Source organism: Thalassotalea euphylliae (assembly GCF_003390335.1).
Lineage (GTDB): Bacteria > Pseudomonadota > Gammaproteobacteria > Enterobacterales > Alteromonadaceae > Thalassotalea_F > Thalassotalea_F euphylliae_B.
The window spans coordinates 2075315-2190657 of sequence record NZ_QUOU01000001.1 but is presented as its reverse complement, the minus strand read 5'-3'; the positions used below and the strand labels follow the sequence as shown (position 1 = coordinate 2190657).

Below are 115343 nucleotides of genomic sequence, written 5' to 3'. Positions count from 1 at the left end.
TACTGGCACAAGCAGAGCAATTATTAGGCGAAATTTACTAGGCACGTATGTTCATTTACTAGAATAAATTTCGCCAAGAAAAGTTTTTAACGTTCACACTTAATTAATAACAAACCAAAACATTTGTTGTAGGAAAAAACTATGGAACTTTCAGCATTAACAGCAATTTCACCGGTTGATGGTCGTTACGGCAGCAAAACCAAAGCCTTACGCCCTATATTCAGTGAATTTGGCCTAATCAAATACCGCGTTACCGTCGAAGTACGTTGGTTACAAAAGTTAGCAGCCACTGCTGACATCACGGAAGTTCCTGCATTTTCCGACGAAGCAAATGCAGTACTTGACACCATCGTTGCTAATTTCAGCGAACAAGATGCGCTACGCGTTAAAACCATTGAAGCAACCACCAACCACGATGTAAAAGCAGTTGAATACTTCTTAAAAGAAAAAATTGCTGATAATGCTGAGCTAAACGCGGTAACTGAGTTCATTCACTTTGCCTGTACTTCAGAAGACATCAACAACCTTTCACACGCGTTAATGCTTAAAGAGTGTCGTGAGCAAGTATTATTACCTGTTGTAGATGAAATCTTAGCGGCGGTTAAAGCATTAGCAGTAGAATACAAAACGATTCCTATGATGGCGCGCACGCACGGTCAACCTGCGTCACCTACCACCATGGGTAAAGAAATGGCGAATGTTTACATTCGTTTAAAACGCCAACGTGAACAAATTGCTCAAGTTGAGTTATTAGGTAAAATCAACGGTGCTGTCGGTAACTACAATGCTCACCTTTCTGCCTACCCTAACCTTGATTGGCACAACTTCTCAAATGAGTTTGTCACGTCATTAGGCGTTACTTGGAATGCTTTTACGACCCAAATTGAGCCGCACGATTACATTGCAGAATTATTTGATGCAGTAGCACGTTTTAACACGATTTTGATCGACTTCGATCGCGATATTTGGGCCTACATTGCACTGGGTCACTTCAAGCAAAAAACCGTTGCAGGTGAAATTGGCTCTTCAACTATGCCGCACAAAGTTAACCCAATCGACTTTGAAAACTCGGAAGGTAACTTAGGTATTGCTAATGCCTTATTTGCTCACCTTGCTCAGAAACTTCCAGTTTCTCGCTGGCAACGTGACTTAACTGACTCTACTGTACTTCGTAACTTAGGTGTTGGTTTTGGCCACGCACTAATTGCATACGCAGCAACACTAAAAGGCATCAGCAAGTTAGAAGTAAATGAAAAATCATTAGCGGATGAGCTTGATCAAAACTGGGAGCTTTTAGCTGAGCCAATTCAAACGGTAATGCGTCGTTACGGTATTGAAAAGCCATACGAGAAACTAAAAGAACTAACTCGTGGTAAGCGTGTAAATGCTCAAGTAATGCGCGAATTCGTTGCAAACTTAGATATGCCAGAAGCAGCTAAAGCAGAGCTTGCTGAGCTAACACCAGCAACTTATATTGGCCGCGCTGTTGCCTTTATTGACGAATTATAGCTGATGACTGTTAGCCAATAGGCTATGGTCAGAAATTGCTAACAGAAATTAAAAGATACAAAAAGAAGGCTTAGGTCTTCTTTTTTATTTGTCCCACTAGATAACGGATATGGGGCAACAGACTAGAAACCAGAGACAAAGAATATGTACACCATTAATTGGGGCGACTTAACCCCTGAATTATTTCTTGCCGAATATTGGCAAAAAAAACCACTACTTATTAAAGGTGGTTTTCAAGCCTTCCAAGATCCAATTTCAGCCGATGAACTAGCCGGCCTTGCGATGGAGCAAGAGCTTGAATCACGTATTATCGCCAACGATGGTTCAGAGAATGGCGCACAGACTAACTGGCAAGTTAAGCACGGGCCATTTGAAGGTTTCAGTGAGTTCGGTGAAGAAAACTGGACACTGCTTGTCCAAGCGGTAAACAACTGGTCAGAAACTACTGCTCAGATGCTCGAACCATTTAAGTTTCTGCCAAGCTGGCGTATCGATGATGTGATGGTAAGTTTTTCAACGCCAGGTGGCGGTGTTGGCCCGCATTTAGATCAATACGATGTGTTTATCACGCAAGGTGAAGGTAAAAGACGCTGGCAAGTGGGTTTGCCGGATGATTCATTAGCACAGTTATTGCCTCATGAAGACTTAAAGCAAGTATCACCGTTTAAGCCAGTAATTGACGCTATAACTGAGCCTGGCGATATTTTATATATTCCACCGAATCACCCACATGACGGTGTTTCCATTGATAATTCATTGAACTACTCCGTAGGCTTTCAAGCGCCGAATGGCCAAGATATGATTTCAGCCCTAGCGGATGCAGTCATTGATAAGCAATTAGCCGAGCATAGGTTTAATGATCCAGAGCGTACAGTCACCAATCAGCCAGAGTTACTTGCCACGGAAGATGTTAAGAAATTGCGGCAATTTATGTTAGCGCAAACAGGTGATCTCGATTTATTTAGCGATATGATTGCCACCTTTACGACACGCAGTCATCACGCACTGGAAGTGCTGATCCCAATGGAGCCATTTACTGAAGAAGCCGTAAAAGATTACCTTGCAGACCCAGAGATCTTTGTTCGCCCTGTATTAGGTGTAAAAGCGCTGATCAATGAGCAAAATGGTGATTTGTATATTAACGGTGATCGGATTTCATTAATCGAGCAAACACGTGATTTGGGTCAGTTATTAGCAAAAAATGTCGCTTTGACCACAACACAGCTGAAAAGTTTCACCAACTGTTTGAATAACACCCAAATGTTAACTAAAGTGTTAAATATGGGGTACTGGTATATCGATTAATCGAATGCAATACAGTGTATGTCGAGTTCCTTGGGAGCATGCCGCTCCCTTGCTGAAAACTGTTCGAGAGCGCGTGTTTATTTGTGAACACCGCATACCTAAGCATGTCGAATTTGATCGCAAAGACAGGCAAGCCATTCATATGTTAGTGTGCGACGATCTTAGTCAAGAACCCGTTGCCACTGGCAGAATTCTCCTCACTGGTGAAATTGGTCGCATCGCGGTCATCAAAGAGCACCGTAAACAACAACTCGATAAACTGGTACTGGCTGGTTTACTCAAAGTGGCCAAAGATCTCGACCTGAAAGAAGTGTTTATTCACAGCCCGTTAGATGCTGTCGAATACTTTATAAAACACGACTTTTGCCCCGTTGGCGCAGTATTTATGGAAGCTGGCTTACCTAAGCAGCAAATGGCCTGCGCGACTATGGATGCGGCCGTTAAAAAGTGCTACCTCAGTCACTGACGGAATAACGAATTCATGGCTTACAAAGCCGCTAAATATTGCCTAAAATTTCATACCAATTCTCGCGTAAAGCACATATTTTCTGAGCGGTAAATTTTTGTATTCAATTTTTAACACCTATTTCGCCATTAATTATTCACAACATATAGCATGACGTTTACGTAAGTGATAATGTTCGCGACACTTTCGTTATTACAAGTGTGTTAAGCAACAAGCTTACGCCTTGATTTCATGGAGAAATAAAGTGGCCTTTTTCGATTTAGTAGACTTTGACGATCACGAACAAGTCGTATTTTGCAGTGACGAGAAAAGCGGTTTAAAAGCAATTATCGCCGTTCACAGCACAGCCCTTGGAGCCGCCGTAGGTGGCTGTCGCATGTGGGATTATGCCACTGACGAAGAAGCACTCGTTGATGTGTTGCGTTTATCAAAAGGCATGACTTATAAAAACGCCATGGCTGGCCTTGCCATGGGCGGTGGTAAGTCCGTGATTATCGGTGATGCCAGCAACATTAAATCAGAAGCCTTGTTTAAAGCCTTTGGCCGAGCACTTAATGGCTTAGCTGGCCGATACATCAGTGCTGAAGACGTTAATATCACCACAAGTGATATCGCTATTGCTAATACGGAAACAGAATTTGTTGCCGGCGTCGAAGGCAAAAGTGGCAACCCAGCGCCATTTACCGCATTAGGTACATTTTTAGGCTTAAAAGCCGCGGTAAAACACAAATTCAAACGCGATGATTTAACAGGCCTAACCGTTGCCGTACAGGGCTTAGGTAGCGTAGGTTATTACCTGTGCGAGCATTTACACAAAGCAGGCGCCAAACTGATTGTTACCGACATTAATCAAAGCGCAATGGATAAAGCGCAAGCTGAATTTAACGCGCAAGTGGTTGGCTTAAACGATATTTACGATGTCGATTGTGATATTTACGCGCCATGTGCGCTCGGCGCAACCATTAACGACACCACCATTGATCGTATTAAGGCAAAAATCATCGGCGGCTGCGCGAACAACCAGTTAGCGGCACCAAAACACGATCAAGCTCTGGTAGATCGCGGCATTTTATATGCACCAGATTATGTCATTAACGCTGGCGGCATTATTAATATCTCGTTTGAAGCTGATTACTGCCCAGACAAAGCCACGAAGAAAGTGGAAGAGATCTACGATACTTTGCTGGATGTATTCACCAAAGCAGAAACCAGCGAAAAGCCAACCGGTATGATTGCCGATGAGATTGCTCGCCAGATAATCGCCAAAGGCGGCAAATAGTTATCACTAAAGGTGGTAAGTAGCTATCGCACAAGGCAAAAAGTAATTATCACCAAAGGAATAGAATAACTCCTCTCCCATAGTCTCACTAATCACCCTTCGCGTTATAGAAGGGTGGTTTTGACGCTTTCTGAATCTAGCTTATCGCTCACAATATCTCGAAACATAAGCATATCCCCTACTCTTTTTGAAGCGCCTTTGTAAAAGCCAACTTCTTCAATGAAATTTCTTGGGTTGTTGAAAGTACCAAAGATAATGTCAATTATTGGTAAGTCTGAATAGTTGTAAGCATGAACGCCACGACGATGATGAACAGAATGACTCTCTGGCCGCTGAATAAAATAACCTAGCCACTGAGGCGTTTTAATATTGGTATGTTGAAAAACAACTAAAAACATTGTGATAAACAAAAACCAAGTGATTGCTTCAGGTGATAGCCCTACGCCAACCGTTAACGCAAAACTGCCCACTAAAGTGAAACCTATCATGTCTAATGGGCTAAAATAAAACGCGCCAAACGTATCTACACGCTCTGCACTGTGATGCATCTGATGAAAGACACGCCAAAGTACTCGCGACTTATGCATACCTCTGTGCCAAAGGTAAATTAAAAGCTCAAAAACAAGCAGTGCAAGAAGAATTGAGATAATCGGATGCACGGACTCTAAACTAACAATCTGATAATAAGCTAAATAGGGATCCCACAACAAGGGCAGATAAGTTGCGAGATACAAGTAAAGTATGAAAAATCCTGCAGTTTTGATGTGCCAGCCCGGAACCCTAGCTAGCTGACGAGCAGGCCACAACACTTCTACCGTAATAAGCACCGCATAAATAATGAGTTGACCTATAGTTACAGGGTCAATTAACACTTCTAGTGGTGTTGGCATTGTCGCTCTCCTTTATTGCGTTTATTGCATCTATTTGCGTTTATTTTCATAAAAGGAGTTTGCGATGAAATCGCTTAGCAAACATAAGATCTCGGTAATATTTTGCTAACGATTAGCTAATATGACTGGAATACAGGGAAATCTAATGAAATATAGGTTCAATGACATTGAAGTTGACGCCACGCATTTCGTTATCAAAGTACGTGGTCAACAACAACCTATTGAGCCAAAAGTTTTTGATTTGCTGTTGTACTTACTAAGAAATCGTGATCGTTTGATATCTAGAGATGAACTGTTTGAGAAGGTTTGGCATGGTCGAATCGTTTCAGACACCAGCTTGAGCAACCATATTAAAAATATTCGAAAGCTAGTTAATGATGACGCAGAACGTCAATCTGTGATCAAAACTGTTCGCTCACGTGGTTATCAATTTATTTGCCCTGTCAATGAAATCAAAGTAGAGAAGCAAGAATCTAAGCCAAGTGCCCAAATGAGCTTTCTGTACACACTACTATTTTCACTAAGCAATAAGAAAAGACTGCTAACTTTCCTAGTTCTGTTAGGTCTCGTATTTTTGATAAATTGGGGCGCTAACTTTTATACCGATCGCGATAGCAGGCCCTATATTCTTGTTGTGCCTTTTTCAGTTTCGGGTGACATCCCCAATCATTTATCCCCATTTGCTGATCAAATTACGCGAGAAATAATTCAATCGCTTAGAAAAATTTCCGGTTTAAAGGTTGTGCCGCCACCGTCATCTTTTGCCTTCAAGGCTAATAAGACTCGCGATTTTATTAGTCAACGGCTTCCCAATATTGACTACGTGCTAGACGGAATAGTAGCTGTTGATAAATCAGGTACGATTCAAATCAATACAGAGCTTGAGCATTTAAACCGAGGCAATGTTATCTGGGATGGCAGCTATCAATTAACGTTGGTTAAACTCAACAGTTTTCAGCTACAAGAAGCAGTTGCAACGGCGGTATCCTCTTCGCTTAAGGTGTTGATGAATGAATCTGAAAAAGCTCAGTTAGCTGAACTTCCCACCACGAGTACCGACGCTTATAAACTTTATGTTGAAGGCCAATACCTGTTTTCAAAGATGACTCATAAAGCGATGATTAAATCGATAGAATATTTTTCTCAAGCAATTGCCTTAGACGCAGCTTTTGAAGCCGCATATCTCGCCAAGTCTAATGCTTATCGAGCGATCATGACACTGTACGAAAAACCCAAAGATGTTTTGCCTCATGTCGTTACATCTACCGTAGAGCTTTTGAAAATTAGCCCTGATTCAGCCATTGCCCGCTCTTCACTTGGTCTTGCTTATGTGCATACTTGGCTTTGGGCAGAGGCATGGAAAGTACTAACGGAAGCTAAACTTCGTCGTCAAGACATAATGCTAACCGAACTTGGCTTTGCTTTATATTTTTCGGCACTTGGTGAAGTAAAGCTAACAAAACAGTCGCTGGCAAAAGCAGATGCTCTTGACCCATTAAATGAAGAACTGGCTGAATGGGGAGCATGGTCGCTAATGATGCTTGGCGAACTCGAGGAAGCCATTAATTGGGGCGAAGAAAAAATGAAACTACACCCTAATAAGCCCTCACCAAAACTTAGCCAAGCAGTTGCTTTGTATATCAACGGAAATTACCAACAAAGCATCATACTTGCGCAAAAAGGCGTGAAACTAAGCAATCGTTCGCCATTGTCACTGGTTTTCTTGGCACAGTCTTTTGCTGCCATGGGTGACGAGCAACGTGCTTTGTCCTTGTTAACCGAAGCAAATCAAAGTAAAGCCTATGTTTGCCCCTATGAGTCGGCCATTGTTTACATACAACTTGAACAACTCGACAAAGCATTTGAGCTACTACAAGAAGCTGTTGAGTATCGTTCAAATTGCCTCGTTTTTATACGTAATGATCCACGCTTAGCGTCTGTGAGAAGCGACTCTAGATATCTTACGTTACTTGATAAAGTCGGATTAAGTGACATAGTAATAAAAAATTACCCCAGAGGATAATCAGACAAGGGCAATAATATGTTTGAAAAAGTCATCAATTTTTGGTTTCAAGAACTAGCCCCAAAACAGTGGTGGCAAAAAGACGAAGAACTTGATGCCACAATTGCAAAGCGTTTTGCAGGGTTGCACAAACAAGCGAGTGCCGGCGAATTATTTGCTTGGCGAGATAACGCCGAAGGCGCTCTAGCAGAAGTGATTGTACTCGATCAGTTTTCTCGCAATATCTATCGCGATACCCCACAAGCGTTTGCCTGTGATAATTTGGCTTTAGCGCTTGCACAATATGCCGTAGAAAAACGCTTCGATAATGAACTTACGGCTAAACAACGAAGCTTTTTATATATGCCATTTATGCACAGTGAATCTCAGCTTATCCACCAAGAAGCATTAAAGCTATACACCGCTTTAGGCAACGAAAATAATTTAAAATTTGAGCAGCAACACAAAGCAATTATCGACCGCTTTGGTCGCTATCCACATCGAAATAAAATACTGGGCCGAGCATCTACACTGGAAGAAATTGAGTTTCTTACCCAGCCTAATAGTAGTTTTTAATGTTGTTTAAGCTTTGCCTGCCAAGCGCTCAAAGCCTTTTGCAAGATCCTCTATCAGATCGTCAACATCTTCCAAACCAACATGTAAACGAACTAACGGCCCTTGATATTGCCAATCGGTGGCTGTACGCATTGCACCAACATTTTGTACCGCTAGAATCAAGCTTTCAAAGCCGCCCCATGAATAGCCCATTTTAAAATGGTGCATACCGTCCAAAAAAGCGGTGACATCCTTGGCAAATTCAGGTTTAACCACAAAAGAAAACAGGCCATTACTGCCTAAAAAGTCTCGTTTAAATTGTTCGTGCCCCGGGCATGACGGAAAAGCTGGGTGAAAGATAGTTTCCACTTCTTCACGTTCACTTAGCCAGCGGGCGATTTTAAGTGCGCTTTGTTCATGTTGCTTCATACGCACACCCAAGGTGCGAATACCACGCAGCGCTAAATAAAGGTCATCCGGTGAAGTGCACTGCCCCATAGTGTAGCTACTTTCTCGAAGTTGAGGCCAATGGGCCTCATTAGCCGTTGCCGTACCTAGCATCACATCTGAGTGCCCTACCACGTATTTTGTCGCTGCTTGAATCGACACATCTACGCCCAATTCAAACGGCTTTAAATTAATAGGAGATGCCCAAGTGTTATCTAGCAGTACAGAGCAGCCATGGCGATGAGCAACTTCAGAAATAGCTGGAATATCTTGCACTTCCATAGTCAACGACCCTGGCGCTTCTAGGAACACAAGACTAGTATTTTCACGTATTAAACTTTCAATATCAGCACCAATCACAGGATCGTAGTAAGTGGTTTCAACGCCCATTTTAGCGAGAATATTGTCGCAAAAACTGCGAGTTGGCTCGTAAGCCGTATCCACCATTAAAATATGATCGCCTGTTTTCACAAAAGCCAAAATCGCATTGGTAATGGCCGCAGTACCACTTGGGTATAAGGCACAGCCAACACCGCCTTCTAGCTCTGTCATGGCATCGCTAAACGCAAACGATGTACTAGTACCACGTCGACCATAAAACAATACTTGGTTCGCTTTGTTGGCAGTTGCATGTTTCATTTGTTTAACGCTATCAAACACAACGGTTGAAGCGCGCTGTACCGCTGGATTAACGACCCCATTCGTCCATTTATCACTGCGACCAGCATTGACGATTTTAGTATCTTGTTTAGGTGCGTTATTAGATTCGCTGCTTTGCTCTGGGCTTTTAGGATTAGACATGCGCTACTTCTTTTAGAATTTGGATAATTGAAATAAATTCATTGGCTATCTAGCCGTCTAAAGAATTTATACCTAGCTTAGTAGGAAAGCTCAAGAAGAAATGGTAGCTAGATTTGATTCCCTAAGATATTTATTTAAATGTAAACAGTAAACAGTAAACAGTAAACAGATACAACCTAACAACGCTATTTGCACAAATCACTTATTTTTTAAATAAGACTCAATTTCGGTTGCAGACTGTTCAATTGTTAAATTGCTGGTGGCTAATCGAATAGACTCTACATTTGGTATAGTTGCTGAGAAATCGAATTTCTTTAAGTACTTGTCCAAATACTGTTTTGATTGAAGTTTATTCGTATTTTTTCTTTCGTCACTTAGTACTCGCCTTAAATGCTCGTCATAATCGCAGGATAGATATACAAAATCCGAACAAACGCTAAATTCCTGCAATAAATCAAGAAGGCCTTCAATAAAGAAATTACTTGCGGGGTTTACATAGCAAAAAGTGAATACAATGCCTTTATCTTTTTGTGTTTCAAACATTGTTCGAAATGCATCTAAGCATATTTTTCGCTGGTATTTTTCAAAACCTGCGTTACCAAAGCCAATGACCGCGCAGGCAACATCAAATGCTAAATGCTGTGGAAATAACTTCCATCCATTTCTTGCTGCTAATTCTCTTGCAACACTTTCTTTACCAACGCCAGATGCCCCATAAATCATCACAAACTTCATCGTCATTCCGTTTTACTATTTAGGTTACCTATAACTTAACTGTTTATATTTACAGTATCAAGAAAACTAAAATAAGGGACAAATACCCCAAAACTTACGATGAAAACAAATCCAATTGATTATCCGTGATCTGCTCAAACGATAAATTCACAAAAGGTAAAATCGCATCGGCAACGGCCTTTAACTGGCGTTCAATATACAAATCGTAGTCCAGTGGCGCGCTTTGTTGCTCTATCGCTTGTGGGCCTTGGGTAGTCAGCACATATTCGATATAACCGCGCTTTTGGTATTTGGCTTTTTGGCCATTAGCAAGGTTAATCGCATCAGCTGCTCTTGCCGCTTTAATATGGGGTGGCACATTTTTGACATAGTCATCAAGCTTGCGGCGGATACGCTTACGATATATCAATTTTTCATCAAGCTGCCCTGCTCTAGTTTGATTCACAGTATCAAGCACAAAGTCGCTAACGGGCTGGTCGTGAAATATTTTATGGTACAAGACTTGTTGAAAATTTTTTGCCAGTGGCGTCCAATCAGTACGGACGGTTTCTAGCCCTTTAAACACCATACGCTCGTTTGGCTTGCCATTATCTTTGCCCGATTTTTCAGCTTTATTGATTACAAGACCAGCGTAGCGCTTTTTTGTACCGACATCGGCTAGGCCGCGAATAGTCGGCATAAAAAATCGGGAAAAATGGGTTTCAAATTCAATTTCTAGCTTACTTTCAATCTGGTATTCACTGGCAATATGCTCGTCCCATTTTTGATTAATTAGCTGCTCAAGCTCTTTGCCGATACGCCTCGATTCTTTAACCTTGTGTGACTCACCAATAGCGATAAATATTGAATCGGTATCGCCGTAAATCACTTGATAACCAATATCTTCAATCCACTGTTTGGTCGTTTTTAAAATTTGGTGACCCCGCTTGGTAATAGAGCCTGACAGCCTAGGGTCGAAGAATCGACAGCCAGTAGAGCCCAGCACACCATAAAACGAGTTCATAATAATTTTAATCGCTTGCGATAACGCCGCGTTTTTATCGCGTTTGGCTTTGTCGCGCTCAGCCCAAAGCTCGTCAATAATAGCCGGAAGAAAGTGATGATCTCGTGAAAAATAGGCATCATCAAAACCGGGAACGGTTTGCTTTTGCGCTTCTACATCACCATCTTCTGCATTTACGCCTTCAATTAAGCCTTCAATCTTTACGCTCTTATCTTTAAGCCCCTGAGCCTTTAGCCCTTCTATTAACCCCATAGGATCAATATAAAAGGTGCGGATAATACTTGGGTACAGGCTTTTAAAGTCAAGCACGAGCACATTGCGATAAAGCCCCGGAATGGAGTTCATTACATAGCCACCAGGCGAAATTAGATCCGATTTTCCATCCCCGAGATTCGGCGCAATATAGCCAGCACGATGTAGTTTAGGTAAATAAAGGTTAGTAAAAGCAGCCACCGAGCCACCAATTCGATCAAGCGATAACCCGGTTAACTTGGCTCTAAGCTTGGCAAAAGCGAGCAAATCGGTATGTTCAAATATCTGCCAGACTAAACGGCAATCCTCTAGGTTGTAGGCAGCCAATGCCTTTTTGTTATGGTGAAAGTTATCAACAATCTCGTACAGGCGATTTTCCACATCTTTGACTTGTTTACGCTTACCTAATAACTCATGGGCAACATTGTCGAGCGAGAACGAAGCAAAGTTATAGGTGGCACTTTTCAGTAGATCAATCCCATCAATAACAACTCGCCCTTCGATATCCATAAAATTTTGTTCGCTATTACGCTGCTTGCGCCAATTGGGAGCACTATTATCACGGCCAATCGCAAAGGGAATACCGTGCAAATCATAGCGCTTTTGAAACAAACTAAAATCGAAATTCACCACATTCCACCCGATAAATACATCGGGATCGTACTCGTTCACCCAAGCTATAAAACGTTGCAGTAGCGCTGCCTCGTTAGCAAGCCATTCAATATAATCGTAGCTTTCATCAAGCGGCTCAGGCTTGCCTATCATCATGACTTTTTGGCAGGTATCGCTATAAAGCCCAATCGAATACAACTCCCCTTTAGGGCTACACTCCAGATCAATTGACACCATAGAAAGCTTGATATCGCCCGCTGATTTTTTACATTTGGCTTGATAGAAGGTTGGATACTGATGGGTTTGGTTTGGCGTATAGTTACTCGCTTGGCCAGTAAAATAACAATTATCGGTAACAAAGCGCTCCATTAAGTAGCGATCTTCTGGGCGAATATCGTCTTCAAAACACTTTATGTAGTGCTGTTTCAGCAGCTCTCTCGCCTGATAAAACTCCCTTAACTTACCGAAATAAAGCCCTGATACGGGTTGTTGTGCGAAGGTTTTGAGAGGTAGCGATGTAACCTTAGCCGGTTGCAGTTGATATTTAGCAAGCAGTTGAATCGCCTTTTCTTGCTCTGTTTGATGAATAAACAGCAGTGCGTATTCATCAGTAACTTTTAGGTTAACTGGCCCTTGCTGTGTTATTAACCACAGTGAAATCACCATGCCGCGGCGGGTATCATAGGTTTTTCTAGTTAACACAAAGCCATATACATTGCTCTTCACATTTTCATTATCAACACGGGGAACACGGGCGCTTTCATCACAAGCGCTCATATCCTGAGCGGCTTTTCCATGAGAGTCGTTAGCAATAGGATTACTCGCCATAAAATTGTCAGATAAGTTGGCCATTAAGTCTCGCCACATGCCACCACAAACTGTTAATATATACAGCAGTCTAAAACAAATACCTGTGAATGGGAACCAATGTCGACCGCCACCAAGAAGTCAACCAGCGCGCTTAGCGATAATATTAAACAAGCCATTCGCACTTCCTATAAAGCCATAGGTGAAAGCCTCCCCAACTTTAACCCGCGCAAACAGCAAACCTTTTTAATTGCTGAAATTGCCAAAACATTGGCCGGAGAGTACGACAAAACCCGAAAAATCATTGCCGTTGAAGCCGGAACAGGCACAGGTAAATCACTAGCTTATAGCTTGAGTACCATTCCGTTAGCGCTGTCGAAAAAGAAAAAAGTAGTAATATCTACCGCGACTGTTGCCCTGCAAGAGCAGCTGGTCAATAAAGACTTGCCCTTTTTGAAAGATCACGGCGGTATAGACTTTGACTTTACCTTAGCGAAAGGTCGCCAGCGCTATGTTTGCCGCCATAAACTGGCGGCCGCCGCAAATGCCAGCGAAAACCCACAACCCGGATTTACTTTTGCTGAGCAGCCAAATCGCTTTGATATCAAGCTCATTAAAGAACTCAACAGCGCATTGAATGAAAACCGTTGGCAAGGTGATAGAGACAGCTGGGCAGATCCTATCCCAAATCATGTTTGGCTAGCCATTCAATCGGATAAACACAGCTGTTTGCGCCACTTAGCCGAGCATACCCACTGCCCGTTTCACAAAGCACGCGACACCATGGATAAAGCCGATGTGCTGGTGATTAACCATTCACTGCTATTATCAGATTTAGAAATGGGCGGCGGTAAAATCCTGCCAGAGCCCGATGAAACCTACTATGTGATTGATGAAGCGCACCATCTCCCCAAGGTTACGCGTGACCATTCAAGTGCCGCAATTACCATAAAAGGCTCGTTAGAATGGCTGCAAAAAGTCGCGGATACGGGTGATAAAGTTGCCAAGTTAATTAAATCGCAATCGTCAATTAACCCGTCACTCAAACTCGCCGATGATTGCCAATCACTGATTGCCGATATGCAAAAAATTCTGCAATTTATTGAAGCGAACCAAGCCACCTATTTTGCTAATGCCGAGCAAAATAATAATCATGGCAATAGCACACCCAGTTATCGGTTTGAGCACGGTATTATTCCACAGTTAATAAAAACCAGCGCGGAAGATTTAAGCGAATACAGCCGAAAATGTTTAGCCCACGGTAATAAACTTTATTACTTGTTGGTGGAAGCGGTGAAAGATGGTGACGTAAAAGCATATTTAGCCGAGCCTTTGTTATCGGAATTTGGTTTTTTACTGCAACGCTTAGAAAACTTTAACGCGCTTTGGGTGATGTACGCGAAAACTGACAGCGAAAAAGCTGCCCCGCTTGCTCGCTGGTTAGAAAAATTAACGGGTAAAAAACAAGACTACTTATTATCGGCCTCCCCCATTGAAGTGGGTTACACGCTGGAAGATAAGCTTTGGTCAAAATGTGCTGGTGCGGTGCTGTGCTCTGCCACTATCGTTGCGCTCAACTCGTTTGATCATTTTCGCCGCCAAGTGGGACTGTCGAATAATGATGGTACGCAATATCAAAAAGTCGATTCACCATTTAACTATCGTGAAAACGCTGTGCTGTCTGTGCCTAATGTACGCTATGAACCAAGTCACCCTTCGTTCACAGACGAGCTTTGTAAATTACTACCGGCATTAATCAAAAAAGATGAGGCAACACTGGTACTATTTTCTTCTTATTGGCAAATGGAGCAAGTGGCGAAAGTAATGCGTGAAAAACATAAAATTTCACTGCAAATGCAAGGAGAGCAAGCGCGCAGCTATATTATTGAAAATCATAAAAAGAAATGTGACAACAATAAAGCCAGTATTTTATTTGGCACCCAAAGTTTTTCTGAAGGATTAGACTTACCCGGCAATTATCTGACTAACCTAGTGATCACAAAATTACCATTTTCTGTACCGACTTCACCTGTTGAAGAAGCCCATGCGGAATATGTGACTGCCAAAGGGGGCAACCCATTTATGTCGATAACTGTGCCTGATGCTTCTAATAAGCTAATTCAAGCCTGTGGTCGCCTGCTTCGTAATGAGCAAGATAGCGGCGTAATTACCCTGCTTGATCGCCGAGTCGTGACAAAGCGCTACGGTGGTGAATTGCTTGATGCTCTGCCACCATTTAAACGCCAAATAACCTATTAATCACAAAAATAGATAAGGTTATCATAAACTAAAGTCTATTTTTGAGTGTACTAACTTATTGAAATTTAAGGGCTAGCGCTGCGTTTTCGGCCAGTTTGCTAGTTCATCCTTAACCCAAGCCAAACCTTCATTGAAGTCTGAAAAGCCAGCGTAACTGATGTCAGCAAACTGGTAGAGTCGCTGGTAAATATTTTCCGCGACTCCACGGCCTTCGACATCTGGGGGGTAAATAAAAGCAGACGCAATTGGAGAGATGCCTTCATCTTTGAAGGACTTTAAGTCGTCTTGATAAGATTCAATGGCTTCTTCTAGCACTAAACAAGACTGAGAAAATATACAAAGATCAGCCCAGTAGCCCCACTTAGATTTAAAGGTCGGGCAAACTTGTCGCTCTACCTGAGCCAAGGCTTGAGCCAGTTCTTTATTAAAGGGGCCACGTGCATGATAAACAACTATTCGCTCTGCTGGAATTTCAAGATCAACAATACCATGCTGCCGAAAATGTAAGTCAACAATTGAGTCCGTGCTGTAGGGCTTAGTCATGGTGGTTTACAAATGAAATTCCATCAATTAATTAACTATAAATGAATTTTTCAAAGATTGTTAACAGCGACAAATGCCACAAAAGCATTCTGAGTAATTTCAGGTTAAGCCAATAAAAAACCAAGGCACGATGTCACATGGAAATGTTACATGCCTTGGTTTTATTGGGGCTTAATTGAAATTTTAAGTTAAATGAGATTAGCGATATCCGTTAAGTCATTACTTTTTAGTGATATCTCCTCCGTTAATCTGCCGAATGTTAATCTAGTGCTTAGCTTTTAAAGCCTATTTTATAGCGCTTAGTTTTTTGCCATTTGCTTATCACTTTGTTGAACGCTGATCATCACACGGCGATCATAAAAGCTAGATTCTTGTTGTGCGTTGGCGACTACAGGGTGATTCTCACCATAGCCAATCGTATTGATTCGATGCCCGCCAACACCTTGGTTAACTAAAGCGGTTTTCACACTTTCTGCACGAGCGAGCGATAACGCTTGGTTGCGTTTGCTACTGCCGAGTAAGTCAGTGTAACCAGACAAATCAATGGTTAGGTCTTCGTTATTGTTAAGAATACTGGCCAGCGCATTCACTTGCTTGGCGTAGTAACTTGGGATATCGCTTGAGCCAGTATTGAACTGTAAACTCATCATTAAATTACTGGCTTGCAAGGCACTGGCTTTTACTTGCGACTGCTCGAACGCTAACAGCTCTTGTTGGTGCTGAAACTCTGCGTTTTGCATCTGGCTTTTAAGGCTAGCTAACTGCATTTCGTAGTTTTTCGCTTGCGCTGCATTTGCTTTAGTTAGCTCAACAATATCTTCTTCACCATTGAGGGATTTCATTAAAAAGGTCCCGGCAAGACCTGTGATCATGGCACCAGCTGGACCACCAAAAATACCCCCTAAAATCGCGCCGGCACCGAAGCCTAGTTCTTCTTTGCTCTCATCAGAAAAAGTGTCGTCAGTTAAGCCTTTAACTTGTGACTCTGATAATGACTGGGAATGAGAATTAGCTTGTGCCATAGGTGTTAATACTAAACTCGTTAAAATTGCTGACGTTAATAGAAGTTTTTTCATCTCGTTATCCTTTTACCTTTGGGTGTTATGTTCTGTTTAGATAAGTTGTTTGGGAACTTGATGATTATTAAACACAGCAAAAGCGACCAAATCGGGCGACAAAAATGGCAAGTTGGCGAGCAAATGTGGCAACAATCTGGCAATTTTGCCAAAAGTGCCCAGCTGACAATAAATTAGGATATAGTGAACGCCATTAAGAAAGTGGCTCAAAGCCATCAATAAGCAATAAAGTAAAGTAAGCGACATGGGTAAAAGATATGAGTAAACGCATAGCGATAGTAGAAGACGACGACGCCATTCGTGAAAACTATGCCGACGTATTGCGCCATCAAGGGTATCAAGTGCAAAGCTTTGCGAATCGACAAAGCGCAGAAGCGGCTTTTACTGTTCGTCTACCTAACTTAGTGATCCTAGATATTGGGCTACACGACGAATACGACGCAGGCTTTGAGCTTTGCCAATGGCTAAGAGCCAAGTCTTCTACTTTACCGATTATCTTTTTAACTGCGCGCGATAATGATGTGGATACTGTCTCTGGTCTGCGCATTGGTGCAGACGACTACTTAACCAAAGATATTAGCCTGCCACATTTAACCGCCCGCATTGCCGCGCTGTTTCGTCGTCAAGATGCGCAGAACAAACCAGTCGAGCAAGAGAACTTAATTGAACGCGGGCCATTAGTGATCGACAGCCAGAAAATGACCATTAAATGGCATAATCATTACGTAGAGCTCACGGTTACCGAGTTCTGGATGGTGTTTGCACTAGCGAAATCACCGGGGCATGTGAAAAACCGCCAGCAGCTGATGCAAGATTCACAAATTTTTGTTGATGACAGCACCATCACTTCTCACATCAAACGTATTCGCAAAAAATTCAGTAAAATTGAAGCTGACTTTAACTGCATTGAGACCGTCTATGGTATGGGTTATCGCTGGAATGATGCAGAGCAAAACGCATCCTCACTAAACAACGAGGCATAGCTTTGATGACATTGCCTAGCCGCGCAGACACTATTTCTGCCAATAAAGGCTTTATCCGCATTGGGCTAAGAACCAAACTGGTGATCCTCTCTAGTTTTCTCTTCACCATTCCATGGTTTGGCTATCAGTATGTTTGGGAGATGGAAAAATACCTGCGCTATGGACAAGAACAAACCATTGTCGGTACTGCTAGAGCGCTGGCAACAACACTACACGATCGCCCTAATCTGTTCGACAATCAAGCGTCTTTCTTAGCGAGCGTTGAAAAAGGTAAGGATTTATATGGCTTTCAGATCCGCCAACCCATTCAATTAGATGGTCGCTACAACGACTGGCCTGATTTTGAAGGTAAAGCACATTTTTACCAAGACTCAAACATTATCTGGCAAGAACCCAATCAAGCCGTTAGCCTTCGCTTTAATGCCGCCGTCGGCAAATACGACAAGTACTTGTACCTATTTTTTAATGTTGTTGACGATAAGCTCGTTTTTCGAGGCAACAATGCGCGGTCAATTTATCTCAATGACCATTTAACACTTAGCCTTACAGCCCCTGATGGCGAGCATCAGCAATATATTGTCAGTAATAAAAATCAAGGCTGGATAGAATCTTTCCAGCTGGATAATCAAACAGGCCGCCCACAGCCGATTAACTATATTCAAGGGGTTTGGCAGTCAAATAACACAGGCTATAACGTTGAACTGCGCCTACCGCTTGACTATGTCGGTAACAAAATAGGCTTTAGTTTTGCCGATGTCGATACGCCAAGCACTAAGGCAACGAGTTTAGTGGGCTCGGCTAATACGTCTGATCCTGAGCAACTAGGAACAATTCTCGTCCCCTCGCCAGAAATAGAGCGCATTGTGAAAGGCATGAGCTATACCCAATCAAGCATTTGGGTGATAGATAAACACCAGCGGGTACTGGCGAGCGCTGGAGATATTAATAGTGCTAGCGGTGTTTGGCGTTCAACCACGTCAACAGATGCCAGCGAAGGCATTTGGCCAACATGGTGGCATTGGCTGCAAACCCATGTTTTACATCCGCTTTACTACCAGGTACTCACTAAACCAACGCAAGATTTTTACGATCAGCTTTACGATGAAAGTCATTTAGCTGGCGAGCATATCGAGCAAGCATTATCGGGCGAAGTGCATAGCCAATGGCGGTTAAGTACTGATAAACAAGCGGTGATACTGTCGGCTGCCTACCCCATTTATATTGATGAACAGGTACAAGGGGCGGTGATAGTTGAAGAAACCACAAATGGTATTAAAACCCTAAGAAATAAAGCGTTAGAGCAACTATTTACCTCGATTTTAGCGATTTTACTCGTTGGCACCATCAGCTTTTTCTTTTTTGCGTCACGTATTTCTAATCGTATTCGTCAGCTACGCAATCACGCAGAAGTAGCAATAGACGAACACGGGCGAGTGAAAGAAGACCTACCGGCGCTAAAAGGTAATGACGAAATTGGTGATTTGTCGCGCAGTTTTTCTACTGCGGTATCGCGGTTAACTCAATACAACCAATACTTAGAGAACTTATCTTCGCGTTTGTCACACGAGCTTCGCACACCAATTGCCGTCGTGCGTACCTCTATAGAAAACTTGTCTATGTACCCTATTCCTGAAAACGCTAAAGCCTATATTGAGCGCGCAGAATCTGGCGTACATAGATTAAATCACATTATTACCAGCATGACGGAAGCTACTCGCGTTGAACAACTGCTGCAACGCACCGAAAAGCAAACCTTTAATGCCTATGAGGTTATTGCCAGCTGTATTAGCGGTTTTAAGCAAATTCACCCTGAAACGAGGTTTAACTTTCAGGCACCGAATCAAAAAGCCAATGTGTTGGGTTCACCTGAACACTTGGCGCAAATGTTGGAGAAAATTGTGACCAATGCAGTCGAGTTTAGCTCTGATAGCCAAGTAGGGATCATGCTGATCACGGTGAAGAAAAATCTAATTTTAACCGTGAAAAACAATGGCGAGTTATTGCCAGATACGATGGAAAATCGTTTGTTTAATTCTATGGTATCGTTAAGGGAAGAAAGCAATTCTTTAATAAAAAACAATCAACAGACGCCAGCAACATCACAGCCATCGTCAAATTCACAACCACATTTGGGGCTTGGGCTATTTATCGCTAGGTTAATTTGCGAATACCATCAAGGACAAATCAGTGCACAAAACTGTTTTGACCCTAATGGCGTGCAAATTAATATCGAAATACCGCTAACTGAGTAAACAAATTAATTTGAGACAAGTTAGTCAGCAAAATAGCCCGGACTGGTTCAAACGGCTATCGCTATGGTTTAGATTATTCGATACCAATATATTTGTGTACTTGCACTGACAAGCGCCAATTGTTTTCGATACAGGTATTAATTGCTAGCTCAGTTGCGCGCTGCTTTTGGCTGATTGGTTGCAAGTAAACTTGTTTATCCGTGACTTGGTGCTCAGCCAATAGCGCTTTTAAATCATCAACATGTTGCTCAGTGGCCACTGGGTGTTTGATTTCATTAGCCCGCTGCATCGCCTGCGACAGTACTTTGTAGCCACCGCGCATATTCACTTTCGGTGATACCGTTACCCAACAGTTTTCGGTCGTATTAATTTCAAACGTGCCAGAGGTTTCAATTTGTGTGCTGTAGCCGCGACTTTCCAGCGCTGCGCAAAGCGGGGTTAAATCGAACATGCAAGGTTCACCACCGGTGATCACCACATGCTTGGCTTGGTAACTTTGCTCAACGAACAAAGCGGTAATGCCCTCAACTGACAATTCAGTCCAATGCTCTGACTCTTCGCGTTTTGCCAATAAATCCTTCACTGGAATGGCTAAATCAGGCTTGGTTTCCCAAGTGTGTTTAGTATCGCACCAAGAGCAACCGACAGGACACCCTTGTAAACGGATAAATATCGAGGGCTGTCCCGTAAAAGAGCCCTCACCTTGCAAGGTTTCAAAGAGCTCATTAATTTTATAAAAAGTGGTTTTTTCGCTAGGTGTTATGTCAGTTGTCATGCTTTCGCTAAAGAGGTAGATCAAGTAAAATTCAACGCATTATCGATTATACCCTAAGAGAAGTAATAAATGACTGAAAAAGTTGTCGTTATCTATTCCGGCGGCATGGATTCATACACAGTACTGAATCGCGCCATTAAAGATGGTATGGAAGTATACCCACTGACATTTGACTATGGTCAACGCCATGTGAAAGAAATTGATTGTGCCGCGGCGGTATGTAAATCGTTAAACGTACCGCATAAGGTCATTGATATTTCTGCGATTAATCAGCTATTGGCGGGCTCATCACTAACCGATGATATCGATATTCCTGAAGGTCATTACGAAGAAGAAAGCATGAAATCTACCGTTGTACCAAACCGCAATATGATTTTGCTTTCACTTGCGGTTGGTTATGCCGTATCGGTTGGTGCTTCAAAGGTTTATTACGGTGCACACTCTGGTGACCATGCCATCTATCCTGATTGTCGCCCAGAATTCGTTGAGAAAATGAATGATGTTTGCCAAATTGCCAACTATGAAGCGGTAGAAATTTATAGCCCTTATTTGAGCGTAAGTAAAACCGCGATTTTAACTGACGGCATAGCAATGGGCTTAGACTATAGCCAAACTTGGACCTGCTACAACGGTCGTGAACATGCTTGCGGTAAATGTGGTGCCTGCCAAGAGCGTTTAGAAGCCTTCCGCGATAATGACGCAGCTGACCCATTAACCTATGAAGCTACAGCATGATTCGCTAGCGCTAATTATAAAGTAAGTCTCGCGGGCAATCTTGCCCGCTTTTTAGTCTTATTGTTTGTAAATTACACTGTTGTCTGTCATCTTTACTAAACGTAGCTCATATTAAACAAAAACTTAGCTTGTTTTTGGTGGTGGCGTGGCAGCAAAAAAAGCCAATTCAGAACATTGGATTTCAATCATTTCGCAGCGAGAATTACCAGCGTTAACCTCAACTGCGCTGTTACTCGATAAATTTGCTAACGATGATGTTTCATCCCTACCTCGATTAAGCAACGCGATTTTGCACGATCAAGTGCTTTCTTCTTCTTTACTCAAAGTTGCCAATAGTATTCAGCGCATTGGCGTCAACAAAATCACCACAGTCTCTCGTGCTACGGTGATCCTTGGCATTCAAACCGTCAAAAATATTTGTCTGACCTCTAAAGTCATTGAAAGCCTATTGAAACATAAAGATCTCGATATTGAGGTCTACACGCGAATAAAAAGCTTGATGGCACAGTCATTTTTTGCCGGGCAACTCGCCAAAATGATGCTCCCTAATCACAGCGAAGAAATTCAAGAAGAAGTGTATATCGCAGCGATGCTACGCAGAATCGGCGAAACGGCATTTTGGTGTTTAGGTAAAGAATTTCAAGAAGAGCTAGATCACTTAATTAATGTGCCCAAACAACGCTATGAAGAAGCATGTATCGAGCTTATCGGTATGACGTTTGATGAACTTAGCATTGGCTTAGCACGCCGCTGGCAACTAGGTGATTTAATGATTAAATCCCTCGATAATCCAAAGCAACGTACCCTTGAAATGCAAGTTATCTACCTCGCCGACAGACTAGTGCACTATATTCACAACCCACCCACTGCGATTAAGTACAACAAATTTATTCGCCAGATCGCCGAGCTGATGAAAATATCGGATCAACAGCTACTTTATCGGGTGAAACAAACACGTGAAACCTCGATTAAGTTGCTCGAGTCGTACGGTGCACAAATACTCATAGAATACGTGAAAAAGCTACCGACAGCTGCCGAACTGGCGCATGATAACCAGTTTGTTTATGAGGAGATTGTCAATAAAGAAGCGGCCTTGCTTAAAACCATTCAGCACCTCACCAGCATGACGTTGACCACCAAAGACGCCAGCCTGTACCTAGAATATACGCTAACGCAATTGGCGAGAATTTTAAACTTTGAAACCTGTTCGTTTTACTTGCTCACTAACTTAAAACAAACATTAACTTGTCGCCAAACCGTTAATCATTTTGGCAAAGTCGTTGAAGAGCCGCTCACCATATCATTATCGGATCAGAAGTCTTTATTTAACCGCATTTTATATACGCAGCAGCCAGCATTGATCAATAAGGAAAGCGAACACAATAACGCCCGTTTTCCTTACCCTGTTAACAAGTTATTGGCCAAGTCAAAATTGGTAATTTCAACAGTACATATAAAACAAAGCAATATCGGCATAATTATTGGACAGCGTAAAAAGCCAATCATAGAACAAGTAGAACTAGACAACTTTCAATTACTTATTCAACACCTTAATATGTGCCTAACGCTAATTTCTCCCAACAAAAAAGCCACATGATCACCACCGCGATTAAATCGACGCTAGACTATTGCTTATTTACCTTAGGTTTTATTTTAGCCGTACAACTGCCTGAATTTATTCAACAATATAAGCAATATTTGGCAGGTAAACTGAGTGAAACCCAGTGGCATTTAAATGGCTATCAACAAATTGCCGATCAAAACTATCAAGGCAGCCTTCCTGATTTAATTCAAGATTACCTAGCAAGTGGTAAACAAGCGATTGAACAAACTGGCCAATTGGTAAATGAGATGTTAGCTCGCAAACAGAGCCTTGCAGATACCATAGCGTCGCTTGAGAGCAGTAGTTATATCGAGCAAGTGTTTAGCTTATTGACCAAGGTAAATGTTGAAGACGCAGAAACGGTACTCAGCTATTATCAATTAGCGATCCCACTAACCGTTGAAGCACTAGCGTCTGGTGTTGTTTTAGCCTTTACCTTTATATGGCTCCGCATGTTATTCACAGGGCTTTTTGGCCGAATGTTACCGCAAGGAGCCTAACATTGCTGCTTGGTTAACAAAAATTCACGCATAAAAAATCGAGGCATAAGCCTCGATTTTTTATCTTCGCTAGCAACAAGTTAAACCTTCTTTATCTTGCAGCCAATAGCAAACTTTACTCGTTGCCGTCTTCAACACGACTTTTAAGTTTTTGACCTGGTCTAAAAGTAACCACTTTGCGGGCAGAGATAGGAATATCTTCACCCGTTTTAGGGTTTCTGCCAGGACGTTGGCTTTTTTCTCTCAAGTCAAAGTTGCCAAAGCCTGATAATTTAACCTGCTCACCTTCTTCAAGGGTTTCTCGAATTTCTTCAAAAAACACCTCAACCATATCTTTAGCATCGCGTTTACTCAACCCGACATTTTCATATAGGTGTTCTGCGATTTCTGCTTTGGTTAGCGCCATTGCTTAATCCCTCAGTGATGCATTTAATTCAGTTTTTAATGTATCAACAACCCGATTAACAACTTCTGTTATATCTTTTTCTTCAAGGGTTTTTTCAACGTCTTGCAAGGTCATTGCTATCGCTAAACTCTTAAAGCCAGGTTCGATACCTTTGCCTGTGTATACATCGAACAAGTTTAGATCAACTAAATAATTTCCGCCAACCTTTTCAATGAGTTGTAACACATTATTTGCTTCAACTTGCTCTTCAACCACAACTGCGATATCGCGACGGTTGGCAGGGAAGCGAGAAATGTCGGTAGCTTGGGGTACATTTAAGGTGAGAACAGCATCTAACAATAATTCAAACACTAAAGTGCGGCCGTTTAATCCTAATTTTCTTTCTAATTCAGGATGTAAGGTGCCAAGGTAACCAACTAGCTCGCCATCTTTGTGAACTGCCGCGGTTTGACCCGGATGCAATGCATCGATTTCTGCTTTAGAAAATTCAAACTCAGCGCCTTTACCCGTAACGGCTAACATGGCTTCAACATCACCCTTGATATCGAAGAAATCAGCAGCTGCTTTGGCTAAGTTCCAGTGCTCTTGGTTTTGTGAACCTGAGATAACACCTGCGATCATTTGCTGTTGGCGTACACCATTCTCTGCACTTTCGTCAGGAATAAAACGAAGACCGGTTTCAAACAAACGAACACGACCTTGCTGACGGTTTTGGTTGTAAGTCACCGCTTGTAACAAACCTGTCCACAGGCTTAAACGCATCACCGACATTTCAGATGAAATTGGGTGTGGTAACGTCATTACTTCTTGGTTCGGGTGCAATAAAGCTTGTACTTTCGGGTCAACAAAGCTGTAAGTGATCGCTTCTTGGTAACCGCGATTAATCAGCGCTTGGCGCAGTTTAGTTAAACCTAACTTACCTTCGCTGTGCTTGCGCATTGAAAGTGACGCTTGCGGGGCAACATTTGGAATATTGTTGTAGCCAAAAATACGCGCCACTTCTTCAATTAAATCAACTTCAATTGAAATATCGAAACGGTAACCTGGTACAGTCACTTCCCAAACATCGTTCGCGAAAGCAACCGTGAAACCTAAACGAGTTAGAATTTCAGACACTTTGTCGTCTTCAATGTGTAAACCAATGCGTTGATCTAATTTCACACGACGAAGACTCACTTGGCGCGGCTGAGGAATATGCTCGTCAGATTTTGCTTCAACGATTGGGCCAGCTTCACCACCAACAATATCAAGTAGTAACTGAGTTGCACGCTCCATTGCATCACGTTGAAGTTCAGGATCAACACCACGCTCGTAACGGTGAGACGCATCAGTGTGTAAACCGTATTGACGCGCTTTACCTAAAATCGCTAATGGCGCAAAGAAGGCACTTTCTAGGAAAATATCTTTGCTACCTTCGGCTACGCCAGAGTGAAGACCACCGAAGATACCTGCCATCGCTAAAGACTTGTTATCATCGGCAATAACTAAAGTTTCTTGAGAAAGCGTCACTTCGTTTTCGTCTAATAAAACGAGCTTTTCTTCTTTGTTAGCAAAACGTACATCAATGGCGCCGTCGATTTTGGCTAAATCGAAAGCGTGCATCGGGTGGCCTAACTCAAGCAGAACGTAGTTAGTCACATCAACCACAGGGTCGATTGAGCGCACACCACAGCGACGCAGCTTTTCTACCATCCAAAGTGGTGTTGTTGCTTCAAGGTTAATGCCTTTAATGACACGACCTAAATAGCGCGGGCAAGCTGCTGGTGCTGATAATTTAATTTCGCGGGTATCTTCAATTGTTGCAGGTACTGGCTCAATCGCAACTTCGGTCACAGCTAAGCTATTTAATACGCCTACTTCACGAGCTAAGCCTTTAATGCCCAAACAGTCACCACGGTTAGCCGTTAAATCAACATCAATCGTGTTGTCGTTTAAGTCTAAGTAGTCACGAATATCTTTGCCGATTGGCGCATCAGCTGGCAATTCAATAATACCATCAGCGCTTTCTGCCATACCGAGTTCAGATTCTGAACACAGCATACCGAATGAAGGTTGACCGCGAAGTTTCGCTTTCTTAATTTTGAAGTTACCCGGTAGTACGGCGCCCACCATAGCAACCGCTACTTTAAGACCTAAGCGACAGTTTTTCGCGCCACAAACGATATCTAATAATTCGCCGTCAGTGCTGGCATCGCCAACGTTAATTTTGGTAACTTGTAGTTTGTCTGCATCTGGGTGTTGACCACACTCAACCACTTCACCAACCACAACGCCAGAGAACTCACCCGCAACGGGGTCGACGCCATCAACTTCAAGACCAGCCATTGTAATTTGGTGCGCTAACTCGTCAGAAGTACTCTCTGGGTTAACCCACTCTCTTAACCAAGATTCACTAAATTTCATTATCGCTCGCCCTACTTAAACTGTTTTAATAATCGAAGATCGTTTTCAAAGAATGAACGTAAGTCGTTCACGCCGTAGCGCAACATGGTTAAACGCTCAACACCCATACCAAAGGCGAAGCCGGTGTATTCTTCTGGATCGATACCCACTGATTTAAGTACGTTCGGGTGAACCATGCCACAGCCTAGTACTTCTAACCATTTGCCGTTTTTACCCATGACATCCACTTCTGCCGAAGGCTCAGTGAACGGGAAGTAAGACGGACGGAAACGAATTTGTAGGTCTTCTTCAAAGAAGTTATGTAAGAAGTCGTGCAAAATACCTTTTAGGTGCGTAAAGCTCACGTCTTTATCAACTAATAAACCTTCGACCTGATGGAACATTGGTGTATGGGTTTGGTCGTAATCGTTACGGTATACACGGCCCGGCGAAATAATGCGCAGTGGCGGCTTCTCCGCTTCCATGGTGCGAATTTGTACGCCTGATGTTTGCGTACGTAATACCAACTTAGGGTTAAAGTAGAAGGTATCGTGATCTTGACGTGCTGGGTGATGCTCAGGAATATTCAAGGCATCAAAGTTGTGGAAATCATCTTCCACTTCTGGACCCGCTTTTACTTCAAAGCCTAACTCGCTAAAGAATGATTCGATACGTTCAATTGTGCGCGTTACTGGGTGTAAACCACCAATTTCATTGGTGTTACCCGGCAAAGTTACGTCAATTGATTCAGCCGCTAATTTTGCTTTAATTTCCTCTGCACGCAGTAACTCACCGCGTTCAGTTAATAGCTTTTGTACTTGCTGCTTAGCTTGGTTGATTACTTGACCCGCTTTTGGCTTTTCTTCTTTAGGTAGCTGGCCTAAGCCTTTCATCTTTTCGGTAAACACACCTTTTTTACCTAGGTAGCTTACGCGCACGTCATCTAGTGCAGCAGGTGTAGACGCCGCAGCGATCTCTTGCTCTGCTTGCAAAATTATATCGTCTAAGTTCATGATTTCCTCTAAAGCGAATTGCTTAAGTTAGACTTATTCGTATGCCCACCCCACGTTGAAAAACCATGCTTTTCTTGGACTTTTCTCGGAATAGGTCAATTTAAAAAATGGTGAATGATTCTACATAAAAAGCGAGGAGAAATGTAGAGCTAATATTGGCTTAGCGCTAATTTTATTGGGTTTTTATAGATGTTTCTTTAGAGGAGTGAATTATTAAGAGTTTTATGAAAAGTTAATGGATGATATAGGCTGTTACACGCTTGTAGGTAGCTTTCAGTTTAGAGCTGCCTTTTCTGTCTAAATATGAAGATAAATTACGATTTGATTTCGGTGATAAACACCAAAGTAGTCAAGTAAATTTCCACTAAGCAACACAAGCCGACCAACAAGGCTTTTGCCAAGCAAAAACCATATAAAACAAACAACTAATTACTACATCATTTTAAATTTTTACTCACCAGCGAACACCCAAGCCAAAGTAAATCGGGAGCTGACTTATTTACCAATAGTTATCTCCTATCCGTTTTCAATCAGGAAAGTTGACACCGTACTGGTGCAATATTTTGAACCTTTTAACGCGTGTCAATAATCGCTTCAACATTTAAAACAGTAAACAACCACTTGTTTAACTTAAAGTTATGATTATCTTAATCTAAAGAAAGAATGGCCTTGTTACATCGCTTTAGTTTAAAACAATCTATGATTACAATTAATACAAAAAATTAGGGAAATAAATTAATGAACAAATTTCAGCAACTGACACTAGCTCAAAAGTTGTATGCGGGCTTTGGAGTTGTTTTAACGCTCATTGTGGTCGTTGGCGTACTCTCTTATTTTGCTCTGCAAAATGCAACTCAAGGTTTTACTGGTTATCGTGAAATGGCCAGAGACACCAATTTATCAGGTCGAGTCCAAGCCAACATGTTAATGGTAAGGATGAATGTTAAAGACTTTATTATTACCAATTCAGACAAAGACAAGCAGCAATTTGAGGAATATTGGCAAAAAACGCAGAGCTTTATGCAAGAAGCCCAGAGGGAAATTAACGCATCAAATAGAGCCAAAGCCATTGATGAAGTTGACGATAGCTTAACACTTTATCATGACAGCTTTGAACAGGTCGTCTCTCTCGTAGGACAGCGCCATACTTTAGTCAAACAAGTATTGGATGTGAAAGGCCCCGAAGCAGAGCGAAATCTCACCAAAATACTGCAATCGGCTAAAGACGATGGCGATATGGTGGCAGCATATGGTGCCTCGCTTGCAACCCGAAGTTTGTTGTTGGCTCGTTTATATGCGGGTAAATTTTTGAATACGAATGAGTTATCGGCTGTTGAAAGAGTTAAAAGCGAATTTGCCGATCTTAACAGAGAGCTGGATACCCTGGACTCGGAGTTGCAAAATGTAACACGAAGAGAGTTACTGGCTAACACTCAAACGCTCACCGCAGAGTATTACAATACCTTTTTGCAGGTTGTGGACATTATTCTCCAGCGCAATAACATCATCACGACCAAGCTAGACAAAATAGGCCCTGACGTTGCCAAAAAAGTTGAAGATGTAAAGCTAGATATCAAGTCGGTGCAAGACACCTTAGGGCCTGAATTAGTCGCCGCGAATGAAGACTCAATTTTATTAATCGAAACCATTGTCGTTATTTCAATCATTATTGGCATATTCTGCTCAATAGTGGTGACTAGGCTTGTTCTTAAACAGATGGGTGGTGAGCCCAGCGAAGTCATCGCGGTGGCGCAACGCGTCGCAAACGGCGAGCTTGATCTTAACTTACCTAAAAACAATACCCAAGCTAACAGCTTATATGCCGCCATTATCACTATGGTTGATACGTTAAAAGAGAAAGCTGAATTAGCGGCGAAGATTGCCGAAGGCGATTTATCTAAAAATATTACCTTAGCATCAAATAAAGACAACCTAGGCCAGTCGCTGCAAACCATGACCGAACAATTACACGGCGTCATCTCTCAAGTGCAAAGCTCTAGCGATAAAATAAGTTCAGCAAGTAATGTGGTATTGAAAAATAGTGATGACTTAGCCTCAGGCATGACTAACCAAGCAGCATCACTGGAGCAAATATCCTCGTCTTTAGAAGAGCTTTCGGCGCAAACTAGCTTGAATGCAGATAATGCAGACAAAGCCAATGAACTCGCCAACAACGCCAAACAATTTGCGCAAACTGGCCGTGACAAAATGCAGCAAATGACGGAGGCAATGTTAGAAATTGACTCAGCGGGACAAAGCATTTCTAACTTTATTAATACCATTGATGAAATTGCCGCACAAACCAATTTGCTTGCATTAAATGCCGCTATTGAGGCAGCAAGAGCTGGCGAACAGGGGCGAGGCTTCGCGGTTGTTGCCGACGAAGTAAGAGGGCTAGCCGCAAGAAGCACACAAGCTGCTGATGAAACCAAAAAGCTAGTGGCGATGTCGACAGAAAAGACAGCAACAGGCAACCAAATTGCAGAGCAAACATCCAATGCGTTACAACAGATCTATAGTCAAATAAATGAAACCGCAGCGCTTGTCTCTGATATTTCCAACGCCAATAATGAACAGGCTCAAGGGGTTAACTTTATTAATCAAGGCGTTGCTGAAATAGATAAAGTGATTCAACAATCTCTTGATATTTCTAAACTAAATGCCAGCGAAACCAATAACTTAACGACCTCAGCAAATGAGTTAAAAGTGATGTTAGAGCGCTTTAAACTGTAACGTCTGGCATCTGATCAATACTTAATGATTAAAAAGACTTTGTAATACATTTGTAAATTGTAGAAGTTCAGACCTGATCTAACGATTACCAGTTTAGAACGGGTGTCCGTCAGGTTAGTTTGAACTTAAATTCTTTTCAGTCCAAACCGATTTACCATCAATGAGCGTTTCCATTGGCGTTCTGCCACAGCAGATTTTACCCTGATGGGTTCGTTCATTGTTGTAGTATTCGAGCCATTCGTCCAGATCTTTTTGAAGCTCATCTAAGCTCATATACAAGCGTTTACGGAATGTTACTTGATAGAATTCCTGTAATATCGTTTTGTGGAAACGTTCACAGATACCGTTAGTTTGCGGTGATTTGACCTTCGTTTTTGTGTGATCGATATCGTTAATTGCCAAATACATTTGGTAATCGTGATTCTCGATTTTTCCACAGTATTCCGTGCCACGGTCAGTAAGAATACGTAGCATAGGAAGGTCATGAGATTCGAAGAATGGCAACACCTTATCATTGAGCGTATCAGCCGCTGTAATCGGTGTTTTCATTGTATAAAGTTTAGCGAAAGCAACCTTCGAATAGGTATCAACAAACGTCTGCTGGTAGACACGGCCAACACCTTTAAGATTCCCCACGTAAAACGTGTCCTGTGATCCTAGATAACCGGGATGCGCGGTCTCTATTTCACCGCAAGCCTCATCGTCTAGCTTCTTGCGCTCAAGTGCCTGAACTTGGCTAAGCCATGACGCAGCCAGACGGAACGAACACCACTGGGAGAGACGAAGATGCCTTGCTTGCGTAATTCATTACTCGCTCTGGTTTGCCCATGGGCAGGATATTCGACCGCGTAATCAATAACAGCCAATTCAATCGCTTCATCGACTCGGTTTTTAACATTAGGTACTCGACGGTTTTGATTGAGTAAAGCTTCAACGCCACCTTCTTCATTTGCTTGTTGATAGCGATAAAACGTATCGCGAGATACACCCATCACTTTGCAAGCTTGCGTAATGTTACCTAATTCTTCGGCTAAGTTGAGTAAACCGACTTTGTGTTTAATGACAGGGTTGTTAGTATGAATCATGAGAGTTACCTCTTTGTTTAGTTTGGATTAGACACCCTTAAACTAAACTGGTAACTCTCTCTTTTGAAAGTGAAATGTCAGATCAGATTGAAACTTCTATATGTAAATATAACAAATGTATCAGCCAGGCCCTAAAGCTCCACACTTTAAAAGGGCGCAAAACGCTTGGCTGCGCTCCTTCGTCGCAAAGTATAGCCAAGCATTTTTCGCCTTTTAGTAGGCGTTAGAGTTTTTCGCAGCGCCTGCGTAAATATTAGACGCTGCTTTCAATATTTTTATTAATGCCCAATAGCTCCTACTTGAGCTAAAAATGCAATCCAATCTTCTAAATGATAGGTTTCAAACACCATGCCGTCATCATTAAAATGATGAACATCAATTGCTTTAGCAACGAATTGCTTACCTGTACCTTCAACGCCTAGTAGTGGACCAGTGTGGGTACCAGAAAACGTACTTCTTACAACAATTGTGTTGCCTTCCTCAATCATTTCTTCGATCTTCCAGTTAAGATCACTTATAGATTCGTGCACTAGAGGGATAAATTGTTTAAAACCAGATCGTCCTGTTAGCTGTCCAGGGTTTGGATCATGAGTGACCCAGTCTTCGACAATAATCTTATCTAATTTCTCCACATCACCTTTTCCGAACGCATCATAGAATGCAACTAACCTTTCTTTTCTTGTCATATCAGCAGCTCCAGCATAAGTCATATTCAATACACAAATAAATAAAGTAAATATACAAATAAATTTTTTAGTCACTATCGTTTTTCTCCTCTGAGTTAAGTTGCGACACATAGTATCCAATGTATACTAGGCGTCAATTAGGCACCTATAGGTAATAAAGTATGCTCAAGGTAACTGCCACAAGTAAAAATGATGCATTAAATTGTCCATATCGAGACGTGATTGATAGAATCGGCGATAAATGGAGTCTTCTAATATTAACGGTATTGGAAGAAAAGCCGACAAGGTTCAATGAACTGCGCAGAACTATTGGCGATATTTCACAAAAAGTTTTAACTAAAACATTGCGAAACTTGGAATCTGATGGGTTCGTAATTAGAACCGTGTATGATGAAAGCCCGCCAAAAGTCGTATATAAAATATCACCCCTTGGTTCTGGCTTATTACAGCCTATAGATCAGCTTGTAGCATGGGCAAACGATAATCACGAAAAGATAAAAGCCAATAGAGAAGAGTACAAAAATTCTAACAAGCACATTAAATCGGACTAAAAACGCTTGGCTTGGTTCGGTTCAGCCACAATTGTAGCCAAGTATGTTTGCCGTTTATTTAAGGTTATATATCTAGGAGAGTTCATTGCTAGTTGCCAGTTTAATAATATCCATTTTTAGTTTATTGGTTGCGGGTGCAGCTTTGTATTTCTCTCATTTGAAAAAAGCAGATATTAGAGCTGTTTTAGGCCCTCAAATTGATATTTACCATCATGACTACGAAGCAGGAGTTTCTACTGGTTTTATTATACCCGTCTCGTTTGTCAACGACTCATCATCAACAGGTACAGTAATTAGAGCAGCGATTAGCATCCATGGGAAAGGCTGTGAAGATGAACGTTTCTTTATGCAATGGTTAAAGTTTGATTATTTAGATGAAAAATCAGAGAAATGGAAGCATGAAGAAGATGCACGCCCTATTGTTCTCAGTGCAAAGAGTGGTGTCCATAAAAATTTATGGTGCATGTGGTTTGCCCACAACCAAATGAAATTGGAGTTCAACAAAGGTACTTATGAAATTTGTTTGCATTATTGGACTTCTGAAAAGAAAGAACCAGCTAAAGTCGAAAAAACGTTCTTTGTCTCCAAAGAAGTAGCTGATGTATTTGATGAATGGAGATCTTCAAAGCAAACTAGTAGCATTAAGTTTGTGCTAGATAAAGAGCTAGAAAACAACAAGCTTATGAATTCAGAAGAATTTAGTAAGTTGCTATAGATATATCACAAGCTAATTAATAAGGACAAAAAACAGTTGGCTATTTGCATTCCTCAACGTTTTAGCCAACAGTTCTTTGCCTATTGTTAGAACGTTAGGTGTTCCAAAGTAGTGGCAACAAATTGAAGTTCTTTTCGTTTTGGCAATGCAGAATGACAAGTTTAGACGCCATGATATGTACTTCATGCCCAAGCTTAGTAATTGCCCTCGCCCAGTAGTGAGCACCTGAGCAAGCCTCCCCCAATACGGCAAGGTGTTAACTTGGCAATTTCCGCTAACAACTTGTTTCACTTGACTGTTTTGCATAATTGACACTTGTCATGACTATCGACACCATGGATACTAAAAACAGGTTTGGCTAAATCGATGCCAATTGCTTCGGTAAGTGAGATATGGACTCTCCTCAATTGAAGCTATTTACCAACTTCGTTAGCTGCCAATCTGGATTTTGAGCTATCGCCTGATGTATCTAAACCATTGTGTAATGAATCTTTTTAATTTTAGGAGCCAGTTGTGAAAAAAAGATATCGCTTAATTTCTTTACTTTTTTTGTCCGCTATAAGTAACAAGGGCTTAGGTCAAAATGATGGCTTAGTGATTAAAGGAGCGTATTTGGGGCAGCAGCCTCCAGGGTTAAACGCTGAAGTTTTTGCTCCAGGTATTGTTTCGACGAAACATCGTGATTTTAGCGGCTTTTTTTCGCCAGATATGCAAGAGTTTTATTTCACTAGGATGGATAATGAAACCCAAGAGTGGACATTGATAGTTTATAAAAATGAAAACAATCAATGGAACGAGTCTACTATCGGGCCTCGGATTGGCAGACCCATTCTCTCTCCTGATGGCAATACTATGCATTTGGGTAAGTATTATATTGAGCGAACCGAGACGGGCTGGACCGATGTAAAAAGCCTTGGCCCAATGTTTGATAGGGATGATTGGGGCATAATGCGGCTTTCAGCCTCCGAAAACGGCACCTATGTTTTAGACGATTATAAAAATGGTGATGTAATCCGCATATCTACTTTTACAAATGGCGAACGCCAACCGCCCAAAGAGATGGCTTCCGTGATCAACACAGGTAAATATAGCGCCCACCCCTTTATATCGCCTGATGAATCTTATTTGATCTGGGATACTGAAAGAGAAGATGGATATGGCGAGTCTGATCTTTACATAAGTTTTCGAAAAAAAGATGGGGCATGGGGAGAAGCCATCAACTTGGGAGATAAAGTCAATACAGAATCGTGGGAAGCTGGCGGATATGTGACCCCCGATGGCAAGTATCTGTTTTTTAATAGACACCATGATATGTATTGGGTTGATGCAACATTTATTGAGGAACTTCGACCTAAATTAGATTAAGTAAGAGGGCAGCTAACAAGCTGTTTAACGTAGCAAGATCACTAAGAACGCTTGGCTTGGTTCGTTTCAGCCACAAGTTTAGCCAAGCACTTTCCGCCTTGTAGCAAGGCGTTAGTTTTATGGAGGAAATATTGTGGAAATCTGGAAGCTATTGTTCTTCATACCTGTGTGTTTTGCGCTCAATATGACCCCGGGTCCAAACAACTTATTGTCTATGAACAACGCTCGTTGTTACGGCTTTAAGTCTGCTTTTATTGCTGGTCTTGGTCGAATAGCTGCATTCGCTGTAATGATTGCTTTGGCTGCTTCAGGATTAGCTGTCGTTCTATATGCATCTGAGACTCTATTTCTAACCATTAAAGTTGTGGGGGCAGCTTACTTATTGTGGATTGCTTTTAATCTTTGGCGCTCGGACGATAGTCCCGCTGCTGAACTAGACAATACTCGCAACCGACTAGGTTTAGCTAAACAAGAATTTTTACTAGCCGCAGGTAATCCAAAGGCAATATTAATCTTTACAGCCTTTCTGCCACAGTTTGTCGATGTTTCGGCTAGTGCCAATGAACAGTTCTTCGTTTTAGGGGCTACGTTCCTAATACTAGAAACGGGGGCAATATCGATTTATGCCATATTCGGCATATATTTAAGGCAGTGGTTCACGGAGCCGAAAATGGTAAAGCGCTTCAATAGATGCTGCGCAACCTTTTTAGCTATGTCTGGAACAAGCCTATTATTAAGTCGCCAGCAATAAAACTAACAAGCGCCTTAACAAAGACAACAAAACTTTGTTGTCACAGTTTTAGCAAACAACGCAAAAAACCGTGCCAAGACATTACTTGTTAGGCGAGAAGTCATATACGACAACAATTTCAAGGGTGAAAGTTATTCCAATCAAGCGCCCTTTTTTGAATTTCTCTATAGAAGTTTAGAGCTGATCTAACGATTTCCAATTTCTTATTGGCATCGTCGCATTTTTTAGGGGCTTGCGCTTCTTGATAGCTTTGCGGATAACTGAGTTGAGCGATTCAATAACGTTAGTGGTGGAAATCGCTCTTCCAATACCTTGAGAGCAATTAAAAATGGTGCTGACGTTTTGCCTGTTATTGCGCCACGAACGAGAGATGTTGGGGGATTTACTGTCCCAGCGCTGCTCAAATTAGTCTAAGGCCATCAAGACTTTACCTTACGAAATTTAGTTAAATCTGCGTCTGACTTAGTAGGTTTAGCGGCTTGCTTAATAAACACTTCTAGTTTTTTTCATTCGTCACTGCCTACGCTAAACCCATTATAAAGATAATAATAGGCAGTTACACAGGTTTAGCTACAGAGTCCTTTCATAGGATATTTTTAGAAATTTTAGCGGTTTTAGTTTTGGACTGACTCCATAGATTTGTCGCAACTCAGAGATAATTTGCTTTCGTTCGTCGTTAAAGATCCTCTTGTGGTGCTTCCGGTGGAGATGAAATAAATACTTTTAGCATCGCTGTAGCAGCTTCAGGAGAAATTTGTTTACTGCGCTCCTGCTCTTTCAGTTTTTGAGTAAATTCTTTCCTAATGTCTAAGGCTGCCAAACTCTTATCGGCTAGCTGTTGTTCAAGTGAGCGTATAACTTGCTTTTTTTCTTCCTCATCAAGTGTCGATGATTGTTTTACTTCTCTTATTTCCTTTTCTATTTTTTTTATTTCTTCCTCAATACTATCTTTTAATACCTTCATTTTTCGATAGTCATTAGGCAGCTCGTTTACACTTTCCTGATATTTTTCTTGCGCTGCTTCATACTCTACCCGCTTTTGCTCATCAGCCTTGTTATTGGATTTTTGATCTAATCTCAACATTGAAAACGCGTTTGAAGATAACGTTAACTTTATTCCCTTGTTTTCTGGTTCTGCGATTTTAGGCTGCAAGGGTGAATCATTTGGTGCTAACTTGTTATCTTTCTCACGAAATGAGCGTTTGGGCTGGTGCAGATATGCTTGATTTGTCAGAATTTCCATCGCAAAGTTCCATTTTGAAATTATCAACAAAATTCAGTATACGTTGATTATTCAATTGTGTGAAGTTTTCATTGAACACTTAGCTTTCTTTTGATTTAACTTCGGTAAATCAAACTTTTAAGCCCAAGTGTTCAATGAAGCTGCACTATATTTATCACAAATCCAAGTCTGTGAATTCACTGATTTTGCCAACGTCACCCAAACAGGCCACTTGCGAACAGATTATCACTAACAAATGCCGCTCAAATAGTTGAAATAACACAAATCGCTCAGTATTAATGCAGCCTTTCCGGCTGGTGGAAGTGATAGCCCTGATACATATCCACGCCAAACTCTTTAACTTTGTCTAACACCTGTGCGTTGGCAACGTATTCGGCAACCACTTTAATATCCAGTGAGTGGCAGAAATTAACGATGGTATTAACAATCACTTGGTGCTTTTCATTAGCGTCAATTTGTTTAATCAGCGAGCCGTCGATCTTAATAATATCAACGGGCAAACGAGTTAAGTATTCAAAGTTAGAGTAGCCAGAGCCGAAATCATCAATAGCAATTTGGCATTGATGTTCTTTAAGCTTAACAAGGAAATCAGCAAATTTTTGATCGTCTAACTCATAGTTTTCAGACTCCACTAGCTCGATGATCACGTTTTTACCGAGTTGATATTTATCCAGTAGTGAAAGAATAAGCCGCGCGGTATAGCGATCTGAAATATCAGCTTTCGATAAATTTAACGAGAAGCGTTGTTGCTTGTTGGCAAAATATTCAAATGCTTTTTCAATGACCACGCGAGAAAGGCTTGCATAAACTTTAGATCGCTTGGCGTAACCCAAAAACTCAACGGGGGAGACATATTGCTGCTTTTCCGGATCAAAGTAACGCATTAATACTTCAGTTGAGTAATAATCGTGTTGTTGATTCACAATTTTTTGCCCGAATATCACAATCCCGTTACCGGCTACCGCTGATTTAAGACGGTTAGTCCAATCAATCGTCGATAACAGGCGGCTATGAATATTACTGTCTTGTGTAAATACCGAGATTTTTTGGTTGAGCTCATCACCACCCACCAATGCCATTCTCGCTCGACTCAGTAAGTCGGCATCCGGCATCCACTGCGCTAGACCAAATTGGAAAGAGAGTGAAAATGTATTAGTGAGGGTTTCAAATTCTTCGTTTTCCAATTGCTGCTGCCAGTCAACACACTGCTTAATAAATTGATTAAACGGCTGTTGGTTAGACACCAACAATGCAAACGAGCGATTAGAATGGCGGTATAAACTCACCTCACTTGAGATAAGTTTGCTAATGCAAAACGCGATTTTAGCGACAACGCGATAGTATTCTTTAATATCGTATGCATTTTGAATCATGTCCAAGTCTGGAATATCGACTATCGCGATATGACAAGGTGACTTTTTATGGGTATCGGTTAATAAGGTGGCGTACGTAAATGCTTTGGTAATGGGGTCAGTTGTTTGCTGCTTGTTAATGCGCTTTTGCTGGTAAAGTTCGGTCACTTCTTGGCGTATGGCAATAAACTCACTAATTTCGTTGTGGTCATTGAAAATTGGCGCAATCGTACTTTTTACGATATAGGTGTCACCATTTTTTTTGCGATTTTTGATCACACCTTGCCATATTTCACCGCTTGAGATTGTTTTCCATAGCTCTCTAAATACCGCGGTATCCATTTCGGGGTGGCGAATAATACTGTGGCTTTGCCCAATTAACTCTTGCGCGACATAACCAGACGTTTCGCAAAAATTATCGTTTACATAGGTAATAACCCCTTGCGGCGTTGTTTTTGACACAATTGACGAAGCGTCTATCACCTTTTTGTGTTCGCGTAGTAGCTGAACATAAGGATTAATAATATTGAGCTGCTCTTGGTATCGCGATGCTTTTTGTTTATCTGACTGACCTTGCTGCGCTGAGTATACCTTTGGCTCCTTGTGTGTTTCGTCTCGCCCAGACTGCTCTTTGACTAGATTTCTCAAAGTGGCATGGATATAACTTTGATCCGAGCGGGTAATTTTAACAATCGTCATTTCAGCCCATAGCAACTCGTTATCCATAGTTTGGAAAAGCCAAGAAAAGCGCTGTTGACCGAATTGATAGCAATCGAGCATTTTCTGCCAGCCCTGCTCTTGTGATAAGTTACCGTCAGGCTGATACAAAGGCGATACCTGCCAAATGCTGGTGGTAAAACACTGCTGGCGATCGGAAAATTTAAAAAACTTTAGTGCTGCTTGATTGCAATCAATTACATCGTCACCTTTTAAGATCATCATGGGATCTTTGGCATCGACTAATAACTCGGGGAAACGTGGGGCTAATACTGCTTCGCTCATGGATTACCTTTGCTTTAACCTTTCCATTTTTGTGAATAATTCTCGGCAAAATCCTGCGCTAACAACTTTTGCTATGAATGACTTACTCACACTATATAATTACTTCCTGTTATTGCCTTGGGCTTTTGTAAGGCCCGGTATTAGGGCTTTGGTTAAGCCTAGTATTAGGACTTATCTTAAAAACTGTGCGACTAAGCGCTGCTGATCACTAATTCTTTGCAGCAAACTATGACTTAATTCGCTTGCACTGTGACTGTGACTTTCACTTTCTGTTGTCATCGCACTGATGATTTCAATGTTTTGGCTAATCTGCTCAGCAACAACGGCTTGTTGCTCAACATTCAGTGAAATATTGGTGCTTTGGCTTGCCAGCCGCTTCACCTCAGTGTTGATTTCTGTTAGTGCTAGCTGGGTTTCTTTCGCTAACGCAACACAACCGGAAGAAAGCTCACCGCTATGACTCATCTCAGTTATCACCTCATTCGATTGAGTCTGGATTTCGGCGAGGATTTCATTGATTTCTTTGGTTGACGACTGGGTGCGAATCGCCAATGCCCTGACCTCTTCTGCTACAACGGAGAAGCCGCGACCTTGCTCACCCGCTCGCGCCGCTTCAATTGCCGCATTTAGTGCCAATAAATTTGTTTGCTCAGCAATGCTGCTGATTTCGACTAAGGCCGACTCGATCGCATTCGTCCCCTGTACAAGTCGCTCAATCGTTGTACCCACACGATCAAGGTGCTGAGAGAGGTTGTCAATCGACGTTAGCATATCCGTTACTGTCGTTTGGCTCAGCTCAGATAATTCGATACCTTGCGCAGTTGCGCTGTTGCCCTGCTTCACATTGCTGGAAATATGGTTAATGGTGTCAGACAGTTCTCTGATCGCTTGTGATACATGGGATGTTTCGTGTCGCTGCTCGCTACATACGCTGGATGCTTGTTGCCCAAACTCATGACAATCATTGGCCGCTTGGGTGACTTTAGTTGAAACGTCACATACGCGCCCAACAACCGCGTTAAGCTCTGCTTTGCGCATTTTAAGGGCAAGAATCACTGAGCCGATATCGTCCGTAGAGCCAGAGTACAAATAGTTCATCAGCGGGTTGTCGTAAACCGATTTGGTCTCTTTGACCATAGCACGATACTTTACACGCCAATACGAGAATAATCCTAAGCAGACTACCACCAAAGCAACTAGTGGCAGCATGGCCATTATCAGGCTGGGATAAAGTGCTGGTAGTGCTAGGGTGTAGAGAAGAATTAGGGAGAGTAACAGTTGCACCCAGCGTGTTGCATCCGTACATATCTTTAATTTGGCGGGCAGTTTTTCCTGTTTTAATTGTTGATACATGTGCTCTGCGCGAGCTATCACATCGCGATCAGGCTGAGTGCGAATCGATTGATATTCAACGATATTACCTTGTGCATCCTTGATCGGCGTGACAAACGCATTTACCCAATAAAAATCACCGGTTTTACAACGATTTTTAACCGGCCCCATCCATGATTGCCCTGCTTGAATAAACTGCCACATATTGGCAAACGCCTGTTTTGGCATGTCTGGATGGCGAACGATATTGTGCGCTTGGTTAATTAACTCATCGCTTGTGTAGCCTGCTGTTTTGCAAAATTTATCATTGGCATATTTAATATGGCTAGATTTGTCGGTAACCGAAATTAACACATCATCATGGTGTAACTTTACTTCGCGTGACATCCTTTCAACTACCATTAACTGTGAAGAAGTGATGGTTAGCTTGTAAACTAAATCAGCTGGGGTCAAATATGATAAATTGTGTCAACTACAGATTGACAGTTGACAAGTAAACCGAGAAATTCTCTTATACATGGTAAGTGTCGCGAGGGGGATTTGATTTAGATCAATTGTTTGCATAACGAACTCGGTAATATAAACGCCTGTTTGAATTTTTTACCTGCCGTTAATGGGACATAAGTTTTCTTCTCGCTTAAAAAAGCTGCTCAAGCGCAGAAAAATGTCCATTTCTGAGCTGTCTCGATTAACCAATATTAGTCGCCAGTCTATATATAAATGGTTAGCCACTGATCATATCAGCCCGCAATCTATCACTAAGTTGGCTCGCAGCTTAGCAGTCGACGAAGATTGGCTGCGCTACGGCGTAAAGCCCTTTATTACCCGCGACAACAATGAAGTAAAGGAAAAAAGCGCGTTTATTAAAGTGATCGACAATCACGCCTTTGATGACACTAAACGCCACTTAGACAAACTTGATGTGCTCGTCGGCGCCTATCATTTTAATAATGGAAAAATTACTTGCTACAACACCAGTTCGGTTTTAAACCCGAAAGCGCCGATGATTGATAGCTTTCATGATATCGGTCAGCACGTCTATCTCCCGCAGCTTAAACGCATCAAATTACATGCCCTTAAATTACTGAAACAGCTAACTGTTGATGATTTTTACCTCAGTACATTTCACAATACGCATATTTATCAATGTACCTTACTCCCTATTTTCAACCACACTCACTTAGTGGAAGGCATTTCGTTTTGCGTTAAAAAGGTGTTTGTAAACCAAGACATGTTATCAAGATGCTTGAAAGCCAAATGCGATACTTGTATCAACCAACTTTACTGTGATTTTGCCGCTAATAACGCCGTAAGTTAATACCTTAAAAAACCAGCCAACACCTAACACTTATTTCATGCTAAAATCGCGCTTTATTTTTTGCATGAGATTAATCAGTGACCAATAACGACATTCTGCGCAGGCTGCGTTTCACTTTTAACTACACCGACAAGCAGCTTTGCGACCTATTTGCCTTGGCGGATGTTGGGGTTACCACAGAGCAGGTGGTCAATTGGTTGAAAAAGGACGATGACAAAGACCAGGTAAATTTGCCCGATCAAAAGTTGGCCGCCTTTCTCAATGGTTGGATCGTTAAAAATCGCGGTAAGAAAGATGGTCAACTTCCTGTCAATGAAAAGCAGCTAACCAATAATCTTATCTTAAACAAGATAAAAATCGCTTTGTCGTTAAAAGCGGATGATATTCTATCCTTACTTAAAAAAGTTGATTTTAATCTCGGTAAAGCAGAGTTGAGTGCCTTCTTTCGAAAGCCAGATCACAAGCACTATCGCCAGTGTAAAGATCAAATCGTGCGAAACTTATTAACCGCCCTACAACAACACCATCGACCAATAAAAGCATCGCCAGCTGGCGACAATGCAGAATCAACGGTCAAAAGTCAGGTAAAAAGCCCAGTTAAAAAGCAAACAACCCAAGGGGCGCGACCCAACAAAAGCAAAGTTTACGTCAACCCTAACGCAAAGGCGAAAAGCACGCCCAAAAGCGGCAACACATTAAAACTTAAACCAGAGCAAATCTGGGGAACCACTGATAAATAGCACAAACGGGCTAATTTAATGACTGAATATACCTTTTCTTTTCAAACAGCAGAGATTAAAACTAATTTTGAATGGCAGCTTTACCAAGAGCTAAACGTTTATGACGGTGAACAGTTGATTGCCAAAGTGGAGCTGGAGCTGTTAACAATCAATAAAAATCGAAATGCCAAGCAAAGCTATGAAGCGTTAGAGCAGCTTGGCGCGACAGATTGGGAACTGCCACTTCACCTTTACTTTAAAGGTCACAACGTTAATAGTGAGTTAAGCGAGCAGCTGGCGGTAAAGCAAGAAAGCAAAAAAGCCACGCAACACATTATGATAGAAGCGTTCAGTGTGTTACCGAGTTATCAAGGTAATAACCTTGGTAATACAATACTTGCGCAACTTGCAAAAGAATATCCCAAAGCACAATCGTTTTGGTTAATGGCGATGCCTATGCATTACTTTATCGACCCACAAGCTTGTGAGCTGGAAGAAGATAAAGACTATTACCAAGCGATGGACTTAACCCGTGATTCCGCATCAAGCCAAAACATTGCTGGCTATTTCGAAAAGCAAGGTTTTATCAAGCTAACGATAGATGAAGCATTACTTGCTGAGCCATTGCCCTATGAGCTGCTCGTTGCTTCACCACATTTATTGACAGCAAGTTAAGTTTATTTGCCCTAGCGATTAGCCAAAAGCTCAATAAACTCAAATCTGTACGATAAAAAACCAAGTTAACACCACATAAAAAACCACCTTAATTTAAGGTGGTTTTTTGTTGCCTATTGGTACCAGTTATTGCAGTGGGCGCATAACTGATGCGAGATAACAAAGGCTAGAAATCTTGCCATTCGTTAACAACCGCTGGGCGCACTCTCGTTGCGGGTTTTGGTCGTGGTGCTGGTACACGAGCCGCAACTACAGGTTGTTGAGCATCATCAGTTTCAAAATTTGAGACTTGCTCAAGTAAGTTCTGTGCTTGTTCTTCCATTGAGCGACTGGCTGCCGTTGCTTCTTCAACTAACGCCGCATTTTGCTGTGTCATTGAATCCATTTGCGAAACCGCATTACTCACTTCGCTAATGCCCACGGCTTGCTCACGACTCGCTGAATCAATATCAGAGATCATGGTGACCACTTCTTTTACCGCACCAATAACATCGCTAAATGTCTTGCCCGTATCATCAACCAACTTACTACCTTGGTTTACGGCATCAACGCTATCATTAATTAGGCCTTTAATTTCCTTCGCCGCTGAAGCACTGCGCTGCGCTAAGTTACGCACTTCACTGGCAACAACGGCAAAACCGCGCCCTTGCTCGCCTGCGCGCGCGGCTTCAACAGCGGCGTTTAGTGCAAGTAGGTTTGTTTGGAAGGCAATTTCATCAATAACACCAATGATGTCAGAAATTTTCTTGCTCGACTTTTCGATAGCCTGCATAGCAGTAATCGCGTTATTCACAACATCGCCACCATCACTCGCTTTACTCATCGCCGCAGTAGAAAGTTTGGTTGCTTCAGTCGCATTATTCGCATTCTGCTGTACGGTAGAAGTCAGCTGCTCCATCGCAGAGGCTGTTTCTTCAAGGCTTGCTGCTTGTGATTCAGTGCGCTGACTTAATTCGCCGTTACCAACAGCCAGTTCGCGCGAAGAATGGAACACGTGATCCGCAGCGTCGCGAATAGTGCTCATCATTTCGTTTAAGTGATCAAGTAACGAATTCATAGAATCGCCGAGCACTGAAAATTCAGCACCTAAATCAGCGTCAATACGATTAGTGAGATCGCCTTGAGACAATGACATGATGGTTTCTTTGATTTCAGAAATGGCTTGTTTACGCTGGGTAATATCTGTTGCGTATTTTACCACTTTGTATGGTTTGCCACTGAAATCAAGAATTGGGTTGTATGATGCTTGGATCCAGACTTCTTTACCGAATTTACCTAAGCGAAGATATTCGCCAGAATCAAATTCGCCTTTGTTCAATTTTTGCCAAAACTCTTGATATTCAGCGCTTCGAGCTAACTCAGGCTCAGCAAACATACTGTGATGCTTACCTTTAATTTCACTTAACGAGTAGCCCATGGTGGCTAGAAAATTGTCATTGGCGGTAATGATGGTGCCATCAAGGTTAAATTCAATCACCGCTTGTGACTTACTGATCGCATCAATCTGACCTTGGTAGTTCGCCGCAGCTAATTTTTGCGCGGTAACATCAGTCGCGAACTTAATAACACCTGTTGGCTTGCCGTCTTCGTCAAATACCGGGTTATATGACGCTTGAATCCACACTTCCTTACCGTCTTTACCAAGGCGCTGATATTCACCCATTTCAAATTCACCTTGGTTTAGTTTCTGCCAAAACGCTTTATATTCTGGCGACTCAGCTTGACCAGGCACCGCAAACATACTGTGATGCTTACCGACGATTTCTTCCAAGCTATACCCCATGGTATTTAGAAAGTTATCATTGGCAGTAATAATTGTGCCATCTAAGTTAAATTCGATAACGGCCTGTACCTTGTTTAAGGCATCGACCTTTGCGACTAGGTGTTGATATTCAAGATCTTGGGTACTAGCGCTTTTAGTTGCCATATATGCAAATTCCTTTGTCGTACTGCTTAATAGGGGAATACAATTTATGAGAAATTAGCTCAATAAAACCAATCTCGCAATGTTTATATGTCAATAAGGGATTAATTGTTAAAAGCATATCTTGGCTGTGGCCATTGTGCGCTTTTTTCAAGCAACTCAACGGCCAAAACCAGTGATGCGGTGTTAATCAACCAGCTGATATTCGCGTTTTAAAATATCAATAATTTCTGCTTTGGGGTTATCACTTAGCTCTATTTTTTGGCCGGTAATTTTCTCAGCGATATCCGTGTAAGTTTTCGATACTTGCATTAACACTTGGGCTGGTAACTCGTTGTCTTTGGCCAGTGCGGTGCGCTCACTCATGCGCGCTTTATTTAACAAAATATCAGGCTCTGGAAAGTGATTCAGTAAGAGTTGACGGAACCCTTCTTTTGAGTTTTCAACCACGTTACCCGCGCGGTATTGTTCACCATCCCAAATGCGTGATGAGTCTGGTGTGCCCACTTCATCCATATAAATCAGCTTGTCGTTACCGGCTTTGTCTTTGACATAGCCAAATTCAAATTTAGTATCGACAAAAATTTGGTCAAGCTTAGCAAGCGCCTCTGAAATCACATCAAAGCCTTGTGTCAGTAGCTTTTCATACAAGGCAATATCATCAACCGACTTAAAATTAAACGCTTCGAAATTGTCGACAATGTTTTTACGGGTAATGTTGACATCATCTGCTTCTGGTACATCAGGTATCCCTGTTAAAATACCTTTCGTTGATGGCGTTTGTAGCAGCTCTGGTAATTTACTGTCTTTACCTAAGTCCGCTGGTAATTCAATACCGCAAAACTCACGTTCGCCTTTTTCGTAGGCGCGCCACATTGACCCCGTAATATATTGACGACAGATTGCCTCAATCATCACAGGTTGTGCTTTTTGTACAATCCATACAAAGGGATGAGGAATATCAAGAATGTGACTATCCGCTAAGCCTTGCTCTTTAAACAGCTTAAACCAATGGTTTGAAACCGCATTGAGAGCTGCGCCCTTACCCGGTACACCGCGCATGCCACCCTCGCCTGTCCAAATACAGTCAAAGGCTGAAATGCGATCGCTGATCACCATTATAGCTAATGGTGTATCGGCAGGTACGTCGTATCCTTTTTCTTCGATTAAACGGCGGCTATCTGCTTGAGTTAACCAATAAACGCTACGAACTTTACCACTGTGAACAGGTTTATCAGTGCGGATGGGTAAATCATCATTTACCGCCAAAACTTGATCAGCAAGACTCATGCTTATACTTTCCTTTAAAGAATCTATTAGTCTGATTTCAGCGTGTGAAAGCACAATAATAATTTCTTTAGGCTTTTGTTAACTAATAAATGTTAGCTAATAAAAAAGGACGCTAGTGCGTCCTTTTTTGTGTTTCAACTATTCAAATAGTCAAGCTTATGCAGCTAATGCTGCGTTTGCTTTTTCTACTAGAACAGTGAAAGCAGCTTTATCGTATACAGCGATGTCTGCTAAGATCTTACGATCAATCTCGATAGAAGCTTTCTTCAAACCGTTGATGAAACGGCTGTAAGATAAACCATTTTGACGAGATGCAGCGTTGATACGCGCAATCCAAAGTTGACGGAATTGACGCTTACGTTGACGACGGTCACGGTATGCGTATTGGCCAGCTTTAGTTACCGCTTGGAAAGCAACGCGATATACGCGACTACGAGCACCGTAGTAACCTTTAGCTTGCTTTAAAACTTTTTTGTGAGAACGGCGTGCTACAACACCACGTTTTACTCTTGCCATTGTCTAAGTTCTCCTATTAAGCGTGACGTAACATTTTCTTAACTGACTTGATGTCAGAAGCGGCAACTAGGCATTTAGCACGTAAGTGACGCTTAACTTTGGTACGGCGCTTAGTCAGGATGTGACGAAGACCAGCTTGCTTGAATTTATAGCCGTTAGCTGTAGGCTTAAAGCGCTTTGCAGCACCTTTGTTAGTTTTCATTTTAGGCATGAAAAATACTCCGCATTTCTGCCATTAATATTAAGTTATCAAGGCGAGAGTGCTAATTGCGCTCTACTTGCAGGCCTTAATAACCAGCTTTGCGATAATAGTGGTGAGCAATCCAATTATAAAAATAAGCGGATTAGCTACTTGTCGACCAAACTATTAACGTTTGATTGGTGCGAGAACCATAATCATCTGACGACCTTCTGCCTTTTTCGGGAAGAATTCGACCGATGCTACGTCTTGTAAATCCGCTTTAACACGGTTTAAAAGCTCGATACCAATGTCTTGGTGGGCCATTTCACGACCGCGGAAACGAACTGTTACCTTGGCCTTGTCACCACCTTCTAAAAAGCGCTTCAGGTTGCGTAGTTTGACCTGATAGTCGCCTTCATCTGTACCAGGACGGAATTTAATTTCCTTAACCTGAATTTGTTTCTGCTTTTTACGCTGTTCTTTTTGCTCTTTGGCTTTTTCGTAAAGGAACTTACCGTAATCCATTACGCGACACACAGGTGGTTTTGCAGTTGGGCTGATTTCCACTAAATCAACACCTGCTTGCTCCGCTAAGTTCATTGCTTCATTTAACGTTACGATACCAGCTGCTTCGCCGTCATAACCAATTAAGCGAACTTCATTGCCAGGGATACCTGTAATTAACTCATTTAAACGATGTGCCGGCTCTTTTTGACCGCCTCTTTGACCACCTTTAATAGCCTGTTCCTCCAAAGAACTAAAAATAATCAGGCATGGTTTTACATACATGCCTGGATAAAATAACGTGTTGTGTCCGTATTAACTTTAACTGGTGACAGAACCCAATTAAGTTCTATCGCTAACTTCTTGTGTTAGCTTAGCAATAAAGTCGTCAACCGACATTTTTCCTAAATCTTCACCACCGCGTGTACGAACAGCAATTTCGCCATTTTCCATCTCTTTGTCACCAACGACTAAAAGATATGGAACACGCTTCAAAGTGTGCTCGCGGATTTTAAAGCCTATCTTCTCATTTCTCAAGTCAACTTTGGCTCTAAATCCATTTTCTTTCAGTTTTTTAACAACATTTTCACAATATTCACCTTGTTTGTCGGTGATATTCATGACGGTTGCCTGAATTGGTGATAACCAAGTTGGGAATTTGCCTGAGTATTCTTCGATTAAAATACCGATGAAACGCTCAAGTGAACCTAAGATGGCACGGTGGATCATGACTGGTACATGGCGCTCGCCATCTTCACCAATGTATGACGCATCTAAACGACCCGGTAGTGCAAAGTCTAGCTGCACCGTACCACATTGCCAGTTACGGCCTAGACAATCGAGTAAAGTAAATTCAATTTTCGGCCCGTAGAATGCGCCCTCGCCCGGTAAGTATTCAAATGGGATGTCTAAAGAGTTAAGCGCGTTTGCCAAGCCTTCTTCGGCTTTATCCCAAATTTCATCCGCACCAATGCGTTTTTCAGGACGTGTTGAAAGTTTTACTAAAATATCTTCAAAACCAAAGGTTTTGTACACATCGTAAACCATTTCAATACACTTAGTGACTTCTGCTTGTACTTGATCTTCAGTACAGAAAATATGGGCATCATCTTGCGTGAAACCACGTACGCGCATTAAGCCGTGCAATGCACCTGATGGCTCATTGCGGTGACAACAGCCAAATTCCGCCATACGCAGCGGTAAATCACGGTATGACTTCAAGCCTTGGTTGAAAATTTGTACATGACCTGGGCAGTTCATTGGCTTGATCGCATATTCACGCTTTTCAGATTCTGTCGTGAACATGTTTTCTGCGTATTTATCCCAGTGACCAGAGCGCTCCCACAACTGACGATCCATCATCAATGGGCCTTTTACTTCGTCGTAGTCGTACTCGTGTAGCTTTTGGCGAACGAATTTTTCAAGTTCAGTGTAAATGGTCCAACCATCGTTGTGCCAGAACACCATACCCGGCGCTTCAGTTTGCCAGTGGAATAAATCTAACGCTTTACCAATTTTACGATGGTCGCGCTTTTCTGCTTCCGCTAAGCGTTGTAAGTAAGCTTTTAATTGCTTCTTATCCGCCCATGCGGTGCCGTAAATACGCTGGAGCATTTTGTTTTCAGAATCACCACGCCAGTAGGCACCAGCCACATTCATCAGTTTAAAGTGATGGCAGTGCTTCATGTTTGGTACGTGTGGGCCACGACACATGTCGATGTATTCTTCGTGGTGGTACAAGCCTGGACGATCATCTTTGTCGATGTTTTCGTCAAGAATTTCCATCTTGTAGCTTTCGCCACGCGCTTCAAACGTATCGCGTGCTTCTTGCCAAGAAACTGTTTTCTTCACAACCGCATAGTTAGTTTTAGCAAGCTCAAGCATGCGCTTTTCTAACTTGGCTAAGTCTTCATCGTTTAGCGCTTGGTCTAAATCAATATCGTAGTAAAAACCATTGTCGATGGTTGGACCAATCGCCATTTTTACATCGGGGAATAATTGCTTGATGGCGTGACCTAGCAAGTGCGCACAAGAGTGACGAATAATCTCCAGACCGTCTTCGTCTTTCGCAGTGATCAACTGTAGCTGGCAGTCTTCGGTGATCATTTCGCACGCATCAACGCGCTCACCATTAATGCGACCGGCAAGTGTCGCTTTAGCTAAACCAGGGCCAATATCTGCGGCAACATCCATTACAGAGACCGCATTGTCGAAAGAGCGTTGACTTCCGTCTGGGAGAGTAATTACAGGCATGAATTTTCCTTTCACAGTGGCGACGCACACGTAGCGCCGCTTGTTAATTTAATTAAAACGATTAGGTGCAGACTTTGCGGTGTCTTTTCGAATTACCTTTTCGAACCTAAAACACGCAAAATATGGTCTAATACAAATGAGGTCGGAAGAATAGAAAAATTAAGCGGATATTTCAATGGCTAGCAAGCGTTTTTCATTGCTTTTTCATCATTTACATCAAATACCATTAGCATCAATACTCTTGCTCTTGAGCTTTAGCATTATGGCGTCAGAAAAACCACCCGTTGTGGTAACAGCTGATTTGCCAACTGAGGCCAATTGGCAACAAGTTCGTACCAGTGATACGATTCGTGTTTCTGTTGCTAAAGTCAACAACAGCCGTCTCGCCCATATTCGCGCTGAGCTTACGGTAAGATCTTCGCTTTCAGGGTTTCTTTTATTTTTACAAGATTACACCAACATTCCCAACTGGCTGGACAATGCCAATCACAGCGAACTCATTAAGCAGGTAACGCCCGCACGCAATATCTTCATTACCTATTTTGATGGTGTTTGGCCAGTTAAACCAAGAGATATGGTGATCGAAACACAGTACCAGCAACAAGCCGATCTAAGCATTGCTATTGAAGTGTTAGACGCCAGTGACAAAGCCCCTGCCAATACTGATGTCATTCGCGTGAGCGTTTTACAGGCGCGTTGGTTGATCAAACCACTTGAGCAAACTGGTCAAATAAAGATTCAGTATAAATTTAGCGTTGATCCCAACGGCGCCGTGCCAAAGTGGCTGGTCAATCAAATGACGATTCGTTCCGTATGGCAAACCATGCGCAATATCGAGAAACAATTACCCAGCTCACAGTGGCAGCAATTTCATGTCGATGGCATTGTTGAGAAAAGCTATCACCCCTAATATTCGCAAATTTTGAGTGTCACTAAGTTAAGCGCTCTTTGATAGGCACTCCTTGATAAGGGTTAGCAAGTAACACCCTGCCAAGTTATTCTATACTAAAACAATTGTTTCGTTTTACTGTGGCATTGGCGATGTGGCATACAATAGAAACCGCTATTAGTGAATCAACCGGAAAAGCATTTTCCATTCAATCAAAAGCCCCTATATCGGGTGGCGATACCAATTTAGCGTTTCATGTCTCAGGTAATGACCAAGCATACTTTGTCAAAGTCAACGAAAAACACGCACTAGCAAGCTTCGAACAAGAGTACTATTCTCTCGAGCAGCTGAGCTATTTAACCAACATTAGCTCACCTAAACCAGTAACTATTGGCTGCTCGCTCGATAAAAGTTTCTTGGTACTCGAGTATTGGCAATTTGTTCAAGGCAGTGCCAGTTTGTGGTACCAACTGGGGCAGCAATTGGCACTAATGCATCAAAGTTGTACCCATGGCGAATTCGGTTGGCAGAGCGACAATTTTATTGGTCATACGCGCCAACCAAACACTTGGCAGAAAAATTGGAGTATGTTTTTTGCTGAGCAGCGCATCGGCTGGCAACTAACGTTACTAGAAGAAAAATCAATACAACTCGGTGATATTGATCACATTTGCGGACATTGCCACGACCTGCTCGCTCATCACCATCCTGAGCCAAGCCTCTTACATGGCGATCTATGGCAAGGTAATGTTGGCTTTACAGAATTAAGCGGCGTTATTTACGACCCAGCGTGTTATTACGGCGACCGCGAAGCAGACATTGCCATGACCGAGCTATTTGGCTTGTTCCCCACCAGTTTCTATCAGGGCTATCAAGCGACTTTCCCGCTTTCAAAACGTTACGCCAAGCGAAAATTGCTGTATAACTTTTATCATATTCTCAATCACGCCAACATGTTTGGTGGCGTATACATAAAGCAAGCGAAAGCAAACTTACATCGCATTTTATCTTTGCCTAGCTAACGTGATAATAGGCTAAGTTAAAAAATAAGCGCCCTATCGTCAGCACACCAAAAATTTTAGACTTTTCATACGCTTACCGACAAGTAGCACATTCATGTTTTTCAGCCATAATTAAAGGACTGTCGAGCAAAGTGTGAGCGGTAAATTATGCTAGAAGACCTCCAACAACAACGAATCGAATGTCCCCACTGCGGTCATCATTTGCACGTGACCTTAGACCCAAGCGCAGGTGATCAAAATTATTACGACGAATGCCCCGCGTGTTGTAGTGAAATTCATTTTGTTATGCATATCGACGAAATTGGCCAAAAGATTGAACTACACGTCGACGCCGATGATGAGCAAGTATTTTAGGCTCAAATATTTGTACTTACTGCGAGATTCTTTTGGCAAACATAACATTAATAGCGTTAGGCTAGTTTAAGCTTCATGCGTTCAATCGTCGAGACGATAGTAATGGTTTGTTGGTCCATTTCAATATTCACTTTATCACCAACCGTTAGTTCACCAATATTGGTTCTGGTTAATGTTTCAGGAATTAAATGCACATTGAATTGACCGTTCTCAACGGACTCACCCAAGGTCAAACTCGTGCCGTTAATTGACACAAAGCCTTTGCCAAATAAATACTTTGCGTAACCATCTTGATAGTTTTCATCTAGCGTAAAGTGAATGCTGCAGTTATCACCTTGTTGCTCAATCAGGGTCACTGTTGCCAGCGCGTGAATATGACCAGAGACTTGATGACCCCCTATTTCATCGCCCACTTTTAACGAACGTTCAAAATTAACATAGTCACCTGATTTAACAGATGATAAATTGGTAACGCGTAACGTTTCGTCAATCACATCAAAATCAATACGAGCGTTTTCACCATCATGGTCTTGCTGTTTAACGACAGTTAAACAAACGCCATTGATGGCAATACTGGCACCCAGCTCAATTTGTTGTGCGTATTGCTTTTCTACGGCAATAGTTAAGTGACAAACACCATTGCTATTTTCAGCTGACAAAACTTGTGCTTTCGATTGCACAATCCCAGTAAACATATATCATTTACCCCTTAAAAATTTTCGCTACTGTAGCAAATTTACCATTTAAAGTACTCTGGTTTTCATGCGCTTATCTAATTTTATTTTTCAGTCCAAAAGTCTACTTAAACTCGCCTACCCCATTCTTATTGCCCAGCTAATTCAAAATTTAATGGGCTTTGCCGACACGGTAATGGCTGGTCGAGTGAGCGCCACAGACATGGCGGCAGTTGCTGTTGCCAGTAGCGTTTGGCTACCAGCAATATTAACAATTTCTGGCATTATGATGGCCTTGGCAGCCATTGTGTCACAATACGCAGGCTCAAACGCTTTTGATAAAGTTGCTAGCGCCACCTACCAAACAGCTTGGATCGGTTTGTTTTTAGGCGGTTCTCTTATTTTACTTAATGCCACCGTAGCACCTGCGATTTATCAACAAGTGACCTTGGAGCCTGCGTTAAAAGGCCTGATGTTCGACTACCTTGACTATATTGTCTGGGGCGGCCCAGCGTTTTGTTTATACTTTGTACTGAGAAACTATTCAGAAGGTTTATCGCACACCCGGCCGACAATGATCATCAGTATTATCGGACTACTCGTTAATATTCCCGCCAATTATGTCTTTATCTACGGAAAGTTTGGTATGCCAGCGCTTGGCGGTGCCGGTTGTGGCTTAGCCACGGCACTGGTTTATTGGGCAATGTTTTTGTCGATGCTGGTATATACCTATTTTTCCAAACACTTAAAGCAGGCACATTTATTTGAGCGCTTCTACTGGCCTAATTGGTCAGAAATTAAAACCGTATTGGCGCTCGGTATTCCAATTGCATTATCACTGCTGTTTGAGGTGAGCTTATTTGCTGTGGTCGCGATTATTTTAGCGCCCTTTGGCGCCGAAGTTGTGGCTAGCCACCAAATTGCCATTAACTTTTCTGGGCTCGTGTTTATGATACCGCTAAGTTTGGCAATGGCGGTGACGATCAAAGTGGGATTTGCCGTCGGTAACAAAAAACACCAAGAAGCAAAAGCGATCTGCTGGCACTCAGCAATGCTCGGTCTTGTTATCGCCGTAGTGACTGCCAGTGCAACCTTACTGTTTAAAACAGAGATTGCCAGTATTTACACCACAGAATTACCCGTTATTGAACTAGCGGCAAGCCTAATGTTTTTAGCGGCGCTATTTCAGTTCTCTGACGCAATACAAGTCATTTCTGCTGGCGCACTGCGCGGTTATAAAGACACTACATCGATTTTACTAATTACTTTTTTCTCATACTGGATAGTCGGCTTATCTATTGGCTTAATGCTAGGTTTAACTGATTGGATAATTGAGCCAATCGGCCCATCTGGATTTTGGATTGGCTTTATCTCAGGATTAACCACCGCCGCAGTGCTATTGGCCATTCGATTAAAGGTCGTGCAAGCACGGCTAGCGTAAGATAAGTAAGGCGTATTCAAAAGCTAGCTAATTTTTATGGGAGGTGGACGAGACATGGACCTAGACGCTGCACAGTTAAAGTTACTGTTTGAGCAAAAACTAAAGCCCAAGTTGGCGCCGCTAGAAAGTATTCGTTTGGCGACATTAAAGAAGAAAAAGGCACTTACCGTTTCCGTAGGGGCATTTTTTATCGCGGTATTGTCAGGTATTAACTCTACCCCTTTATTACTGTTGCTATTTGCAATTCTAGTGTATTGCATTTTCGCTTTTAAAGTCAGTTGGGATAATTACCGAGGCAGTTACAAACAACAAATTATGGCGACTCTGCTAGGTGAAATTAACAAGTCGCTGGTCTGGCATAAAGACAAATTCATCACTCAAACCGAGTTTGAACAAAGCGGCTTGTCCCCTAAGAAAATAGATAGCTACAGCGGTGAAGATCTTATTTGTGGCGAGCTCGAAGGTTTTAAGGTTGCAATGTCAGAGCTTTTTGTTGAACAAATTACTCCGAGACCAGAGGGCGGCTCACTGCGAACGCCTATTTTTACAGGTTTGTTTTTCAAAGCTCAAAACTGCACGTCATTCGCTCATTTTAGTTATATTTTACCGGCAGAAAATGCCAAGCAAGGGATAAAAGAAAGACTATTTGCCCCTTTCCAAAGTCCCCGCATTGGTGAAAAAGTAGCATTACCGGAAAGTGAATTTAGCCAATATTTCACCGTTATCAGCTCAGCGCCAGCGTCGGTATTGCAAATGCTAACGCCTGCGTTGATAAATAAATTAGTTGACTATCGAAAGCAAAAACAGGGAATCGCGATATCCCTATCTTTTGTTGAACAAAATGTCTACATTGCCATCCCCGAAGGCAGGGATTTATTTGAGCCTAAACTAGCCCTTACTGTTACTGACTTCGAGGTCATCAAGGGGCTGTTTCAAGACTTAGTCTTTTTTACAGGTTTATTGCAAGAATTAGGATTAAATTCAAATACTCGCCACTAATGCTCGTTTTGTAATAGGCATTAAAAAGCGCAAAGCAACTCAATGTATTAATTAATCGACTTTGCGCTTTTTCTCTTACTAGAAGCGAGCTTGAATAGCCGGGTTATTTTTCTACCGCTACTTTTTCACTGGTCTCAGCTGTTGCCATGATGCGACGATTCTGTGCGTGCGCAGCTGCATTATTTTCTCGATTTAACAACCGCTCTTCGCCATAACCTACAGCAGTTAAACGCGCGCTATCGACACCATATTCACTAACCAGCATATCGACCACCGCTTGTGCACGTTTCATCGATAGTGTTTGGTTATAGGCCGCAGCGCCAACACTTGATGAATGCCCTTCAATCGTTAAGTTAACCGCCTCGTATTGCTTCATAAAGTTGGCGAGCTTTTCAACTTCATCGTAAAACGCAGGTTTAATCACATCACTGTTATTATCAAAGTTAACTTGCACTTCAATCGAGCGCATTTTTTCACTAAATAAGGTGCAGCCTTTAACATCTACCATATGTGTTGCAGGTGTGCCTGGGCATTGATCTAGACTATCGATAACCCCGTCTTTATCTGCATCTTTTGCTTGAGGTGCTGTTTGCACTGGGGCGGCTTTCACAACTTGAGTTTTAGGTGCTGGCGCTAATGGTTTACGGGCTTTGTTTTCACCAAAGAAATACATTAAGCCAATCGTTGCATTAAAATCAGTGTGGTAATCTTCAAATTGATAATGTCCCTTACCTTCAATAAAGCCAGCAAAGCGATTAGTGAAGTAATGGCGATAGCCCATACCAATGTTAGCAGAGACTTCTTTGTCTTCTAGATCAATCTCTTTAAAACCCCCGATTAAATACAAGTTCTTTTTACTTGGAAAGTGCAGTAAGTCAATCGCGACTGAGCGGCCGTCTTGATCACCGTATGCATTACGCAGCGCGTCAACCGACAAATCGGTGTATAGAATACGTAGCTCGTTGTATTCGGAAAAGCGGTAGCCCAGAGATAACCCTAGGCCATCTCCTTCTTCCAATCCCGAGGCACTATCGCCTGCGACTTTTAGGCGCTCGTTATCTGCATCAAAATAGCTGTAGTGAATGCCGCCATATGCTTGTTTGACCAACACGGAAGCATCTGGTTGCTCGCTCGCATGTGTTGCCGATGGAAATGCTGAGGCATATAACCCCGCCATGATTAATGTAACAATTTTATTTTTTTTCATTGAGATTCCTTGACCTTTTCCCTGCTGAATATTCACCCTAGTCGTTGTTAAATGGCAAGCGAGCCTGCTATCACTAAATATTAACAACTCTTCTTACATTGTTATTAACGTTCTAAATTTAATCAACAAATTTAGCGATTTGTTGGTTAATTGAGCGAACGAACTAATTTTACGAAAATATGACGAAAAACACTTGCAACTACAAAATAGCATCGCTAACATTACGCCCCGTTGCTGAGGCAACATTTGATTTGGGAGCGTAGCTCAGTTGGTTAGAGCGCTTGCTTGACATGCAAGAGGTCGCTGGTTCAACTCCAGTCGCACCCACCACATTCTAAAAAGCCGCACAGTGTGCGGCTTTTTTCGTTTTGATGTTTGCTTTGCTACTTCTTGTAGGATATCAACCGTTTTCGCCCTAGCATGCCTAATACGGCTAAAGACAATAATGCCAGGCTGGTCGGTTCTGGCACGTCACGAGCTTGCGTTGCAATTATCGCATTGCCTAAGCTAACATCGGTAATAGCAATACCATCAGCATCGCTAAATGCGATTCCTTGCAAGGATACCGTTGTGAAATCAGGGATTGCTAGCATATCAACATCAAAAGAAATCTGAGCCAAAGCAAATTCTCCGGCTTGATTGGCATCTAAAAATGCCGCGCCCAGAAAGCTGACCACAGCGAGTCCTAAAGTGCCAGCACCGTCATCACCAAGGCTTGAATCAAGTGCTTCGCCAAGAGCAATATCACCTAATCCATCGCTTAATGTGTGATCAGTGTAAGAAAGTACGCTACTATCGTAAAGTACGTCTAAATCAAAAGCTCCAAGTGATTCAGGTGATTGATCGCCTAAGCCACTCGCCATTAGGGTGAGTGACACAGAATTACCGGTTGAACTTATTTGAAAAGCAGGATCGAACGATAGCATGAGATTGGCGTTGCTACTTGCAGTAAAAAGCAAGCCCATCAAAAGTAATGTTTTTCTTATTTTTTCCATTTTACTATTTCCTATTATTGAGGTAATTGTGTTGGTGCGCAGCGTGCATTGGTGCACTGCGATACACATAAACGTGCATCTACAACATTTATGACACCGTCATTATTGATATCCAGCGCAGGATTGCCCTCAGAGACTGGCACATTGCGATTTCTAGCGATGGCGGCAATATCAATACGATCAACTTGTTCATCGCCATTAACGTCACACATTAATGGTGTTTCGTCGCCTAGCATAATATTGAATGTACATGAGTTACCGGCACCATCCGACGCTTCAACTACACCAGTACCGGGCATAGTTTCATCAACTAAAACGACGCTAAATTGCACTTGTGGATCCGAAGGCACAAAGGTCGGCACCGTTACAATAATATTCGTACCACTAATACTGTCGATGGTAAAAATGCCGGTGTCTTCATCGATTTGCCCGTTATTATTTAAATCTTCACCAGGATCGAGCACACCATTACCATTAACATCTTCACTCGGTCGGTTATCCGTTGCTGTTGCCAATAACATTGGAACACCACCTTCTCCCATGGTGACTTCTGATGTACACAGCGGCGGATTAGCATCGCCTGCCGGATTAATAAAGCTAAACAAAGCACCACCGGGGTAAATATAGGAGTCATCTTGATTATAACCTTCCACTGTTATGCCGTGAGGACTGGCGGAGAGAGTTTGGTGAGTACCGTCAGTTAAGGGCACGACTGCTGAGGAAAAATTTGTATTGGGAATGGCAGTAAAACTACCTGCGCCAATTGGCGTACCATCTAAGCTAATGGTTGCTAGGTCGGCATTGTTAGCAATAATAGAGAGAAAATTCTCCGCAAACTGGTTACCTCCAACGGTGGAGAACGTATATTCACTTAAATACTGCTCAGATGGGATCATATTCCCCATAGACGGGTCCCCCGTCACCGCGCCAGGGGAAGAGCTCCCAGTCATAAATTGCACTACATAAATAGGGTTATCGCTACTAAAGACATGGTTATCTGGTAGCGGTGCAGTTTCAATAAATTCTCCCCGATTGATATTGCCAATGCTAACACCGTCTTGGTCAATATTGGTGCTATCCTCTGAAGCAACAATACGATAAATACTCCCATTTGGCCGATTAGGCAGGTTAGTCACTAAGATTTCTGTCCCCCAACTGGCAACTGGTTGCGCGACTTCAAAAATATGATCGCAAAAACTAGTGTTACTCGGGATATTAGTACATACATTGCCATTGATCACACCAACAGGCCTAGTTGCGCTAACCGTTGTCCCCATCAAACTCCCCGCCGTTCCAACGCTGGCACTAGAGCGACCATAGTAGGCTTCGCCGCTATTTAACGTCACATCAAATGGAACGCCAGCGAGGTTGCCTGTGATATTGTTAGTTGGGGTAATCGTCACCGTAGTATTGTCAAATGCTGCATAGACAATAAACTGTCCGCCGCCTAAAGTTGCATTATAAGTACTTAAAATATATTCCGTATTAAACGTATCTATCGGTAGACCTAAGGCGGCGTCAGTTGAAAAACTTCTTCTGTTGATGACATATGCAACAAACTCATCTATGCCATTAACCGCTGCAGCTCTAACTGCATTGTTGGCAACGGCATTCTGCGTCCAAATACTGGCGGCATTAGGAAGTTCGACAATCGTCACGGTGCCAGGGATGACCGATACTGTCGTATCAAAGGTGGGATTATTCACTGGGTATTGCACTTGTACATCTGTCGCGACCTCTGTAGCCAGATGTAGTTCAACAATATTAGTATTATCAAAGTTAGGCATAAATGCGAGAATGAACTCATTGCCTTGATTATCGATATTAGCATAGGCGCTATTTATCATGAAAAAGCTAAAAAACATGACAAATAACCGACATACGCGAGTTATTTGCTGTTTCATTCTGGGTTCCTTGTAAACGTTAGGTGAATGTTTCGCAAGTAGTCCCAGTAGCCGTAAACCGCATAACTTCTATGGCACTTTTAACACTATCAACAATGATGTGTTAAAAGACAGAACAGCCAAAATAATTAAATACACATTCCCTTTTCAATAACAGCAGTAAAGACTTCTATGTGTTTAGGAGTGTAAAAAGCAATCAAAATCGCATGCTTGTTTAATACTACTGGAACACCTATAGGTACTAAACTACTGAATTCCTGTTAGTTCCTAAGATGACACAAAGCATAACCAATACCAACACAGCAACACATTGAAAATTAATACTTTTTATTTCTAACGAGTGATTCGTAGGGGGGTGAATGTAAACAAAGCTGACAACAGGTTAAGTTATTGATTAATAACTTCTTGGTGGCTGCTAACCTGGTTGGCTGATTGTGCATTATCACCAGTTATAGCCAAATTGACCCTGACACGTTTTTCAACCACCTCGCCGACGATAATCAGCGCGGGACCTTGGCACTCTGCTAGGTCTTGTTCAGCGTTCATCGATGATAACGTTCGACAAACAAGCTTTTGCGAATCACTAGTACCTTGATCAATCACTGCGATTGGCATCCTTGCATCCATACCATGACTGATCAAACGCTGGCAAATCAAATCAACGCGATTTAAGCCCATATAAAACACTAGTGTACTTTGCTCTTTAGCCAATAACGGCCAGTCACATTCATGCTCTTTGCGCTTTCCATGTGCCGTAACAAACTTCACTGATTGCGCACAATCTCTGTGAGTTAGTGGTATACCGGCGTATGCGGCACATCCTGTTGCAGCCGTTATACCGGGAATAATTTGAAAAGGAATATTCGCTTTAGTTAACACGTCTGTTTCTTCTGCCAAACGTGCAAATATCGACGGATCACCGCCTTTTAACCGTACAACGTATTTTCCTTGGCTGGCATAGTCAGCCAATAACTGACAAATTTGTGCTTGGGTAACAGAGTGCTGACCACATTTTTTGCCAACAAAAATACGCTCAACGTGATTTGGGATCAGGCTGTTAATCTCTGGGTTTACTAACCAGTCAACGAGTACAACATCGGCTTGTTGGAATGCTTTGACGGCTTTGAGGGTCAACAGCTCTGGATCGCCCGCACCTGCACCGACAAAAACAACTTGCCCTTTTTTGTTGCCTTGCTCACTCAGCCCGGTTCCATCACTGGCCTGGTTGTCTATGACACCGACCACTGATTGACGCTTGAGCAGGGTAAACCATACCGGTAATGCGGCTCTTTGTGTGTTGTTTGTTGTCCACAAACGTTGTTGCTGATGCTTAATCCAAAATAATGGGGTTTTTAGTAAACTTAACTGCATTTTTACTCCTCAAGCAGCCAATGGCTAACGCTTAAATAGCTGCGACTGATTGGCATTGAGTCTATTTATCACAATCACCCTTGCGGCGATCTTCAGGCTATGCGCTCGCCACTTCTTTAATATCGATCAATTGCGATTGACAAGTGTTGATAATGGTTTGTAACTCTGGCTTACAAGAACCACAGTTGGTACCGCATTTCAGTTTTTTGCCCAACGCAGTAACACTGTCCGCCCCTGCCTGCACCGCTTCGCGAATACTGTTTTCCGTCACGTTAAAGCAACTACAGACTTTACGGCTCTCATCTGCGGCCGCTGGTGCAGTTTTTGATAGTAAAGCTTGTACTTGGGTGAATGACAGCGACTCCTCTGCAAACAAGTCGTCAACCCATTTTTTGGCGTTACCAAAGTCGCTCTCGGCAGAAGCAGCAGTAAAAGCAGTCGCAAAATAAGCGGCGAACATCACGGCGCCATTTTTCAAGCAAACAATATGAGATAGCTGACTGTCATTATCAGTAAAACTTAGCCATTCACCCTGACAGGGAAACAACTGTTGGCACCTCGCCATCGTTAACGCTTGGTCAGTTTTTGTTGCTAATTGGTAGTGCCAGCTATTCGGCTGTTTTGTTTTCAACCAATACGCTGAGTGCTGTGCAATACTTTTCACGAGCCTTTTGCCTGATTGGCTTTCAATGTCCTCTGCAAGTGCTTGGCTGACATAACAATCAATGTATTGCTCAAACTTGGCTGCGGTGATGGCGATACCGGTGTGTTTAAGCTCTGGTTGGCCTGAAATAGGATCAACAGCCGCATCGTATAAACTTGACACGGTTGCACTGCCACAGAACTCTTGGTTCCAATGAATTGGCATAAAGCACTCACCAACAGCAACTGCATCGCTCACTTGCACGGGCACGTATAACTCACCTTTTGCTGAGCTTACTTTTGCAATTTGATGATCACTTAAACCATATTTTGAGGCATCAACAGGGTTGACACTAAGAAAAGGTTTGGCCAAATGTTGCGTCAGTGCAGGAGCAACGCCAGTTCGTGTCATGGTATGCCATTGATCGCGAAAACGCCCACTGTTAAGCACTAACGGAAACGCTTTGCTTGCTTTTTGTTCAGGTAATTTCGGCGTTACTGGGAAAAAATTTGCTTTGCCATTTGCCGTTGCATATTCCCCATTAGCAAACACGCGAGTACTTTTATTTTGAGAGGTAATAGCAATTTGAGAGACAATCGCAATTTGGGATGCTCCAGCTGCTTGACTCGGTCTTGATGACGCCATGGGAATAGGCCACTGCACTGGCTGCAACTGCTCATATTCCGTCAGTGATAGTGGCGCCAAGCCCGACATATCGAAAACGCGTTTAGACGCCCCAGCATTTTGATAGCCAGACAAAGCGGCAAATTCAGTGAAAACTTGATAAGGGTGTTGATAGGCAAAGCCACTAAAGCCCATTTTTTGTGCGACTAGCGACATAATGTCCCAATCATGCTTGGCTTCGCCTGTTGGTTTAACAGCGCTACGTTGACGCGAAATACGGCGCTCAGAATTCGTCACGGTGCCATTTTTCTCAAGCCATGGCGTTGCTGGTAATTTAACATCAGCATAAGCGAGGGTGTCATTATCTGTAACGCAGTCTGAAACAACGACAAAGTCACATTGCTCAAACGCTTTTGCCACTTGGTTGTGATCAGGCAAACTGACCAGTGGGTTTGTACCCATCACCCAAACCGCTTTAATTTTTCCCGTCAGCATTTGTTCGATCATATCGACAGCTTTCGCGCCTTGCTTGGTGGGCATATGAGGAGACTGCCAAAACGTTTGCACTAAATCGCGATGCGCAGGATTTTCAATATCCATATGCGCAGCCAGTTGGTTAGCTAAGCCCCCTACTTCTCTACCGCCCATAGCGTTGGGTTGACCTGTGATAGAAAACGGCCCGGCACCTGCCTTTGCAATTTTACCCGTGGCTAAATGCACATTAATAATGGCATGACACTTATCAACACCAGAAGTTGACTGATTGATCCCCATTGAATACATGGAAATCGCCTTGTTAGCCTGTTCAAAGTATTGATAGAAACTGAGTAACTCAGCTTTAGTTACCCCACAAAATTCACTAACTTGCGTTAAGCCCCAAGCCGATGCTTGAGCTATTGTCTCTTCAAACCCTTGCGTATGTGCTGCAATATAGTCGTGATCTAGTGCGCTCCGCTCAGCCAAATAGTTTAATAAACCATTGTATAGCGCGGCATCAGAGCCCGGAGTAATGGCCAAATGTAAATCAGCACTTTCAGCGGTAGCGGTGCGACGAGGGTCAACCACGACCAATTTACACGCGGGGTTAATTTGCTTGGCGCGCTGCATTCGTTGGAACAGCACAGGATGTGTCCACGCAGCGTTAGAGCCAATTAACACCATAAGATCGGTTTGTTCTAAGTCTTGATAATCACAAGGGACGACATCTTCGCCAAACGCTCGTTTATAAGCTGAGACCGCTGACGACATGCAAAGACGTGAGTTGGTATCGATATTAGCGCTACCGATATAGCCTTTCATCAGCTTGTTGGCAACGTAGTAGTCTTCCGTAAGTAATTGCCCTGACACATAAAAGGCAACCGCATCTTTGCCGTATTTTTCGATGGTTTCGCTAAATTTATCTGCCACTTGAGCAATCGCTGTTTGCCATGAGACTTGTTGACCAGCCACCTCAGGCGCTAAGAGTCGATTCGTAACATCAACGGTATCTAATAAATGAGTGCCTTTAACACACAAGCGACCAAAATTTGCAGGGTGTTCAGGCGAACCCTCTAAGCTAGTCGCCTGCCCTTCTGTTACCGAAATATCCACACCACAACCTACACCGCAATAAGCACAAGTACTTTGCACTAAAGCATCGGCAGCTATTGGCGGATAATGAAGCGGATAGAGAGCCTGCTCATTAGAGCAAGCGGCAGATTTAACATTTAAGTCGCCAATCATGCGTAATGATACTCCTAGATATACACTTGGATCGCTTGGTCTTGAATACGCGTTGGGTAAGCCGCAATTTCAGCTTCCTCTTGCAAACACGTACCTGTTTTCAGCGAGAATTGCTGTTTGTAGAGCGGTGATGCCACGATTGGCTCGCCGTTGTTACTGCCAACAATGCCGCGATAAAGCACGTTCGCTTGGCCGATGGGATCAAAATTATCGACCGCGAAAACCTTTTCTTCGCTATCAGGAATACTAAAAATGGCAATTTGCTTTTCTAGTTGCTCACCCTGTTCACTGGGCTTAGCAACTAAGGCGCAGATACCCGAGTTAGCCACTAAGTCGTGAATACCGCACAAGGTCACCCAATCTTTATTTACTGTTTGCTCATTGACTGATTGCGACATGATTAGTCCTCCATTACTGCAACAACTTGCTTGCCAGATTCGTTAGGGCTTTCGTTGTGGGTTAAATCGACAATCTCGATATTGCCACCATTTTTACTAGCCTTTTTCTCTGCCAGTGTGGCTGGGCGAATTTGATCACGCTCAGTCACAAATTGAATATTGTTGTCGGTTTTATCTGAATTCACGAACTGTCTGAATCGCTTCAGCGACTCTGGATTTTCCAGTGTGGTTTTCCACTCACATTGGTATTTGCCAACAATGCTCGCCATGTGTTGTTCAAGTTCGTCACAAATGCCCAAGTGATCGTCAATAATCACTTTTTGCAGGTATTCTAGACCGCCTTCTAAATTTTCCATCCACACCGAAGTGCGCTGCAAGCGGTCACCGGTTTGAATGTAGAAACTGAAGATGCGATCGATGTATTTAATCAGTGTTTCGTCGTCTAAATCGGTCGCGAATAAATCTGCGTGACGCGGTTTCATGCCGCCATTACCGCAAACATAGAGATTCCAACCTTTGTCGGTGGCGATAACACCAAAATCTTTACTTTGTGCTTCGGCACATTCGCGAGTACAACCAGAAACCGCAAACTTGACTTTATGCGGTGCACGCACACCTTTGTAGCGATTCTCGATATGTATTGCCATGCCAACGCTGTCTTGCACACCATAGCGACACCAAGTACTACCTACGCAAGATTTAACTGTACGCACCGATTTACCATAGGCGTGGCCTGTTTCTAAGCCTACATCGATTAGTTCTTGCCAAATATCGGGTAGTTGATCGACGCGGGCGCCAAACAAATCAATACGCTGGCCACCGGTGATCTTGGTATAAAGGTTATACTTTTTGGCGACTTCGCCGATCGTAATTAATTTATCAGGGGTGATCTCGCCGCCAGGAATACGGGGGACAACAGAATAAGTACCGTCTTTTTGCATATTGGCGAGGAAAGTATCGTTGGTATCTTGCAGCGCTACCTTGCTACTTTCAAGGATGTAGTCGTTCCAAACAGACGCTAAAATTGAACCCACTGTTGGCTTACAAATTTCGCAGCCTAAGCCATGACCGTGTTTTGCAAGTAGCTGGTCAAAGCTAGTGATTTTTTCAACTTTAACAATGTCGAATAGCTCGCGGCGAGAATAGGTGAAGTGTTCGCAAATATCTTTTTTCACCTCAACACCGCGACTCTCTAATTCTTTGTCGACAACATCTTTAAGGAGCGCAGCACAGCCGCCACAGCCCGTGCTCGCTTTGGTGCATGATTTGACGTCAGCAACACTGCATGCACCGCCATCCACAGCGGCAACAATATCGCCTTTGGTAACGTTTAAACACGAACATATGGTCGCTGTATCCGGCAGCGCGTCGGCCCCTAACATAGGTTTGTCTGCGGCCATTGGTAAAATAAGCGCTTCAGGACTTTCAGGTAGTTCAATACCGTTCAGCATATATTGCAGTAAGCTATCGTATTCACTGGTATCACCAACCAGTACAGCACCTAGCAGTAATGACTTGTCACTTGATACCACAATCTTTTTGTACACACCTTCTGGCTGATTTTCGTAGGTATAGGTTAATGCGCCTTGTGTTTTGGCGTGCGCATCACCGATTGAGCCAACGTCAACGCCCATCAGCTTTAACTTGGTGCTCATGTCAGCGCCTTCGAAAGCATCCTCAGATGTGCTATCAAGCACGTGCTTAGCGGCCACTTTCGCCATTGAATAGCCCGGTGCCACTAAGCCGTAAATCATGTTGTCGTATAGTGCACACTCACCGATCGCGTAAATGTTTTCATCTGAGGTTTGACACTGATTGTTAATGACAATGCCGCCGCGCTCGCCAAGCACAAGGTCGTTTTCTCGCCCTAGGTTGTCGTAGGGGCGAATACCTGCGGAGAATAACACCAGATCCGTTTCCAATACCTCGCCATCAGCGAATACTAAGCGGTAGCGACATGACTCGCCTTTTTCAATCACTTGTGTGGCTTTTGAGGTGTGAACTTGTACGCCAAGCTCTTCTATTTTCGCTTTAAGTAAGCGGCCACCGCCAGCATCCACTTGCACTGCCATCAGTTGTGGTGCAAATTCCACCACATGAGTTTGTAAGCCCAATTCTTTGAGCGCGTTTGCCGCTTCCAAGCCTAATAAACCGCCACCGATCACCACACCAACATTACTGCTACTTGCACTACTCTTGATAGACTCCAGATCATCTATGGTCCGGTAAACAAGGCAATGTGGTTGATCTCCCCCAGGGATCGGTGGCACAAAAGGATAGGAACCTGTTGCCAGAATGAGTTTGTCGTAGCTAAACGTCTCGCCGACTTCTGTTGTCACCTGTTGCTGCTCGCGATCAATCGTCGACACTTTAGCATTAGTGCGAAAATCAACTTGCCAGTCTTGGTACGTTGCTTCGTCAGTCAATGCCAAGTCTTGCGCCGTTTTCCCAGCAAAGTACTCTGATAAGTGCACGCGATCATATGCCAAGCGACTTTCAGCCGATAACACAGTAATGTTGACTTGCTCTGCTGATGCGCGCAAATTGGCAAGCTGCTCAACAAAGTGGTGACCGACCATGCCGTTGCCGACAACAACGACGTTTAGCTGATTAGACATAGTATTTCCTCTTAACTTAGATTCCTGATTGATGCGATTTGCTTAGAATTTTGCACCAACCCAGACCCAAAGCTTGTCAGTATCGACTTTGCCTGAGCCTGTATCGCCTGCCGAGTAGGCAGCGAATTTCACACCACCTGAAAAGGTTTTGTTGAAGCTTTTGCCGTATGAAAGGTTAATTTCATCACCTAGATCATCGACCACAGCATTGCCATCGTCTGCTTCGTAATCGTGATAAACCACTGACCATTTACCGCCAAATGCTTTACCAGCAGCCGACAGGTATAAGTCGGTCAAACCGACACTTGGCGTCCCCAAAAATTGATCTGCCCAGCCGTTGAATTTATGCAGTGTTGCTAGCGGTGTTGAGAAGCCATATGCGCCGTCGTCGCTGCCCAACACTTCGTAACCGCCTTTAAGCGTAATACCCTTGATGACATAACCCAGCTCTAGCAAGGTGTAATCGGCATCAAACTCAGTGCCAGCGGCTTCTGATTCTTGGGTGGCAAACTCAATGGTGTAAAGCAGCTTGTTGTCCCCTTGCTTTTGCGCACCGGCAAAGCGGAAACCGTAAGTGTCTAAACTGTTATCAACACCTTCATCAACCTCTAACAAGTAGCTATAACCCGTTAATTTGCCGTACGGCGTTTTGTAGCTGACATTTAACAAGTGGTCTTTGCTGTCGAGGTCGCGATTTTCAGCAAAAATGCGATTGCGCTGATTTAAATAAGCGTAAGTGGCTTCAAATTTATCGGCTTTGTAATTGAACGACGCAGCATCAAAGGTTTGACGGTCTTGACGCCAACCAACATGGCCAACAAAGCGATGATTGTCTAAGGTGATCACTTGGCGACCAACTTTGGCGGTAAAGCCTTGGTCAGCGTATTGCACATAAGCCTGATCCAGCTCTGAAGTTTCTGGGTCGGCAATAACAGAGTAGCCTGCACCATTACCTGCCGTGTCGTTGTAGTCATCAACGCCGAACACTTTGCGTGAGTCTTCAAACTCAACAAAGCCAGAAAACTTGTTGTAAGTTGCTGTTTTGTAACTTAGGCGGGTACGCAATGTCAGCGCATCGGCATCGCGCAATGCGTTGTCTTGGTCGACAGCTTCGTAGCGCAGACGAAAATCAATGCTTGCTTTTGCCTCATCAGCACTTAATGCCAAAGGTGAAACAGCGGTAAATGCCGTACCAGCAAAAATTGAGAGAGTAATTTTGTTAGCTTTCATGTTATTTCCTTATTGGATTCTTAAACGAAAACAAAGTCATTGTAGAACGCTTTAAAACGGCTAATATTCAGCCAAATTATAGTAGCGTTGCGATAATATGTTATGGCTACGCCACATCATGTTTTTCGGCGTTGACTTTGCTGTTCGTCGTATTCGAACGGTCAGCTTTAGCACTGATCGGTTCGACCTTACGTTGTTTTTCATACAGGAAAGTTAATACAGCGGAGCGAAGTCGGTTGTATTCAGCATCTTGTGCCAATGCCAAACGATTTCGTGGCCTTGGTAGATTAACATCCAGAATTTCGCCGATGGTTGCCGCGGGGCCGTTAGTCATCATGACAATGCGATCAGATAACAGCACCGCTTCGTCAACATCGTGGGTGATCATGATCACTGTGTTGTTAAGTTCATCTTGAATTTCCATCAGTGAATCTTGCATATGAGCGCGCGTTAATGCGTCAAGTGCGCCAAATGGCTCATCCATCAATAATACTTCCGGTTGCATGGCTAGCGCACGAGCAATACCAACGCGTTGCTTCATACCACCAGAGATCTCATCAGGACGCTTGTGCATCGCGTGATCCATGTGAACCAATTTTAAGTTGTGTTCGATCCACGCTTTCATCTCGCCCGCTGCCATTTTCTTTTTGAACACTTGTTTTACCGCCAACTCAACATTTTGATAGGCAGTTAACCAAGGCAACAGTGAATGGTTTTGAAACACCACTGCGCGCTCAGGGCCAGGCTCTGTGACTTCTTTGTTGTTTAACAACACACCACCTTTCGTTGCTTGATACAAACCAGCAACCACGTTCAACACCGTTGACTTACCACAGCCAGAGTGGCCAATCAGGGAAATGAATTCACCTTTGTTGATTTTCAAATCCACTTCTTTTAGCGCGGTAAAATCCCCTTTAGGCGTTGGAAATACCATGTCGATTTTGCTGATATCTAGTAAAATGCTCATCTAACTATTCCTTTCTCTACGAATGTAAGTGCCTAAAGTGAATTAACGGTTTGCGCTGGCTTTGTCCCAAGAGACAATGCGTTGTAGCTGCAACATGCCGCGGTCAAGTAAGAAGCCGATAAAACCAATAACAAAGACTGCGGTCATGATTCGACTTAAACTTTGCGAACTGCCATTTTGGAATTCGTCCCAAACAAATTTGCCAAGACCAGGGTTTTGCGCCAGCATTTCGGCCGCAATTAATACCATCCAAGCGATACCAAGTGATAAGCGCATACCAGTGAAAATGGCTGGGATTGACGCAGGTAACACGATCTTTTGAACGTGAACTAGGCTAGGTAAACGCAGGACACGACTAACGTTGTTCCAATCTGAGTTGATTGCTGACACGCCTACCGACGTGTTAATCACCATCGGCCACAAACAACATAGCGTGACGGTGATCATTGAGTTAACAAATGACTTGGCAAACATTGGCTCAGGTGACACATACAGCGCACTCACGACCATAGTCACCAGCGGTAACCATGCCAATGGCGAAACAGGCTTAAAGATTTGAATAATTGGGTTAATTGCCGTATTCAAGTTTTTGCTTAACCCAATCGCAATCCCCAATGGAATCGCGATGACCGCTGCCAACACAAAGCCACTCATAACCGTGACTAAACTTGTACCGATTTGGTCAATAAATGTTTCTTTACCTGTGTAGGCTCTGATCTTGGGCACATAGTCAGGATCTTTGGCGACGCGTTTGGCGTTACGCTCTTCTTGACGTTGATAAAAAGCGACTTCTTTTTCGCGCTCTGCATTATGCTCTTCATATAAGTTAACCACCTGTGTCGCCACAGCCGTTGGGCCGGGAAACTTGCCAAGTGACGTATCAATGTTACTGGCAGCAAATGACCAGATGAGTAGGAAAACCGCAATGCCAATAATAGGTAAAACAATTGCTTTGGTGTGATTTGACAACCAACGCAATGCATTTGTAGCCCAATTTGGTTCGCCATCTGAGGTGATCATTTTTTGTATTAAGGTGGTCATATTATTCTCCAAGCACGTAGCGCTCACTTCTAAAAGAAAAGGCTACGCTGTATAACTTCCTAACTGATTGGTTTGACTGGCGACTAAATTTTGTCGCCAGCTTTTAAGCCAATGTTAAATTTATTGATGTATTCGTTTGGCTTAGTACCGTCGTAAACGATATTGTCAATAAAGTGTGTTTGCGGGTTACGGAAACCGTCTTCACCGTTTAATGATGCAAAATCAGTGGCTAGCATAAGCTTTTCATCCACCAAAGACTGTGCTGCTTTCATGTAAATATCTGGGCGATAAACTTTTTTCGCGACATCAAAATACCAAGCGTCTGGCTTGTCTTCGCTGATTTGCCCCCAGCGACGCGTTTGGCGTTACGCTCTTCTTGACGTTGATAAAAAGCGACTTCTTTTTCGCGCTCTGCATTATGCTCTTCATATAAGTTAACCACCTGTGTCGCCACAGCCGTTGGGCCGGGAAACTTGCCAAGTGACGTATCAATGTTACTGGCAGCAAATGACCAGATGAGTAGGAAAACCGCAATGCCAATAATAGGTAAAACAATTGCTTTGGTGTGATTTGACAACCAACGCAATGCATTTGTAGCCCAATTTGGTTCGCCATCTGAGGTGATCATTTTTTGTATTAAGGTGGTCATATTATTCTCCAAGCACGTAGCGCTCACTTCTAAAAGAAAAGGCTACGCTGTATAACTTCCTAACTGATTGGTTTGACTGGCGACTAAATTTTGTCGCCAGCTTTTAAGCCAATGTTAAATTTATTGATGTATTCGTTTGGCTTAGTACCGTCGTAAACGATATTGTCAATAAAGTGTGTTTGCGGGTTACGGAAACCGTCTTCACCGTTTAATGATGCAAAATCAGTGGCTAGCATAAGCTTTTCATCCACCAAAGACTGTGCTGCTTTCATGTAAATATCTGGGCGATAAACTTTTTTCGCGACATCAAAATACCAAGCGTCTGGCTTGTCTTCGCTGATTTGCCCCCAGCGACGCATTTGCGTTAAGTACCAAATTGCATCGGAATAAAACGGATACGTAGCGTTGTAACGGAAGAACACATTAAAGTCTGGCACCTCGCGCTTATCGCCTTTTTCATACTCAAACGTACCTGTCATACTGTTGGCAATAACGTCGTAATCTGCGCCCACATAGTTAGATTGCGATAAGATCTTCACCGCTTCTGGACGGTTAGCGTTATTGTTTTCATCTAACCATTTAGCCGCGCGAATTAAGGCGCGGGTTAAACGCACCGTGGTATTGGGGTATTTCTCGGCAAACGCTTTGGTAATACCAAAGACTTTTTCAGGGTTGTCTTTCCAAATTTCGTAATCCGTAACAACCGGTACGCCAATCCCTTTGAACACTGCTTGTTGGTTCCAAGGTTCGCCCACACAGTAGCCGTAGATAGTGCCTGCTTCTAACGTCGCGGGCATTTGTGGTGGTGGTGTTACTGATAACAAGGCTTCGGCATCTATTTGGCCGGAAGTATCACCTTTGTGCGGTGCGTAGAAGCCCGGATGGATACCACCAGCGGCTAACCAATAGCGCAACTCGTAGTTATGTGTTGAAACCGGGAATACCATGCCCATGTTGAACGGTTTGCCCGCTGCTGAGTACTTTTCAACGACAGGTTTAAGGGCGTCTGCTTTAATTGGATGAACAGGCTTACCGTCAGCGCGCTTGGGAATATTGCCCTTCATTTGCTGCCAAATTTCGTTAGAAACTGTAATGCCGTTGCCGTTTAAGTCCATCGAAAATGGCGTGATAATTTCTGCTTTGGTACCGTAGCCAATCGTTGCAGCAATGGGTTGGCCAGCAAGCATATGGGCGCCATCTAAACGCCCATCAATGACGCCATCAAGCAGTACCTTCCAGTTTGCTTGCGCTTCGATAGTGACATATAAGCCTTCGTCTTCGAAATAGCCCTTTTCATAGGCAATCGCAATAGGCGCCATATCAGTAAGCTTGATAAAACCGAATTTAAGCTCTTCCTTTTCTGGGTAGCCTAACTCTTTAGCATTCACACTAGCACTCATGATACTAGTAGTGACACAAAGGCCAGCCACTATCGCTTGACTCATTATTTTGCGGCAGAATTGTTTTGGTTGTTTTATTAGGTGTTTAAACATCCGTTCCTCCAAATAAAAAAAGCCCGCTGCACTCAAGGCTCAATCACGGGGATCGACACCATGTGCATGCGGGCTACAATGCCAAACTAATCGGTTACCACGCCTTTGCGGTGTAATTAGTTAAATTAAATTGTGTTGTTATTAACGCTCAATTACAGCGTATAAAATGTTGGTCTAAAATGCTTGGTTCTAGACGAGTTATACCCACAGCCGTTGCAGGGTTGGCTTTTAATTTTTCGTTTGCCCCAACTGCAAACGTTGATAACTTCACATTAGGCTATTCATGTTTAGTGCCAACTTTGAATATATACTCTAAACCTTGGTTTTTACTGGCCTACAGCTTGTTTAGCGAATAGTTGTCTAAATCGTACATTGCTATGTAATGCATTAGTTTGGCGCATCATGGAACCATTTTGGTGCTTTTTAGCGATGCTTTAGTTGCTGTTGCTAGCCTAGCGACATTTGAAGGCGTAGCAATATTGCTATCAGTAAAGGCACCTTGGTAGATGTCTTGCCTAAAGACTTGGCTCATCAGTTGTTCCACTTTACTATTTTCTGGAATGTGCTGATACTTGAGCATCTGACTTAACAACCATTCACCGTGAAACAGCTCTGGTTTGTTGATCGTGTCGCTACCATCAACTGCAAAACGGTTGTAGCTCGGCATATGTCGCGGTGATAGTTGATGGTGTACTAAACAACTGCCGATTAAGGATGGGGCTATTACCGACAGATGTAAGTCTAAATAGGTATGGCGGCTCAAAATACGCGCCGCTTCAAAGCGATTAGCCACAGTGGCTAGCCAGTCACATGCTTGTTGCAGTGCGCGGATCAGCGCTTTGGTGGTTGCTGGGTTTTGTACTTGCCAACTGTGTTTCATCGCAAGGACTTTTTCGGGCATATCCGGCCAAATATCACATGACGTTGCCCCCGTTACACCAACCCCGTCACGAACCGCTTTGGCATTCCACGGGCCACCGACACAGAAGCCGTCGATATCATCACTTTGAAGTGCCTCAACCATTGAGGCTGGCGGAATGATCACAATATCGACATCACCTTTGTTGACACCGTTTTGCTCGAACCAAGTGAGCAGCTGGTAATAATGACAGCTGTGCGGATAAACGGTGGCAAACCTAAGTTTAGTGCCCGACTGTTTTCTCGCCTCAATCACAGGTTTTAACAATGCCGCACTAATGGGTAAGTCGACAAACAGCCGTTGATGAATGAATTTGATCTCTTCATAAAGCGCCATGGATAAGGTGATACCGTTGCCGTTTTGGCTAAGTACCATAGGGGCAATGACATTCACTGCAGGCCCACTTAACCCGAGCGTACTGGCAATGGGCATAGGGGCAAGAAACTGAGCTGCATCGAGTACACCAGCGTGGAGCTTGTCGCGCATTGTCGCCCACGAATATTGTTTTTTCAGGGTAACGTTAAGCCCCTGCCCTTCAAAAAAACCAAGCTCATGCGCAACCACTAAGGGGGCACAGTCGGTTAACGGCATAAAGCCCAATGCAATGTCACGCGATTCACTGCCACTGAGTTGAGTATGAATTTGACTCATGATGATTTCTCCAACATTTGCGCCAGCGATAAAATGTTTTTAGCGACATCTTCTAATTTTTGGCTATTGTCCATCGCCATTTTACGTATGCGATGGTAAGCCTCTTTTTCCGTTAAGCTTTTGGTTTCCATTAGCCAAACTTTCGCCTGCTCAACAACCCGCTGACTCGATAGTTTTTGCTTGGTTTTCACCAGTTCACTTTTTAACGCTTGGTATTCTGAAAAGCGCGCAACGGCGGTATCTAAAATAGAGCGCACGCGAATAGGATTGATATCACCAGCGATATAGGCACTTACACCAGATTTGACGGTTTGATTGATGGTTTCGGTATCTTCCTGCTCTGAGAACATCACGACCGGTTTGGGGTTGGCGTGAGAAATAATACTGAGGCTGTCTAAAATATCGCGACTGGGCGATTCGACATCGATAATAATGACATCGGGTTGCAGCTGCTCTACTTGCTTGAGTAAGGATATGCCAGAGGAAGCGACGTGTTTAATACAATATTGAGAGCGCCCTAAGGCTTCCATCAGAATGTTGGCCTTTTTCTTATCGTCTTCAATCAGTAGCACATTTAATTCGTTTAATTGTTGTTTTGGCATGCTGTTTTGCGTGTGTCGCCACATTTTCCAAGCTTGGTGCGAGAAAGAAACAAAATACATACCAGCTTTATATTTACTTATTAAACAACAACCTAAGAAATCTACCTATGAAGAAAGCCGGGCTAATGACCCTAATTAATGCAGTCTTGCCTTATTTTAGTGAAAGTTGAATGATGCAGTAGTGATATTCAAAGTCTTATTTTGCAAAGCCGAGTTCAAGTCATTACCAACACAAAGCTACCATTCGCACATAAAAAAGGTCTGCTATTGCAGACCTCTTACATTCTCACTTGTTAAGCTCAATAGTGACGCTTAACTATTATCTATCAATGAATGTTAACTGATTAACGCTTCCTTCTCAGCCATGCTAACGACAACAAGGGCAATAACCACGCCATTGAACCGCCACCTGAAGAGCTTGTTGGTGTTACTGGTGCAGGCGTTGGCGCAGGCGTTGGCGCAGGCGTTGGCGCAGGCGCTGGTGGCGTTGGCTCTGCTTTTGGGGTAAAACGCACATTGCGAATATAACCTTTGTCTTCACCTTCACTCGCTGAGCCATCTTTGTTGTAGATCCAGGTAATGCGGTTATCTTCGCCGGTTAACGTATAAGTTTTTTCTTCAAACTCAACTTCACCAGAGATAAACTCGACTAACTCACCGTTGATGTATAGGTATAAAGCATCAAAAGGTTCGCTCGCATCGGCTGTGTTCTCTTCTGCAGACACTGACCACTCAAAGCTTAACTCACCTTCACCGCTAATCGCTGCCATGACAATACTATCTTCATCGTGAGTAATACCACCACTTTCAATACCAGCAGCTGTACTGTTCGCTTGCCAGCTTTGCTCGCCGCCATTGAACCAAGTGATATTTTCGTCAGCTCCTAGGGTGTTTTCTATATCGCTGGAGGTAGCAATCGCTCGACCAGCTAAATAAGTTTCACTGGTAGTGATCTCGCTAGTGTCGCTTTCAATTGTTACGCGTGCCGTTTGATTACCTACGCCACTGGCAGTGTAATTCACCGTTAACTCACAGCGTTCGCCTGCACTTAGGGTTAAACACTCTTGACCAGCTAAGGTAAAACTCTCGTCACCTTCGATGCGATAACTTAGCGTCGCCGTTTGTTCGGCATTATTCACAACTTCTACTTTCGCCATTTGTGATTGCTCAACGCCCACAACGTGAAAATCAAGCGATTGATTGATGGCAATTCCTTGCGTAATTGCGGTTAACCAAGTATCGAATTCTGCCACACGAGCATAAACGCCTGGGTAGCCGTCTGCCGCACAGCCAAAGCCCCAGCTAACGATACCTAGCTGTTGCCAACCTTCATTGGTGTTTAATACTAATGGGCCACCGCTATCACCTTGGCAAGAGCCTTTGCCACCGCCAGCAACGGCAGCACATATCATTACATTGGTAACACCCGCGCGCGCTGGATCGCCACCTTCACCAAATAGCGAGTTGGCTAATACTGCTCGACATTCCTGATTATTAAGTAGCTGTAAATCTACTTGGTGCAATACATCAGGAAAATCGCCAGTTGGCCCTTCGCCAGGCTCATAGCCCAAACGTCCACCCCAACCAATAACCGTAACGGCACTTGCTTCAGCAGCTGCATTATCTGTGGTTACTTTCGATGCAAGTGCAACACTTGGTGCATCGACAGGCGCGGTTAACTCTAATAACGCGATATCGTTGATTAAACTCACATCATTGTATTCTGGGTGCATGTAAATAGATTGAATATCAACGGCATTCTCGGCACCATCAGAAAGATCGTACTCGCCAATGTTGACCTTCAAAAACTGAGAACTGGCACTATCGACACAGTGCGATGCCGTCAACACCCATTTGCCACCGAGGAAGGTTGCACCACATGAAGAGTCTTGCACTAGACTGGCTTCACTTGATACAGAGACTGTCGCGTTATCACCTAAGTTATTATTTTTAATTGTTTGACCAGCTTCTTGGGTAACCCCAACAACGGGGATAGTGCCAGAGAAATCATCGCCTAAAGTACCGTTAATTGCACCGTCGACATTGTTATATATAACAACACCAACACCACCAGCGGTTTCACAGTTTTCGGCTTTAACCGAGAAGTTGATTTCGCCACGTTCAATTAAACAGATCTTACCTTGGGCATCGCTACAAGCTTGGTCGCCAATACCACAGTCAACAATTGCCCCACTTGCTTCACCTGATGGGCTGTTGGTGAATGGACCCGTTTCATAATTAGTGCCAGCAACTGTTAACGAGGTAGTTAACTCTTCGCCAGTAAATACTAATGCTGACATCCAAGGCCAATCACCATTGGGCGCTTGCTCGCCACCAACAATTCTAGGCTTTATCAATGGATTCGTGTTTTTGGCTACTACTGGGTACGCAACCATTAAGGCAGCACTGACTGCCGCTATCCCAAATCTTTTCACTTTCAATTCCTTAACATTAAATCCGAAGTCACCATAATAGATTATGTACGAGGTTTAAAGACAAAAAGTCGAATAATCCTTATATCTTTATGCCAAGATACATTTTCCACGGCAGCCTGATGAATGGCGTTGGCAAAAAAAAGAGCCAGCAACTGCTGACTCTCATTGTTAAGGTAAAATTGTTAAGCCCTCGCTCAAGCTGACTTTGTTTTGCGCCTTAACCAAAGTGTCGCCAACAGGGGGAGCAACCAAGCGAATGAACCGCCGCCTGACGAGCTACTGCTTGATGACTCTGTGGTTGGTGTTGACGGCGCACTAGGGGTAGACGGGGTGCTAGGCGCAGCAGGCGAGCTTGGTGTCGTCTGATTTGACGGAGCACTTGGCGTTTCTGGTGCCGTAGGCGCGCTGCCCGTATCTTTAGCAGTAAAGCGGATGTTACGTAAATAGCCTTTATCTTGGCCCTCAGAGACCTGCTGATCTTTCTGATAAACCCAGGTAACCCGATTCTCGGCCCCCGTTAATTGGTAACTCACTTGACGGTAATCAAGCTCACCAGAGATAAAATCAAACGCTATACCATTAATATAAATATACAGGGCATCAAAGGGATCATTTTCATTTTCCGTATTGGCTTCTGACGATACTGCCCACTCAAAGCTTAACTCACCCTCACCTGTGATGATGGCCATGGCAATGCTCGATTGCAAATGATCTATCACGCCACTTTCGATACCGCCATTGACTGTATCTGCTTGCCATCCCTGTTCGCCGCCATTGTACCAAGTGATATTATCGCTGTTCGACAAGCTATTATTAAGCGCTGTCGATAACTGGATAGCTCGGCCAGATAAATAGGCTTGACTGGTTTTGATCGCATCATTGTCAGCCATAATGTTTAATACCGCCCTATGATCACCAATCTGGTTTGGTTGAAAACTCACGGTTAAATCACAGCTGGCACCGGCAGCGAGCGATACACATTCGCCATGGGTAAAGGTAAAGCTTTGATCGCCGTCAATGGCATAGCTTAGCTGGACGGCTTGGCCGCTGTTATTTGACACTCTGACCAGAGATGTCTGTGTATGATCAACACCGGCGACATGAAAATCCAATGTTTGTTCGACTGCGATGCCTTGATAAATTCCAGTTATCCAGTCACTAAATTCAGCGACTCGCGCATAAACACCAGGGTAACCATCCGCTGCACAGCCAACCCCCCAGCTAACCACCCCCACTTGCTGCCAGCCCTCGTTGGTATTCAGGACGAGTGGACCGCCACTATCTCCTTGACAAGAACTCTTGCCGCCACCAGCAACCGCAGCGCAAATCATTGCATCCGTGATGCCGCCTTGGCTGGGATCACTATCTGGGCCAATGACAGAATTGGCTAATGTGGTATTGCACTCAAGATTGGTCAGCAGCTGTAAATCAACTTGGTGTAATAGCTCGGGAATATCAGCAAGGTGCTCCTCACCTGGCTGGTAGCCTGTCCGATCGCCCCAGCCCATGGCAGTAACGGTTTGATGATCCACAGCCGCGTTATCTGTGGTTATTGATGAAGAAATACTAATGGCAGGCGCATTAACGGCTTGAGTTAGCTCAATTAACGCCACATCGTTATTAAGCGCCACACTATCATATAGTGGGTGCATATAAATACGGGCCACTGAGATGGCATTTTGCGCGCCATTGGCTAAGTCATATTCACCGACATTAACTTTAAATGAATCTGTCGTTTCACCGTCGACACAATGGGACGCCGTTAACACCCATTTACTGCCAAGAAAGCTGGCGCCACAAAACGATGATTGAGCGGCATCAAGCAGTGTCGTTACTGAAATTTCAACCTGATTGCCAAAGAAGTTATCTTTAAACGCCTGACCATCTTCTTGTGATATCGCCACCACAGGAATTGAACCAGTAAAATCAGCAAACAAGGTACCATTTAGCAAGGGACCGGGCGCATTATTATAAATTATCGCCCCAACACCACCACCCGCTTCACAGTTATTAACTTTAGTAGCAAATTGCACGTCACCGCGCTCAATAAAGCAAACCTTATCTTGCACATTGACGCAAACCTGATCGCCTAAACCGCAATCAACAACTTCGCCATTGGCTTGCCCTTGCGGACTAAATATAAAAGGTTGTGTGGCAATTTCTCCGCCTTTAGCGGTGAGTAAAGAGACAGGTTGCTCGCTAGTAACCACCAGAGCAGACATCCACGGCCAATCGCCCTCGCTTGCCGCTTGGCCGCCAACAATTCGCGGCTTAATCAGTGTATTAGTATTTTCTGCACTAACAGGGTATGCCGAGATAAGCGCTGCACTTAGCGCCATCATGCGAAAGATTTTCATTGAGTATTCCTAATTAATACTGCTGCCACAACAAGCTTCTTCCAAACCACGAGATCAGGCTTCAAGTAAAAAGCTGACAAAAAATTAGAGCAATAATTCTACTGCATCTTGCAAGTGCAGCATATCAGACGAGTCATTACTTTTAGTTGATCTAAGTTCTATTGTCATCGTTCAGAAAAAGGTGTCACCTTAACAAGCGTCGTCTTGCGGACAGTGTTTAGACTGCTGCATTAAAATAATGAGCGAAATTTATTCATGTTAAGGCTTGCATTTAGCTCATTTTAATAATACTGTTTATTTATACAGCATTCGTGTCAACACAAATAATTGGAGATAAATATGGATACATTAAATACTCACTCAGCTGTTAAACAAGTGAATCCGCTTTTGAATGGAGCCTGTTTACACAAGCAAAATGTATTTCAATTATCACCATGGTTTGAACAAAAGACAGAGATGTGCGAACACTCCCTCAAACAACAATTGGCGCAATTAACAAAACGCTATGAACATACAAAGAAATGGATTTTAGTGATCAGTTCAGACAGCCGCGTTGCACATCAAATGCAAGTGAACCCAGAACTAGGCCCAAAAGTGTTGTGGGTGCATGCCAACAAAGTTGCCGTAGCACAAGCCAACCTTGAACGTACGTTAATAAAGGGTAACTGCGCTGCGGTTATTGTTTGTAATGCCAAACAAGCAGCTCTGAATAGCATGCGCATTAAAGCGTTTGCTGAGCAAGGCAAAACACACTGTGTTTTATTCAATAGCTGAATTAGATAAACTACGCGGCCAATGTATTAATGCGTTTAAGTGACCGCGATTATGACAAATAACTTATGCCCTTGCGGTTCAGCCAAGCAATTTGAGCATTGCTGCCAAGTAATTATTCGTGGCGAGAAAAAAGCAAAGAATGCCGAGCAACTGATGCGTTCGCGCTATAGTGCTTATGCCAAAGCAGAGGCGCAGTACCTTTTTGACACCTATGCCACACCGAGCCAACAAGATCTTTCTGTTAAGGATATCGCGGATTGGGCTCAAGAAAATACTTGGCTCAGGCTCACAGTCCATCGCCACGATCCCTTATCAACCCCCGCTCAAGTTGAATTCTCTGCTTTTTATCTCAACCAAGATCGCGTTTATGAAATGCGTGAATGCTCAAACTTTGTGGTCGAGCAAGGCAGCTGGTGTTATCTCGACGGCGATATAATTAAACACGAGGAAGTTGCCTTGGTTAAACGAAATGATGCCTGCCCATGCCTTAGCGGTAAAAAATATAAGAAGTGTTGCGGGCGATAATCTATGTAATACCAATTGAATTAATTAATTGATCAATTCAGAGCGTTGTCAGCGGTGGGAGAATAAGCCAAATTTATGCCGATATAGTTATTCTACATCCAATGAATTTGGCGCAATTATCGCGACGCTGACACGCTCCCAAAGGGCTGAGGAATCCCCAAAAAGTGACAGGCATAACAATTTGTGATCTTATTGAATCGCCAAACACAATAAGGACAACTGCTATGCCTGTAAAATCACTATGCCACAACTACTTTAAAAATACGCTATCTTCCTTCAATCGCGCACGCATGAAAACCTTAATGCTCAGTGCCGATGCGTTAATTGACTCGAATCGGTTAACTCTCACTGATATAGGTCGACACCTCGAAGGAAAAGCGTTCAGTAAAAACAAAATTAAACGAATCGACAGATTTTTAAACAATGACCACTTACAACGAGAGCTTATTGACATTTACCGTGCGCTTGCCAAGCCCGTTATAAGCCAATTGCCATACCTAGTCATTGCTGTCGACTGGAGTGGGTGCTGTGGCTCAAATTATCATTTGTTACGCGCTAGTTTATTGGTCGATGGTCGCTCAATGACGCTCTACAACATGGTTGTTGAAGAAAAGGATAAGGAAACCCGTACCACTCATCAATTGTTTCTCTCACGATTAAGTCACATATTGGCGGGGCATGCGAAAGTGTATATCACATCTGACGGCGGCTTTTTAACACCTTGGTATGCCGAAGTACTTGCCCACGGATGGGATTTTATTGGTCGACTGCGAGGTACAATGAAGTGCCAATTGAAACAGCAGCCAACGCAATGGCAAACCTTAGCGCAGTTAAGAAAGGACGCCAGTTGTACACCTAAAAATTTAGGGAGCGCAAGGTTAACGCAACACAGCAAAACGGGGTGCCAAGCGAGCCTGCACCTTTATCAAGGTGAGCACAGAGGCCGACGCGGGAAAAGCCGCTTTACTAAGGATGATAAAATGTACCGCAACCTTGCTCATGAACCTTGGCTCATCGCGACATCTGATGCCGAGCTAACAAGTCGCGAAGTAATCAATTTGTACGCTAAACGTATGCAAATAGAGCAAAACTTTAGAGATGACAAAAGTGAGCAGTATGGTTTTTCTTGGCGGTTTAGTCGAACGATGGGCATTAAACGGATGAGCATACTGTGCCTTATCGCTTGTGTAGCAAGCTTGGTACTCTGGCTTATTGGCTTTGAAGCAGAAAGAAGAAAATGGCACTTTAGGTTCCAAGCAAATACCGTGAGAAAGCGGCGCGTGCTTTCATTTCTGTCACTCGCCAAAAATATTGTCAAACAATGCCCTCACCAGTTAACAAAGAGGTTTATCAAAAGGAGTTGGTTAAATTTCATTAACGACTACAACAAGATAATCATTGTATGATAAATGGGGATCCCTCAGCCCAAAGGGCGAGTTTAAAAGGCTCATATGCTGCGTCATTGATTTTGACAAGGGAATAACCATTCTCTGCAATCAATGCCTTGCCTCTAAGCCTTTTAATTCTCGCTGAATGATTAAGTAGTTATTTCAATTGGTATAAGCCGATTAAGCAAACTGTTCGGTGATAAGTGGCTGTGAGGTTTTTACTAAGGTGTTTTGAACCGCTTTCAACCAACCTTTAGCATTCAAGGGAAGACGCTCTGCCGATGCCTGCTGAGACGATTCATCTTGTGGATTCGTTGGTTGCACGCGATTTTGGCAATGGATACTTGTGTTTGATAGCACATCGGTAGGCACATGGTGCTTGTTATCACGAAAGCTCAGCGGCTTAGGATTAAGCGCATCACCTAGTTTAACGGATGCCATTAAGTTATCACTGACCAGTGTTGCTTGGTTGTATTGCTGAATTTGCTCAATATTGTTCAGTGCGAGCTCAGCACTTTTGGGCAGTTCAAATTCAGCGCGCAGACTTGCATCTGTGATCTGTTTTTCAGATTGCTCAGTCTTTGGCATTAAAAACTGGCTTTGCTGGCGAACATCATCATTAAGCATCGCCAATAGCAATGCAAAATCAGAACGACGGGCTTGGTGCACGCATTCGTTTAGCGATTCTCCAAGCTGATGTTCATGTTGTAAAAGGATATTCTCAATCAAGCGTTTAACTGCCAAGCGTTGATATAGACGTTCTAATAACGCTATCGACGCATTCACAGTAAACTTTAGAGAAAACGTTGAATGAGTTGTTCGTTAGGTCAAATATTAACCAGCAATGCTGAGTAACATCACTTATCGTATCTCAGCCGTACAAATATTAACTTAAATGAAGACTTTTGAATCAAAGCTTGAAAATGAGAGCTGGGTTATTAGCGTTTTTTGTGGGTTGGCCATCGCATAACAAAACATGCGCCACCAAGACTACTCGACTCAACGTAAACACTACCACCATGCCATTCAAGCACACGTTTAACAATCGCAAGGCCTAAACCAAAGCCACCCGTTTCTTTATTGCGGCTCTCATCTGCCCGCGAAAACGCATCAAATAAGGTGTTTTTAACACAATCGTCCACGCCATTGCCATTGTCTTCTACTTTAATAACGCACTCGCGGCCGACCGTATCACAAGAAATTGCGACTTGGCCGTCACCGTACTTGATCGCATTAGAGATGTAATTGCTTAACGCTCTTTCGATATAGAGGCGATCACAGTGCACCTTAATAGGAAGCGCTGGTGGTTGATAGGTAACTTCTGCACATTGGCCACTGGCTAGCGCTACTTGCTGACTAACAATGTCGTCGAGGTTGTAGTCAGCAAAATTCAGCTTGGGCTTATCACCCTCAAGTGACGCGTATTCTAATAATTCATTAACTAAGCTTTCTAGCTCGTTAATATCACCACATATTTGCTTGATATAGTTTTGACGTTTTGTTTCATCATCTGCTCGACTGAGCATTTGCAGTGCAAATTTACTGCGTGCCATTGGCGTTCTGAGTTCGTGCGAGATTGCGGTCGTCAGCTCTTTATGGGCGTCAATCAAATGCTTAATTCGCACTGCCATACCATTAAAGCCGTGAATTAACCCCGCCATCATAATGGATTTGGGTTTTGCTGCTTGCACATCAAAGTGCTCTTTACCAAACTCTTTAGTGACTCGACGCAATTCGTGTAAATCGCGAGAAATGGGCCACAACCACACCAAAATCATCACCGCCAATGCAACGAGTACCAGCACTCGCACCATGGTTTCGGCTCTGGGTCTAGTAGGAATTTCTGTTGGCCCCAAGGTGATCGCATAGTTCGAGCCAGCAATTAGGTGGTGTAAAGTAACCGTATCCTGCTCAATGAAAACATTTGTATGACCTGCGCCAACAGCGCGCCGCTCGCCATGTTTTGCTGCCACTTCGATATCGGTTATTCGTGCCAATGCGAGCGGCAGATGATAGCGATTAGCAGCGTCTTCAATAACACCTTGCCACTCGTTTTGCGGATGATTGCTAACGTAATCACCTATGGCCTGTAGCATGGTTTTATAGCCCGTATAAGATTCAACATCTTGATCCATGTACGAGTTCCAAACCTCATCTAAAAGCCATGAAGCCACGATAAAAGTTAGGGTGATTAAGAAGTACAGGCTAAGAAAAGAACGGCCGATTTTTACGAAGGTTTTCATCAATAAATGGATTTACTTCTATTTTCAACAAGCGGTTGGCAAGCGCTGCCAACCGAACTTGTAAAGGACAAAACTACTAGCTCCATGCATCAGGCACGAATAGGTAACCTTGGCCCCATATGGTTTTAATGCGAAATGGCGTATCGTTACTGTCGTGTAATTTTTTACGCAGGCGAGAAATGCGTACATCAACGCTGCGATCCATGCCGTCGTATTCACGACCAACAACCGCTTTGTAGATATAATCACGATTTTGTACTTCCCCTGCGCGGCTTGCTAATAACCACAATAAATCAAATTCTTGGCTGGTTAGCTCGATAGATTCACCGTGTAAAGTGACTTGTCTTGAACCTCGATTAATATAAAGTTCGCCGATACTCAGCACTTCTTTATCTTTCGGGTCACTTGCTAACTCACCTCGACGTAACAAGGCATTTACTCGTGCCAGCAACACTCTCGGTTCTACTGGCTTAATAACATAATCATCGGCACCAATTTCAAGACCCAACACTTGGTCAAAATCAGTCCCTTTAGCTGTCAGCATCAATATCGGTCCGCTATACGTCGTTCTAACGTCTCGGCATACTGCAAAACCGTCTTTTCCCGGCAGCATAACGTCCAAAACAATGAGATCTGGAGTAAAACTTTCCACGCGTTTTGCGGCAGTATCACCACGAAACTCTTGTTTTACATGAAAACCTTCTGTAGTTAAAAAATCTGCTACAAGATCAGATAGTTGGCGGTCATCTTCCACCAAAAGTATCTTTTTTACCGATGACATGTTATCTGACATTTTGACTCCATTTGTTGATATAAACCGTTAATAATCGTAAACAGTCCATAATCTTGCCTATTTATTGCAATAATTGCATGTGCTATCTGGTTTTTTTATTCCGTTGGCACACAATAAATTGCTATTTTTATCGCTTCAACTGAGCTTAACCTTAATTAACTTGTTTAGATATAACAACTTAAAGTACAAGGTATTACCCTCTGGCTACATTAAGTTACATCTTTATAACAAAAGTTCTAAACACTTTTAGGTCTACGGTATGCCCTAGCCCTTTTCATTGCCTGTTCGAGATAAACACAATGCACTCATAATATGTTGCGCAATACACGACTAATTGAGGCCAGCACAAATTCCTTATCCGCCCAGACTAAGCGTTTATCAATCCACAAACCGATGATAAACTTGCTGATATCTCTGTCGTTGGTCTTGCCAACATACTCAAAAATAATACACACAAAGCATATAAAAAATGAAAATCATCTCTTTTAATATTAATGGTCTACGCGCTAGGCTTCACCAGTTGCAAGCTTTAATTGATAAGCATCAACCAGACATCATAGGTTTGCAGGAAATTAAAGTGCACGACGAAGCCTTTCCACTTGAAGCTGTCGAAGCAATGGGCTATCACGTCTATTTTCACGGACAAAAAGCACATTATGGTGTGGCGATGCTCTGCAAAAAACCTGCTGATAAAGTAATCAAAGGATTTCCAACTGATACCGACGAGGCGCAGCGCCGCATGATCATGGTAGAAACGAGCAATGAACTTGGTGAAAAAGTTACCGTATTAAACGGCTATTTCCCACAAGGTGACAATATCGCGCATGAGACCAAGTTCCCGTATAAACGTCAGTTTTACAAAGATTTGATGACTTATTTAAACGATCATCATTCGCCAGAAGACAATGTTGTCGTAATGGGCGACATTAATATTTCACCGATTGATTTGGATATAGGCATAGGTGAAGTAAACCGCAAACGTTGGCTAAAAACAGGTAAATGCAGCTTCCAACCAGAAGAGCGTGAATGGCTTAAAACATTAATGGACTGGGGCTTTAAGGACACTTTCCGCGAGTTACATCCAACTCGTGAAGAACGATACTCTTGGTTTGATTATCGTTCAAAAGGTTTTGATGACAATCGAGGTCTGCGCATTGATGTGGTTTTAGCAACTGAAAAAATGGCAGCAACCTGTATTGAATCTGACGTAGACTATGAACTGCGTGGCATTGAAAAACCTTCGGATCACGCGCCAATTTGGTCGACATTCAAATAATGTCAACAACTGAAAAACTCGCCCAATACCGCTGTCCAATTTGCCAAAGTGATCTTGCTGTGGCAAATAGCAGCTATCGTTGCCGTCAAAATCACTGTTTTGACATGGCTAAAGAGCACTACGTTAATTTGCTCCCCGTTCAGTTTAAGCAGTCAAAAAATCCTGGTGATAATAAAGCCATGGTTAATGCTCGACGCGCCTTCTTAGAGAAGGGTTATTACCAGCCACTCGTTGAGTGTTTAGTCGAAAAATATCTTGCGTTTAATGGTCATAATGGCCAACTGCTTGATGCTGGATGTGGCGAGGGCTATTACACTCACCAGCACAAGCAAGACAGTAACCAGGTATATGGTGTCGACATCGCCAAAGAGGCGATCAAAAAAGCAGGTAAAAAGTATCGCGACTGCCACTTTAGTGTCGCCACCTTGTCAAAACTGCCATTCACAGATCACTTTTTTAACTGGATAGTCTCTATTTATGCGCCAATTTTAGAGCAAGAGTTTACGCGAGTATTGGCACCACAGGGGTATTTAATCACTGTGACGCCAGGTGCTAACCACCTCTTGGAATTAAAACAAAAGGTCTATGAACAGGCACTAACACACGATGAAACAAGGCAGCCGATCAGTGATTTAACAAGTATCGAAGAATGGCACTTGAACTATAAGATGACACTAGCCACTGGTGAAGATTGCCTTAATTTACTATCAATGACACCGTTTGCATTCAAGGCGAGTGAAAGGGTTAAAAATTGGTTAGCTCAGCAAGCCAATTTTGAATGTCAGGCTGATTTTCTGATTAAGCTCTACCAAAAGCCTAGCGACTAACGGCTTACCTATTCAAAGCAACGTAGAATAAATCCCTTAAAACGAATGTCATAACAGAAAAGGCAATCATTAATATAGTGATTGCCTTTTGTACTGCGGGGGTCGTTGTACTTGAGGGTTGGTTAGCTATTACTCGACCACGGCTTGTACACTAGCTAAGCATTACCTGTTCACTCACTGCATTTAGATGAAACTTGCTATTTTCGAGAGTGGGTGTATGTGATGTTCAACAATTTAGCTAAATCAAGGTATTTGGGGTTGGCCGTTGACAGTTTGATGTCGCCCCCTTGCTCGTTGAACCTTGCAACCCCTTGTTTATACCAAGATGCCAGTGATGGCGGCAGCACTTTGTCGGCATTAACACCGAGCATGACTAATGCTTGCACTGGCATAGATAACAACAAAATTGCATAGAATAACGCCATTGCTACAGCATTGTCTGTCTGCAAACTCAACTGTAAGACTAAACAGCATACAGCCAAGCCAGGGATGACGTTGATCACTAAGCGCGCAAATTGCACTGTGCGGTACTCGGCAAAGTACTCGCCGAGCTCAGCACGCTTAGGCCAGAGCTTCATGTATTGATAGCCCAATTTAATGAGCGCAGAGACACTGAGTTTCATAATCTTAAATGTAAACCATAGACTGCGTAATTAATAGTAAAAACATGTAATCTCAATTCTCTTCTGTCTCTAGCCGTTGTATAATTAGAGCAATTACTTAAACCCTGACTTTTGCAAAATAGACTAAGATTATTAGGCTATTACGATACAACATAATTGAGTGACTATGACTAAACAAACTATTCTTGTCATAAACTGTGGCAGTTCTTCATTAAAATTTGCGTTAATTGATGTGGCAACCAAAGAAGAGTCGCTATCTGGCCTGGCCCAGCGCTTGGGCTCAGAGCAAGCATCGATCACCATTAAATACAAGGGTGATAAGCAAACAATGGCGCTTACAGCCCCTTACTTGCACCAAGCAGCACTCGCAAAACTTATCGAATTTTTAAAAACGAATAGTTTAACAGACAGTATTGTTGCCATTGGTCATCGCGTTGTACATGGCGGCGAAGAGTACCACCTGCCAACCCTTATTACTGAAAAAGTCATGGCACAGCTTAAAAAGCTGAGTAATTTAGCCCCGCTACACAACCCGGCAAATATCATAGGTATTGAAGCTGCGCTAGCAGCATTTGAGCACTTACCACAAGTTGCAGTGTTCGATACCGCCTTCCACCAGAGCATACCTAACAAAGCATTCTTATATGCAGTACCGCAAAAACTTTACAAAGAACACAGTATTCGCAAATACGGTTTCCACGGTACCAGTCACTACTTCGTTAGTCGTGAAGCAGCCAATATGCTTGGCAAAGACATTAATGAACTAAGCTTAGTGACCGTTCACTTGGGCAATGGTTGTAGTTTGGCGGCCATTGAAGCGGGTCAAAGCGTTGACACTAGCATGGGCTTTACGCCACTTGCTGGCGTTACTATGGGCACGCGCAGCGGCGATATTGACCCAGGTGTTATTTTCCACCTGACATCTCACTGTGGTTATACGGTAGAGCAAGTCGATGCTATGCTCAACAAAGAAAGTGGCTTACTGGGCTTGTCAGGCATCAGCAACGATTGTCGAACACTAGAAGAGCAAGCACTAGAAGAAAACAACCCACAAGCTAAGTTAGCATTAGATGTATTTAGCTTTACCATCGCTAAATCACTGGCCGCAATGACCGTTAGCCTCTCGAAACTCGACGGTATTGTCTTTACTGGTGGTATTGGTGAAAACTCTGACTATGTGCGTGACCAAGTGATTAAACAGCTTTCTGTGCTCGGTTTATCACTTAACGAAGCATTAAATGCACAAGCGATTCGCGGTAAGTCATTGAATATTGCCACTGAACAATCGCCTGCGATTTTGGTCGTACCGACCAATGAAGAATGGGTTATCGCCAACCAAACTCACCAACTGATCCAAGAGTAAAATTATGTCACATCAAGTAATGTTAGTGCCTGCGGGTTTTGGGGTTGGCTTAGGCAGTGTCGCCATGGGCCTTATCCACTCATGCCAGCAACAAGGATTAAATGTTGTTCACTACAAGCCAATCTCACAGCCAGCTCGCAATGTACGCCGCTCGCGCCAACCAGAAGCTAATGTAAATTCAACTACGAAAAGCTTGCCGATCAGCTACGTCGAAGAAAAGATGGGTGATGGTGAGCTGGAAGTTGTATTAGAGCAAATCGTAGAAACCTACACCCAGCTTACGCAAGAATATGACTTAGTCGTTGTGGAAGGCTTAATTCCGACCACGAGACAGCCTTATGCCGTTCGCTTCAATCGCGAAGTAGCACAAGCATTATCCATTAATGTCGTGTTAGTTGCCTCACCAGATAACGATACTTTCGAAGAATTTGAAGACCGTATTGAAGTTTCTGCAGCCACCTACGGTGGACTAAAAGGCAAACGTTTAATCGGCTGCGTGATTAACAAGGTGAATTCGCCCGATAAAGACGAATACGGGTTATTACCACGCGAAAACGAAATTCAACCAACGCCCAATTTAGACACTTGGCAAGACCTGAGTATCTTCAAAAACGATAGCTTCCGTTTATTAGGTACTATTCCATGGGAATTGGATCTTATCGCACCACGCGTAAAAGATATCGCTGACTACTTAGATGCAGAAGTGATTAACGCTGGCGACTTTGAACATCGCCGCATTCGCAGTGTATCGTTTTGCGCTCGCACCTTAGCAAACCTAACAAGCCACTTAGTGCCGGGTCGCTTAATCGTCACCCCGGGCGATCGCGTTGATATTATTGTGGCTACGTGTCTATCAGCATTAAACGGTACTAAAGTTGGTGCATTGTTATTAACGAATGGTTACCAACTCAACGACAACGTGATGTCGCTGTGTCAACAGGCGTTTGACGCCGGTTTACCTGTGCTGTCGGTTAAGTCTGATACCTGGCAAACCTCGCGTTATATCATGAACTTTAACCCAGAAATGCCAGAAGATGATGTGCAGCGCGAAGAAAAAGTGAAGCAATTTGTCGCCGATCACTTAGCGCAAGATTGGGTTAATGAGTTCACCGAAAACGTTACGGTTAATCGCCAATTCTCGCCGCCAGCATTCAGACACAAATTAACCGTGATGGCGCGCAATGCAGACAAGTTGATCGTACTACCTGAGGGTAACGATATTCGCACGATTAAAGCGGCAGCAATTTGTGCTGAACGCCATATTGCGCGTTGTCAGTTACTGGGTGATAAAGAAGAGATCCTCCGCCTAGCTGAGCAACAAGGTATTACTTTACCGCAAGGTGTGATCATCACAGATCCTAGTGAGATTATTGAAAACTACGTTGGCCCTATGGTCGAATTACGCAAGCACAAAGGCTTAACCGACGTTGTTGCGCGGGAAAAACTGCAAGACAACGTAGTGCTCGGCACTATGATGTTACAGCTTGGTCAAGTCGATGGCTTAGTCTCAGGCGCAGTGAATACCACAGCGAATACCATTAGGCCTGCACTGCAGTTAGTGAAAACGGCACCAGACTCAAGTTTAGTTTCGTCAGTATTCTTTATGTTGCTGCCAGATCAAGTACTCGTGTATGGCGACTGTGCAATCAACCCGGATCCAAACGCTGAACAGCTAGCCGATATCGCGATTCAATCTGCTGACTCGGCACTGCAATTTGGTATCGACCCTAAAGTTGCGATGATCAGTTACAGCACAGGCACTTCTGGCTCAGGCGCAGATGTAGAAAAAGTAACGAAGGCGACTGAAATTGCAAAAGCTAAGCGCCCTGACCTGATTATTGATGGCCCACTGCAATACGATGCCGCCATCATGGAAAATGTGGCCAAGAAAAAAGCGCCAAACAGCCCAGTTGCCGGTCAAGCAACCGTGTTTGTGTTCCCGGACTTAAACACGGGTAATACAACCTATAAAGCGGTGCAAAGATCAGCCGACCTCATCAGTATTGGGCCAATGCTGCAAGGTATGGCGAAACCAGTGAATGATTTGTCTCGCGGCGCGCTAGTTGATGATATTGTCTACACTATCGCTTTGACGGCAATTCAAGCAGATAAGTAAAAAACTCTGACACTTTGCCCTTTTCTGAGCAATTTAACTGGTCATGATGCACCAAATTGTAGCGGCTTTAACAAAAGCCGCTATTTTTACCCCTTTTATCTCGTTTTTTAGTGCTGTTTAACTAGTCAAAAAACGAGCCATTTATATTTCCTTTATTTTTCAATACCTTTAAGCCTTTCCCATGGTTTGCTAACAAACTTATCCACAACTTTTGTGGATATCATTTTTTACCCAATTTGAGCAACTTGCCAAAATATCTCACTAAAATTGGGTGTTTAAATCATGGTTTTTAGCGATTTATTAACAAAATTAAAACCAACTTCTCAAAAAAGTAAATATTAACAACTTGAGCCCTTATTAGTCGGTTAGTTTTCTGTATTAAAACTTGCTAAGATAAAACCACCAATAAGTGCGACGACAGGAGCAAACATGGCAAGTAATGCCCTAACTTTACAGCTGCTCAAGGAAACTTTTGCGATACATAGCTTATCACCTGACAGTGACATACCGATGGAAGTGTTTGCTGCACCGATTTACTTTATCGCTAAAACTTATGATGAAGTATCCTTAGTACTGCCTCAGTCCATGACCATCGACAGTGAAGACGTCGAAAAAGACTGGCGCGCGCTTGAAGTTGTTGGTCCACTAGGCTTTAGCCTGACCGGGATTTTATCGCGCATTTCCAGTATATTAGCAGCGGACAAAATCAGTATTTTTGCAATTTCAACTTTCGACACGGATTACATTTTGGTTAAAGAGAATTTGATCGACAACGCTATCGACGCACTACAGCACAATCAGTACAACATTATTAGAGATTAATATGACAACCCTATACGGCATCCCAAATTGCGATACAGTAAAAAAAGCACGTAAGTGGCTCGACGAAAAAAGCATTAGCCACCACTTCCACGACTTTAGGAAAGATGGCCTAAGTGAAGCGTTACTTACCTCATTTCTCGAAAAAACAGCGTGGGATCAGTTGCTTAATAAGCGCAGCACAAGTTTCCGCAATTTAAGCGATGACGTTAAAAATAATCTTGACGAAGCAACAGCTAAAGCAGCCATGTTGGCAGAGCCAACACTAATCAAGCGCCCTGTGACTGTGGTAGGCGATGAAATACTGGTGGGCTTTAAAGCTGATACTTTTGCCAATAAGTTTGCCTAATGAACCATCCTGTAATTGAACTCGCTAAAGCGCTCATTGAGCGCGAGTCAGTAACACCACAAGACGCTGGCTGCCAACCCTTGATGGCTGAGCGCTTGACCGCATTGGGGTTTGATATTGAAACCATGGTGTTTGAAGATACCACCAATATGTGGGCAAGAAAGGGGAGCAAGGCCCCCGTATTTTGTTTTGCCGGCCACACAGACGTCGTACCCGCTGGTGATTTAAGTCAATGGCACACCGACCCGTTTACCCCGGTTATTCACAACGATATGCTTTATGGCAGAGGCGCGGCGGATATGAAAGGTTCGCTAGCAGCGATGATTATTGCTACCGAGCGCTTCGTCAACGATTACCCAAATCACCAAGGCTCGATTAGCTACTTGATTACGAGCGATGAAGAAGGCCCATTTATCAATGGTACAACTCGTGTCATTGACACACTGGAAGCCCGACAAGAAAAAATTGACCACTGTATTGTTGGTGAACCTTCGAGTTCACATCGCGTCGGCGATATTGTTAAAAACGGTCGTCGCGGCTCTATTTCCGGTGAGCTGGTGATCAAAGGTAAGCAAGGTCATGTGGCCTACCCGGATCATGTCGTCAACCCGATTCACTTGGCCACTCCCGCACTTGCTGAATTAAGCCAAACCGCATGGGACAATGGCAACGACTACTTCCCTGCAACCAGCTTTCAGCTGACCAATATCTACAGCGGAACAGGCGCTACCAACGTGGTGCCAGGGCAATTAACCGCATTGTTTAATTTGCGCTATAGCACTGAATTAGACGATCAAACCATAGTCGCTCAAGTCAACGAAATTTTGACTCGCCACCAGCTGGATTACGACATCAAGTGGACATACAACGGTCAGCCATTTATTACTGAACCCGGCGTGTTGCTTGACAGTGTTGTTGATGCCATCGCAACCGTAACCAAGCAAACAACCCAGCTGTCAACTTCTGGCGGCACATCGGATGGTCGATTTATTGCGCCAACTGGTGCCGAGGTGATTGAACTGGGGCCATGCAATGCGACAATTCACCAAGTCAATGAATGTGTTGCTTGCGACGACCTGATCCAGTTGGTCGATATTTATTACCACAGCATGGTCAACATTCTCGCCAAGCTCAACAGTGAGTGCTAAGTAAACGGTGAGTAAACAAAATATCGCGACATTCAGCAAACTCGCATTAACAGGAAAAAGCGACAATCATATCCACTGGCTAAATGAACGTCATGGCATTCACCACCAAGTGTTAAATGACTGGCAAGCCATGGCTAAATCAGCCGAAAAAGATGGTTTACACCTGACATTGGTCAGTGGCTTTCGCTCGTTTGAGCGCCAGATGGCAATATGGAATCGCAAGTTTAACGGCCAATTACCGGTACTTGATGAGCATGAAAAACCGCTTAACATGGCATCGATGAGTGATTTAGCAAAAATCACCGCCATTATGTTGTTTTCTGCCCTACCCGGTGCAAGTCGCCACCATTGGGGTAGCGATATTGACGTTTATGCACCTAACTTGCTGGCTGACGATCAAACATTACAACTTGAGCAATGGGAATACCAAACGGATGGCCCTATGGCGCAATTGAGCTTGTGGCTGCAGGAAAATGCAAAACACTTTGGGTTTTATTTTCCTTATGATAAGTTTCGTGGCGGCGTAGCGGCGGAGCCTTGGCATTTATCGCATTCAGCAACGGCCGCGGGTTTTCAAGCAGCGCTCACAACATCAGTGTTAGCTGATGCCATAGCAAATTCAGGAGTTGCCGGCAAAGCAACCATCATTGAACATTTAGACATGCTTTATCACACATATATCACGAACATTGGAGATTACCCAAATGGATAATCACTGGCTGGTTATTTTAATTATTGTAGTGGTGGTGCTATTTATGATTGGTAATTTTAGTACGGTGCATAAAACTGCTCACAAGCCACTGCGAAAAAAAGGCTTAAATGACCTCAAAGAAACCTTACCGCGCAGTCCCAAACGCGAGCAAGAAAGTGGCTTACCCACGTTCAATAAGTCAACTAACTCATTACCTAAGCAAGAATAGCCATTACTGAGTTGCAGAGAAGAAAATTATACCAATTGAAATAGCAACTTATTACCTTGATTACTCGATATAAAAAAACTCCGATTAACGGAGTTTTTTTATATGCCTTTTGAGAGTGAATTTACAAAAGTACTGCTACTGTTTCGCCTACACCCATTTTCGAGTTTTTAGATTACAAATCTCTAAACGAAAGTGCAGGCTCCATGACCGAAAACACTTCTTCAAGAATGTCTTTTGAGAGAGCCTGCTCCTCACTGTTGTAAATGGTTAGCGCTGTGCTTTCGCCCTCACTTTCGGCACTGCTTTGTTCCGTTAATTTGAACTGGTAACTGGCATCCCCCAATTCTAGTACTGGAATGTCGTCACCCCAAATGCGATCCCACAAACTGATATCAGGCTTGGTAAAGTCAACAAAGTACACTTTTTTGCTATCGTTTAAGTCAGTAATTTCAAAACCGTAACGTTCGAAGAAGAGCGGTAGGTTTGACCACAGCAGATCCGCTTCCATTTCGATGATATAAGCCGCCTCACCCGTTGAGTTTTCACCAATTGACACTAATTTTTGATTAGCGCGCATCAAGCGGTTTTCACGTTGTTGCAAGCGATACTTGTAATCGACAGTTGCAGTGATCTCATTTAACAACGCCATTTCGGCGCGGTGTTTATCAATCACATCTGGCGTTTTAGTTGAGCCTGATTGATCGGTTTTCATATAATCAACCATGGTCACTTCAAGTGAAACACTACGACCATGAGGCTTGGTCGTTAAATCAAAACGAAAGCGCATGCTCTCAGACGCATCGACCTCCTTAAATAACCAGCCTGATTCTTCTTCGCTGTGAAACCAATCAGATTCAAGTGACAGTGCAGTGTCATTTTCAGGGCGCAGCGCAACATTATTTTCCAATAACGTATCTTTGACCGCTGTTTGAATAAATTCCGCCAACGCTTTGTCTTCTAGCACTTTATCAAACCAAATAATCGCTTTGCCACTTTCAGGCACTACGCGTGAGGAGGCTGCAATGGGTAATACAAGCGATGGCGCTCTTACGTCCATTTCATTGCCGATAGGGCCTTGCGTGATATTGTCGCCAGCGATTTTAAATTCATCTTGTGCTGCTGGTTTGTGCAACGATTGAGGAACGACTAACGGTGCAGGCTCTTCAACCTTAGCATATTCAAAATCGCCGGACGCTTGATTATGACGAACACTACTACATGCCGAAATGGACAGTGCCAATACCGATAAATAAAGACTACGACGACTCATTAATACTCCTGAAAATGTTGTGTTAAGTCTGCTAATGTTGCCGAAACTAATTGCTGCCCTGTTGTTGATAACGGACAAAGTGGCAAACGCATTTTAGCATTGGGTAAGCGCTTAATTGCTTGCATTGCCCACTTTACGGGGATCGGGTTCGACTCAACAAATAAATTTTTATGTAACTGGGCCAGTTGCTGATCAAGCAACTCTGCCTGTTGGTATTTTTCTTCTTTTATAAACTGCTGTATCTGTGCCATAACGCCCGGCACTAGGTTCGCGGTCACTGATATTACACCGTCCCCACCGAGTTTACAAAACTCTGTGGCGCTTTCATCATCGCCGCTGAGCAAGATAAAATGCCCCTCACATAATTGGCGGTATTGTGCAATACGCGCAAGCTCAGCTGTTGCATCTTTGATACCGCAAACTTGGGATAGTTCCGCAAGCTTTGCGACAAGACTAACAGGCAAATCACACCCCGTGCGGCTGGGCACATTGTAAAGCAAAATTGGCAGCTGGCTAGCGTTATTAATCGCGCGATAATGCGCCATTAAGCCATCAATCGAAGGCTTATTGTAATAAGGAGTAACGGTAAGAAAACCATCAATACCTGTGGTGTTTAGCTGTTTAGTTAACGCCACACTGCGGCGAGTACAATTGCAGCCATTACCAGCAATAATGGCAATGCGTTTTTCACCGTATTTTGCATTGTGTGTTGCACTAAAACGGGCTAGCGCAATAACGTCTTCATCGCTTAACGTTGCCGACTCCCCCGTGGTGCCAGCAATCACAATGGCACTCGTGCCTTGGCTAATATGCCAATCAATCAAGTTGGCCACTTGAGCAAAATCAATTTGCTCGTGCTCATCAAAGGGCGTCACCAAGGCGACAATACTACCGGTAAACATTAAAACTATGGCTATTGCGTAAAATTGCGCTCATGGTACTCGCCGCGCAGGGCAATAACAAGGCGAATACCGTGGCAACAATTAACACCGCTGCTTTTTCAAACAACCCAGATTAATTTTTGTTAACTGCTAATAATTTATAAGCTTCTGCGTTACAATGCTCGCCTTTTACTCAAACAGCGGCAACGAATGTCTCAATATCTAGTACTGACTGCGATGGGCGCAGATAGAAATGGTAGCGTCAGTGAACTTACCAATCTTGCGACCGAGTGCGAGTGTAATATTCTCGACAGCCGAATGGCGATCTTTGGTAAAGAGTTTACCTTTATTATGTTGTTGCAAGGTGATGCCCGTTCGATCAATTTGATTGAAGCGCGTTTACCTGCCATGGCGGTCGAACTTGAACTTATTACCATGATGAAACGTACCTCTGGCTACTTGACGCTAGACAAGACACAAATGTACAGCGCTGAGTACACAGGTATCGATCAACCCGGTATTTTAAAAGCCGTGACGGCTTTCTTTGCAAATCGCCAGATTGATATATCATCGCTAAAATCCGATATCGATCCTGTTACTAACAATATGAGTGCGATTATCGAGTTTACCGTTAATCAGGACACGAGTATCGACACCATTGAAACGGATTTTTTGCAGCTTTGCCAGCAATTTGATATCCAGGGCTGTATTCGCAAGCAATAACCAAATCAAAAACAAAAAGCAGGAATAATAAAATGAATACATTAACCGTGGGTGATACAGCACCACTATTTACCCTTCCTGATCAAGATGGAAACCCAGTTTCATTGCAAGACTACATAGGTAAACAACAAGTACTTGTTTATTTTTACCCAAAAGCCATGACACCCGGCTGTACTGTGCAAGCGCAAGGTCTGCGCGACAGCAAAGCTGAGCTTGAGCAGTTAAATACTGTTGTATTTGGCATTAGCCCTGACGAGAGCAAACGATTAGACAAGTTTTGCCAACGTGACGAACTAAATTTCACCTTATTATCAGACGTCGATCACAAAGTGGCAGACGATTTTGGCGTATGGGGTTTGAAGAAGTTTATGGGTAAAGAATACGATGGTATTCACCGCCTGAGCTTTCTTATTGGCTTAGATGGTAAAGTCAGCCACGTATTTAATAAGTTTAAAACGAAAAACCACCACGAAGTGGTACTAGACGTGCTTAACCAAATGTAATACCAATTGAATTGATTAATTGATCAATTCAGAGCGCTGTCAGCGGTGGGAGAACAAGCCAAATTTTTGTTGATATAGTTATTCTACATCTCATCAATTTGGCGCAGTTATCGCGACGCTGACACGCTCCCAAAGGGCGAGTTTAAAAGGCTCATATGCTGCGTTATTGATTTTGACAAGGGAGCGACCATTCTCTGCAATCAATGCCTTGCCTCTAAGCCTTTTAATTCTCGCTGAATGATTAAGTAGTTATTTCAATTGGTATAAGTCAATTATTGGTTATGGTTGAAGAAAAGACAAAGCCAATTGACATAAGGTTATGCAGTTACCGATTGCTCATCCTCAAGTGGCGTGGTTGGAAACGCATTAACCACAGCTTTCACTAAGGTGGCCAACGGGATCGCAAAAAATACCCCCCAAAAGCCCCACATACCGCCAAAGAAGATCACTGCGATAATAATGGTGACAGGGTGTAAATTAACGGCTTCAGAAAACAACACAGGCACCAGTAAGTTGCCATCAAGCACTTGGATAATACCGTACGCTAGCATCACGTAGCCAAACTCTGGGCTTACCCCAAACTGGAATAAAGCCACCAACATCACAGGCAGAGTAACCAGCGTTGCACCAACATAAGGAACTAGCACGGAAAGGCCAACTAGCACGCCAAGTAATACAGAGTATCGCAAATCTAGGAAAATAAACGTGATGGTACTGACCGAACCAATGATCAAAATTTCAATTAATTTACCGCGAATATAATTTAAAATTTGTTGGTTCATTTCCTTACCCACTTGGCTCGCCATACGGCGCTCTTTAGGCAAAAACTTGCTAAAACCAGTGACTAACTCGCGTTTGTCTTTGAGGAAGAAGAAAATCATGATCGGCACTAATATCAAATAGATGATCAGCGCCACTAAGTCTGACAGCGAATTCAACGTTGCTTCGACCGCTACTTGCCCCCACTCCAGAAGCTTGTCGTTGGTTAGCGCGATCATATGCTCTATTTGCTCCGCTTGAATAATCTCGGGGTAACGCTCTGGTAAGGTCATCAAATAAGTGCGACCTTCGGTGACCATATGCGGCACCTCTTGCATTAAATTAGTGCTTTGTTGCCAGATGATGGGCATTAACCCCAAAAACGTCACCATCGAGACACCGACAAAAGCGCCGACAACAATAATGACCGACCAGCCGTGCCCTACGCCCAAGTTAGTTAATCGATTTACCGGTAAATCGAGCAAGAAAGCGATTGCGATTGCAACAAATACTGGCATTAATAAGCTACTGAGAAAGTACACCCCCAGAAACGCCGTTACTAGAATAATCATCAGTGTAACTGCGTGTGGATCGGAGAATTTTCGTGTGTACCAGTCTTTAAAAAACCTGACCATAAAATCGTTACCTAACCCTAATATTGAGTTCTTGAATCCCGTTGTCATCAACTGATGAGGTGTAAGGATAATTTAGTTTATCGAGCAAGCGAGGAATATCACTTTTCGAACCTGTGTCTTTGATCAACAAGCGACAACTGTCGCCAAATTTCATTTTTTTCAATAGTACTCGTAACTTAACCAGTGGCAGTGGACATACTTCGTCACAGGCATCATAGTGATAATTCATCGTAAATTGCGACACAGCTCTTTTGTTTGATTATCTAATTTGCGACAATTGAATACAACAAGTGTCGTAGTTTAATTTCATTTTCAACCATTTGCGTTTTGTATGTCCGAAATACCTGAATTTATCGAACTCAAAGAAATCAACGCGTTAAAAAAACAGCTTACCTGGGGTGATGTTTCTGCCATTTACCACATGGTAGCCAGTTCTGCGGGTGAATTGGACGGTATTCTAACCCATGGCTTTGAAAGTGGCTTCACCAATATTCTCGACAAAGAGCAGTGGAATTTAGCACTGTTAAAAGGTAGCAAAGACGCCAACGGTAAAATTGTGGTCGCGACCAGACCTAAGATCAGTTTACGACACGTCTATAACGACATGGGCTACGAGCTTCACTGTTACCCTATCATTAACGGCGAACGCATTAACCAAAATCTGATTAACCATCCACTGTGCCCGTTTCAACGTTGGATTCCTGAAGCAATGCGCCGACTTTTTCGCGTCAACAGTTTAAAGTCATTTGTGATACTGACGGCCGAGATGGGTGATCAGGCCGATGTGCTGCTTGTTCGTCACATCTATCGACGAGTTGAACGATTAATTCGCTACTTGGATGAATCATTCGATATAGTAGAGGTCAAAGGACCTACTATTGCCCGATTTTTTCAGGAAGCAGTGAAACACAACAATGACTTACTGAGTGCTGATCTGGCCAATTCTAATAACAACCAAGTGGAATAATTTTGTTTAAGCTAAAACCTCTTTTAATCAGTATTGGGCTGTGCTTAACCATCAACAGCAATCCCTTGAATGCGCAGCAACAAAACAAAAACGAATTGCCGGAAATTGGCGCTGCGGGTTCCAGTATTTTATCCATCGATAAAGAGCGCGTGGTCGGTGCGGCTATGATGCGTCATTTAAGAGCAACACAGCCAATTTTGCACGACCCTGTCATTACCGAGTACGTCAACGATATCGGCAATCGCCTGGTTAGAAACGCTCAAGATGTTAACTATCAATTTAAATTTTTTGTTGTCAATAACAATGAGCTGAATGCTTTTGCCTTTTTCGGCGGGCACGTCGGCGTTCACTCAGGTCTGATCACCTCAGCAGATACCGAAAGCGAGCTGGCTTCTGTGCTAGCACATGAAATTTCACACGTTACCCAGCGCCATTTGGCTCGTCGCATAGAAGCGCAGTCGGCAACTCAGCCATTAACGCTTGCTGGCATGTTAGGTGGTGTACTACTGACATTAGTGAACCCAACGGTGGGTATCGCCGCCCTGAGTACCAGTGTTGCCGCAAGCCAACAAGCGTCTCTGAACTACACGCGCGGCAACGAAAAAGAAGCAGATCGCGTTGGTATCGCCCTGTTAGTTAACAGCAATTTTGACCCTATGGGTGCGCCAAACTTTTTCGGAAAAATGGCAGAGCGCTTTCGTTATAAATCTAAACCGCCCGCGATGTTACTAACGCACCCACTGCCGGAAGCACGTATAAGTGACGCCCGACTGCGAGCGCAAAACTATCCGCGCAGGCAGTTGCCGCCAAGTTTGTCGTTTGAACTTACCAAAGCACGCATTCAAGCGCGCTATCAAGGTGATCCCAAGCGCAATATTGCCTACTTTAAAAGTGTGTTAGAGAAACAACAATACGCGCTAAAAGACGCGGCAAATTACGGTTTAGCACTTGCCTATTTCGCCAACGAAGACTACCAGCAAGCCAAGGCGCTGCTTGAGCCGTTATTGGCTAACGATGCACGTAATTTGTTTTACGCCGACGCCTTAACTGACACTTACATCGCATTAGATGAGCACAAAAGCGCGATCGAGATGCTTGGTAAGCTCAACCTGTTAATGCCAAACAACCAAGTTGTTGCACTTAATTACGCCAATGCATTGCAGAAAAACGCGCAGTACGCACAAGCAGAGCAAGTGTTGCAAGATTTTTTACTGGTCAAGCCCAAGCACTTTATCGCGTACGACTTACTCAATGAAGTGTACCGAAAATCGAAAAAAACGGCACTTATGCACACTACACAAGCAGAGATATACGCCTTGTTAGGTGCTTATCCCAAAGCCATTGATGAATTACAAACGGCTTATAATTTTGCTGACGAGCAGCCGCTAATCCGAAAGCGCATTAAAGCTCGTATTCTTCAGTTTGAAGATCAGCAGAGCAAACTCAAACGTTTATAGCGCCTGCGCTAGATTATATATTCCGCAAACAATGAGAATTTTATGTTAACCATTTATCACAACCCACGCTGTTCTAAAAGTCGCCAAACACTACAACTTATTGAGGCTGCAAGTGCAGAGCATCAAGTGGTTGAGTACTTAAAAACGCCGTTGAACGAAACTGAATTGCGCCAATTGGCCGCCAAGCTCGGGGTTGCACCAATTGATATGATGCGCACTAAAGAAGCAGAGTTCAAAGAGCAGGCACTCAAAGATGCTAACGATGACGCGTTATTTACGGCCATGGCCAATACGCCTAAATTGATGGAGCGTCCAATCGTGGTCAACGCAGAGCAAGCGGTTATTGGTCGCCCACCCGAGAATGTAAACACTTTGTTGTAAGCGATACAATTGATGAAATCTATTGCAACAAATACCTACAAAAAAGTAGCACTGCTTGGTTATTTTGGCTTACTGGCCTTTATGCCACTTTGGCTTTTAGTGCTTGAGCCAAGTTCGCTTGGCCCTTGGTTGGCGGTGATTTTATTCGTCGTACCGCTATTTTTTCCATTTAAAGGCTTAATGCAGGGAAGTCCTTATACCTTTGCGTGGTCTAATTTTATTGTCATGTGGTATTTTCTCCACAGTTTGACCAGTTTGTGGGTATCAACTAACAAGATTTACCCAAGTATCGAATTACTGCTGGCAAGTTTGATGTTCTTTGGTGGCACTTACTACGCCAAGTATCGAGGCCAAGAACTTGGCTTGAGTATTCGCAAGAAAAAAGACGAAGATAACAACTAAGCGTGACAGCCAAACTCAGCGACTAGCGAAACGGGTAATAGTGAAGGCAGTAGATACGCTTAGTGTATTTCGGCGCACTAATTTATAGCATTAATTCATTGCATTCACTCGTTACATTAGTAAAGGAGATGTATCATGAAGAAAACACTTATCGGCTCTGCACTATTACTCGCGCTCAGTGGCTGCGGTGGAGGCTCCTCCTCAAATGAGCCAACACCTGCCCCCAACAACACAGGGCAAGGAGCGCGAGACGCGAGTGTTTTAGTCGATAATGCTAGTGCCAGTAAAACGGTGAGCACAGGCCAAGCCGTTGAGCTGATTCTGTACGCGCCAGATTCCAGCATTGCCAATATTCAATGGTCGCAACTAAGCGGCACCAATGTTGAGCTGCTGAGTGCAAGCCACAAACTCGTGTCCGTTGTGCCGACACAAAGCGGTAATTATCAATTCCAAGTCAATTTCAATGAAAATGGCGTCAGTAAATCGCTGACCACTGAATTCGATGTCAGTGCCGATCAGTCATTAATAACCGTACCCAGTGGCCAATCAGTACGAGCGCAAAACAAAGTGTCTCTGCGCGCTTTTGGTGGGGAGCGCAGTAATAACAGTAATAGCTTGTCTGAGCTTAGCTGGCAGCAAACATCTGGGCCAACTGCCGCTATAGCCAATCGAAGTGAACCCGTATTAATTTTTGACGCCCCTGTTGTTAACAGTGATACCGTGCTGACTTTCGAGGTAACAGCACGAGCCAACGGCCAATCAGCCACTGAAACCGTGAGCGTATTAGTTGAACAGGCGGCGAGTATCGCTGAAGCGGCTTATTTTGATGATCGTGTTGCAAACGTTTTTCCATACAATCGCAACAGCCAATACGCCAACCAACTGGTTAATTGCGTATATAGCAATACGCTGTCTTCTTCTTGTACTTTACAGCGCTTACCCCTCATTGCGCAGCAAACGTTAACGCCAACCGTAGATGACATTATGGATCGCGTCGTTGTGTCGCATCAGTGGATGGGCGACAACTTTAAAGCCTTTTTAACCCAGTTAGACCCGCATGATGATTTCAAGCAGCTACTTCGCGCCACCACCGCAGTTGTTATCTCTTATGATGTCAGGCCATCATTTTATTGGGCTGCTACCGGAGCGATTTATCTCGATCCTGAGAATTTTTGGTTAACTCCCCGTGAGCGCGATACCATTAACGAAGCGCCAGACTTTCGCTCGAACCTTGGCGGTGACTTGCAGTTCGCCATTCCTTGGCGTTATGTTAAAGACAATGAATACGCATTTGAATCTTACGATCGTGCAGAGCGAGTCAACCGCCCGTTATCAGCATTAACCTACCCACTAGGTTACTTGCTCTATCATGAATTGGCACATGCCAATGACTTTTTCCCACAAACAAACTGGCCATCGCTTGAGCGCGCAGATCGCGTACTCGACGCTGCGCTAGAAAATGCCACGCGCTCAGATTTATTGACCGCATTTAGCCCCTTGAATAGCCAAGTCATGCGAGATCTGGCACAAGTGCGCTATCGTACAGGTGAAGCAAATGACACACAAAAAGCTTATCTACCGCAAGATATTCAAACCTTGTTTGCACCTGATAAAGCTGTCCACTTTTATAGTTACAGTAGTGAGCGAGAAGATTTTGCCATGCTGTTTGAAGAGCTGATGATGCAGCACAGATATGGTGTCATTCGAGATGTCGCAATAACCAACAACCCAGATCATGTCAATTCCCCAAGTGATGACTACATTGTGCAATGGGGACAACGTGGTCGACTGGCACAGCCGCAAATTACCGATCGCATCGCCTTTACCAGCGATTATATTTACCCCGAATTTAATGCGCAATCAGCCATCGAGCGACTACCCAATACCTTGCCTTTTATCGTTGGTGAGACTTGGCGTGAAAACTTATCACTTTCGCCGGATGACAAGGGTCGTTTAAGCCAAGGCACTCAGCGCAGCAAAGTGCAACGTACAGATGGCAAGCAGCCACCAGCACAATATCATTATTACACTAAACCCCTGCCCCAATCAGAGCAGAGGTAAGTAGTTATGCAACCTGCGTTAGCCCTTTATTAGCTCTAACAGGCGAAAACAGAAAAGCTCAGCAACTAGGCTAAGTTTTTCTGTTTTAGGTAAGTATGTTTTAGATAAGTATATTTAAGCGAGGTTAATAACAGCACTTTAACCGAGGTTATTTTGCAGCGAGCGCTTCTTTAATAAAGGGGATGGTGATTTTTCGCTGCTCGCGGATCGAGAGTTTATCTAATGTATCGAGGTATTGGATCAAAACCGCAGTGTCGCGACTGAAGTGATTGAGCAAATATTTGATCACGTCGGTTTGAATGTTTAACCCGCGCTGCCCCGCTCGACGAGCCACTACGGCCATTTTTTCTTCATCCGTGAGCTGCTTCAATTGTTCGACGTAGCCCCAACTCAAACGCGATTTAAGATCAGGTAGCGATAAACCTAAATCGGGTACCGCACTGTTACCGGCGATAATGATAAGTTTGCCCTGCTCTTTAACGCGGTTAAACAAATCAAAAATCGCTTGTTGCCATTGTGAGCTAGCATTAATTACTTGAATATCGTCAACACAAATTAAATCCATTTGCTCTAAACCATCGAGTACTTCCACCGGCATGTTAACCACTTCAGACATCGGCAAGCACAGGGAGGACTTGCCCAGGCTATCGGCAAAATTACTGGCAGCGTGCAGCAAGTGTGACTTACCAGCGCCGGATAAACCAAACAAATAAAAGCTATTAACCGCTTCAATTAACTCTTGTTGCGGCGAGTTTTTCCCTTGCTTGCTAATCGCTAAACTGGGCTGTGCAACAAAATCGCGTAATATCCTTAACACCGTGAGGTTGGTATCCCCGGTATAGCTTTCAAAGGTTTCGTCATCAGGCAAATGCACAGCCAGTGCTAATTGTGCATCTTGCTTCATTGACGGCTCCAATAAAAAATAGGATTGGCTCCTGGCTCTTCACCTACTAACGGATCTATGTATTGCTGCAGTTGATCATTGAGTTTTAACGAGGCCAGCAAGGCTTTTTTCGACCCAAGTAGGTTCAGCTTAAACGTACGAATTTCTTGTTCCGCTTCCACTAAGGTGACTGACTCAACAGCGGATAAAGCAGACAAGAACTGATGAATTTCAACATAGGTGGTCAGTGAGTCAACATTGGCAACATCAATAACCAGTTCATTACTCAAGTCTGTCGACAGTGCATAGTCTTGATATACAACTGAGGCGACATCGGCCAGCACCTGCGAAAGCAAAGCCTCAACATTACTGCCCTCATAGGTTTGACCAAATTGCTGGCGTTCACCCACCAAACTCCAATCAACGGCAAACCAACTGGGTTGTTGACACAAAACCCCTTCACAAGCTACTTGCTCATTCGACGTGGTAATTAAGCTGCTATTTGAGATCCGCACGATAAGGTTGGCATCAACAAAATAACGCGCCGAGGCTTGCGTTGTTGCATCCGCAAAACGTCCCCATAAATCGGTAACATTAACATTTAACGAGTCTTCCAAGTCCATTAGCGGAAGAATCAGCGGTAAGCCACGTTCAGTAGAAAAATGGCGTACTTGAGCAGGCAGTAAAGAACCAGAGGACTCGGCAATGACATCGCGCGATAGGTTATCTTCGTTGAGCAACCAAACGAGTATCTGAGGTCTCAGGCTACCCCATATCGGTAAATTGAGGGTTTGGAAAAGTTGGTTAATCTTGCCCTCATCAAACATTGCAACAAGATAAAGATCACCATCGACGCGCTGATAGCGATATTGGGTTAAATATTGATTATAGCGATTTAACTGACGCTTAACGTCATCATTTGCCAGTACAGCGGCTTGCCCGCCTACTTTGAGTAGCACTGCCGACATGGCCTGCTTGATGGCTTGATTGCGCGCCTTGGTTGCTTGCGATTCAACAACGACTTTAGCTTGGTATAAATCAGTGACTTCTATCGCTGTTGCTGAAAATACGCTAAATATGGCGAAAAAAAAGACGAGCGCCTTGAACATTTTGTTTAATTGAATCAATTTCATAGTGGTGATCTTAACACACTTACTAGCAAAATTTTCATTTAAAAATAATTTCTGATAAAGATTTTATCTGCCTAAATGCGCTGTTAGAATATGCGCTTTCAAAAATCCCTTTTGAACATTTTGAGGTTTCTCGTGAGCGAACAAAAGCAATCCCTAAGCTATAAGGACGCTGGTGTCGATATCGATGCAGGCAATGAGTTAGTAGAAAATATCAAGGGCGCGGTAAAGCGTACAACTCGCCCAGAAGTCATGGGTGGTTTAGGTGGATTTGGCTCGATTTGCCAATTGCCAACGGGTTATAAAGAACCAGTGCTTGTTGCTGGTACTGATGGCGTTGGTACGAAATTGCGTTTAGCGATTGATTTAGCCAAACACGACACGGTTGGTATCGATCTTGTTGCTATGTGTGTTAACGACTTAATTGTTCAAGGGGCAGAGCCATTATTCTTCCTTGATTACTATGCAACGGCCAAACTTGATGTGCCGGTAGCGGCTAGTGTAGTAAATGGCATTGCCGAAGGCTGTGTGCAGGCAGGCTGTGCACTAGTTGGTGGTGAAACCGCCGAAATGCCAGGTATGTATCACCAAGGTGATTACGATATCGCTGGTTTCTGTGTGGGTGTTGCCGAAAAATCAAAAGTATTAGACGGCCAAAAAGTTGCTGCTGGTGATCAACTTATCGCCCTTGGCGCCTCTGGCCCTCACTCAAATGGCTACTCATTAATTCGCAAAGTGTTAGAAGTAAGCGCTAGCGATACCAACGAACTACTTGATGGTAAGTCAATTGGAGAACACTTACTTGAGCCAACCAAAATTTACGTTAAATCAGTACTTGCGCTGCTTAAAGAAGTAGACGTTCATGCCCTATCTCATATTACAGGGGGTGGCTTCTGGGAAAATATTCCGCGCGTATTGCCGGAAAATGCTCAAGCGGTGATCAATGAAACATCGTGGCAATGGCCGAGCATTTTCAATTGGTTACAAGAAAAAGGCAACGTCACGACCCATGAAATGTATCGCACCTTTAACTGCGGTGTAGGCATGATCATTGCGGTTCCAGAAGATGCCGTTGAGCAAAGCTTGACGATATTACGCGAACACGGTGAGCAAGCATGGCACATTGGTGAAATTAACACTAAAGCCGAAGGTCAAGCACAAGTCGTTATTGGCCAGGAGTAAATTTAATGTCCTGCCGAATTCTTGTGTTAATTTCTGGCAGTGGAACTAACTTGCAGGCGATTATTGACGCCTGCAAGACGCCAGACTATCCAGGACAAGTTGTTGGTGTACTATCTAACAAAGCCGAAGCCTATGGCCTTGAGCGCGCCGCCAACGAAAACATCCCAACCACAACACTTTCTCACCGTGATTTTGAATCAAGAGCAGCCTACGACCAAGCCTTAATGGCAGCCATTGACACATATCAGCCCAACATTGTTGTCCTTGCCGGCTTTATGCGGATATTGACGCCTGCCTTTGTGCAGCACTATCAAGGTCAACTCATCAACATTCACCCTTCTTTGTTACCTAAGTACCAAGGACTCAATACACATCAACGAGCAATTGATGCTGGTGACAAAGAGCACGGTGTTAGCGTACATTTTGTTACCGAAGAGTTAGACGGTGGCCCTGTTATTTTGCAAGCCAAAGTGCCAGTATTTGATGATGATACGGCGCAAGAGCTCGCCGCACGCGTACACGAGCAAGAGCATCGAATTTATCCTCTGGTGATTAAATGGTTATGCCAAGGCCGGTTACTAATGCGCAACGAACAAGCAGTACTTGATGATGTGCCTTTGCCTGTGTCAGGATATGCGAGCGATGATTAACATCGCTCACTAACTCCCCGACAATTATCGATACAGAGGTTATATTGATGTTAAAAAATTGGCTATTCGCCACCTTTGCGATGACTTCTTCAGCACTTTTTGTTTCTTCTGTGCATGCCAACGACGAAACTTCCTCAGCAGCTCAACCACTCGTCGAACCATTCTCTGCAAAATACACAATACTAAGAAAATCGAAATCGGTTGGCAGCGCGGTGCGCGAACTCAGTTATTTACCTAACGGCCTAGCTAAGTACAGTTACCACACAGAGATTGAATGGCTGGTCTTTTCAGACAGACGTGCTGAAACGTCCATTGTTGCTATTGACCAAGGGAAAGTAAAGCCAACGCACTACACATTCAAGCGCGAAGGTACAGGTAAAGACAAGGATTACGAATGGCAATATGACATCGGTGCTAATCAAGCCACTAATGTTAAAGAAAAGCGTACTCTCGAAGTCGACTTTCCCGACAATATCCAAGACAAACTCAGTTACCACCTACAAAATCGTTTCAACCTGATCGCCAATGCCCAACAACAAAATAAACAACAGCACTTTGTTTACCCCGTGGTAGGTACGTCAGGTAAAGTGAAAAACTATGTTTACGAATACGATGGTGAAGAAGAGTTGATGTTGCCCTATGGTTTAGTCAAAACCGTTCGTTTGAAACGCGAAGTAGCAGATAAGAAGCGCGCTACATACGCTTGGTTTGCACCAGAGCTCAACTACTTAATGGTCAAACTCTATCAAATGAAAGGCGGTGTTGAGCAATTTCAAGCGCAGCTTTCTTCTGTTACCCGTGGCGAATAAGCAGTTAATCGCTATCAGATGAATAAGGTAATTGAGTTGCTATAGCTAACCTTGTCATAGGTATCCTTGCTCTAGATAACCTTGCTAAGCGCTACAGCAACTCAATATAAATTTCTAAGCTTGTTTACTAGGTTTAACAGCCTCACACAGAGCTTAAAACACAAATTCCTTTGTTAAACAGTTGCCATTGCCCGGCAGCCATTTTGTGCCATTGCTCATTATTGGTTAACGGCTGAGTCGCAATGACAGTGACAACATCTGAATGACTGGTTTCTTGTTTAAAGTCGACAACGACTTCCGCATCAATCAGCTGCGCTTGACCAAATGGCGCTTTGCGTGTGATCCAATGCAAATTATTCGAGCAGAATGCAAATAGATGCTCACCATCCGATAAGATTAAATTAAAGACGCCCAACTGATTTATTTGACTCGCGTGCTTGGCAATAAATTCGTACAGCGTTTGGGTATCAGGTTCATCACGGCCAAACTCAATATAAAGCTTGTCAAGTATCCAACAAAAAGCGTGTTCACTGTCCGTTGTACCAACGGGAATGTGATGCTCAACGGCGAGCTTTTCGCTAAACGATTTAAGCTGACCATTGTGGGCATAAGTCCAATTTTTGCCCCATAACTGTCGGATAAATGGGTGAGTATTTTCCAAACACACCGCACCAGAATTGGCTTGTCTGATATGGCAAATTACCGATTCACTTTTGATGGGGTAATCAGTCACTAACTCAGCGATTTTAGATTCAGCACTTGGTTTGGGATCTTTAAAACTGCGACAACCTTTTCCTTCATAAAAAGTAATGCCCCAGCCATCTTTATGCGGGCCGGTATTGCCGCCGCGTTGCATTAAACCGGTAAAACTGAAACAAATATCGGTTGGTACATTGGCACTCATGGCCAGTAATTCACACATAGGTTAAGTGTTCACCTTTTTCGTACTACTGCTGTGATTGACGTAAAAATACTGCGTTTCATTAAACGGATCACTCGATTTTTACTATTTATTTACTATTTAGGGTACAAATATATTTGAATTTTTTTCATCTACGAGCTAATCTTTAGTGGTCTGACCTCTTAAAAAAGTAAGGAAAGTAAGTGGAAACTTTAATTTGGTTTGCCAGCGCAATAGCACTAAGCTGGTTTATGGCTTATACCCGAGCCGCTCTGACTACCTACACCTTAGTATTCGGTATACTCATGGTGGTAGGCTCTGTATTTAACGTTGTTTCTCTTGTTGGCTGGTTAATCTTTGCCGCCATCGCTTTACCATTGAACATGACAAGCTTCAGAAAGGAATACATCAGTAAGCCTTTGCTGAAAATGTTTAAAGGTATTATGCCAGAAATGTCTCGTACCGAAAAAGAAGCAATTGATGCTGGTACAACATGGTTTGAAGCGGACTTATTCCGCGGTAACCCAGATTGGCAGAAACTTCACAATTTCCCTAAGCCGCGTTTGTCAGCTGAAGAACAGGCATTCTTGGATGGCCCTGTTGAGCAAGTTTGTAAAATGGTGGATGACTGGGATACCACACACGATCGCGCCGACCTATCGCCAGAGATTTGGCAATACCTAAAAGACAACAAGTTCTTTGCGATGATCATCAAAAAAGAATTTGGTGGTTTGGAATTCAGCGCCTATGCACAGTCTCGCGTGTTACAAAAACTAACGGGTGCAAGTTCAGTACTTGCCAGTACCGTTGGTGTTCCTAACTCTTTAGGCCCAGGTGAGCTATTGCAGCACTACGGCACTAAAGAACAACAAGACTACTACTTACCTCGCCTAGTTAATGGCCAAGAAATTCCGTGTTTTGCGTTAACCAGTCCGGAAGCTGGCTCTGATGCAGGCTCAATTCCTGATTTTGGTATTGTTTGCAAAGGCGAATTTGACGGCGAAGAAGTACTAGGCATGAAGCTAACATGGGACAAGCGTTACATTACACTTGCACCTGTAGCTACCGTACTTGGCCTTGCTTTTAAGTTGTACGATCCAGATGGATTAATCGGTGAAGAAGAAGATTTAGGTATCACCTGTGCCCTGATCCCTACAGATCTTGACGGTGTGATTACTGGTCGTCGTCACTTCCCACTTAACGTGCCGTTCCAAAATGGCCCGACACAAGGTGAAGAAGTTTTTGTACCACTTGATTACATTATCGGTGGCCCGAAAATGGCTGGTCAAGGCTGGCGTATGCTAGTTGAATGTTTGTCTGTCGGCCGTGCTATTACCTTACCTTCAAACAGTGCTGGTGGCGTGAAATCTATCGCCCTAGCGTCAGGTGCATACAGCCGAATTCGTCGCCAATTCAAGTTACCAATTGGTAAGATGGAAGGTATCGAAGAAGCGCTTGCTCGCATTGGTGGTAACGCTTACTTGATGGACGCTGTGACGACAATGTCAACAGGCGGTATTGATCTTGGTGAGAAGCCTTCGGTGATCTCTGCTATCGCGAAATATCACTTAACTGAGAAAATGCGTGCGTCAGTTACCGATGCGATGGATATTCACGGTGGTAAAGGCGTATGTATGGGGCCAAGCAACTACCTTGCACGCGGCTACCAAGGTGCACCAGTTGCGATCACCGTAGAAGGTGCCAACATCTTAACCCGTAACATGATTATTTACGGTCAAGGTGCCATTCGCTGTCATCCCTATGTACTAGCAGAATTAGAGGCTGCTGGTAACAGTGACTTTAAACAAGCATTAGACGATTTCGATCACGCTTTATTCGGTCACATTGGTTTTGCAACCAGTAACATCTTCCGTAGCTTGTGGATGTCATTAACCGGTTCGCGTTTTGTTAAGTCACCATACAGCGATGGCACTCGTCGTTACTACCAGTTGCTAACGCGTTTTAGCTCGAACTTAGCCATGTTATCTGACATTGCGATGTTGACACTAGGCGGCGACTTAAAACGTCGTGAGCGTATCTCAGCGCGCTTAGGTGATATTCTGAGCCACTTGTACTTAGCATCGGCAACCTTGAAGCGCTTTAACGATGAAGGTCGTCAATCTGCTGACTTCCCTGTGCTGCAATGGGCTGTTGAAGATAGCTTATACCAAACACAAGTGGCAATTGACGAGCTCATTAGCAACTTCCCTAACAAAGCAGTTGGTATCGCCTTACGTGCTATTATCTTACCGTTAGGTAGTTGGTTAACTAAGCCATCTGACAAGGTTGATCACGCTGTTGCGCGAATTTTACAAACGCCATGTGAAACTCGTAACCGTATCGGTGAAGGCCAATACTTAACGCGTGAGCCAGAGAATGTCATTGGTATGCTTGAGCAAACGCTTGACGATATTCTTGCCGCTGAGCCGATTTACGATAAAGTCTGTCGCGCCATTGGAAAGAAATTGCCTTTCTATCGCTTGAATGAAGTTGCTGAGCAAGGTTTAGCAGCGAATGCTATTACTGAAAGCGAAGCTGAGCACCTACGTAAAACTGAAATTGGACGTAAAGCGGTAATCGATGTTGATGATTTCGATCCTATGTATTTAGCGGCTGATAAGTCACTACTTACGGATATCGAACAGAAACAAGAACACGCAGCGTAAGCGCTCAATATGCAAATTGAAAAAACCTGCTCTGGCAGGTTTTTTTATGTCTAGCGTTTAACCATGTCGCAGCTAACGCTATGTTAAATAATAAAATTATATAGATAACCTGTAATTTCAGCGTACATTTGTGACAAACATAACAGTTCCAGCACACATTAAATGACGGTAAGATGTCATTTTTATGAATAAATTCAGGGGATTCCTTGAACTGCAATGTCTACCAAGTGTTTGCCTAGGTAGATAAAGGAGAGAAAATGCTATCTGGATTGCCAAGTGTTGTGTTAATGCCCGTTGCTTTCTTATTATTTTGTCTAAATCTAGCGTTTAACGGCACGCTAGTTTTTCTTGGTGGTTTATTAAAAACCCTCATCCCTGTAAAGGCGTTCCATCAACTGTTGTATTGTCCAATGCACACCTTTTATCGTTTGTGGACATACAACAACACACTGATTTTACGCTTAGTCAACCGCTCAGAATGGGAAATTAAAGGGGCAGAAAATCTTAGTAAAGACGCCTGGTACTTGATATTGGCAAATCACCAAAGCTGGCTAGACATTTTAGTCATTGCCGAAGTTGCCCGCCAACACACACCTGAGCCTAAATTTTTTCTCAAAGAATCATTAAAGAAAATCCCGTTTTTGGGGATGGCGTGCTGGGCGCTAGATATGCCCTTTATGAAGCGTTACAGCAAAGCCTTTGTCGCGAAAAATCCACACTTGAAAGGTCAAGATATCGAAACCACAAAAAAATCTTGCCAGTCTTTTCGCGATCATCCAACAACCATCATTAACTTTGTTGAAGGCACGCGCTTTACAAAGCGCAAACATGAACGCCAGCAAAGCCCATTTCGCTATTTACTCAAACCTAAAGCCGGTGGCATTGCATTCACTTTGGCCACACTGGGTGAGCAATTTGATAAGGTACTCAACATAACGGTGCTCTACCCTGATAATCCCGGTCACGTGATGAAGGACATGCTTAAAGGAAAGCTGGGAAAAGTGATTGTTCACATAGAGGCAATTGACATTAACCAAGCACTGATCGGTGATTATTTTGAAGATCCAGAGTTTAAGGCCCATTTCCAAGAATGGCTGAACCAGCAGTGGCTAGATAAAGATCAGTTGATTCATCGACTATATTGCCAACAAGAGCAAGAAGAGGCACTAAAAAATCAAATTAGCCCACACCAGTCAACCTAAACAAATAACCTAAGCGGGCCACCTAAGTAATTAGCGTTAATATACTCAGTTTAAAAATACACAAATACACTAGGTATAGTTGGTAACCCTGTTTAGCTGAATTAGCTCGACAAGGCTAAACTTCTGCAGCTAAACATTCTTAGTTATGAAACAGCAGATAAGGCAGGCAGCAAATGCACTTGCCTTATCTGAAATAGTTCAACTTTCGCCTACTGCTAGCAACCCGGTATAAACAGGCAGCCAGCACATTAACAATTTATCGCCCTATTTGGTCGTAAACTGTGCTAACGAGGTTTTTAATTGCTCTGCCAAGCTGTTTAGCTCTTTCGCTGAATCAAGTACTTGCGAGGCTTTAGTATCTGAAGATTCAGCAATTTGATTAACCTCCTGTTGGCGCCCTGCCATTTCGTCCGTTAGCTGAGATTGCTCAGTAACCGCAACGGATATCGATGTAAGCTCACCGCTCATTTGCTCAACCATCGCAGAGATATTGGCTAATAATTCGTTGCTTTCTGTCGCCTTATCTTTAGTTATATCCATATCCGTTAGCACCACAGACATCCCCTTCGCTGCAACTTGTGTGGCTGACAAAAATGACGCCACTAACGGTTCAATTTCGTCTGTTGATTCTTGGGTGCGCTTAGCTAAACTTCTCACTTCATCCGCGACGACGCTAAAGCCACGCCCTTGTTCGCCCGCTCTCGCCGCTTCAATTGCTGCATTCAATGCAAGTAAGTTTGTTTGATCTGCGATCCCACGAATTAATTCAACAGCTTGCGTAATTCCATAAACGTTAGCGTTTAACTCATCTATAGATTGCGCAACATCGTTAATGCGCAGCGTTGTATTATCTGCAGATTTCATCAGTTCAGCCATATGCGCAGAAGAAGCTTTTGATGCGTCATCTATATGTTGCGCATTATCGGCTGCACTATTGACATTTTCGGCCACTTCTTTATAGGAATTAGACATTTCTTCGATGCCGGAAGCCGTTTGATACGACTCACCTGAGAGTTGATTTGATGTCACTCGCTGTGATTCAGCGTTATCATATACACTAACGCTAATTGCATTGACGCTATCGCCAATAGTAGAGGCTCCATTAACTAGCGCTCTCAATGAAGCGACAGTGTTAACCATACTTGCTTCAATGCGATCAACTTCGTTTTTCGAATTGTCATGCTGTACGGCTAAGCCATGATTAACTAAGTCGCCAGCGCCAATAATTTCTATTTTGTCAGTCAACAACTGCAGAGGAAGTAATAATCGCTTTGACAAATAAACGATAATTAGAATGACGGCTAACACCCCAAAGATATAGGTCACCATAAGGCGCCAAGCCATTTCATCGGCAGCAGCAGTAAACTCGCTTTCGTAAGTGCCACCAGCGACAATCCACCCCCACTCTTTTGCATAAGCAAATTCAACGTGTTTGTAACTAACCTCCCCACTACCGTTATCCCAAAGGTAGCGAAAACTGCCTTGCTTGTCGTCGACTAACTGTTGGAAAGGTTGCTGGCCATCAGGGGTTTTGGTGTTAACCAAATCACTTCCCACAGCTAGCGTTGGGTGGTATACCACGTCTCCGCTGTTGTTGATGACATAAAGATAGCCAGTATCGCCAATATTAACAGCAGCAAGCGCATTAAAGGCCTGTTCTATACTTGCGGAAACATCTACGCCGACAAATAACACAGCAATAACTTCGCCATTAACAACAACAGGGTCGTATTGTGTCAGGAAGTGTTTGCCGAACAAATTGGCATAACCGACATAAGACTTACCGCTTAGTATGGTCTGATAACCCATGTGATCTTTACTTAGCCAAGTACCGTATGCTCGTTCACCTGAATTCGTTTTCAGGGAGGTGCTCACTCGAAGAAAGCCGCCTTTAACCCTTTGAAATACGGTGGCAGGTACATCCCATCGCTTGGTAAATGCGTCTAGCTTAGTAAAATCATTGGTAATAGCTGTGCCATCATTGAGGAGCATAGGCACATCAATACCAGCAATTCGCGCTGTGCTCTGCCGATCGAAAGTAAACTCTCCATCGAATTCTGTTCTTAACTCTCGCGCAAATTTATGCACTACAGGTGTCAAGGCATTATATGGCGTACTGAGAAGCGA

98 protein-coding genes, 1 tRNA gene and 5 pseudogenes (2 of these 104 running past the window's edge) are annotated in these 115343 nt (G+C 43.3%); 51 read left to right on the top strand and 53 right to left on the bottom strand.

From position 1 onward, the window contains the following. The 5 genes from hflD to DXX93_RS09635 form a co-directional block, all read left to right on the top strand. A protein-coding gene (hflD, locus tag DXX93_RS09655; RefSeq protein ID WP_116000164.1) for a high frequency lysogenization protein HflD crosses the window boundary here: on the top strand, positions 1-41 show its end. It extends 577 nt beyond the left edge of the window; only the last 41 of its 618 coding nucleotides appear in the window; its start codon lies off the left edge, out of view; it ends in the stop codon at positions 39-41. Between the two features lie 100 nt (positions 42-141). Continuing rightward, entirely contained in the window at positions 142-1509 is a 1368-nt protein-coding gene (gene purB, locus DXX93_RS09650) for an adenylosuccinate lyase (RefSeq protein WP_116007918.1), read from the top strand. Positions 1510-1653: 144 nt separating this feature from the next. Further along, positions 1654-2814 (top strand): cupin domain-containing protein, encoded by a 1161-nt coding sequence (locus DXX93_RS09645; RefSeq protein WP_116007917.1) that lies wholly within the window; start codon positions 1654-1656, stop codon positions 2812-2814. A 4-nt stretch (positions 2815-2818) separates the two neighbouring features. Continuing rightward, positions 2819-3280 carry a GNAT family N-acetyltransferase gene (locus DXX93_RS09640; RefSeq protein ID WP_116007916.1) on the top strand — a complete coding sequence of 154 codons (462 nt, stop codon included), beginning with the start codon at positions 2819-2821 and terminating at the stop codon, positions 3278-3280. A gap of 244 nt (positions 3281-3524) precedes the next feature. After that, the gene (locus tag DXX93_RS09635; protein ID WP_116007915.1) at positions 3525-4559 is read left to right on the top strand and encodes a Leu/Phe/Val dehydrogenase; all 1035 of its coding nucleotides are present in this window, start codon (positions 3525-3527) and stop codon (positions 4557-4559) included. Positions 4560-4663: 104 nt separating this feature from the next. Here DXX93_RS09635 and DXX93_RS09630 read toward each other — a convergent pair whose 3' ends face one another. Beyond that, on the bottom strand, positions 4664-5449 hold the full coding sequence (locus DXX93_RS09630; RefSeq protein ID WP_116007914.1) for a sterol desaturase family protein: 786 nt from the start codon (positions 5447-5449) through the stop codon (positions 4664-4666). Positions 5450-5594: 145 nt separating this feature from the next. Between DXX93_RS09630 and DXX93_RS09625 the strand changes: the two genes are divergently transcribed. Both DXX93_RS09625 and DXX93_RS09620 read left to right on the top strand, forming a co-directional pair. After that, on the top strand, positions 5595-7472 hold the full coding sequence (locus tag DXX93_RS09625) for a winged helix-turn-helix domain-containing protein (protein WP_181902186.1): 1878 nt from the start codon (positions 5595-5597) through the stop codon (positions 7470-7472). 18 nt (positions 7473-7490) lie between these two features. Then, positions 7491-8027: a DUF924 family protein gene (locus DXX93_RS09620; protein WP_116007912.1), complete on the top strand. Its 537-nt coding sequence runs from the start codon at positions 7491-7493 to the stop codon at positions 8025-8027. 6 nt (positions 8028-8033) lie between these two features. Here DXX93_RS09620 and DXX93_RS09615 read toward each other — a convergent pair whose 3' ends face one another. The 3 genes from DXX93_RS09615 to DXX93_RS09605 all read right to left on the bottom strand — a co-directional run bounded on the left by DXX93_RS09615 (position 8034) and on the right by DXX93_RS09605 (position 12708). Next, entirely contained in the window at positions 8034-9254 is a 1221-nt protein-coding gene (locus tag DXX93_RS09615; RefSeq protein ID WP_116007911.1) for a cystathionine beta-lyase, read from the bottom strand. 198 nt (positions 9255-9452) lie between these two features. Next, positions 9453-9989, bottom strand: coding sequence for an AAA family ATPase (locus DXX93_RS09610; RefSeq protein WP_116007910.1), 537 nt, complete (start codon positions 9987-9989; stop codon positions 9453-9455). A 94-nt stretch (positions 9990-10083) separates the two neighbouring features. Continuing rightward, positions 10084-12708, bottom strand: a complete 2625-nt coding sequence (locus DXX93_RS09605; protein WP_258872639.1) for a DNA polymerase II — start codon at positions 12706-12708, stop codon at positions 10084-10086. 75 nt (positions 12709-12783) lie between these two features. Between DXX93_RS09605 and dinG the strand changes: the two genes are divergently transcribed. Next, positions 12784-14922: an ATP-dependent DNA helicase DinG gene (dinG, locus tag DXX93_RS09600; protein WP_116007909.1), complete on the top strand. Its 2139-nt coding sequence runs from the start codon at positions 12784-12786 to the stop codon at positions 14920-14922. A gap of 72 nt (positions 14923-14994) precedes the next feature. Here the strand turns inward: dinG and DXX93_RS09595 are convergent, their stop codons facing one another. Together DXX93_RS09595 and pdsO are read right to left on the bottom strand one after the other, a co-directional pair. Beyond that, positions 14995-15465: a hypothetical protein gene (locus DXX93_RS09595; RefSeq protein WP_116007908.1), complete on the bottom strand. Its 471-nt coding sequence runs from the start codon at positions 15463-15465 to the stop codon at positions 14995-14997. Between the two features lie 299 nt (positions 15466-15764). Then, complete coding sequence (gene pdsO / locus DXX93_RS09590; protein ID WP_116007907.1) at positions 15765-16541, bottom strand: sortase-associated OmpA-like protein PdsO; 777 nt, start codon at positions 16539-16541, stop codon at positions 15765-15767. Positions 16542-16798: 257 nt separating this feature from the next. Here pdsO and pdsR point away from each other — a divergent pair, with 257 nt between their 5' ends. Together pdsR and pdsS are read left to right on the top strand one after the other, a co-directional pair. After that, on the top strand, positions 16799-17524 hold the full coding sequence (pdsR, locus tag DXX93_RS09585; RefSeq protein WP_116007906.1) for a proteobacterial dedicated sortase system response regulator: 726 nt from the start codon (positions 16799-16801) through the stop codon (positions 17522-17524). 5 nt (positions 17525-17529) lie between these two features. Beyond that, a complete protein-coding gene (pdsS, locus tag DXX93_RS09580) occupies positions 17530-19776 on the top strand; it encodes a proteobacterial dedicated sortase system histidine kinase (RefSeq protein ID WP_116007905.1) in 2247 nt (748 codons plus the stop codon). 73 nt (positions 19777-19849) lie between these two features. On the opposite strand, the gene queE is transcribed toward pdsS, so the two are convergent. Further along, the gene (queE, locus tag DXX93_RS09575) at positions 19850-20551 is read right to left on the bottom strand and encodes a 7-carboxy-7-deazaguanine synthase QueE (RefSeq protein ID WP_116007904.1); all 702 of its coding nucleotides are present in this window, start codon (positions 20549-20551) and stop codon (positions 19850-19852) included. A gap of 69 nt (positions 20552-20620) precedes the next feature. On the opposite strand from queE, the gene queC reads away from it, so the two are divergent. From queC to DXX93_RS09560, 3 genes are all read left to right on the top strand, one after another. Continuing rightward, positions 20621-21286: a 7-cyano-7-deazaguanine synthase QueC gene (gene queC / locus DXX93_RS09570; protein WP_116007903.1), complete on the top strand. Its 666-nt coding sequence runs from the start codon at positions 20621-20623 to the stop codon at positions 21284-21286. A 145-nt stretch (positions 21287-21431) separates the two neighbouring features. Then, positions 21432-22883: an HDOD domain-containing protein gene (locus tag DXX93_RS09565; RefSeq protein WP_116007902.1), complete on the top strand. Its 1452-nt coding sequence runs from the start codon at positions 21432-21434 to the stop codon at positions 22881-22883. Next, on the top strand, positions 22880-23389 hold the full coding sequence (locus DXX93_RS09560) for a DUF2937 family protein (RefSeq protein WP_116007901.1): 510 nt from the start codon (positions 22880-22882) through the stop codon (positions 23387-23389). The genes DXX93_RS09565 and DXX93_RS09560 overlap by 4 nt, the downstream gene beginning before the upstream one ends. A 115-nt stretch (positions 23390-23504) precedes the next feature. On the opposite strand, the gene DXX93_RS09555 is transcribed toward DXX93_RS09560, so the two are convergent. From DXX93_RS09555 to pheS, 3 genes are read right to left on the bottom strand one after another with little or no spacing between them, the layout of a single operon-like run. Then, on the bottom strand, positions 23505-23795 hold the full coding sequence (locus DXX93_RS09555; RefSeq protein WP_116007900.1) for an integration host factor subunit alpha: 291 nt from the start codon (positions 23793-23795) through the stop codon (positions 23505-23507). A 3-nt stretch (positions 23796-23798) separates the two neighbouring features. Then, positions 23799-26198, bottom strand: coding sequence for a phenylalanine--tRNA ligase subunit beta (gene pheT / locus DXX93_RS09550; protein ID WP_116007899.1), 2400 nt, complete (start codon positions 26196-26198; stop codon positions 23799-23801). An 11-nt stretch (positions 26199-26209) separates the two neighbouring features. Then, on the bottom strand, positions 26210-27190 hold the full coding sequence (pheS, locus tag DXX93_RS09545; RefSeq protein WP_116000144.1) for a phenylalanine--tRNA ligase subunit alpha: 981 nt from the start codon (positions 27188-27190) through the stop codon (positions 26210-26212). 738 nt (positions 27191-27928) lie between these two features. Between pheS and DXX93_RS09540 the strand changes: the two genes are divergently transcribed. Next, positions 27929-29923 carry a HAMP domain-containing methyl-accepting chemotaxis protein gene (locus DXX93_RS09540; RefSeq protein ID WP_116007898.1) on the top strand — a complete coding sequence of 665 codons (1995 nt, stop codon included), beginning with the start codon at positions 27929-27931 and terminating at the stop codon, positions 29921-29923. A gap of 114 nt (positions 29924-30037) precedes the next feature. Here DXX93_RS09540 and DXX93_RS09535 read toward each other — a convergent pair. Continuing rightward, positions 30038-31008, bottom strand: a pseudogene (locus DXX93_RS09535) (IS481 family transposase). Positions 31009-31286: 278 nt separating this feature from the next. Continuing rightward, a complete protein-coding gene (locus DXX93_RS09530; protein WP_181902185.1) occupies positions 31287-31769 on the bottom strand; it encodes an ester cyclase in 483 nt (160 codons plus the stop codon). Positions 31770-31855: 86 nt separating this feature from the next. Here DXX93_RS09530 and DXX93_RS09525 point away from each other — a divergent pair, with 86 nt between their 5' ends. Continuing rightward, positions 31856-32245, top strand: a complete 390-nt coding sequence (locus DXX93_RS09525; RefSeq protein WP_116007896.1) for a winged helix-turn-helix transcriptional regulator — start codon at positions 31856-31858, stop codon at positions 32243-32245. 85 nt (positions 32246-32330) lie between these two features. Further along, positions 32331-32960, top strand: a complete 630-nt coding sequence (locus DXX93_RS09520; protein WP_116007895.1) for a hypothetical protein — start codon at positions 32331-32333, stop codon at positions 32958-32960. A 127-nt stretch (positions 32961-33087) separates the two neighbouring features. Here the strand turns inward: DXX93_RS09520 and DXX93_RS21000 are convergent. Beyond that, positions 33088-33352 (bottom strand): annotated as a pseudogene (locus DXX93_RS21000) (IS110 family transposase); the annotation flags it as partial. Between the two features lie 121 nt (positions 33353-33473). Here DXX93_RS21000 and DXX93_RS09515 point away from each other — a divergent pair. Together DXX93_RS09515 and DXX93_RS09510 are read left to right on the top strand one after the other, a co-directional pair. Next, positions 33474-34325, top strand: coding sequence for a PD40 domain-containing protein (locus DXX93_RS09515; protein WP_181902184.1), 852 nt, complete (start codon positions 33474-33476; stop codon positions 34323-34325). A 133-nt stretch (positions 34326-34458) separates the two neighbouring features. After that, positions 34459-35076 carry a LysE family translocator gene (locus tag DXX93_RS09510; protein WP_116007894.1) on the top strand — a complete coding sequence of 206 codons (618 nt, stop codon included), beginning with the start codon at positions 34459-34461 and terminating at the stop codon, positions 35074-35076. Between the two features lie 174 nt (positions 35077-35250). Here DXX93_RS09510 and DXX93_RS09505 read toward each other — a convergent pair. The 4 genes and pseudogenes from DXX93_RS09505 to DXX93_RS09490 form a co-directional block, all read right to left on the bottom strand. Beyond that, positions 35251-35481 (bottom strand): annotated as a pseudogene (locus DXX93_RS09505) (transposase); the annotation flags it as partial. A 271-nt stretch (positions 35482-35752) separates the two neighbouring features. Beyond that, positions 35753-36319, bottom strand: a complete 567-nt coding sequence (locus DXX93_RS09500) for a hypothetical protein (protein WP_116007893.1) — start codon at positions 36317-36319, stop codon at positions 35753-35755. Between the two features lie 275 nt (positions 36320-36594). After that, complete coding sequence (locus DXX93_RS09495) at positions 36595-38673, bottom strand: bifunctional diguanylate cyclase/phosphodiesterase (protein ID WP_116007892.1); 2079 nt, start codon at positions 38671-38673, stop codon at positions 36595-36597. Positions 38674-38844: 171 nt separating this feature from the next. Next, positions 38845-40392, bottom strand: coding sequence for a methyl-accepting chemotaxis protein (locus tag DXX93_RS09490; protein ID WP_181902183.1), 1548 nt, complete (start codon positions 40390-40392; stop codon positions 38845-38847). Positions 40393-40618: 226 nt separating this feature from the next. Between DXX93_RS09490 and DXX93_RS09485 the strand changes: the two genes are divergently transcribed. The 3 genes from DXX93_RS09485 (at position 40619) to DXX93_RS09475 (ending at position 42717) form a co-directional block, all read left to right on the top strand. Further along, complete coding sequence (locus tag DXX93_RS09485) at positions 40619-41323, top strand: helix-turn-helix domain-containing protein (protein ID WP_116007890.1); 705 nt, start codon at positions 40619-40621, stop codon at positions 41321-41323. Between the two features lie 77 nt (positions 41324-41400). Continuing rightward, positions 41401-42063, top strand: a complete 663-nt coding sequence (locus DXX93_RS09480) for a DUF1456 family protein (RefSeq protein WP_116007889.1) — start codon at positions 41401-41403, stop codon at positions 42061-42063. Positions 42064-42081: 18 nt separating this feature from the next. Continuing rightward, positions 42082-42717 (top strand): hypothetical protein, encoded by a 636-nt coding sequence (locus tag DXX93_RS09475; protein ID WP_116007888.1) that lies wholly within the window; start codon positions 42082-42084, stop codon positions 42715-42717. 166 nt (positions 42718-42883) lie between these two features. Here DXX93_RS09475 and DXX93_RS09470 read toward each other — a convergent pair. The 6 genes and pseudogenes from DXX93_RS09470 to thrS all read right to left on the bottom strand — a co-directional run. Then, positions 42884-44590: pseudogene (locus DXX93_RS09470) on the bottom strand (methyl-accepting chemotaxis protein); the annotation flags it as partial. A gap of 237 nt (positions 44591-44827) precedes the next feature. After that, a complete protein-coding gene (locus DXX93_RS09465; RefSeq protein WP_116007886.1) occupies positions 44828-45931 on the bottom strand; it encodes a phosphoribosylaminoimidazolesuccinocarboxamide synthase in 1104 nt (367 codons plus the stop codon). Positions 45932-46087: 156 nt separating this feature from the next. Further along, a complete protein-coding gene (gene rplT / locus DXX93_RS09460; protein ID WP_116000136.1) occupies positions 46088-46447 on the bottom strand; it encodes a 50S ribosomal protein L20 in 360 nt (119 codons plus the stop codon). A 16-nt stretch (positions 46448-46463) separates the two neighbouring features. Then, complete coding sequence (gene rpmI / locus DXX93_RS09455; protein WP_116000135.1) at positions 46464-46658, bottom strand: 50S ribosomal protein L35; 195 nt, start codon at positions 46656-46658, stop codon at positions 46464-46466. Positions 46659-46814: 156 nt separating this feature from the next. Further along, complete coding sequence (gene infC / locus DXX93_RS09450; protein WP_181901807.1) at positions 46815-47381, bottom strand: translation initiation factor IF-3; 567 nt, start codon at positions 47379-47381, stop codon at positions 46815-46817. A 93-nt stretch (positions 47382-47474) separates the two neighbouring features. Further along, positions 47475-49385: a threonine--tRNA ligase gene (thrS, locus tag DXX93_RS09445; RefSeq protein WP_116007884.1), complete on the bottom strand. Its 1911-nt coding sequence runs from the start codon at positions 49383-49385 to the stop codon at positions 47475-47477. A 175-nt stretch (positions 49386-49560) separates the two neighbouring features. Here thrS and DXX93_RS09440 point away from each other — a divergent pair, with 175 nt between their 5' ends. The 3 genes from DXX93_RS09440 (at position 49561) to DXX93_RS09430 (ending at position 51650) form a co-directional block, all read left to right on the top strand. Then, positions 49561-50295 (top strand): START domain-containing protein, encoded by a 735-nt coding sequence (locus tag DXX93_RS09440; protein WP_116007883.1) that lies wholly within the window; start codon positions 49561-49563, stop codon positions 50293-50295. Positions 50296-50426: 131 nt separating this feature from the next. After that, on the top strand, positions 50427-51296 hold the full coding sequence (locus DXX93_RS09435) for a fructosamine kinase family protein (RefSeq protein ID WP_116009896.1): 870 nt from the start codon (positions 50427-50429) through the stop codon (positions 51294-51296). 147 nt (positions 51297-51443) lie between these two features. Continuing rightward, the gene (locus tag DXX93_RS09430; protein ID WP_116007882.1) at positions 51444-51650 is read left to right on the top strand and encodes a CPXCG motif-containing cysteine-rich protein; all 207 of its coding nucleotides are present in this window, start codon (positions 51444-51446) and stop codon (positions 51648-51650) included. Positions 51651-51706: 56 nt separating this feature from the next. Here the strand turns inward: DXX93_RS09430 and DXX93_RS09425 are convergent, their stop codons facing one another. Further along, positions 51707-52345: a riboflavin synthase subunit alpha gene (locus tag DXX93_RS09425; protein ID WP_116007881.1), complete on the bottom strand. Its 639-nt coding sequence runs from the start codon at positions 52343-52345 to the stop codon at positions 51707-51709. A 67-nt stretch (positions 52346-52412) separates the two neighbouring features. On the opposite strand from DXX93_RS09425, the gene DXX93_RS09420 reads away from it, so the two are divergent. Next, on the top strand, positions 52413-53765 hold the full coding sequence (locus tag DXX93_RS09420) for an MATE family efflux transporter (protein ID WP_116007880.1): 1353 nt from the start codon (positions 52413-52415) through the stop codon (positions 53763-53765). A 54-nt stretch (positions 53766-53819) separates the two neighbouring features. Beyond that, positions 53820-54764 carry a DUF3137 domain-containing protein gene (locus DXX93_RS09415; RefSeq protein ID WP_181902181.1) on the top strand — a complete coding sequence of 315 codons (945 nt, stop codon included), beginning with the start codon at positions 53820-53822 and terminating at the stop codon, positions 54762-54764. Between the two features lie 103 nt (positions 54765-54867). On the opposite strand, the gene DXX93_RS09410 is transcribed toward DXX93_RS09415, so the two are convergent. Further along, positions 54868-55971, bottom strand: a complete 1104-nt coding sequence (locus DXX93_RS09410) for an OmpA family protein (protein WP_116007878.1) — start codon at positions 55969-55971, stop codon at positions 54868-54870. 253 nt (positions 55972-56224) lie between these two features. On the opposite strand from DXX93_RS09410, the gene DXX93_RS09405 reads away from it, so the two are divergent. Next, positions 56225-56301, top strand: a tRNA-Val gene (locus DXX93_RS09405). A 53-nt stretch (positions 56302-56354) separates the two neighbouring features. On the opposite strand, the gene DXX93_RS09400 is transcribed toward DXX93_RS09405, so the two are convergent. The 16 genes and pseudogenes from DXX93_RS09400 to DXX93_RS09325 form a co-directional block, all read right to left on the bottom strand. Then, positions 56355-56966 (bottom strand): PEP-CTERM sorting domain-containing protein, encoded by a 612-nt coding sequence (locus DXX93_RS09400; RefSeq protein ID WP_181902180.1) that lies wholly within the window; start codon positions 56964-56966, stop codon positions 56355-56357. A 14-nt stretch (positions 56967-56980) separates the two neighbouring features. Further along, complete coding sequence (locus DXX93_RS09395) at positions 56981-58870, bottom strand: dockerin type I domain-containing protein (protein ID WP_258872638.1); 1890 nt, start codon at positions 58868-58870, stop codon at positions 56981-56983. 387 nt (positions 58871-59257) lie between these two features. Next, on the bottom strand, positions 59258-60241 hold the full coding sequence (gene cobA, locus DXX93_RS09390; protein WP_116007875.1) for a uroporphyrinogen-III C-methyltransferase: 984 nt from the start codon (positions 60239-60241) through the stop codon (positions 59258-59260). A 97-nt stretch (positions 60242-60338) separates the two neighbouring features. Continuing rightward, a complete protein-coding gene (locus DXX93_RS09385) occupies positions 60339-63230 on the bottom strand; it encodes a nitrate reductase (RefSeq protein ID WP_116007874.1) in 2892 nt (963 codons plus the stop codon). Between the two features lie 14 nt (positions 63231-63244). Beyond that, positions 63245-63628: a nitrite reductase small subunit NirD gene (nirD, locus tag DXX93_RS09380; protein WP_116007873.1), complete on the bottom strand. Its 384-nt coding sequence runs from the start codon at positions 63626-63628 to the stop codon at positions 63245-63247. Positions 63629-63630: 2 nt separating this feature from the next. Further along, a complete protein-coding gene (gene nirB, locus DXX93_RS09375; protein ID WP_116007872.1) occupies positions 63631-66246 on the bottom strand; it encodes a nitrite reductase large subunit NirB in 2616 nt (871 codons plus the stop codon). Positions 66247-66288: 42 nt separating this feature from the next. Beyond that, positions 66289-67476: an alginate export family protein gene (locus DXX93_RS09370; protein WP_116007871.1), complete on the bottom strand. Its 1188-nt coding sequence runs from the start codon at positions 67474-67476 to the stop codon at positions 66289-66291. Positions 67477-67582: 106 nt separating this feature from the next. After that, positions 67583-68443 (bottom strand): ABC transporter ATP-binding protein, encoded by an 861-nt coding sequence (locus tag DXX93_RS09365; RefSeq protein ID WP_116007870.1) that lies wholly within the window; start codon positions 68441-68443, stop codon positions 67583-67585. Positions 68444-68485: 42 nt separating this feature from the next. Further along, positions 68486-69484: an ABC transporter permease gene (locus tag DXX93_RS09360; RefSeq protein WP_258872637.1), complete on the bottom strand. Its 999-nt coding sequence runs from the start codon at positions 69482-69484 to the stop codon at positions 68486-68488. A gap of 83 nt (positions 69485-69567) precedes the next feature. Next, positions 69568-69846: pseudogene (locus DXX93_RS09355) on the bottom strand (nitrate ABC transporter substrate-binding protein); the annotation flags it as partial. Further along, positions 69753-70133 (bottom strand): hypothetical protein, encoded by a 381-nt coding sequence (locus DXX93_RS09350; protein WP_116007869.1) that lies wholly within the window; start codon positions 70131-70133, stop codon positions 69753-69755. The gene DXX93_RS09350 and the pseudogene DXX93_RS09355, both read right to left, overlap by 94 nt. Before the next feature lie 83 nt (positions 70134-70216). Then, the gene (locus DXX93_RS09345; RefSeq protein WP_258872636.1) at positions 70217-71533 is read right to left on the bottom strand and encodes a CmpA/NrtA family ABC transporter substrate-binding protein; all 1317 of its coding nucleotides are present in this window, start codon (positions 71531-71533) and stop codon (positions 70217-70219) included. A 493-nt stretch (positions 71534-72026) separates the two neighbouring features. Beyond that, entirely contained in the window at positions 72027-73196 is a 1170-nt protein-coding gene (locus DXX93_RS09340; RefSeq protein WP_116007867.1) for a CmpA/NrtA family ABC transporter substrate-binding protein, read from the bottom strand. Next, positions 73193-73798, bottom strand: coding sequence for an ANTAR domain-containing response regulator (locus DXX93_RS09335; protein WP_258872635.1), 606 nt, complete (start codon positions 73796-73798; stop codon positions 73193-73195). Before DXX93_RS09335 ends, DXX93_RS09340 begins: the two co-directional genes overlap by 4 nt. Positions 73799-74142: 344 nt before the next feature. Next, positions 74143-76233 carry a trypsin-like serine protease gene (locus tag DXX93_RS09330; protein WP_116007866.1) on the bottom strand — a complete coding sequence of 697 codons (2091 nt, stop codon included), beginning with the start codon at positions 76231-76233 and terminating at the stop codon, positions 74143-74145. A gap of 194 nt (positions 76234-76427) precedes the next feature. Continuing rightward, positions 76428-78590, bottom strand: a complete 2163-nt coding sequence (locus DXX93_RS09325) for a trypsin-like serine protease (protein ID WP_116007865.1) — start codon at positions 78588-78590, stop codon at positions 76428-76430. 339 nt (positions 78591-78929) lie between these two features. Between DXX93_RS09325 and DXX93_RS09320 the strand changes: the two genes are divergently transcribed. From DXX93_RS09320 to DXX93_RS09310, 3 genes are all read left to right on the top strand, one after another. Next, positions 78930-79364: a hypothetical protein gene (locus DXX93_RS09320; protein WP_116007864.1), complete on the top strand. Its 435-nt coding sequence runs from the start codon at positions 78930-78932 to the stop codon at positions 79362-79364. Positions 79365-79415: 51 nt separating this feature from the next. Next, complete coding sequence (locus DXX93_RS09315; RefSeq protein ID WP_116007863.1) at positions 79416-79889, top strand: YchJ family protein; 474 nt, start codon at positions 79416-79418, stop codon at positions 79887-79889. A gap of 224 nt (positions 79890-80113) precedes the next feature. Beyond that, positions 80114-81295 carry an IS4 family transposase gene (locus tag DXX93_RS09310; RefSeq protein WP_116006901.1) on the top strand — a complete coding sequence of 394 codons (1182 nt, stop codon included), beginning with the start codon at positions 80114-80116 and terminating at the stop codon, positions 81293-81295. 162 nt (positions 81296-81457) lie between these two features. On the opposite strand, the gene DXX93_RS09305 is transcribed toward DXX93_RS09310, so the two are convergent. The 3 genes from DXX93_RS09305 to DXX93_RS09295 form a co-directional block, all read right to left on the bottom strand. Then, a complete protein-coding gene (locus tag DXX93_RS09305) occupies positions 81458-82063 on the bottom strand; it encodes a VC2046/SO_2500 family protein (protein ID WP_116007862.1) in 606 nt (201 codons plus the stop codon). A 152-nt stretch (positions 82064-82215) separates the two neighbouring features. Then, positions 82216-83412 carry a HAMP domain-containing sensor histidine kinase gene (locus DXX93_RS09300; protein WP_258872634.1) on the bottom strand — a complete coding sequence of 399 codons (1197 nt, stop codon included), beginning with the start codon at positions 83410-83412 and terminating at the stop codon, positions 82216-82218. 184 nt (positions 83413-83596) lie between these two features. After that, positions 83597-84313, bottom strand: a complete 717-nt coding sequence (locus DXX93_RS09295; RefSeq protein ID WP_116007860.1) for a winged helix-turn-helix domain-containing protein — start codon at positions 84311-84313, stop codon at positions 83597-83599. Between the two features lie 469 nt (positions 84314-84782). On the opposite strand from DXX93_RS09295, the gene xthA reads away from it, so the two are divergent. Beyond that, positions 84783-85589 carry an exodeoxyribonuclease III gene (gene xthA, locus DXX93_RS09290; protein ID WP_116007859.1) on the top strand — a complete coding sequence of 269 codons (807 nt, stop codon included), beginning with the start codon at positions 84783-84785 and terminating at the stop codon, positions 85587-85589. Beyond that, positions 85589-86416, top strand: coding sequence for a 23S rRNA (guanine(745)-N(1))-methyltransferase (gene rlmA / locus DXX93_RS09285; RefSeq protein ID WP_116007858.1), 828 nt, complete (start codon positions 85589-85591; stop codon positions 86414-86416). Before xthA ends, rlmA begins: the two co-directional genes overlap by 1 nt. Positions 86417-86613: 197 nt before the next feature. Here the strand turns inward: rlmA and yfbV are convergent, their stop codons facing one another. Then, positions 86614-87039 (bottom strand): terminus macrodomain insulation protein YfbV, encoded by a 426-nt coding sequence (gene yfbV, locus DXX93_RS09280; RefSeq protein ID WP_116007857.1) that lies wholly within the window; start codon positions 87037-87039, stop codon positions 86614-86616. Between the two features lie 166 nt (positions 87040-87205). Between yfbV and DXX93_RS09275 the strand changes: the two genes are divergently transcribed. The 7 genes from DXX93_RS09275 (at position 87206) to DXX93_RS09245 (ending at position 93754) form a co-directional block, all read left to right on the top strand. After that, positions 87206-88402, top strand: a complete 1197-nt coding sequence (locus tag DXX93_RS09275; RefSeq protein WP_116007856.1) for an acetate kinase — start codon at positions 87206-87208, stop codon at positions 88400-88402. A gap of 4 nt (positions 88403-88406) precedes the next feature. After that, the gene (pta, locus tag DXX93_RS09270) at positions 88407-90518 is read left to right on the top strand and encodes a phosphate acetyltransferase (protein ID WP_116007855.1); all 2112 of its coding nucleotides are present in this window, start codon (positions 88407-88409) and stop codon (positions 90516-90518) included. A gap of 429 nt (positions 90519-90947) precedes the next feature. Beyond that, complete coding sequence (locus DXX93_RS09265; protein WP_116007854.1) at positions 90948-91340, top strand: ACT domain-containing protein; 393 nt, start codon at positions 90948-90950, stop codon at positions 91338-91340. A 1-nt stretch (position 91341) separates the two neighbouring features. Further along, positions 91342-91686 (top strand): ArsC family reductase, encoded by a 345-nt coding sequence (locus tag DXX93_RS09260; RefSeq protein ID WP_116007853.1) that lies wholly within the window; start codon positions 91342-91344, stop codon positions 91684-91686. Next, the gene (gene dapE / locus DXX93_RS09255; protein WP_116007852.1) at positions 91686-92834 is read left to right on the top strand and encodes a succinyl-diaminopimelate desuccinylase; all 1149 of its coding nucleotides are present in this window, start codon (positions 91686-91688) and stop codon (positions 92832-92834) included. Before DXX93_RS09260 ends, dapE begins: the two co-directional genes overlap by 1 nt. Positions 92835-92841: 7 nt before the next feature. Beyond that, a complete protein-coding gene (locus DXX93_RS09250; protein WP_116007851.1) occupies positions 92842-93546 on the top strand; it encodes a M15 family metallopeptidase in 705 nt (234 codons plus the stop codon). Continuing rightward, positions 93539-93754, top strand: a complete 216-nt coding sequence (locus tag DXX93_RS09245; RefSeq protein WP_116007850.1) for a hypothetical protein — start codon at positions 93539-93541, stop codon at positions 93752-93754. Before DXX93_RS09250 ends, DXX93_RS09245 begins: the two co-directional genes overlap by 8 nt. Before the next feature lie 172 nt (positions 93755-93926). Here DXX93_RS09245 and bamC read toward each other — a convergent pair whose 3' ends face one another. Continuing rightward, entirely contained in the window at positions 93927-95024 is a 1098-nt protein-coding gene (gene bamC, locus DXX93_RS09240; protein WP_116007849.1) for an outer membrane protein assembly factor BamC, read from the bottom strand. After that, complete coding sequence (gene dapA, locus DXX93_RS09235) at positions 95024-95926, bottom strand: 4-hydroxy-tetrahydrodipicolinate synthase (RefSeq protein WP_116007848.1); 903 nt, start codon at positions 95924-95926, stop codon at positions 95024-95026. Before dapA ends, bamC begins: the two co-directional genes overlap by 1 nt. 189 nt (positions 95927-96115) lie before the next feature. Between dapA and DXX93_RS09230 the strand changes: the two genes are divergently transcribed. Next, positions 96116-96628 carry a glycine cleavage system protein R gene (locus DXX93_RS09230; RefSeq protein WP_116007847.1) on the top strand — a complete coding sequence of 171 codons (513 nt, stop codon included), beginning with the start codon at positions 96116-96118 and terminating at the stop codon, positions 96626-96628. Between the two features lie 32 nt (positions 96629-96660). Continuing rightward, positions 96661-97131, top strand: coding sequence for a thioredoxin-dependent thiol peroxidase (bcp, locus tag DXX93_RS09225; protein ID WP_116007846.1), 471 nt, complete (start codon positions 96661-96663; stop codon positions 97129-97131). Positions 97132-97448: 317 nt separating this feature from the next. Here the strand turns inward: bcp and DXX93_RS09220 are convergent, their stop codons facing one another. Next, on the bottom strand, positions 97449-98525 hold the full coding sequence (locus DXX93_RS09220) for an AI-2E family transporter (RefSeq protein WP_116007845.1): 1077 nt from the start codon (positions 98523-98525) through the stop codon (positions 97449-97451). Between the two features lie 7 nt (positions 98526-98532). Then, positions 98533-98754 carry a sulfurtransferase TusA family protein gene (locus DXX93_RS09215; protein WP_116007844.1) on the bottom strand — a complete coding sequence of 74 codons (222 nt, stop codon included), beginning with the start codon at positions 98752-98754 and terminating at the stop codon, positions 98533-98535. Positions 98755-98856: 102 nt separating this feature from the next. Between DXX93_RS09215 and DXX93_RS09210 the strand changes: the two genes are divergently transcribed. The 5 genes from DXX93_RS09210 (at position 98857) to DXX93_RS09190 (ending at position 103793) form a co-directional block, all read left to right on the top strand. Further along, the gene (locus tag DXX93_RS09210) at positions 98857-99492 is read left to right on the top strand and encodes a hypothetical protein (protein WP_116007843.1); all 636 of its coding nucleotides are present in this window, start codon (positions 98857-98859) and stop codon (positions 99490-99492) included. A gap of 2 nt (positions 99493-99494) precedes the next feature. Next, positions 99495-100949, top strand: a complete 1455-nt coding sequence (locus DXX93_RS09205) for a M48 family metalloprotease (protein WP_116007842.1) — start codon at positions 99495-99497, stop codon at positions 100947-100949. Positions 100950-100991: 42 nt separating this feature from the next. Continuing rightward, a complete protein-coding gene (gene arsC / locus DXX93_RS09200) occupies positions 100992-101330 on the top strand; it encodes an arsenate reductase (glutaredoxin) (protein WP_116007841.1) in 339 nt (112 codons plus the stop codon). Between the two features lie 12 nt (positions 101331-101342). Then, entirely contained in the window at positions 101343-101732 is a 390-nt protein-coding gene (locus tag DXX93_RS09195) for a DUF2069 domain-containing protein (protein ID WP_116007840.1), read from the top strand. Between the two features lie 135 nt (positions 101733-101867). Then, on the top strand, positions 101868-103793 hold the full coding sequence (locus tag DXX93_RS09190) for a PKD domain-containing protein (protein WP_116007839.1): 1926 nt from the start codon (positions 101868-101870) through the stop codon (positions 103791-103793). 148 nt (positions 103794-103941) lie between these two features. On the opposite strand, the gene hda is transcribed toward DXX93_RS09190, so the two are convergent. Together hda and DXX93_RS09180 are read right to left on the bottom strand one after the other, a co-directional pair. Next, positions 103942-104697, bottom strand: a complete 756-nt coding sequence (gene hda, locus DXX93_RS09185; protein ID WP_116007838.1) for a DnaA regulatory inactivator Hda — start codon at positions 104695-104697, stop codon at positions 103942-103944. Then, a complete protein-coding gene (locus tag DXX93_RS09180; protein WP_116007837.1) occupies positions 104694-105809 on the bottom strand; it encodes a DUF2066 domain-containing protein in 1116 nt (371 codons plus the stop codon). The genes hda and DXX93_RS09180 overlap by 4 nt, the downstream gene beginning before the upstream one ends. A gap of 132 nt (positions 105810-105941) precedes the next feature. Here DXX93_RS09180 and purM point away from each other — a divergent pair, with 132 nt between their 5' ends. Genes purM through DXX93_RS09165 form a run of 3 tightly spaced genes read left to right on the top strand, consistent with a single transcriptional unit; the run spans position 105942 to position 108447 of the window. Beyond that, positions 105942-106988, top strand: coding sequence for a phosphoribosylformylglycinamidine cyclo-ligase (gene purM, locus DXX93_RS09175; RefSeq protein WP_116007836.1), 1047 nt, complete (start codon positions 105942-105944; stop codon positions 106986-106988). Positions 106989-106993: 5 nt separating this feature from the next. After that, complete coding sequence (purN, locus tag DXX93_RS09170; RefSeq protein ID WP_116007835.1) at positions 106994-107638, top strand: phosphoribosylglycinamide formyltransferase; 645 nt, start codon at positions 106994-106996, stop codon at positions 107636-107638. Between the two features lie 47 nt (positions 107639-107685). Beyond that, positions 107686-108447, top strand: a complete 762-nt coding sequence (locus DXX93_RS09165; RefSeq protein ID WP_116007834.1) for a DUF3108 domain-containing protein — start codon at positions 107686-107688, stop codon at positions 108445-108447. Between the two features lie 142 nt (positions 108448-108589). Here the strand turns inward: DXX93_RS09165 and DXX93_RS09160 are convergent, their stop codons facing one another. Beyond that, positions 108590-109369: a class II glutamine amidotransferase gene (locus DXX93_RS09160; RefSeq protein ID WP_116007833.1), complete on the bottom strand. Its 780-nt coding sequence runs from the start codon at positions 109367-109369 to the stop codon at positions 108590-108592. Between the two features lie 182 nt (positions 109370-109551). Between DXX93_RS09160 and fadE the strand changes: the two genes are divergently transcribed. After that, positions 109552-112014: an acyl-CoA dehydrogenase FadE gene (gene fadE / locus DXX93_RS09155; RefSeq protein WP_181902178.1), complete on the top strand. Its 2463-nt coding sequence runs from the start codon at positions 109552-109554 to the stop codon at positions 112012-112014. A 257-nt stretch (positions 112015-112271) separates the two neighbouring features. After that, positions 112272-113216, top strand: coding sequence for an acyltransferase (locus tag DXX93_RS09150; protein ID WP_116007832.1), 945 nt, complete (start codon positions 112272-112274; stop codon positions 113214-113216). Between the two features lie 264 nt (positions 113217-113480). On the opposite strand, the gene DXX93_RS09145 is transcribed toward DXX93_RS09150, so the two are convergent. Further along, positions 113481-115343: the 3' portion of a methyl-accepting chemotaxis protein gene (locus DXX93_RS09145; RefSeq protein ID WP_116007831.1), read on the bottom strand. Its footprint extends 171 nt past the window's final position; the window shows 1863 of its 2034 coding nt (coding positions 172-2034); the start codon falls outside the window, past its right edge — the gene reads right to left on this strand; it ends in the stop codon at positions 113481-113483.

Excerpts from the sequence above, each read along its gene's own strand:
- purB (WP_116007918.1), top strand. The coding sequence starts at position 142 with ATGGAACTTTCAGCATTAACAGCAATTTCACCGGTTGATGGTCGTTAC.
- DXX93_RS09645 (WP_116007917.1), top strand. The coding sequence starts at position 1,654 with ATGTACACCATTAATTGGGGCGACTTAACCCCTGAATTATTTCTTGCC.
- DXX93_RS09640 (WP_116007916.1), top strand. The coding sequence starts at position 2,819 with ATGCAATACAGTGTATGTCGAGTTCCTTGGGAGCATGCCGCTCCCTTG.
- DXX93_RS09630 (WP_116007914.1), bottom strand. The coding sequence starts at position 5,449 with ATGCCAACACCACTAGAAGTGTTAATTGACCCTGTAACTATAGGTCAA.
- DXX93_RS09625 (WP_181902186.1), top strand. The coding sequence starts at position 5,595 with ATGAAATATAGGTTCAATGACATTGAAGTTGACGCCACGCATTTCGTT.
- DXX93_RS09620 (WP_116007912.1), top strand. The coding sequence starts at position 7,491 with ATGTTTGAAAAAGTCATCAATTTTTGGTTTCAAGAACTAGCCCCAAAA.
- DXX93_RS09615 (WP_116007911.1), bottom strand. The coding sequence starts at position 9,254 with ATGTCTAATCCTAAAAGCCCAGAGCAAAGCAGCGAATCTAATAACGCA.
- DXX93_RS09610 (WP_116007910.1), bottom strand. The coding sequence starts at position 9,989 with ATGAAGTTTGTGATGATTTATGGGGCATCTGGCGTTGGTAAAGAAAGT.
- DXX93_RS09605 (WP_258872639.1), bottom strand. The coding sequence starts at position 12,708 with ATGGCCAACTTATCTGACAATTTTATGGCGAGTAATCCTATTGCTAAC.
- dinG (WP_116007909.1), top strand. The coding sequence starts at position 12,784 with ATGTCGACCGCCACCAAGAAGTCAACCAGCGCGCTTAGCGATAATATT.
- DXX93_RS09595 (WP_116007908.1), bottom strand. The coding sequence starts at position 15,465 with ATGACTAAGCCCTACAGCACGGACTCAATTGTTGACTTACATTTTCGG.
- pdsO (WP_116007907.1), bottom strand. The coding sequence starts at position 16,541 with ATGAAAAAACTTCTATTAACGTCAGCAATTTTAACGAGTTTAGTATTA.
- pdsR (WP_116007906.1), top strand. The coding sequence starts at position 16,799 with ATGAGTAAACGCATAGCGATAGTAGAAGACGACGACGCCATTCGTGAA.
- pdsS (WP_116007905.1), top strand. The coding sequence starts at position 17,530 with ATGACATTGCCTAGCCGCGCAGACACTATTTCTGCCAATAAAGGCTTT.
- queE (WP_116007904.1), bottom strand. The coding sequence starts at position 20,551 with ATGACAACTGACATAACACCTAGCGAAAAAACCACTTTTTATAAAATT.
- queC (WP_116007903.1), top strand. The coding sequence starts at position 20,621 with ATGACTGAAAAAGTTGTCGTTATCTATTCCGGCGGCATGGATTCATAC.
- DXX93_RS09560 (WP_116007901.1), top strand. The coding sequence starts at position 22,880 with ATGATCACCACCGCGATTAAATCGACGCTAGACTATTGCTTATTTACC.
- DXX93_RS09555 (WP_116007900.1), bottom strand. The coding sequence starts at position 23,795 with ATGGCGCTAACCAAAGCAGAAATCGCAGAACACCTATATGAAAATGTC.
- pheT (WP_116007899.1), bottom strand. The coding sequence starts at position 26,198 with ATGAAATTTAGTGAATCTTGGTTAAGAGAGTGGGTTAACCCAGAGAGT.
- pheS (WP_116000144.1), bottom strand. The coding sequence starts at position 27,190 with ATGAACTTAGACGATATAATTTTGCAAGCAGAGCAAGAGATCGCTGCG.
- DXX93_RS09540 (WP_116007898.1), top strand. The coding sequence starts at position 27,929 with ATGAACAAATTTCAGCAACTGACACTAGCTCAAAAGTTGTATGCGGGC.
- DXX93_RS09525 (WP_116007896.1), top strand. The coding sequence starts at position 31,856 with ATGCTCAAGGTAACTGCCACAAGTAAAAATGATGCATTAAATTGTCCA.
- DXX93_RS09500 (WP_116007893.1), bottom strand. The coding sequence starts at position 36,319 with ATGGAAATTCTGACAAATCAAGCATATCTGCACCAGCCCAAACGCTCA.
- DXX93_RS09495 (WP_116007892.1), bottom strand. The coding sequence starts at position 38,673 with ATGAGCGAAGCAGTATTAGCCCCACGTTTCCCCGAGTTATTAGTCGAT.
- DXX93_RS09490 (WP_181902183.1), bottom strand. The coding sequence starts at position 40,392 with ATGTCACGCGAAGTAAAGTTACACCATGATGATGTGTTAATTTCGGTT.
- DXX93_RS09485 (WP_116007890.1), top strand. The coding sequence starts at position 40,619 with ATGGGACATAAGTTTTCTTCTCGCTTAAAAAAGCTGCTCAAGCGCAGA.
- DXX93_RS09475 (WP_116007888.1), top strand. The coding sequence starts at position 42,082 with ATGACTGAATATACCTTTTCTTTTCAAACAGCAGAGATTAAAACTAAT.
- DXX93_RS09465 (WP_116007886.1), bottom strand. The coding sequence starts at position 45,931 with ATGAGTCTTGCTGATCAAGTTTTGGCGGTAAATGATGATTTACCCATC.
- rplT (WP_116000136.1), bottom strand. The coding sequence starts at position 46,447 with ATGGCAAGAGTAAAACGTGGTGTTGTAGCACGCCGTTCTCACAAAAAA.
- rpmI (WP_116000135.1), bottom strand. The coding sequence starts at position 46,658 with ATGCCTAAAATGAAAACTAACAAAGGTGCTGCAAAGCGCTTTAAGCCT.
- thrS (WP_116007884.1), bottom strand. The coding sequence starts at position 49,385 with ATGCCTGTAATTACTCTCCCAGACGGAAGTCAACGCTCTTTCGACAAT.
- DXX93_RS09440 (WP_116007883.1), top strand. The coding sequence starts at position 49,561 with ATGGCTAGCAAGCGTTTTTCATTGCTTTTTCATCATTTACATCAAATA.
- DXX93_RS09435 (WP_116009896.1), top strand. The coding sequence starts at position 50,427 with ATGTGGCATACAATAGAAACCGCTATTAGTGAATCAACCGGAAAAGCA.
- DXX93_RS09430 (WP_116007882.1), top strand. The coding sequence starts at position 51,444 with ATGCTAGAAGACCTCCAACAACAACGAATCGAATGTCCCCACTGCGGT.
- DXX93_RS09425 (WP_116007881.1), bottom strand. The coding sequence starts at position 52,345 with ATGTTTACTGGGATTGTGCAATCGAAAGCACAAGTTTTGTCAGCTGAA.
- DXX93_RS09420 (WP_116007880.1), top strand. The coding sequence starts at position 52,413 with ATGCGCTTATCTAATTTTATTTTTCAGTCCAAAAGTCTACTTAAACTC.
- DXX93_RS09415 (WP_181902181.1), top strand. The coding sequence starts at position 53,820 with ATGGACCTAGACGCTGCACAGTTAAAGTTACTGTTTGAGCAAAAACTA.
- DXX93_RS09410 (WP_116007878.1), bottom strand. The coding sequence starts at position 55,971 with ATGAAAAAAAATAAAATTGTTACATTAATCATGGCGGGGTTATATGCC.
- DXX93_RS09400 (WP_181902180.1), bottom strand. The coding sequence starts at position 56,966 with ATGGAAAAAATAAGAAAAACATTACTTTTGATGGGCTTGCTTTTTACT.
- DXX93_RS09395 (WP_258872638.1), bottom strand. The coding sequence starts at position 58,870 with ATGAAACAGCAAATAACTCGCGTATGTCGGTTATTTGTCATGTTTTTT.
- cobA (WP_116007875.1), bottom strand. The coding sequence starts at position 60,241 with ATGCAGTTAAGTTTACTAAAAACCCCATTATTTTGGATTAAGCATCAG.
- DXX93_RS09385 (WP_116007874.1), bottom strand. The coding sequence starts at position 63,230 with ATGATTGGCGACTTAAATGTTAAATCTGCCGCTTGCTCTAATGAGCAG.
- nirD (WP_116007873.1), bottom strand. The coding sequence starts at position 63,628 with ATGTCGCAATCAGTCAATGAGCAAACAGTAAATAAAGATTGGGTGACC.
- nirB (WP_116007872.1), bottom strand. The coding sequence starts at position 66,246 with ATGTCTAATCAGCTAAACGTCGTTGTTGTCGGCAACGGCATGGTCGGT.
- DXX93_RS09370 (WP_116007871.1), bottom strand. The coding sequence starts at position 67,476 with ATGAAAGCTAACAAAATTACTCTCTCAATTTTTGCTGGTACGGCATTT.
- DXX93_RS09365 (WP_116007870.1), bottom strand. The coding sequence starts at position 68,443 with ATGAGCATTTTACTAGATATCAGCAAAATCGACATGGTATTTCCAACG.
- DXX93_RS09360 (WP_258872637.1), bottom strand. The coding sequence starts at position 69,484 with ATGACCACCTTAATACAAAAAATGATCACCTCAGATGGCGAACCAAAT.
- DXX93_RS09350 (WP_116007869.1), bottom strand. The coding sequence starts at position 70,133 with ATGACCACCTTAATACAAAAAATGATCACCTCAGATGGCGAACCAAAT.
- DXX93_RS09345 (WP_258872636.1), bottom strand. The coding sequence starts at position 71,533 with ATGAGTGCTAGTGTGAATGCTAAAGAGTTAGGCTACCCAGAAAAGGAA.
- DXX93_RS09340 (WP_116007867.1), bottom strand. The coding sequence starts at position 73,196 with ATGAGTCAAATTCATACTCAACTCAGTGGCAGTGAATCGCGTGACATT.
- DXX93_RS09335 (WP_258872635.1), bottom strand. The coding sequence starts at position 73,798 with ATGCCAAAACAACAATTAAACGAATTAAATGTGCTACTGATTGAAGAC.
- DXX93_RS09325 (WP_116007865.1), bottom strand. The coding sequence starts at position 78,590 with ATGAAAATCTTTCGCATGATGGCGCTAAGTGCAGCGCTTATCTCGGCA.
- DXX93_RS09320 (WP_116007864.1), top strand. The coding sequence starts at position 78,930 with ATGGATACATTAAATACTCACTCAGCTGTTAAACAAGTGAATCCGCTT.
- DXX93_RS09315 (WP_116007863.1), top strand. The coding sequence starts at position 79,416 with ATGACAAATAACTTATGCCCTTGCGGTTCAGCCAAGCAATTTGAGCAT.
- DXX93_RS09310 (WP_116006901.1), top strand. The coding sequence starts at position 80,114 with ATGCCTGTAAAATCACTATGCCACAACTACTTTAAAAATACGCTATCT.
- DXX93_RS09300 (WP_258872634.1), bottom strand. The coding sequence starts at position 83,412 with ATGGATCAAGATGTTGAATCTTATACGGGCTATAAAACCATGCTACAG.
- DXX93_RS09295 (WP_116007860.1), bottom strand. The coding sequence starts at position 84,313 with ATGTCAGATAACATGTCATCGGTAAAAAAGATACTTTTGGTGGAAGAT.
- xthA (WP_116007859.1), top strand. The coding sequence starts at position 84,783 with ATGAAAATCATCTCTTTTAATATTAATGGTCTACGCGCTAGGCTTCAC.
- rlmA (WP_116007858.1), top strand. The coding sequence starts at position 85,589 with ATGTCAACAACTGAAAAACTCGCCCAATACCGCTGTCCAATTTGCCAA.
- yfbV (WP_116007857.1), bottom strand. The coding sequence starts at position 87,039 with ATGAAACTCAGTGTCTCTGCGCTCATTAAATTGGGCTATCAATACATG.
- DXX93_RS09275 (WP_116007856.1), top strand. The coding sequence starts at position 87,206 with ATGACTAAACAAACTATTCTTGTCATAAACTGTGGCAGTTCTTCATTA.
- pta (WP_116007855.1), top strand. The coding sequence starts at position 88,407 with ATGTCACATCAAGTAATGTTAGTGCCTGCGGGTTTTGGGGTTGGCTTA.
- DXX93_RS09265 (WP_116007854.1), top strand. The coding sequence starts at position 90,948 with ATGGCAAGTAATGCCCTAACTTTACAGCTGCTCAAGGAAACTTTTGCG.
- DXX93_RS09260 (WP_116007853.1), top strand. The coding sequence starts at position 91,342 with ATGACAACCCTATACGGCATCCCAAATTGCGATACAGTAAAAAAAGCA.
- dapE (WP_116007852.1), top strand. The coding sequence starts at position 91,686 with ATGAACCATCCTGTAATTGAACTCGCTAAAGCGCTCATTGAGCGCGAG.
- DXX93_RS09245 (WP_116007850.1), top strand. The coding sequence starts at position 93,539 with ATGGATAATCACTGGCTGGTTATTTTAATTATTGTAGTGGTGGTGCTA.
- bamC (WP_116007849.1), bottom strand. The coding sequence starts at position 95,024 with ATGAGTCGTCGTAGTCTTTATTTATCGGTATTGGCACTGTCCATTTCG.
- dapA (WP_116007848.1), bottom strand. The coding sequence starts at position 95,926 with ATGTTTACCGGTAGTATTGTCGCCTTGGTGACGCCCTTTGATGAGCAC.
- DXX93_RS09230 (WP_116007847.1), top strand. The coding sequence starts at position 96,116 with ATGTCTCAATATCTAGTACTGACTGCGATGGGCGCAGATAGAAATGGT.
- bcp (WP_116007846.1), top strand. The coding sequence starts at position 96,661 with ATGAATACATTAACCGTGGGTGATACAGCACCACTATTTACCCTTCCT.
- DXX93_RS09220 (WP_116007845.1), bottom strand. The coding sequence starts at position 98,525 with ATGGTCAGGTTTTTTAAAGACTGGTACACACGAAAATTCTCCGATCCA.
- DXX93_RS09215 (WP_116007844.1), bottom strand. The coding sequence starts at position 98,754 with ATGAATTATCACTATGATGCCTGTGACGAAGTATGTCCACTGCCACTG.
- DXX93_RS09210 (WP_116007843.1), top strand. The coding sequence starts at position 98,857 with ATGTCCGAAATACCTGAATTTATCGAACTCAAAGAAATCAACGCGTTA.
- arsC (WP_116007841.1), top strand. The coding sequence starts at position 100,992 with ATGTTAACCATTTATCACAACCCACGCTGTTCTAAAAGTCGCCAAACA.
- DXX93_RS09195 (WP_116007840.1), top strand. The coding sequence starts at position 101,343 with ATGAAATCTATTGCAACAAATACCTACAAAAAAGTAGCACTGCTTGGT.
- DXX93_RS09190 (WP_116007839.1), top strand. The coding sequence starts at position 101,868 with ATGAAGAAAACACTTATCGGCTCTGCACTATTACTCGCGCTCAGTGGC.
- hda (WP_116007838.1), bottom strand. The coding sequence starts at position 104,697 with ATGAAGCAAGATGCACAATTAGCACTGGCTGTGCATTTGCCTGATGAC.
- DXX93_RS09180 (WP_116007837.1), bottom strand. The coding sequence starts at position 105,809 with ATGAAATTGATTCAATTAAACAAAATGTTCAAGGCGCTCGTCTTTTTT.
- purN (WP_116007835.1), top strand. The coding sequence starts at position 106,994 with ATGTCCTGCCGAATTCTTGTGTTAATTTCTGGCAGTGGAACTAACTTG.
- DXX93_RS09165 (WP_116007834.1), top strand. The coding sequence starts at position 107,686 with ATGTTAAAAAATTGGCTATTCGCCACCTTTGCGATGACTTCTTCAGCA.
- DXX93_RS09160 (WP_116007833.1), bottom strand. The coding sequence starts at position 109,369 with ATGTGTGAATTACTGGCCATGAGTGCCAATGTACCAACCGATATTTGT.
- DXX93_RS09150 (WP_116007832.1), top strand. The coding sequence starts at position 112,272 with ATGCTATCTGGATTGCCAAGTGTTGTGTTAATGCCCGTTGCTTTCTTA.